Source organism: Streptomyces sp. NPDC023838 (assembly GCF_040639555.1).
GTDB lineage: Bacteria > Actinomycetota > Actinomycetes > Streptomycetales > Streptomycetaceae > Streptomyces.
Map to the genome: position 1 here is coordinate 115,199 of NZ_JBFAAD010000002.1, position 110,410 is coordinate 225,608.

Consider the following 110,410-nt stretch of genomic DNA (forward strand, 5'->3'; position numbering starts at 1 on the left):
CAGCTGGGCGGTGTTGTGGACGTGCGTGCCGCCGCAGAGCTCCTTGGAGAAGTCCCCGATGGTGACCACGCGGACGCGCTCGCCGTACTTCTCGCCGAACTCGGCGATGGCGCCCTGCTTCTTGGCCTCGTCGATCGACATGACCTCGGCCTGGACGTCCAGTTCGCGGGCGAGCACCTCGTTGATCTTCTGCTCGACGTCGGTGAGGACCGTGCCGGGAACGGCGGCGGGCGAGCCGAAGTCGAAGCGGAAGCGGCCCGGCGAGTTCTCCGAACCGGCCTGGGCGGCCGTCGGGCCGAGCGCGTCACGCAGGGCCTGGTGGGTCAGGTGCGTGGCGCTGTGGGCGCGGGCGATGGCGCGCCGGCGCCGGATGTCGATGGTGGCGTAGGCCGAGGCACCGACGGTGACCTCGCCGACCTGGACGACGCCCTTGTGGACGTGGACGCCGGGGACCGGCTTCTGCACGTCACGGATCTCGATGACGGCACCGGTGTCGAGCCGGATGCGGCCCTGGTCGGCGAGCTGGCCGCCGCCCTCGGCGTAGAACGGGGTGCGGTCGAGGACGACCTCGACCTCGTCGCCCTCGGAGGCGGCGGGCGAGGGCACGCCGTCGACGAGGAGGCCGACGACCGTCGACTCGTTCTCGGTCAGCGTGTAGCCGGTGAAGTCGGTCTCGCCGGAGTCGTCGGCCACCTCACGGTAGGCGGACAGGTCGGCGTGGCCGGTCTTCTTGGCCTTGGCGTCGGCCTTGGCCCGCTCGCGCTGCTCCTTCATCAGACGGCGGAAGCCGTCCTCGTCCACCGAGAGGCCCTGCTCGGCGGCCATCTCCAGGGTGAGGTCGATCGGGAAGCCCCAGGTGTCGTGGAGCAGGAAGGCCTTCTCACCGGCGAGGACCGTGCCGCCGGAGGCCTTGGTCTCGGTGACGGCGGTGTCCAGGATGTTGGTGCCGCCCTTGAGGGCCTTGAGGAAGGCGGCCTCTTCGGCGAGCGCGACCGTCTCGATGCGCTTGCGGTCGGTGATCAGCTCCGGGTACTGCTGCCCCATCGTGTCGATCACGACGTCGATGAGGTCCTGGACGACCGGTCCGGTGGCGCCCATGAGGCGCATGTTGCGGATGGCGCGGCGCATGATGCGGCGCAGCACATAGCCGCGGCCCTCGTTGCCGGGGGTCACACCGTCGCCGATGAGCATCACGGACGTACGGATGTGGTCGGCCACCACGCGCATGGAGACGTCGGTGTCGTGCTTGTCGCCGTAGCGCACACCGGTCAGCTCGGTGGCCTTGTCCATGACGACGCGCAGGGTGTCGGTCTCGTACATGTTCTGTACGCCCTGCAGGATCATGGCGAGACGCTCGAGGCCGAGGCCCGTGTCGATGTTCTTCGACGGGAGGTCACCGAGGATCGGGAAGTCCTCCTTGCCCTCGCCGGCGCCCCGCTCGTACTGCATGAAGACGAGGTTCCAGATCTCCACGTACCGCTCGTCGTTGACGGCCGGGCCGCCCTCGACGCCGAACTCGGGGCCGCGGTCGTAGTTGATCTCGGAGCAGGGGCCGCAGGGGCCGGGGACGCCCATGGACCAGAAGTTGTCCTTCTTGCCCAGGCGCTGGATGCGCTCGGCCGCAACGCCGACCTTCTCCCGCCAGATCTGCTCGGCCTCGTCGTCGTCGAGGTAGACCGTGATCCAGAGCTTCTCCGGCTCCAGGCCGAAGCCGCCGTCCGCCACGGAGCTGGTGAGCAGCTCCCAGGCGTACTTGATGGCGCCTTCCTTGAAGTAGTCGCCGAACGAGAAGTTGCCGCACATCTGGAAGAACGTGCCGTGCCGGGTGGTCTTGCCGACCTCTTCGATGTCCGGCGTACGCACGCACTTCTGCACGCTGGTGGCGCGCGGGGCGGGCGGCTTGGTCTCACCCAGGAAGTACGGCTTGAACGGCACCATGCCCGCGTTGACCAGGAGCAGAGTCGGGTCGTCCGCGATGAGCGACGCCGAAGGGACGACGGTGTGACCGCGCTCCTCGAAGAAGCTCAGCCAGCGGCGGCGGATTTCAGCCGACTCCATCAGTGGTCCTCATTCCGGTTGTACGAGATCTTCTTGTAGGAGATCTTCGGGTTCTGCTGGTTGGGTTGGTCGACGGCCGCGAGGCGGCGCTGCGCCGGGAGCTCCCGCACGTTGGAGGCGTTCAGCCCCAGCGCGTCGTTGAGTTCGGACTCGCGCTGGACCATTCCGGCCTTCACGTCGAGCGCGAAGTCCTTGAGCCGGTGGCCCGCCTCGATCGCCTTGTCGGCGGTGCGCGCGGCCAGCGACTCGGGGGTCAGCTGCTTCAGCTTCCGGTTGACCTTGGTGGTGGCCCACACACCGGCTGCGGCGCCCGCGGTGAACCAGAACGTACGGCGGAACATCGCAGCGTCAGCCCTTTCGCTTGCTCCGCCGCGTGGACGGCAGAGTCCGCCCGACGATCACCGTGCGAGGCGGCTCGGCGGGCCCGGTTTTCCGTCCGATGGCCCGGCGCACGCCGTACCCGAAGGCCGCGACCTTCACCAGCGGGCCGCCGAAGGTCGAGGCGACCGTGGTGGAGAGCGCCGAGGCGTTGGAGGTGACCTCCTGGACGTCCGCGGCGATCGCGTCGACCCGCTCCAGCTGGGTCTGCGCCGAGCGCACCGCCGTCGAGGCGTCCGCGAGGAGCGGGACGGCCTGTTCGGTCACGTCCGCCACCAGCTTGGTCGTCGCCTTCAGCGTCTGGGCCAGCCTCACGAGGACTACGGCGAGGAAGGACACCAGGATCGCCCAGAAGACGGCCACCAGGATCCCGGCCACCTCTCCACCGGACACTTCGCACCGCTCCCTGCGCATCGACCCTCGGACAAGAAAAAGTTGTCCCCCGACCCTATCGCGCCGAGCGTCTTGCCCCCTACCGCATTAGGGGCCGCGCGAGCGGAGTCGCGCAGGCCGATTGTACGCAGTGCTTACCCTTGAGTACTCTGCGTGCCGCCTGCGCGGAGCTGGTGTGCGAACTGCTGCGGCCCTCCCCCGGGCTGCGGGGTGCTCGCCGCCGGGCGGCTGCCGCTGCGCCTGGCCGGTGAGCGGTTACTGACGCTCGCGCCGATGGACGACGAGGACTCCGCGGCTCTCTTCGCCGACCGGGCCGCCGCCGGACGCGGTGGCTTCGCGCTCACCGACGAGCGGGCGGCCGCCGCCCTGGAGCTGTGCCGCAGGCTCGACGGAATCCCGCTCGCCTCTGGAGCCGGCGGCCGGGCGGCTCGGCGCGCTCTCGCTGGAGCAGGTGCTGCGCCGCCTCGACGACCGGTTCCGGCTGCTGACCGGCGGCGGACGCGGGGTGCTCGCGCGCCACCAGACCCTGCGCACCACGATCGGCTGGAGCCACGGGCTGTTGGCCGTCGTGATGTGCGAGCAGGTGGTGGAGGTCTGCGCGGACCACGGCGAGCGCTGGGCCAGGGCGTACGCGCTCTACGTCCTCGGGTACGCGGCCTGGCACGCCAAGGGCCTGGGCCGGGCGCGGGAGCTGCTCACCGAGTGCCTGGAGATCGACCACGCCTTCCGCGACCTGCTCGGCACGGTGCTCACGCTGGAGCTCATCGCGCTGGTGGCGGTGGGCGGCGGCGATCCGGCGGAGGCGGCGGTGTTGCAGGGGGGCCGAGGGGATCTGGCCGTCGGTGGGTCTGCCGCTGTTCGGCTCGGCCTGCTTCAACGCGGCGCACGTGCTGTGCGAGCAGCGGTCCCGGGGGCGCCTGGGCGACTCGGCATACGAGGCGTTCCGGGCCCGGGGCCGCGGGCTCGGCCTGGACGCGGCGGTGGCCCGGGTGGTGGCGGGCGGCGACGACGCGGCCCCCGAGGTGCCCGCGGCGCGCGAGGCACCGGCGCCACGAACGCGAGGGCCCGCCGCCTCCCGCTCCGTGCGGAGCGAGGGGACGGCGGGCCGGAGCGCGGAGCGCTGACTACTGCGCCTGGATCAGCGGGCGTAGTACTCGACGACGAGCTGCTCGTCGCAGATGACCGGGATTTCCTTGCGGTTCGGGTCACGGTCCAGGCGGAAGGCCAGGGCCTTCAGGTTCACCTGGAGGTAGCGCGGGGTCTCGCCCTCGCCGGCGTAGCCACCCTCGCGGGCAACCTGGAAGGGGTGCTTCTCGCGGCTGCGCTCGCGCACGGTGATGACGTCGTCCGGACGGACACGGAACGACGGCTTGTCGACCTTGCCACCGTTGACCTCGATGTGGCCGTGGACGACCATCTGGCGGGCCTGGTAGATGGTGCGGGCGATGCCCGAACGCAGGACCAGGGCGTCGAGGCGGCGCTCGAGCTCGACGACCAGCGCCTCGCCCGTCTTGCCCTCGGCCTTCTTGGCGCGGTCGTAGGCACGCGCCATCTGACGCTCAGAGATGTCGTACTGGGCGCGCAGACGCTGCTTCTCGAGCAGACGGACCTTGTAGTCCGAGTTCTGCTTGCGGCCACGGCCGTGCTCGCCCGGCGGGTACGGACGGGCCTCGAAGTACTTGACGGCCTTCGGCGTCAGCGCGATGCCGAGCGCACGGGACTTCTTGACCTTGGGACGCGACTGGTTAGGCACGTTCTCCAAACCTCCATGGTTGGGTTAGGTTAGGCTCACCTTACTCAAGGAGATCGTATGTCTCGTCCGGGGAACACCAGTCACATCACGGACAGCACGAAGAAGGCCGACCCTCAAGATGGGGCCAGCTCCACCAGCCCTCAGAATGGGGCCGGTACCGGTGCGCAGCATGCCACCGGTCACGTGACGGAGGTCCGATCAGATCGTGGTCAGCCGCGTCCCAGCGGACTTGAAATCGCACGGATGCCGTCAGCAGCCGAGCGCACACGAACTCTCGTACATAGTACCTGCTCGTCCGTGCTGCTCATTACCGGCCTCGACGGCGCCCGTCCCGAGCAGCTGGAGCCCCGGCTGCGCGACGTCGGGCCCGAGGGCGATCTGTTCCTGCTCTTCCCCGCCGACTCCCCCGCCGTACGCGCCGCCACCCACGCCCAGGACGACGAGCTCTCGGCCGTCCTGGAGATCACCGATGTGGCGCCGGTCTCCGTCCCTCACCGCATCCGGGGCCGCGCCTGGATCACGGGCTGGCTCACCCGTGTGCCCGGCTTGGCCCCGCCCGGCAGCATGACCCTGCGCCTAGAGGTGAGCGAGGCGTACGTGGACGACCTGTGGGGCGCGAGCGCGGTGGAGCCCGAGGCGTTCGCGGCCGCCGTGCCCGATCCGCTGGTCCGGGAGGAACCGGAGCTGCTCCAGCATCTGCACGCCCACCACGGGGAGCAGGTGCGGTCGCTGTGCGGCCTGGTCGGCCGCGAGAGGCGCGAGGGACGCGAGGGCCGCGACGGGGACCGGCGGATGACATCGGTCACGCCGCTCGCGCTCGACCGGTTCGGGCTGCGGGTCCGCTTCCGGGAGACCGCCGGGCAGTGCTTCGACGCGCGCTTCGAGTTCCCGGAGCCGGCGGCCGATCTGGCTCAGCTGCGCCGGGCGATGCGGCGGCTCTTCGAGGCGGCGACGGGCTGAAGGAACGGACTGGAGGAACGGGCTGGCGGCATGGACTGAACGAGCCCGTGGGCCCGGGGGCCCGGGGGTCACTCCCCCCGGCCCAGCCTCTCGCGGACCTTCTCCACCACGTCCGCATAGCGCGCCTCCGCCCCGTAGCGCGTCGGCTCGTAGTAGCGCTTGTCGGCCACCGCGTCCGGGGCGTACTGCTGCGCCGCGATCGCGCCCGGCACGTCGTGCGGGTACACATACCCCTGGGCGTGGCCGAGCTTGGCCGCGCCCTTGTAGTGACCGTCGCGCAGGTGGGGCGGGACGGGGCCGGCCAGGCCCTTCCGTACGTCCTCCATCGCGGCGAAGATCGCGTTCGTCGCCGCGTTCGACTTCGGGGCCAGCGCCAGGGCGATCGTGGCGTGGCTGAGCGTGAGGGCCGCCTCGGGGAAACCGATCATGGCGACGGCCTGGGCGGCGGCCACGGCCGTCGGCAGCGCCGTGGGGTCGGCCAGGCCGATGTCCTCGCTCGCGGAGATCATCAGGCGGCGCGCGATGAACCGCGGATCCTCGCCCGCCTCGATCATGCGGGCCAGATAGTGCAGCGCCGCGTCCACGTCCGAGCCGCGGATGGACTTGATCAGGGCGCTCGCCACGTCGTAGTGCTGGTCGCCGTCCTTGTCGTACTTCACCGCCGCCCGGTCGACCGTCTCCTCGACCGTCTGAAGCGTGACCTCCCGCTCCTCCTGGGCCAGCGCCGAGCCCGCCGCCGCCTCCAGCGCGGTCAGCGCGCGCCGGGCGTCGCCGCCCGCGATCCGCAGCAGATGCGCCTCGGCGTCCTCCGCCAGCGTCACCGCCCCGCCGAGCCCGCGCTCCTCCTCGACCGCCCGGCGCAGCAGGGCGCGCAGGTCGTCCTCGGTGAGCGGCTCCAGGGTCAGCAGCAGGGAGCGGGAGAGCAGCGGGGAGATCACCGAGAAGTACGGGTTCTCCGTCGTCGCCGCGATCAGCGTCACCCAGCGGTTCTCCACCGCGGGGAGCAGCGAGTCCTGCTGGGCCTTGGAGAAGCGGTGGATCTCGTCGAGGAAGAGGACGGTCTCCTTGCCGAAGCCGCCGATGGCCCGGCGGGCCCCGTCGATCACGGCTCGCACTTCCTTGACGCCCGCGGTGATCGCCGACAGCTCGACGAAACGCTTGTTGGTCGCCTTCGACACCACGTACGCCAGGGTCGTCTTGCCGGTGCCCGGCGGGCCCCACAGGATCACGGAGGAGGGCCCGGCGGGGCCGCCGCTCCCCTCCCCCACCAGACGCCGCAGCGGCGAGCCGGGCTTGAGCAGGTGCTGCTGTCCCACCACTTCGTCGAGGGTGCGCGGGCGCATCCGGACGGCCAGAGGGCTGCCCGCCGGGTCTTTCTCCTGGCGGTCCTCTGCGGCTGCGGTGAACAGGTCGGGCTCCACATCAAGAACCCTATGTCACCCCACTGACAACGCCCCGGGGCGCTGTCGGCTCAGCTCGTCCAGAAGTCCCACCAGCGCGTCAGGACCAGCATCCCGATGATCCCGACGTGCATGACGGGGAGGACCCAGGTGAACTCCGACAGGAACGACTTCAGCCAGCCCGGCGCCGGCAGCAGGCCGCGGCGGATGTTGTGCGAGGTCACGTACCAGAACATGAAGATCGTGGCGACCCACGCCAGGCTGCACCACAGGCAGAGCGCGTTGATCCGGTACAGCGACTGGAACTGCAGCCAGGTGCAGAACCCGACGCCGAAGAGCGTGCCGCCGTTGAGGGTCAGCCAGTACCAGCGGCGGAAGCGCGCGCCCGCCAGCAGGCTCATGCCGACCGCGATCACGATCCCGTACGCCACCAGACCCAGCATCGGGTTCGGGAAGCCGAACGCCGAGGCCTGGTCGCTCTTCATGATGTTGCCGCAGGAGACCACCGGGTTGAGGCTGCAGCCCGGCGTGAAGTTCGGGTCCTCGAGCAGCTTGAACTTGTCGATGGTGATGACCCAGGCCGCGAGCAGTCCGGCGGCCCCGGTGATCACCAGGAGCCACGCGAACGCGCGGCTGCCGCCGACGGTGCCCTTGGTGCTCACCTGCTCCTGACCGGAGGAGACGTCGTCAACTGTTGTGGTCATATCGCCGTTCCGTCATTCCGTGGCTGCTGGGCAGGGGCCATTGTGCCGCAATCGGTGGCCCGGCCACCGTTCGATGGAGATAAGGACGGCGGCATCCGGCGCGCCAAGTCCGGCCGCAAGGACCGGACTTGGCACTTCGGCACCGGCGTCATCCATCAGGACGACGCCGTACGTACGGAGTTGACCCGGCTCGTCAGGCCAGGCGCGCGCGTACGGTCTCGACGAGCTCCGCGACCGGGACCGCCACCTGGTCGCCGGACTCCATGTCCTTGAGCTGGACGACGCCCTCGGCCAGGTCCCGCTCGCCCGCGACGATCGTGAGACGGGCGCCCGAGCGGTTGGCGTTCTTCATGGCCCCCTTGAGGCCCTTGCCCCCGTAGCTGAAGTCCGTCGCCACGCCACCCCGGCGCAGCTCGGTGACCACGCCGAACAGGACCCGCCGCGCCTCCTCGCCGAGCGGCACCGCGAACACGCTGGTCGCGGACGGGATGTCGAGGGTGACGCCCTCGGCCTCCAGGGCCAGGACCGTACGGTCGACGCCCAGCGCCCAGCCCACCGACGGCAGCGCGGGGCCGCCGATCATCTCGGAGAGGCCGTCGTAGCGGCCGCCGCCGCCCACCGCGGACTGCGAGCCCAGACCGTCGTGGACGAACTCGAAGGTCGTCCGCGTGTAGTAGTCGAGGCCGCGCACCAGCTTCGGGTCGTCCTCGTACGCGACGCCCTCGGCGTTCAGGAGCTCGCGGACCTCCTCGTGGTACGCCTTGCAGGCGTCGCACAGGTAGTCGCGCAGCAGCGGCGCGCCCACCAGCTGCTTCTGCACCGCGTCCCGCTTGTCGTCGAGCACCCGCAGCGGGTTGATCTCGGCGCGGCGCAGGGTGTCCTCGTCGAGGTCGAGGCCGCGCAGGAAGTCCTGGAGCGCGGCCCGGTAGACCGGACGGCACTCCTGGTCGCCCAGCGAGTTCAGCAGGATGCGGAAGTCGCGCAGGCCCAGCGAGCGGTACGCGTCGTTGGCCAGGATGATCAGCTCGGCGTCGAGCGCCGGGTCCTCGGCGCCGATCGCCTCGGCGCCGACCTGCGAGAAGTGCCTGTAGCGGCCCTTCTGGGGGCGTTCGTAGCGGTAGTACGAGCCCGAGTACCAGAGCTTGACGGGCAGGTTGCCGGCCTTGTGGAGGTTGGCCTCCAGGGCCGCGCGCAGCACGGACGCGGTGCCCTCGGGGCGCAGGGCCAGCCTGTCGCCGCCCTTGGTCTCGAAGGCGTACATCTCCTTGGTCACGATGTCGGTGGACTCACCGACACCGCGCGCGAAGAGCTCGACGTTCTCGAAGCCAGGGGTCTCGACGTACCCGTAGCCGGAGTTGCGCAGCGGCGCCGCGATCGCCTCGCGGACGGCCAGATAGGTGGCGCTGTTCGGCGGCAGCAGGTCGTAGGTGCCCTTGGGGGCCTGGAAGGTACTCATGGGGAAGCTTCGTCACATTCCTCGTCGGGGAGAGGCGATGCCCTCTCCCAAGCCGGCGGCCACCTGCCGCAGATACGGGTTGGTGGCGCGCTCCTGGCCGATGGTCGTCTGGGAGCCGTGGCCGGACAGCACCACGGTCGAGTCGTCGAGCGGCAGGCACACACGGCCCAGCGACTCGAGGAGCTCGGCGTGGCTGCCGCCGGGCAGGTCGGTGCGTCCGACGGAGCCGGCGAAGAGCAGGTCGCCCGAGAACAGGATCGGAGGGATGTCCTCCGCCTCGGGCAGCCCGAACGTCACCGACCCCTTGGTATGGCCGGGCGCGTGCGACACGGTGAGCTCCATGCCGGCGAGCTTCAGCCTCGCGCCGTCCGTCAGCTCCTTGACGTCGTCCGGTTCCCCGATGGTCAGCTCGCCCATGATCTGCGCGCCGAAGGAGCGGCCGAGCGCCTTCTCCGGGTCGCTCATCATGTACCGGTCCGAGGGGTGGATCCAGGCGGGCACGTCGTGGGCCCCGCACACCGGGACGACCGAGGCGCAGTGGTCGATGTGGCCGTGGGTGAGGACGACGGCGACGGGCTTGAGCCGATGTTTCCTGAGCGCGTCCTCGACTCCCTGGGCGGCCTGGTGGCCCGGGTCGATGATCACGCACTCCTCGCCTGCGGCGGGGGCGACCAGATAGCAGTTGGTGCCCCAGGCCCCGGCGGGGAACCCGGCAATGAGCACGATCGTCCTCAATTTCTACTACGACGGGTGATTGCGGCTGTTCAGAGCCTACCGGCGCTGCTCCTGTCACAGCGAACCCATATACGGTACGGGCACAGTCCGCGCGTACACGCGTCCGTACGCCACTACACCGCACAAGGAGACCACCGGTGGTCAGCAGCGATCAGCGCCGGCGCCAGCTCGCCCGGGAGAAGTTCGAGCGTCAGCAGCGCCGCCGTGAGGAGGCCCGCCGCAAGTCCAAGATCCGCAACACCGTCATCGCGGCCGTCCTCGCGGTGGTCGTCGTGGGCGGCGGCGCGGCCTTCGCCACGGGCGCCTTCGACGGCGACGACGACAAGAAGTCGGACTCGGCGGCGCCGAGCGAGACCCCCACGCCCTCGACGAGCAAGGACTCCGCTCCGGAGCCGAAGATGGCGATCGACGAGAAGGCCTCGTACACGATGTCGCTGAAGACCAGCGCCGGTGACATCGCGTTCAAGATGGCGGCGGCGAAGACCCCGCACACGGTCAACTCGTTCAAGTCCCTCGCCGACAAGGGCTACTTCGACAACACGAAGTGTCACCGCCTGACCACGCAGGGCATTTACGTGCTCCAGTGCGGCGACCCCAAGGGCGACGGCACCGGTGGCCCCGGCTACACGATCCCGGACGAGAACCTGACGGGCCTGGGCAAGGCGGCCGCGGACGGCACCGTGACCTTCCCGGCGGGCACCGTCGCCATGGCCAACACCGGCCAGCCGCACACCGGTGGCAGCCAGTTCTTCCTGGTCTACAAGGACACCAAACTGCCGCCCACCTACACGCCGTTCGGCACGATGGACGCGGCCGGGCTCAAGGCCGTCCAGGAGGTCGCGAAGGCGGGCGTGGCGGGAGGCGCCGGGGACGGTGCGCCGAAGACGGCCGTCACCATCACGAAGGCGGCCGTCAACAAGGACTGACCCGCGGAATTCGGCCGCGCTGAGTGCGGACAGCCGGGCGGCCGGTCGCCTAGATTGGCGTTGTGCAGCGCGGTGACAAACGCGTTGTGGAGGGCGGGCGAGGCCCGTCCCGGAAACTGTGGACGATGCCACGAGGGCCGAACCCCTCGCGCAGGCATCATGTGGAGGAGGCGCTGTGAGCAGCGACCCGTGGGGCCGCGTCGACGAGACGGGCACCGTGTATGTGCGTACAGCCGAGGGCGAAGTGGTCGTCGGATCGTGGCAGGCGGGGACTCCCGAGGAGGCCCTGGCCTACTTCGAGCGCAAATACGAGGGCCTGGTTGTCGAGATCGGCCTCCTCGAGCGACGGGTGAAGACCACCGACCTGTCGGCGAAGGACGCCCAGACCGCGATCGACCACCTGCGCACGCAGGTGGACGAGCACCACGCGGTGGGCGACCTGGAAGCGCTTCGCAAGCGGCTCGACAAGCTCGTCGAGACCGTCGAGTCGCGGCGCGAGGAGCGCAAGGTCCAGAAGGCCAAGCAGACCGACGAGGCCAAGCACGCCAAGGAGGCGCTGGTCGCCGAGGCCGAGGAGCTGGCGCAGAGCGAGCAGTGGCGCTCGGCCGGCGAGCGGCTGCGGGCGCTCGTGGACACCTGGAAGGGCCTGCCCCGGCTCGACCGGAAGTCCGACGACGAGCTGTGGCACCGCTTCTCGCACGCGCGCTCGGCCTTCTCCAAGCGCCGCAAGGCGCACTTCGCGTCGCTCGACGCGCAGCGCGAGGAGGCCCGCAAGGCCAAGGAGAAGCTGGTCGTCGAGGCCGAGTCGCTGTCCTCGTCCACGGACTGGGGCACCACGGCCGCCCGCTACCGCGAGCTGATGGCGGACTGGAAGGCGGCGGGCCGCGCCCAGCGCGAGGCCGAGGACGAGCTGTGGAACCGCTTCCGCGGCGCCCAGGACGTCTTCTTCGCCGCGCGCGGCGAGGTGTTCGCGGAGCGTGACGCCGAGCAGACGGAGAACCTGAAGCTCAAGGAGGAGCTGGCCGTCGAGGCCGAGAAGCTCGTCCCGGTGACCGACCTGAAGGCGGCCCGCGCCACCTTCCGCGGCATCAACGAGCGCTGGGAGGCCATCGGCCACGTGCCGCGCGACGCCCGCCCGAAGGTCGAGGGCCGGATGCACGCGGTGGAGAAGGCGCTCCAGGAGGCCGAGGAGTCGGAGTGGCGCCGCACCAACCCGGAGGCACGCGCGCGTGCCGCGGGTCTGACGGGGCAGCTCCAGGCCGCCGTCGACAAGCTGCGCGGCCAGATCGACGCGGCGCGCGCGGCGGGCAACAACGCCAAGGCCGACAAGCTCGCCAAGGAGCTGGAGGGCCGCCAGGCGCTGCTCGACCAGGCCCTGAAGGGCCTTGAGGAGTTCGGCGGCTGACGCCTCCGTCGCCACAGCGAGAGGGCCTCCCGTACGTCATGTACGGGAGGCCCTCTCGTGTGTGCGGCCCAGGTGTGGCTAGGGCCTGCGCGCGGACGTGACCCGGTAGACGTCGTAGACGCCCTCCACTCCCCGCACGGCCTTCAGGACGTGGCCGAGGTGCTTGGGGTCGCCCATCTCGAAGGTGAAGCGCGAGGTGGCCACCCGGTCGCGGGAGGTCTGGACGGCCGCCGACAGGATGTTGACGTGCTGGTCGGACAGGACCCGTGTGACGTCGGACAGGAGCCGGGAGCGGTCCAGCGCCTCGACCTGGATGGCGACCAGGAAGACGGACGACTGGGTGGGCGCCCACTCGACTTCCAGGATCCGCTCGGGCTGCTGGGAGAGCGAGTCCACGTTGACGCAGTCGGCGCGGTGCACCGAGACGCCGCTGCCGCGGGTGACGAAGCCGATGATCGGGTCGCCGGGGACGGGCGTACAGCAGCGGGCCAGCTTGACCCACACGTCGTCGACGCCCTTGACGACCACGCCCGGGTCGGCGTTGGCCCGGCGCTTGCTGCGGCCGCGCGAGGGCGGCGCCGACTCGGCGATGTCCTCGTTGGCGGCCTCCTCGCCGCCGAGCGCCTGCACCAACTTCTGTACGACGCCCTGGGCGGCGACATGGCCCTCGCCGATCGCCGCGTACAGCGACGAGATGTCGGGGTAGCGCATCTCGTGGGCGAGCGTGACCAGGGAGTCGCCGGTGAGGATGCGCTGGATCGGCAGGTTCTGCTTGCGCATGGCGCGCGCGATGGCGTCCTTGCCCTGCTCGATCGCCTCGTCGCGGCGCTCCTTGGAGAACCAGCCGCGGATCTTGTTGCGGGCGCGGGGCGACTTGACGAAGCCCAGCCAGTCGCGCGAGGGTCCGGCGCCGGCCGCCTTGGAGGTGAAGACCTCCACCAGGTCGCCGTTGTCCAGGGTCGATTCGAGCGGCACGAGCCGTCCGTTGACCCGCGCACCTATGGTGCGGTGGCCGACCTCGGTGTGGACCGCGTACGCGAAGTCGACGGGGGTGGCGCCCGCCGGGAGCGCTATGACGTCGCCCTTGGGGGTGAAGACGAAGACCTCGTTGCGGGAGAGGTCGAAGCGCAGCGACTCCAGGAACTCGCTGGGGTCCTCGGTCTCCTTCTGCCAGTCGAGCAGCTGGCGCAGCCACGCCATGTCGTTGATGTGGTCGTCCTTGCCGGCCTTCTTCGGCACGTCGGTGCGCACCTTGGAGGCACCGGCGACGGCCTCCTGCTTGTACTTCCAGTGCGCGGCGATGCCGTACTCGGCGCGGCGGTGCATGTCGAACGTACGGATCTGGAGCTCGACGGGCTTGCCGTTGGGGCCGATGACCGTGGTGTGCAGCGACTGGTACATGTTGAACTTGGGCATCGCGATGTAGTCCTTGAACCGGCCGGGGACCGGGTTCCATCGCGCGTGCACGGTGCCGAGGGCGGCGTAGCAGTCGCGGACCGTGTCGACGAGGACGCGGATGCCCACCAGGTCGTAGATCTCCGCGAAGTCACGGCCGCGGACGATCATCTTCTGGTAGACGCTGTAGTAGTGCTTGGGGCGGCCGGTGACGGTCGCCTTGATACGGGCCGCGCGCAGGTCGGACTGGACCTCGTCGGTCACTATGGCCAGGTACTCGTCGCGCTTGGGCGCCCGCTCCGCCACCAGCCGTACGATCTCGTCGTACATCTTGGGGTAGAGGATCGCGAAGGCGAGGTCCTCCAGCTCCCACTTGATGGTGTTCATGCCCAGGCGGTGGGCGAGCGGAGCGTAGATCTCCAGGGTCTCGCGGGCCTTCTTCTCCTGCTTCTCCCGCTTGAGGTAGCGCATGGTGCGCATGTTGTGCAGGCGGTCCGCGAGCTTGATGACCAGGACACGCGGGTCCTTGGCCATGGCGACGACCATCTTGCGCACGGTCTCGGCCTGCGCGGCGTCGCCGAACTGGACCCGGTCGAGCTTGGTGACGCCGTCGACGAGCAGGGCGACCTGGTCGCCGAAGTCACGGCGCAGGGTGTCCAGGCCGTACTCGGTGTCCTCGACGGTGTCGTGCAGCAGCCCGGCCATCAGGGTCGCCGGGTCCATGCCCAGCTCGGCCAGGATGGTGGTGACGGCGAGCGGGTGCGTGATGTACGGGTCGCCGCTCTTGCGCTTCTGGCCGCGGTGCCAGCGCTCGGCGACCTGGTAGGCCTTCTCGACCTGGCGCAGCGTGGCGGTCTCGATCTTCGGGTCGTTGCTGCGCACTATCCGCAGCAGCGGTTCGAGGACCGGGTTGTACGCGGAGGAGCGCTGCACACCGAGGCGGGCGAGCCGGGCGCGGACGCGGTTGGAGGAGCCGCCCGAGCGGGCCACCGGGCTCGCCGGGGGCGTGGGCTTGGGGGCCGGGGCCGCCAAGAGGGGCCGCTGGGGCGGCTTCGGCGCGGCCGGCTCGGGCTCCGCCACGGGCTGCTCGGGCGCGGCGGGAGCCGCCGTGGCCTGCTCGGCCTGCTGGTCGGGCCGCTCGGCGGAGAGTGGCTGGGCCTCGTCTGGCAAGAGCGCTCCTCTGGGGGTCCCCCCGGACGAAGTTCGGGGGAGGATCCGGGTCCCCCGGTCAGGCCCGGAAAGCCCATGGTATCGATCCTGGGCGGCCGGTTCGTGCCGGGCGGGTGTGACGGGCTGTACCCGGTAAACGCGAAAGGCGGGCGCCGGATTCCTCCGACGCCCGCCTTCTGGTGTTCGCTGCCCTGGTCAGAGCGTGATGAGAGCCTCCAGCGGGGCCCCGCGCAAGGCGGGTTCCAGCCGGTCGCGGCCGGCCAGGAAGCCGAGCTCCATCAGGACCGCCACTCCGGCCACCTCGGCTCCGGCCCGCCGGATGAGCTCCAGGGACGCCTCGGCCGTGCCGCCGGTCGCCAGCACGTCGTCGATGACCATGACGCGGTCGCCCGCGGCCAGGTCCTCGGCGTGCACCTCGATCTCCGCCGTGCCGTACTCCAGCTCGTACGCCTGCGAGAGCGTCGCTCCGGGGAGCTTGCCCGCCTTGCGTACGGGGATGAAGCCTATTCCGGCGCGGACCGCGACCGGGGCCGCCAGGATGAAGCCGCGCGCCTCCAGGCCGACGATCTTCGTCGCGCCGTGGCGTACGCACAGCTCGGCGAGGGCGTCGGTCAGGGCCGTGAAGGCCGCCGGGTCCGCGAGCAGCGGCGTGATGTCCTTGAACAGCACGCCCGGCTTCGGATAGTCCGGTACGTCACGGATCCGGCTGAGCAGCAGCTCCTGGGTGGTGACCGTCATCGGCGCTTCCCCCGGTTGTTGCGGGAGGGCTGGCGGCGCTGGCCGACGACGGCACCCGCGGTCGCGGTCTCAGGGTCATCCTCGTCCTGCGGGTCCGCGTCCTGCGGCTCGCCCGTCTCGCCCTTGGCCGCGGCGGCGGCCCGCTTGGCGAGCACCCGCTTCTTGAGGGCCTTCATCTGCGGGTCGCGCTCCTTGAGGTCCGCGACCAGCGGGGTGGCGATGAAGATCGAGGAGTACGCACCGGCCGCGAGGCCGACGAACAGCGACAGCGAGATGTCGTTCAGCATGCCGGCGCCGAGGACGCCGCCACCGATGAACAGCAGGCCCGCCACCGGGAGCAGCGCGACGACCGTGGTGTTGATGGAACGCACCAGGGTGCCGTTGAGGCTCTTGTTCGCCATCTCGCTGTAGGTGAGCCTGGTCTGCTTGGTGAGGCCCCGCTGGCCCTCCTTGAGACCGTCGAAGACGACGACGGTGTCGTAGAGGGAGTAACCGAGGATCGTGAGCAGACCGATCACCGTACCCGGGGTGACCTCGAAGCCGACCAGCGCGTAGACACCGACGGTGATGGTGATGTCGTGGATCAGCGCGACCAGGGCCGCGAGCGCCATGCGCCACTCGAAGGCGATCGCCAGATAGATCACCACGAGGATCATGAACACGATCAGACCGGTCCACGCCTTGTTGGCGATCTGGTCGCCCCAGCTGGGACCGACGAGGTCGGCGTTGATGTCCTCGGCCGGGACCTTGAGCTCCCTGGAGAGCTCGGTCTTGATCGAGTCCGACTTCGCGGTGTCGATGCCGCTGATCTGGATGCGCAGGCCCTTGTTGCCGAGCTTCTGGACGATCGCGTCGTGGCCGGAGGCCCGCTCCGCGACCTGCTCCGCCTGGGCGACCGAGGCGCTGGACTTCGGGGTGGTGAAGACCGCGCCGCCCTCGAACTCGATACCCATCGTCAGACCCCGCACCGCCAGGCCCAGGATGGCCGTGATGGTGATCAGGATCGAGATGCCGTACCAGATCTTCCGCTTGCCGACGAAGTCGTAGCCGACCTCACCGCGGTAGAGCCGGGCGCCGAGATGACCGAGTCGCGACATCTCACGCCTCCTTCGGGTCGGTGGGGGCGGCGGGGGTGCGGCGGGAGCGGCGCAGCGGCGGCTTGGCACCGAGGCGCTGCGGATCCAGACCGGACCACGGGTGGCCGCTGGCGAAGAAATTCTTGCGCGCCAGGAGCGTCATCACCGGCTTGGTGAACAGGAACACCACGACGATGTCGAGCAGGGTGGTCAGACCCAGCGTGAACGCGAAGCCCTGGACCTTGCCGACGGTCACGATGAACAGCACCGCGGCGGCGAGGAACGACACGAAGTCGGAGACCATGATCGTGCGCCGCGCGCGGGGCCAGGCCCGCTCGACGGCCGGACGCAGGGTGCGGCCCTCGCGGATCTCGTCCCGGATCCGTTCGAAGTACACGATGAACGAGTCCGCGGTGATACCGATGGCGACGATGGCCCCACAGACCGCGGGCAGGTTCAGCGCGAAGTTGATGGCCGGACCGAGGAGCGCCATGATCACGTACGTGAGGATCGCGGAGACCACGAGGCTGAGGATGGCGACCAGCGCCAGACCCCGGTAGTAGAGCACCAGGTACAGGATGACCAGCGCCAGACCGATGGCACCGGCGATCAGACCGGCGTGCAGCTGGTCGGCGCCGAGCGCCGCGGTGACGGTGGTGACGCTCTGCTCCTCGAAGGAGAGCGGCAGGGCGCCGTAGGACAGCACGTTCGCCAGGTCGGTGGCGGAGCGCTGGTTGAAGCTGCCGGAGATCTCGGCGCTGCCGCTGAGCGTCTGGCTCACCGACGGGGCCGAGACGACCTGGTTGTCCAGGGCGATGGCGAACTGGTTCTGCGGCTGCTGCTGCTTCGACAGCTTGCCGGTGATCGACTGGAACTTCTTCGAGCCCTTGCCCGTGAAGTCCATCTGGACGATCCACATGCCGCGCTGCTGGTCGATGACCGCCTTGGCCTTCTTGACGTCGGTGCCGTCGACCTCGGCCGGGCCGAGGATGTACTTGGCGTCACCGGTCTGGCTGCAGGACGCGATCGTGTCGGTGGCCTTGCTGCCGAAGCCGGCCTTGGCACGGGACTCCTTGGTGGAGCAGTCCAGCGCCTCGAAGTCCTTCTGGAGCTTGGCGACGGCGGCCGCGTCGCCGGTCGGCGGAGTGGGCGGGGTCGTGCCCGGCTTCGGGGTGTTCGGCGGCGTGCCCGGCTTCGACGGCGTGGCCTTCGGGGCCGGCTTGCCGTCCGCCTTGAGGGCGTCGGTGACGGCGCGGCCCTGCGGCGTCGACTTCGAGCTCGGCTTGACCGACGGCGTCGAGGACGGCTTGTTCTTGTCGCCGTTCTTGTCCGCGCCCTTGCTGGCCGAGGGGCTCGGCGAGGTGCTGGGCGTGGGCTTCGCCGGGGTGCCCGCGGCGACCGTCAGGACGGGCCGGAAGTAGAGCTTGGCGGTGGTGCCGACCTGCTGGCGGGCCTGCTCCGAGTTCGTCCCCTTGGGGATGTTGACGATGATGTTGCGATCGCCCTGGGTCTGGACCTCGGCCTCGGAGACACCCAGGCCATTGACACGACGGTTCATGATCGAAACCGCGGTGTCCATGTTGGCCTTGTTGATCGCCTTCTCCTGGCCGGGCTCGGCCTTGGCCTTGAGCGTGATGCTCGTACCGCCGGCGAGGTCGATGCCCAGGCGCGGCGTCGTGTGCCCGGAGGCGAACATGCCGCCCGCGAGGGCCACCATGGCGATCAGGAACAGGACCAGGGTGCGCCCCGGCCTGCCCTGGGCCCCCGCCGGCCTTCGGCCCTTCTTCGGTGCTGCCACCTTGTCGTTTCTCCCTGTCCAACCGCCCGCGCCGGGTGTGCGCCTGGGCGGCCACGAAGTGTTGTGGGGACGTCCCCCGTGGAAGTCGTCACCCTCGGCGGGACCGGCGGGCGCGGGTGCGCGCCCAGCGGTCGCCGAGAGTGGTTACTTCGCGTCCGGCTCGCCGTCTGCCTTGCCGTCCTTGGGCGCGGCGGCGTCGTCCGCCTCGTCCTTCTTGCCCAGGTCGATCTTGTCCGCCGGGCCGGCCTCGGCCGCGTCGTCGGCCTGCTCGGTCAGCGACGAGGCGTCGTCCGGCACGGCCGGGAGGTCGGACGTCTCGTCCGTGTCACCGTGCACGATCCGGTTGTACTCCTCGTCGGAGAGGACCGCGCCGATCGCGTTCTTCGCGTAGACGGCGTGGACGCCGGGCGCCACCTCCAGATGGACCGTGTCGTCGCCGATCTCCTTCACGGTGGCGTACATGCCGCCGATGGTGCGGACGCCGGTGCCGGGCTGGATCTCATTGCGCATGGAGGCGGCCTGCTGCTGCTTCCTCTTCGCCGAGCGGGTCATGAGGAACATGGCCCCGATGAGGACGATGAAGGGGAGAAGGGTCACGAGACTCACGGGACGAACTTCCTTCGCACGACCGCGCAAGGAGTGCGGCCTGATCTGGGGGTGGGTATGCCGACCGGTAAATGTAAGGGCGGCATCGGCGGAGTCTAAGCGAGTCCGCACAGCTGGAACAACGCCCAGCATCCCACCGGGGTTCCTCCCCGTGCACCCACCCGCGCCGTCACGGCCCGAAGAGCCCCTGTTGTCCGCTTCCTGAGACGCCGCCCGTCCCCTGCTGGGGCGGGACGAGGCCGAGGTGCGCCCAGGCGGCGGGAGTGGCGACGCGCCCGCGGGGGGTGCGCGCGAGCAGGCCTTCCCGTACGAGGAAGGGCTCGGCCACCTCCTCGACGGTCTCGCGCTCCTCCCCCACCGCGACCGCCAGCGTGGACAGGCCGACCGGTCCGCCACCGAACAGTTTCAGCAAGGCCTGCAGCACCGCCCGGTCCAGCCGGTCCAGGCCGCGGCCGTCCACCTCGTACACCGCGAGGGCGGCCGCGGCGATCTCCTCGGTGATCACTCCATCGGCCTTGACCTGCGCGTAGTCGCGGACGCGGCGCAGCAGGCGGTTGGCGATACGGGGCGTGCCGCGCGAGCGGCCGGCGATCTCGGCCGCACCCGCCGGGTCGATCTCGACGTCGAGGAGGCGGGCCGAGCGGTGGATGACGCGCTCCAGCTCGGCCGGCTCGTAGAACTCCATGTGCCCGGTGAAGCCGAAGCGGTCGCGCAGCGGGGGCGGCAGCAGCCCCGCGCGCGTGGTGGCCCCGACCAGGGTGAACGGCGGCAGCTCCAGCGGGATGGCAGTGGCACCGGGGCCCTTGCCGACGATCACGTCGACCCGGAAGTCCTCCATCGCCATGTAGAGCATCTCCTCGGCGGGCCGCGACATCCGGTGGATCTCGTCGAGGAAGAGGACTTCACCCTCCTGGAGGGAGGAGAGGATCGCGGCGAGGTCGCCCGCGTGCTGGATCGCCGGGCCGCTGGTGATGCGGATGGGGGCGCCCATCTCGGCCGCGATGATCATCGAGAGCGTGGTCTTGCCGAGGCCGGGGGCGCCGGAGAGCAGCACGTGGTCGGCGGTGGCGCCGCGCGCGCGGGCGGCCCGCAGCACCAGGTCGAGCTGCTCGCGGACCTTCTCCTGGCCGACGAACTCCTCCAGGTCCTTGGGGCGCAGGGCGGCCTCGACGGCCTGGTCCTCGCCGTCGGCCACCGAGTCGACCAGCCTCGGGTCGGTGGCGTCGGCTCCGGTCTCGTCCCAGTTCATCAGTGTCGTTCTCTCGTCGGCTCGGTCGGCGTGCGCGTCGGTCAGCGGGCGCGGTTGAGGGTCTGCAGCGCGGCCTTCAGGAGTGCTCCGATGTTCGGGCTCTGGGCGGCCTCGGCCTGCGGGGTGACGGCGGCGACCGCCTCGTCGGCCTCCCGCGTCGCATAGCCGAGGCCGATCAGGGCGGCGTGCAGCTGGTCGCGCCAGCCCGCGGTGACCGGGGCGCCGACGGCCGGGGCGCTGCCGACGGGCGCGCCGAGCCGGTCCTTCAGCTCGATGAGGAGCTTCTGGGCGCCCTTCTTGCCGATGCCGGGGACGGCGGTCAGCGCCTTCTCGTCACCGGACGCGAAGGCGCGGCGCAGCGCGTCCGGCGTGTGCACCGACAGGACCGCCTGGGCGAGCCGGGGGCCCACCCCGTTGGCCGTCTGGAGCAGCTCGAAGACCTGCTTCTCGTCGTCGTCCGCGAAGCCGTACAGCGTCAGCGAGTCCTCCCGGACGACCAACGACGTGGCCAGCTTGGCCTGTTGGCCGATACGGAGACCGGCGAGCGTGTTGGGCGTGCACTGCAGGGCCATGCCGACGCCGCCGACCTCGACCACCGCGGTGTCGGGGGCGAGGGCGGCGACCGGGCCGCTGACGAAGGCGATCATCGCGTGACCTTCTTTACGGAGAGGTGGGCACGGCGGGCCTGCTCGTGCGCCTGTTGCAGGCGGTTGACGGCGGGGGCGCGCCAGATGTGGCAGATGGCGAGGGCCAGCGCGTCCGCCGCGTCGGCCGGCTTCGGCGGGGCGTCGAGCCGGAGCAGCCGGGTCACCATCGCCCCGACCTGGAGCTTGTCGGCCCGGCCGCTGCCGGTGACGGCGGCCTTGACCTCGCTGGGGGTGTGCAGGGCGACGGGGATGCCACGGCGGGAGGCGCAGAGCATGGCGACGGCGCTGGCCTGGGCGGTGCCCATCACCGTACGCACGTTGTGCTGGCTGAACACCCGCTCCACGGCGACGAATTCGGGGCGGTGCTCGTCCAGCCAGTGCTCGATGCCCTGCTCGATGGCGACCAGGCGGTGGCCCAACTCGGCGTCCGCGGGCGTGCGCACGACGCCGACGCCGAGCATGGTGAGCGGCCGGCCCGCGACCCCCTCGACGACGGCCACGCCGCACCGCGTCAGTCCGGGGTCCACTCCGAGTACGCGCACGGCCCCTCCCCTCGGTGATCTTTGACGTCCTGCCAGGCTATCCGCTGCCACTGACAACGGCGGCGGGCCGGTGGGACGTGTCCCATCGGCCCGCCGAAACGCTCAGCTCGCGGCAGCGCTACGCGTCGACCTTCTCCATGACCTCGTCGGAGACGTCGAAGTTGGCGAAGACGTTCTGCACGTCGTCGCTGTCCTCCAGCGCGTCGATCAGCTTGAAGATCTTGCGCGCGCCCTCCTCGTCCAGCTCGACCTGCATGGTCGGGACGAAGTTGGCCTCGGCGGAGTCGTAGTCGATGCCGGCCTCCTGGAGGGCCGTGCGGACCGCGACCATGTCGGTGGCCTCGGAGATGACCTCGAAGGAGTCACCGAGGTCGTTGACCTCCTCGGCGCCCGCCTCCAGGACCGTCTCCAGGACGTCGTCCTCGGTGAGTTCGCCCTTGGGCAGGACGACGACGCCCTTGCGGTTGAAGAGGTACGAGACGGAGCCCGGGTCGGCCATGGAGCCGCCGTTGCGGGTCATGGCGACGCGGACGTCCGAGGCGGCACGGTTGCGGTTGTCGGTGAGGCACTCGATGAGCACCGCGACACCGTTCGGGCCGTAGCCCTCGTACATGATCGTCTCGTAGTCGGCGCCGCCCGCCTCGAGACCGGCACCGCGCTTGAGCGCGGAGTCGATGTTCTTGTTCGGCACCGACTGCTTCTTGGCCTTCTGCACGGCGTCGAAGAGGGTCGGGTTGCCGTCGATGTCCGCGCCACCGGTGCGGGCCGCGACCTCGATGTTCTTGATCAGCTTCGCGAAGAGTTTGCCGCGCTTGGCGTCGATCACGGCCTTCTTGTGCTTCGTCGTAGCCCATTTAGAGTGGCCGGACATCTGCCTGTCTCCTTCGCGTAACCAATTCTGCGTCGTTCGGCAGAGATCCTACCGGGAGCGGGTCACCCGGCGTCGCGCACCATGTCCACGAAGAGGGCGTGCATCCGGTGGTCACCGGTCAGCTCGGGGTGGAACGAGGTCGCGAGGGCGGTGCCCTGGCGCACCGCGACGATGTGACCGCCGTGCTCCGCGAGGACCTCGGTCCGCGCGCCGACCGACTCGACCCAGGGCGCCCGGATGAAGACGCCCTCGACCGGGCCGACTCCGGAGACCTCGACGGTGGCCTCGAAGGACTCGTTCTGCCGCCCGAAGGCGTTGCGGCGCACGATCATGTCGATGCCGCCGATCGTCTCCTGGCCCGAGCGCGGGTCGAGGATCTTGTCGGCGAGCATGATCAGGCCGGCGCAGGTGCCGTAGACGGGCATGCCGTCGGCCACGCGCGCGCGCAGCGGCTCCATCAGCCCGAACAGGACCGCGAGCTTGGAGATGGTGGTGGACTCGCCGCCGGGGATGACCAGGCCGTCCACCTCGGCGAGCTCCTCGGGGCGCCTCACCGGCCTGGCCACGGCGTCCGCCGCGGCCAGGGCGATCAGGTGCTCCCGTACGTCGCCCTGGAGGGCCAGGACGCCTATGACGGGTGTGTTGCTCATGTCCTTCGGTACCTGTGCCTTACCAGCCGCGGTTGGCGTAGCGCTCGGTCTCGGGGAGGGTGTCGCAGTTGATGCCGACCATGGCCTCGCCCAGGTTGCGGGACGCGTCCGCGATGATCTTCGGGTCGTCGTAGAAGGTGGTGGCCTTCACGATGGCGGCGGCGCGCTTGGCCGGGTCGCCCGACTTGAAGATGCCGGAGCCGACGAAGACGCCCTCGGCACCGAGCTGGCGCATCAGCGCGGCGTCGGCGGGGGTGGCGACGCCACCGGCGGAGAAGAGCACCACGGGGAGCTTGCCGAGCTCGGCGACCTCCTTGACGAGCTCGTACGGGGCGCGCAGCTCCTTGGCGGCGGCGAACAGCTCGTTGTTGTCGAAGCCGCGCAGCTTGGCGATCTCGTTCTTGATCTGGCGCAGGTGGCGGACGGCCTCGACGACGTTGCCGGTGCCGGCCTCGCCCTTGGAGCGGATCATGGCCGCGCCCTCGGCGATGCGGCGCAGGGCCTCGCCCAGGTTGGTGGCGCCACAGACGAAGGGGGTGGTGAACGCCCACTTGTCGGAGTGGTTGACCTCGTCGGCCGGGGTGAGGACCTCGGACTCGTCGATGTAGTCGACGCCGAGGGACTGCAGCACCTGGGCCTCGACGAAGTGGCCGATGCGGGACTTGGCCATGACCGGGATGGAGACGGCCTCGATGATCTCTTCGATCATGTTCGGGTCGGACATCCGGGCCACGCCGCCGTCCTTGCGGATGTCGGCCGGGACCCGCTCCAGGGCCATGACCGCCACGGCGCCCGCGTCCTCGGCGATCTTCGCCTGCTCGGCGTTGACCACGTCCATGATCACACCGCCCTTGAGCTGCTCGGCCATGCCGCGCTTCACGCGCGCGGTGCCGGTCTCGGGGTTCTGGGCGCTGGTGGGGAGGGTGCTGGACACGGGACCTCGCTGGAGTGAAGAAGGGGGTTCTCTACTGCCCCAGAGGGTGTCTCCCCGGACCAGTCCACAGCAAGGGCCAATGTGCAGGCGGTGGATCGTTTTGGCCTGGCGGGGCGGCTTGGCCTGCTCTGCCTGGTGGTGGCCCGCGCGGTGTCCCGGTTACGGCTAGGAGCCCGGGCGGTCCGCGAGCGCGGTCGGGGGTTCGTCGTCCATCTCGAAGGCGAGGGGGAACGGGGCGTGCCCGGCCAGCCGGAACCAGCGGACCTTGCGGTGCCTGCGCAGGGCGCGGGCGGCGCGTACGGCGTCGTTGTGGAAGCGGCGGGCCATCGGGACGCGGCGTACGGCCTGGGCCAGCTCCTCCGCCGCGTCAACGCCGCCGGGTGCCTCGCGGACCGCCTCCACCTGGGCGGGCTCCCCGAAGACGGCTCGCAGCGCCTGGCTGAGCTCGCTCTCGGCGACCTCCCGCTGCTCCTCCTCGGCCTGGCGGGCCGCGTGCGCGGCTTCGTACAGGACGATCGAGGCGGCCGGGTCCAGCACCCCTGAGGTGGCCAGTTCCTGGGTGACCGAGGCGCGGCGCAGCAGCTGGGCGTCGAGGGCGGCGCGAGCCGCGTCGATGCGGGCGTGCAGGCGGTCGAGGCGGCCGGCGGTCCAGCTGAGGTAGAGGCCGGTCGCCACGAGGGCGACGGCGATCCAGATGAGGGTTACGGTCACGGGCGGCAAGGCTACCGGGCCGTCCGGGGGTGGGCGGGAGTGGAGACGGTCACCCTGGGGCTGCGCCCCCGGGCCCCGCTTGGGGCTGCGCCCCGGGCCCCGTTGCTGGGCCTGCGGCCCCTGCACCCCGCTTTCGGGGCTGCGCCCCGGGGTTTCCGTTCGTCTGCGGACCGTATGTGGCTGGTCGCGCCCGCGCGGCAGAGCCGCACATGTCACAGCCCCGCGCCCCTGAGAATGCCGCTCCGCGGCAATCCCCTGGGCGCCCCGAAGGGGCGCATCTCAGAGGCGCGGGGAACTGCGCGAGCAACCCACCACAGCCCGCAGACAGAAGCGCACCCCCGGAAGCCCCCGCCCGCAGGCGAACGGAGGCCCGGGACTCAGTCCCTCGCCAACCCGAACCTCGCCCGGAACCCCGGGCGTTCGTCCGCGGCGACCGACGCCGCGCCGTCCGTCACCGTCTCGTAGACCGCGAGGATGTCCGCCCCCACCGTCGACCAGTCGAAGCGGCGGACGTGGGTCGAGCCCCGGGCGCTGAGTTCGGCCCGGCGGGCCGGGTCGCAGAGGAGGCGCAGGGCCGACTCGGCCAGCGCGTCCGCGTCCTCGTTGGCGAAGAGTTCCCCCGCGCCTCCCTGGTCCAGGACCTGCGCGAACGCGTCCAGGTCGCTCGCCAGCACCGCCGCCCCGGCCGACAGCGCCTCGACCAGGATGATGCCGAAGCTCTCGCCGCCGGTGTTGGGCGCCACGTACACGTCGACGCTGCTCAGGAAGCGCGCCTTGTCCTCGTCGCTCACCATGCCCAGGAACTGGACACGGTCGCGCAGCTCCGCCGGGAGCGACGCCACCGCCTCCTCTTCGTCGCCCCTGCCCGCCACCAGCAGGCGGGTCTGCGGGCGCTCCGCCAGGATCCTCGGCAGCGCCCTCATCAGGACCGGCAGGCCCTTGCGCGGCTCGTCGATGCGCCCTATGAAGCCGAGCGTGTCGCCCTGCCACTCGGGCCGCGGCTCGGCCCTGGCGAAGAAGTCGACGTCGACACCGTTGGGGATCACCACCGCGTCGCCGCCGAGGTGCTCGACCAGCGTGCGCCGCGCGTACTCGCTCACCGCGATCCGCGCGCTGATCTTCTCCAGGGCCGGCTGCAGGATCGGGTACGCCGCGATCATCGCCCGCGAGCGCGGGTTGGACGTGTGGAAGGTCGCCACGATCGGCCCCTGCGCCGCCCAGCAGCTCAGCAGGCCGAGCGAGGGCGAGGCCGGCTCGTGGATGTGGATGACGTCGAACGTGCCCTCGTGCAGCCACCGCCGCACCCGGGCCGCCGAGAGGAAGCCGAAGTTGAGACGGGCGACGGAGCCGTTGTACGGCACCGGGACCGCCCGGCCCGCCGAGACCACGTACGGCGGCAGCGGCGTCTCGTCGTCGGCGGGGGCGAGGACGGACACCTCGTGGCCGCGCCGGATCAGATGCTCGGCCAGGTCGCGGATGTGGAACTGGACGCCGCCCGGTACGTCCCAGGAGTACGGGCAGACGATGCCGATCCTCACGCCCGGCGCTCCTCAAGGTCGGCGAGCCACAGTCGCTGCAGCATGTGCCAGTCCTCCGGGTGTTCGGCGATTCCGGTGGCGAAGGCATCCGCCAGCGCCTGGGTCATCACGGACGTCTTCTCCGCGCGCGTGCCCGTCTCGGGCACGTCGATCGGCGGGTGCACCCTGCCCTGCATGACGGGCGACCCGTCGTACCAGAGCGTCACGGGCAGCAGCAGCGCGCCCGTCTGCTGGGCCAGCAGCGCGGGCCCGGCGGGCATCCGCGCGGCCTCCCCGAAGAACTTCACCTCGACGCCCGAGGCGGACAGATCGCGGTCCGCGACCAGGCAGACCAGACCGCCCGCCCGCAGCCGGTGGGCCAGCGTGCCGAAGGCCGAGCCGCCGGTGTGCGGCAGGACCTCCATGCCCAGGCTCTCGCGGTAGGCGACGAACCGGTCGTAGAGCGTCTCGGGCTTGAGCCGCTCGGCGACCGTGGTGAACGGGGTGTCCAGCTTGGTGGTGACCCAGGCGCCCGCCAGGTCGTAGTTGCCCATGTGCGGCAGCGCCAGCACCACGCCCCGGCCGGAGGCGAGACCGTCCACCAGGTAGTGCACGTCCCGCGGCTCGAAACCGGTCTTCATCCGGTCCTTGCTCCAGGCCGGCAGCCGGAAGGACTCCATCCAGTACCGCATGTACGAGCGCATGCCGGCCTTCGACAGCTCGGCCAGGCGCTGCGGGGAGGCGTCGGGCACCACGCGCGCGAGGTTGGACTCCAGACGCAGCACGCTCTTGCCGCGCCGCTTCCACACCGTGTCCGCGATCCGTCGGCCCAGGCCCGTGGCCACCGGCTCGGGGAGCTTCTTGACGGTGGCCCAGCCCAGTCCGTACAGCGCGTCCGTCAGCCGTTCCCTCATGAGGCGGCCTCACCGGTCCTGGCGGCGGCGTCGGCCTCCGCGGACTCGCGGCGCACCGTCACCACCCGCTGGATCAGCGTGATCAGACTGCCCACGGCCACGATCCACAGCGCGATCGGCAGCAGGATCTGGATGCCCGGGACACCGAACTTGTGCAGGCCCGCGAGGCCCGCCGCGACCAGCGAGATCACCAGGCGCTCGGCCCGCTCGATCAGACCGTTGACGGCGACCGGCAACCCGATCGACTCGCCGCGCGCCTTGGTGTACGACACCACCTGGCCGCTGGCCAGGCAGAAGATCGCGACCGCGCACAGGACGTTGTCGTCGCCCCGGCCCGCGTACCAGAGCGCGAAGCCGCCGAAGATCGCCCCGTCGGCGACGCGGTCCAGCGTCGAGTCCAGGAACGCGCCCCAGCGGCTGGAGATCCCCGCCTGGCGGGCCATGTTGCCGTCGACCAGATCGGAGAAGACGAACAGGGTGATGACGATCGTGCCCCAGAAGAACTCACCCCGGGGGAAGAAGACCAGCGCACCCGCCATCACTCCGGCCGTGCCGAGCAGGGTCACGGCGTCCGGGCTCACCCCCCGGCGGAGCAGAAACGCGGCGAACGGCGTGAGGACACGCGTGAAGAATGCACGCGCGTACTTGTTCAGCATGGCCTTCCCGACGGTCGGTGTGGCCGCGCGGCCCTGCTGGCCACCGGCTGGCCCATCGTAGCCAGGCCCGGAGACGTCCACCGCCGCGCACCCTCGCTGCCCGGCGTTCCCGCACGACGTATGGACGCACAGTGACCGGAGTGGAACGCTGGAAAGACCGCGGGCACGCGAAGCCGCCTCCGCCGGGTGCTCCCCGGCCGGGGGTCGGGGGAGGATTCCGCGCGGCCGCGCCCTTTCACCACCTCACCGTGCAAGAAACGGAAGCCATACGGGAGGAACGGCATGGGCGACAAGGCGAGTGCACATCCCGGAGCCGCCGGCAGGGCAGCTACGGCCGACCACCCCTCATCCGTACGGAACGTGGTGCTGGTCGGCCACAGCGGATCCGGGAAGACGACATTGGTGGAAGCGCTCGCGCTGACGGCGGGGGCCGTCAACCGCGCGGGCCGGGTCGAGGACGGCGGGACCGTCTCCGACTACGACGAGATCGAACACCGGCAGCAGCGCTCGGTCCAGCTGTCGCTGGTCCCCGTCGAATGGGCCGGCTGCAAGATCAATATCCTGGACACCCCCGGATACGCCGACTTCGTCGGGGAACTCAGGGCCGGTCTGCGAGCGGCGGACGCGGCCCTTTTCGTCGTCTCCGCCTCGGACGGCGTGGACGGCGCGACCCGGATGGTGTGGGACGAGTGCGCGGCCGTGGGCATGCCACGGGCCATCGTGATCACCCACCTGGAGGCGGCCCGCGCCGACTTCACCGAGATGACCCGGGTGTGCGCCGAAGCCTTCGGCGGCGACGACCCGGACGCAGTACTGCCGCTCTACCTGCCGCTGCACGGACCCGAGGGACCGGACGGGCACGCACCCGTCACCGGCCTGATCGGGCTCCTCTCGCAGCGCGTCTTCGACTACGCGTCCGGCGAGCGCAAGGAGGCCGAGCCCGGCCCCGAGCACCTCCCGCTGATCGAGGAGGCCCGCAACCGGCTGATCGAGGGGATCATCGCCGAGAGCGAGGACGAGACCCTCATGGACCGCTATCTCGGCGGCGAGGAGATCGACGTCAAGACACTCATCGACGACCTGGAGCGGGCCGTCGCACGCGGCACCTTCCACCCCGTCCTGGCCGCCGCCCCGGCCGCGGAAGGCGCCCGCCAGGGCATCGGCACGGTCGAGCTCCTGGAGCTGGTCACCGGCGGCTTCCCGACCCCGCTGGAGCGCACCGCGCCCGACGTGACCACCCCACAGGGCGCCGCGCGCCCCACCCCGGTCTGCGCCCCCGAGGGCCCACTGGTCGCCGAAGTGATCAAGACCTCGTCCGACCCCTACGTGGGCCGGGTCAGCCTGGTCCGCGTCTTCTCCGGCACCCTGCACCCCGACGAGACCGTCCACGTCTCCGGCCACGGGATGACCGACCGCGGGCACGAGGACCACGATGTCGACGAGCGGATCGGCGCACTCTCCTCCCCCTTCGGCAAACAGCAGCGCACCCTCAGCTCCTGCATCGCGGGCGACATCGCCTGCGTGGCCAAGCTGACCCGCGCCGAGACCGGGGACACCCTCTCCGGCAAGGACGACCCGCTGCTCATGGCGCCCTGGAACATGCCCGACCCGCTGCTCCCCCTCGCCATCCAGGCCCACAGCAAGGCCGACGAGGACAAACTCTCCCAAGGCCTCTCCCGGCTCGTCGCCGAGGACCCGACCATGCGCCTGGAGCAGAACCCGCACACCCACCAGCTGGTCCTGTGGTGCCTGGGCGAGGCTCACAAGGACGTCGCCCTGGAGCGGCTGCGCAGCCGCTACGGCGTCCAGGTCGACGTCGTCCCGCACAAGGTGTCCCTGCGCGAGACCTTCGGCGACACCGCCACCGGGCGCGGCCGCCACGTCAAGCAGTCCGGCGGCCACGGCCAGTACGCGATCTGCGAGATCGAGGTGGCGCCGCTGCCGCCCGGGTCCGGCATCGAGTTCGTCGACAAGGTGGTGGGCGGCGCGGTGCCGCGCCAGTTCATCCCCTCGGTCGAGAAGGGCGTACGGGCCCAGGCCGCCAAGGGCGTCGCCGCGGGCTACCCGCTCGTCGACGTACGCATCACGCTCCTGGACGGCAAGTCCCACTCCGTGGACTCCTCCGACGCCGCCTTCCAGACCGCCGGGGCACTGGCGCTGCGGGAAGCCGCCGCCGACGCCCGCATCCACCTCCTGGAACCCGTCGCCGAGCTGCAGGTACTGGTCCCCGACGACTACGTCGGCCCCGTCATGAGCGACCTCTCGGGCCGCCGCGGCCGCGTCGTCGGAACCGAGCAGGCGGGCCCGGGCCGCACCCTCGTACGGGCCGAGGTGCCCGAGATCGAGATCGGGCGGTACGCGGTGGACCTGCGCTCCGTCTCGCACGGCACCGGCCGCTTCGACCGCGGCTACGCCCGGCACGAGCCGATGCCGCCCCAACTGGCGGAGAAGCTCCGGGGATCAGGGGAAAAGACCGCTTAGGGACGGTACTTGACGGATCGTCGCAGTCGCCGCCCGCCCAACCGCCTTGCGGCGGGCGGCGATTGCAACGTCCCGTGTCGCACGGCCACCGACCCCGATACGCTGTGTCCCTGCTCAGCAGGTGTGCGGGGAACGGCAGTCGGGAACAGGCCGCAAGTGACAGTGCGCGGCGATGGGGGCGGCAGTGGCGGACCAACCATTCGACTTCTCACCCGGGGCCCAGGTCCCGCTGCAAGGCGCCGCGGGCCAGACGGCCGCGACCCAGGCCCTGGCCTCGGCCGCCTACCGCGACAGCCCGGTCGCCGACATACTCAAGGCCAACAACGAATGGCACGAGTCGGCCGTCACCAAACCCCGGCTCTCCCTCTTCGAACCCAACCTCGGTGAGGCCTTCTCCCGCGCCGTGCAGTCCCGCATGCTCGGCGCCACCCGCAAGGCGCTCATCCAGTCCTTCGGCACCGAACCGCAGACCGTCGTCGAGCACTGCCTCGCCGCGATCCGCATCCGCAAGGAGCGCGACACCAAGCTCACCCTGGTCACCGGCGTCTTCGGCGTGCTCTTCCTGCCCGGCCTGCTGCTCTGGCTCGGCCTCTTCCAACTGCGCCGCACCCTCGCCGGCGCCAAGGACCGCCGCGTCGGCGCCCTCGGCAACCTGCTGCTCATCGCCTTCGCCGTACTGGCCGTGATCGCCCTCATCAAGCTGCCCTTCGGCGGCTTCCTCGCGATCTATCTGCGAGCCATGCTGATCATGCCCGTCCTCGGCTGGTTCTGGGCCAAGCAGATCTGTGAATCCACCGCCAAGGACCTGCGCGACCGCTGGAACGGCCTCCTCGCCGGCGGCGGAGTCGGCGCCAAGATCCCCGAAGCCGTACCGAAGAACCCGCACGAGACCGCCGCCGAACGACTGCGCCAGAGCCTGGCCAAACTCACCGCCGAACAGCAGAGCAACGCCGTCTTCTACGCCGGCCCCAAGGGCATACTCGGCATGGGCACCCGCTGGGGCAGCTGGCAGCTCGCCGAAGAACTCGTCCCCAAGGACCCCGGCAAGGAGATCCACGGCTTCCGCAGCTGGGACGTCATACGGTCCATCCAGGACCGCCTGCGCATGCTGGAGCGCGGCCCCCTGCACACCGGCGGCTTCCCCAAGCCCTCGGTCAACAACTGGGTCGTCTCCCCCGTCGGCGAGAACGCGAAGGAAGTCGCCCGGCCCACCGGCCAGGACGTCGACAACTTCCAGGTGCGCCAGCACGAGGTCCAGCGCATCTGCAACGAACAGCAGTTCTCCAGCGGCAACCGCCACTACCTGGGCGTGCAGTTCACCCTCTGGGACGGCCAGCTGGTGATCACCATGATGATCACCGTGACCGTGCTCCACGAGACCCTGCGCATCGAGGTCACCGGCCACGCCCTCGGCCCCGTGCACGCCCTGTTCACCACCAAGCCGAGCCCCAAGACCAAGTCGGTCGACAAGACCTTCAAGTTCTGGGAGAAGAAGGAGATACAGCTCCCCCTGGTCGAGCCGCGCGAGGTCGTCCGCCTCGCCGCCCGCGCCCCGCTCACCTGGTACCCGCCGCTCCTCGACCACCTCGGCGGCAAGCTGGTGCTGCCCGAGCCGTTCGGCCTGCGGCACGCCTGGGCCGACAAGCCCTGGCGCCACCGCTTCATGGCCGACGACGCGATGCGCGCGGCCACGCCCGTCCTGCGGGTGGTGCACGCCGCCGCGATGAAGGTCCTGGACGAGAACGGCGTGGACACCGAGCGCTTCAACAACCGCTCGATGATGCTCAGCGGCCTGGTGCAGGACCCGGCGCCGCGGAAGGCGGATCTGTACGACGCGTAGGGGGTCGACGCCTGGTCTTCAGCCCTGGGGCCAGGCGTCGGCGAGCATCTGCCGGGTATCTGCCAGCAGTTGGGGCAATACGCGGGTATGTCCGACGACCGGCATAAAGTTCGTGTCCCCGCCCCAGCGAGGCACGATGTGCTGGTGCAGATGAGCGGCGATACCAGCTCCGGCCGCCGAGCCCTGGTTCATCCCGATGTTGAAGCCGTGGGCTCCCGAGGCCTTGCGCAGGGCGACCATGGCGGACTTCGTGAACTCGGCGAGCTCCACCGTCTCGCCCGCGTCCAGATCCGTGTAGTCGGCGACGTGTCGGTAGGGCACGACCATGAGGTGGCCACCGTTGTACGGGTACAGATTGAGGACGGCGTAGACGTGCCGCCCCCGGGCGACGATCAGCCCGTCCTGGTCCGACATCTCCGGAATCCCGCAGAAGGGACAGCCGTCTCCGGCCTCCGGGCCGGTCGGCTTGTTCTCCCCCTGGATGTACGCCATGCGGTGGGGCGTCCACAGCCGCTGGAACGCGTCCTGGACACCCACCCCGTTCTGCTGCTCGGGATCAGTCGTCATGCATTGCAGCATATGACCTACCCAGCGGGTACGAAGAAGGCCCCCGGGGAGTGATCGCTTCCCGGGGGCCGAACCCCGCATCGGCGGGGACCATAACCGCTGGCCCCGATTCCGGATCTCATGCATCGGGCCACCCCCGCATCGGCGGGGACCAGGTCACGTCACACCTGAACGCGGCGCTCCACCACGTCAACGAGCTTGGCGATCGCTTCGTCACGCGCGATGCCGTTCTCCTGCGACCCGTCGCGGTAACGGAACGACACCGTCCCCGCGGCCATGTCCTCGTCACCGACGATGATCATGAACGGGACCTTCTGCTTCTGCTGGTTGCGGATCTTCTTCTGCATCCGGTCCGAAGACGCGTCGACCTCGATCCGCAGGCCCTTCTTCTTCGCCTCGGCGGCGAACTCCTGGAGGTACTCGACGTGCGCGTCACCGATCGGGATGCCGACTGCCTGGACCGGGGCCAGCCACGGCGGCATGGCGCCCGCGTAGTGCTCCAGGAGCACCGCGAAGAACCGCTCGATGGAGCCGAACAGCGCACGGTGGATCATGACGGGGCGCTGCTTGGAGCCGTCCGGACCGGTGTACTCCAGGTCGAAGCGCTCCGGCAGGTTGAAGTCGAGCTGCACGGTCGACATCTGCCAGGTACGGCCGATGGCGTCGCGCGCCTGGACGGAGATCTTCGGGCCGTAGAAGGCCGCGCCACCCGGGTCGGCGACCAGTTCGAGACCCTGCTTCTCGGCCACCTTGCGGAGCGTCTCGGTCGCCTCCTCCCAGACCTCGTCCGAGCCGACGAACTTGGTCTCGTCCTTGGTGGACAGCTCCAGGTAGAAGTCGTTCAGACCGTAGTCGCGCAGCAGGTTCAGGACGAAGGTGAGGGTGCGGTCCAGCTCCTCCGCCATCTGCTCCTTGGTGCAGTAGATGTGCGCGTCGTCCTGCGTGAAGCCACGGGCACGGGTCAGACCGTGCACGACGCCCGACTTCTCGTACCGGTACACGGTGCCGAACTCGAACAGGCGCAGCGGCAGCTCACGGTAGCTGCGACCCCGCGCGTCGAAGATCAGGTTGTGCATCGGGCAGTTCATGGGCTTGAGGTAGTAGTCCACGCCCTCGTCGAGCTGCATGGGCGGGTACATGCCGTCGGCGTACCAGTCCAGGTGGCCCGAGGTCTCGAAGAGCTTCCCCTTGGTGGCGTGCGGGGTGTAGACGAACTCGTAGCCCTCTTCCTCGTGCTTCTTGCGCGAGTAGTCCTCCATCACCCGGCGGATGATGCCGCCCTTGGGGTGGAAGACGGCGAGGCCGGAGCCGATCTGCTCCGGGATGGAGAACAGGTCCAGCTCGTTGCCCAGCTTGCGGTGGTCCCGCTTCTCCGCCTCCGCCAGGAAGTCGAGGTGCGCCTTCAGCTCGTCCTTCGACGGCCACGCGGTGCCGTAGATGCGCTGGAGCATGGGGTTCTTCTCGCTGCCCCGCCAGTACGCCGCCGCGTTCCGCATCAGCTTGAACGCCGGGATGTTCCGGGTGGTCGGCAGGTGCGGGCCGCGGCACAAGTCGCGCCAGCACAGCTCGCCCGTCTTGGCATCCAGGTTGTCGTAGATGGTCAGCTCACCGCCGCCCACCTCGACGTCCGCGCCGTCGTCGCTCGACGCGGAGCCCTTGATGCCGATGAGCTCCAGCTTGTACGGCTCGTCCGCGAGCTCCTCGCGGGCCGCCTCGTCGGTGACGACGCGGCGCGAGAAGCGCTGGCCGCGCTTCTGGATCTCCTGCATCCGCTTCTCGATGGCCTTGAGGTCCTCGGGCGTGAACGGCTTCTCGACGTCGAAGTCGTAGTAGAACCCGTCCCGGACCGGCGGGCCGATGCCCAGCTTGGCCTCGGGGAAGAGCTCCTGGACGGCCTGGGCCATCACGTGGGCGGTGGAGTGGCGCAGGATGTTGAGGCCGTCCTCGGAGGAGATCTCGACGGGCTCGACCTCCTCGCCGTCCTTCACCTCGTACGCGAGGTCCTTCAGCTCGCCGGCCACGCGGGCCGCGACGATGGTGCGCTCACCGGTGAAGAGCTCGGCAGCCGTAGTGCCCGTCGTCACCACGCGCTCTTCCCGCTCGGAATCGCGTTGGATGATCACACGGACGTCTGACACCGGTCTCTCCTGACTGAAGGGGTACGTACGCTCGTACCGCGTACGCGTAGGAATCCTACCGAGCCGGTGGCGTCCCCCGCGAAACGGTTTGCGCGACCCCGGGCCGCCGCCGCGGCCCTCACTCCTCCCCCGCGCACGCCTCCTCGAAGAAGTCCAGATTCTCGTGGAGCGACTTCATCAGCCGGTCCCGCTCCGCGTCGTCCACCTGGACGGGCACCACTGCGGTCGCACCGGCCAGTCTGCGGAAGCCGCCCCGGCTCTCCAGGCGGCCCACCACCCGGATCGGCAGGCCGACGAGGTGGGCGTGGCCCGCGATCCGGTAGGCCTCCTCGTCCAGCTCCATCCGTACGTACGGGATCTCCGCGCCCGCCAGGACCCGCAGCCGTACGGTCCCCGGCCCGCGCGGGCCGGAGCGCCGCAGCCGGACCACCGCGCCGGTGACCCGGACCGGCTGCGAGGGCTCGGCGCCGCGGTAGCGCGCGCCGGCCTCGCGGAGGGCGGGCAGGTCGCCCGGGGAGAACTCCACCGGCTCGGGGCGCGGAGCGCAGCCCGCCGGGACACCTGCCGCCGGGGCCCACTCCAGGGCGACGCGGACGCCCTCCGAGCCCCACACCAGGGCGAGGACGGCCTCGGTGAGCTCGCGGCTGGCGCCCGCCCCGACGGCGGCGTCGAAGGCTTCCATGCCGCCGGTGGTGCGGCGGTAGTCGATGGCCTCGCGGACGGCGTACAGCGCTTCGTAGAGCCGGACGACGACCGCGCGGCCCGGCTCGACCGGGACGAACGCGGTGAGGCGGCCGCCGGGCGCCGGGCCGACCAGGACGCCTTCGAGCGCGGCGAGTGCCTGCCTGCGATGGCGGGCGCCGTAGTACCCGGCCCGGCCGCGTACGGCGAGGGCGCCCGCCAGGAGCATGCGGTGGGCGGCGCCGCGCAGCCGCTCCTGTTCGGTCCAGGGGGTGGCGCCGGAGGGGCCCGGCGGGGCGTCGCGCCACCAGCGGACCTCGTCGCTGGGCACGGCGAGCGAGACCAGCACCTCGCGTGCGGAGGGGGCGGCCGAGCGGGCCAGCGCGGTGAGCGCCTCGCCGATCAGGTCCTCGCTGTCGGGGTAGGCGCGGCTCTCGGGCACCAGCAGGCTGGTGCCTGGGGCGGTGCCCGCGGGCGGGGTCCAGCGCGCGTACCGCCCGGCCGCGCCGCCGCGTCGCTGCCAACCGTGGCGGTGCAGCAGCACGCCGAGCACGGCCGGGTCCACCTGTGCCGGAACCGGTTCCACGGTCTCCGGCCCGCCGAACTCCCCGCTCGACAGACGCATCAGGGCCTCCCTCCCACCCCGACCCGGGTCATGATCTCGCAGAGCGCGCGATCGTCGAAGATCCGCGAGGTCGGTATCCGCACTGTGGTCCTGCGCCGTCCGGTCACCGCGTGGCCGGCGAGGTTGGTCCAGTAGCAGCAGTGCCGCAGCGCGAGCCGGTCGTGGCCCGCGCGCAGCCACTCGTCCCGGCTCCGGGGGGCGAGCATCACGACCAGGATCTTGTGCACCGAGACGGGGGTGCGGGCCAGCTTCACCAGGTGCTCGTTGTCGAGGGTGAAGGAGAAGGCCCCGCCCGGCGGGTGCGGTGGGATCTGGTACGTGCACTTGAGCTGCACCTTGATCGTGACTTCGTCGTCGACGGTGTGGCCGGGGGCGCTGTGGCTCACGTGCCAGTCGATTCCGTTGTCCGGAAAGGGTTGTGAGAGCGAGCAGCCGGCGGCCGCCGCCACGGCGTGGAGATAGCCCACTTGGAGGGTCTCCATGCAGGCGGTGGTGGCGAGTGAGCCGCGCAGCGGGGCGATCCGTTCAGGCAGGAGCCCGCTCGGCTCGGGCTGGGCGATCGCCATGGCCGTCGTACGCCTTCCGTCAACTTGCGGGCCCGTCACCTGTGTTGTTGCCGGAGGGCGTACGGCGCAAACGGCCCGGGTATCACGGAATCGGGCAGGGGACGCACGCCATCTGCCAAGGGCACAAAGGGAGTTGAACCATGACGTGCTGGTACGAAGGCCCCCTGGCCGCTTTCGACACGGAGACGACGGGTGTGGACGTGGAGCGGGACCGTCTGGTCTCGGCCGCGGTGGTGGTCCAGGACGGGCCGGGTTCGCGGCCCCGGGCGACCCGTTGGCTGGTGAACCCGGGCATACCGGTGCCGGCCGCCGCGACCGCCGTGCACGGTCTGACCGACGAGCACCTCCAGCTCAACGGGCGGTGGCCGGCGCCGGTGATGGAGGAGGTGGCCAGGGCGCTGGCCGAGGAGTGCGCGGCGGGGCGGCCGCTGGTGGTGATGAACGCGCCGTTCGACCTGACGCTGCTGGACCGGGAGTTGAAGCGGCATCGCGCCTCGTCGCTGGCGCGCTATCTGGACGGGGCGCCGCTGCGGGTGCTCGATCCGCGGGTCCTCGACAAGCATCTGGACCGCTACCGCAAGGGCCGTCGTACGCTCACCGATCTGTGCGCGCACTACGGGGTGGAGCTGGACAGCGCGCACGACGCGGCGGCGGACGCGCTGGCCGCCCTGGAGGTCGTACGGGCGGTGGGGCGCCGGTTCGCGGCGCGGCTGGAGCGGCTCACCCCGGCGGAGATCCACGCTCTCCAGACGGACTGGCACGCGGCCCAGGCTCGGGGCCTGCAGGCGTGGTTCACGCGCAACGGGACGCCGGAGGCGGTGGATCCGGCGTGGCCGATGCGACCGGAGCTGCCCGCGGCGGCGTGACCGGCGGACCTTCCGTACATGCGGAAAGGCCGGTCCGTCGATGACGGACCGGCCTTCTCCCGGTGGGCGATACTGGGTTCGAACCAGTGACCTCTTCGGTGTGAACGAAGCGCTCTCCCACTGAGCTAATCGCCCGGGAACGGACTGAACCATACAGGCCCGGGCGGCCTGGGTTCAAACTCCGTTCAGGACGTCGGTCAGTCCCCGCCGGCCGGCGCGCATCATCAGGGCGTGGTTGGCGAGGAAGACGGGCCGCCCGGGGACGGCGAGCCGTCGCATCAGTGGCTTGCGCACCTCGACCTCCTGCTCGTACGTCGCGCGCGTGCCGCCGTCGTACGCGCTCAGCGTCCAGCGCGCCCAGCCGTCCAGGTCGCCGCTCATGGCCACTTCCAGGATTCCGGCCGCCTCGTCGCGGCGCCGCTCGCGGGCGGTGACGACCAGGTCGTAGGGCAGGACGGAGCGGAACCTGGCGGTGCTGGTGCGGTCGTCGACCGGGGTCACCTCGCGGACCTGCGGCCACCAGCGCGGGTAGTCCTCGGCGCGTTCCAGGACCGCGTAGACGGCGGTGGGCGGGGCGGGCAGGTGCCAGACGCTGCGGAACCGGTAGTGGCTCCAGCGGGCGGTTCTCCGGTTCATGGGTCGAGTCTGCGCCGGTGGAGCGGAAGTACACCCGGGCGGGGGCCCCGACTTGCGGGAACGCCGAAGGCCCGGAGATCGTGTCGATCTCCGGGCCTTCGGTCCGGGTGGGCGATACTGGGTTCGAACCAGTGACCTCTTCGGTGTGAACGAAGCGCTCTCCCACTGAGCTAATCGCCCGGGCGCACCGCAAACATTACCGCATGTCAGCGGGGCGTTTGACCATGGTGGCCGGTCCCGCCGGTCACTCGTTGATCTTCCACGGCATGACGAGGCCGAACTTCCAGAGGTAGACCGCGGCGAGCGCCGCCACGATCACCAGGGCGATGGTCGTCAGGATGATGTTCCGCCGCCGCACCTTGGGGTCCAGGGCCCGCTGGGCGGCCTCGGTGACCTTCCGCTTGGTCCAGCGCAGCACCAGCTGGGCCCAGACGAACTCGGTCGCCCATATCCCGATGCCGCCGAAGATCACCAGCCATCCCGGTCCCGGCAGCGGAAGCATGACGATGCCCGCGGCGACCACCGCGAGCCCCACGACGAAGACGCCGACCTGCCAGCTCAGGTGCAGCGGCCTGGACGCCTTGATGAAGGCGGGCGCCCGCGATCCAAGGGCTGCCTCGGACGCACCGGCCTGCTCGTCACTCCCCGTATTCATGTGCTCCAACCTACCCGACCGGGAACCCTCACCAGAATGGCCGCATAACCCAAAGTAATACTCCGCCGTACGAGCTACCTGAACACCCGCAAAACGGCCAGAGGGGTTTACAACGGCACCGTAGGTGGCATGTCGATTTCGCCGACGTGCGAATCCCCGAGCGCACACTGAGCGAAAGGCCCTGGCGCTTATGAACACCACGGTCAGCTGCGAGCTGCACCTGCGCCTCGTTGTGTCGAGCGAGTCCTCACTGCCTGTACCCGCGGGCCTGCGGTATGACACGGCCGATCCCTACGCCGTGCACGCCACCTTCCACACCGGAGCCGAGGAGACCGTCGAGTGGGTGTTCGCCCGCGACCTCCTCGCCGAGGGCCTGCACCGGCCCACCGGTACCGGCGACGTCAGAGTCTGGCCGTCGCGCAGTCACGGCCAGGGCGTCGTCTGCATCGCCCTCAGCTCCCCGGAAGGAGAGGCCCTGCTCGAAGCCCCGGCGCGGGCTCTGGAGTCGTTCCTCAAGCGGACCGACGCCGCGGTGCCACCGGGCACCGAGCACCGTCACTTCGATCTGGACACGGAGCTCTCGCACATCCTGGCGGAGAACTGAGCCAGACCCAGAACCGCACGGCGCCGTCCGACTCGGGGAGACGGCGCCGCGCGGACACCCGCATAGGCACGCCCACCGCATGGCACTCCACCGGCGCCCGGCCCGCGAACACCCCCGCGGGACGGGCGCCGGTGCGCTCGCGCCCGAGCCGCTAGAGTCACCGGGCATCGGCGGGCACCGGCCCGCAGCAGGCCAGGGAGCGAATCGTGCTGATCCCTCACGACACCCGGATCGCCCTCGACATGGTGGTCGATCTGGTGAACACCGCGCCGGAGGGCGAGGAGCCCGACCGGCTCGCCGACATCGAGGCGCTGTACGGCTTCGTACGGGACCACTCCATCAGCGGCGTGGAGAGCCTCACCGCGCGCGACCTGTCCGGCGTACGGACCGTACGGAGCCGTTTCGCGGGTGTTTTCGAGGCGCCGGACGCCCGGGCCGCGGCCGGTCTCGTCAACGAGATCGTGGCGGAGGCGGGCACCACGCCCCAGCTCACCGACCACGACGGCTACGACTGGCACGTCCACTACTTCGCGCCCGGCGCCTCGATCGCGGACCACCTGGCCGCCGACGGCGGGATGGCGCTCGCGTTCATCGTGGTGACGGGCGAGCAGGAGCGGCTGCGCCGGTGCGAGGCGCCGGACTGCGGGCGGGCCTTCGTGGACCTCTCCCGCAACCGTTCGCGCCGCTACTGCGACAGCCGTACCTGCGGGAACCGGCTGCACGTGGCGGCGTACCGGGCCCGGCGCAAGGAAGCGGCGGGCTGACCTCGGGCGGGGTGCTCCCGTACGGCCGGTCACAGCAGGTAGAGGTCGTGCAGGGCCGCCATGAGCAGCAGACAGCCGATCACCCCGAGGAAGATCATCAGTGGTGGCTGCGAAAGGGCGAAGAGGCAGCCGCGCGGCTCGTCGGCCGGGGGCGCGGGGTGCGGTTCTTCGGGCGGCGCGGGGATGTGCCCCGGGGAAGTGTCCAGCATCTCGGGGTGATGATGGACCAGCGGCGGCACCGCGGCGCGCCAACACGCCCACTCGCAGGGGGAGTTACTTCGATGTTGCCGGGCCGGCCCGGCACCGCGCGCCACCCGGGCCCGCGACCGGCGGACGCCCGGCGGGGAATTCGCGAGGGCGCCCGAAATGGCGCCTGGGAGCGCTCCCCCGCCCTGGCTGGAATTCACTCCAACTGGAATTCCGTACAAGGGAATTCATGACCATGAGAATTCGCCGCTCAGGCCGGTGACGGCAAGTTACGGAGTGTCAGATTCCGACGCTCTTTCAGATTCCGCGCCGGGTTCCGTATCACGTGCGCGTCCCCTACCGGGGTTCCGTATCGGATGATCTGATCCCGTGATCAGATCCCGTGCTTCTTCAGGATCGCCTCGATGTCGCTGAAGTCGTCCGCGCCGCCGGGCTTGCCCTTCGCCTTCGGGGCGGGCTGTGCGGCGGACCGGCGTCCGGCGCCCAGGGAGGGCGCGGAGGCCGCGGGGGCGATCGCCTCTCCCCCGGCCGCCTCGGCGGCCCTGCGCTCCTTGCGGGTGCCGCCCTCGGAGCGCCGTTCGACGAACCGGGTGGCGGAGAAGAGCAGCCAGGCTATGCCGAGCAGGCCGAAGCCCGCCCAGACGCTCGGCTTGAACACGATGCCGGACACCCATCCCACGACACCGGTCATGACCAGCGCGACGGGGACCAGCGAGTAGGCGGCGATCCGCGTGGCCGACAGGAAGCGCTTGCGGTACGCCGTGACGGCGGCGATGCCCAGTCCGGCCGCGGACGCGGCGGAGCAGACGGTCTCGGCAAGCATCCGGTTCCTCCAGACATGGGGGGTGTGGCCCTTCCATCCTGCACCGCGCCGGGCCGTCCGGGCCACGGTGCGCCAGGACATCAGGGAGATCTCGGGGACGGATCCTCCCCAGGTCCCGGTTGGGGCCCGTCGGGCGGGGCTGGAAGACTGGCCCCATGAGCGAGACCACCCCCGCAACCACCCCCGAGCCCTCCTCCGGCTCCGCCGCCCCCGTCGTCCTCGACGTGTGGTGCGAGCTCCAGTGCCCCGACTGCCACGCCGCCCTCGACGACGTCCGCGCCCTGCGGGACCAGTACGGCGACCGGCTCGACATCCGGCTGCGGCACTTCCCGCTGGAGAAGCACAAGCACGCGTACGCCGCCGCCCAGGCCGCCGAGGAGGCGTTCGAGCAGGGCCAGGGCTGGCCGTACGTGGAGGCGGTGCTCGCCCGCACGGAGCAGCTGGGCGAGCGGGGCGAGCGCGTGCTGCTCGACACCGCGCGGGAACTCGGCCTGGACGCCGAGGAGTTCGACACCGCCCTCATCGACGGCCGGCACCTGCTGATCGTCGACGCCGACCAGGCCGAGGGCAAGGCGATCGGCGTCACCGGCACGCCCACGTACGTCATCGACGGCGAGCGTCTGGACGGCGGCAAGAGCCAGGAGGGCCTGCGCGCGCGCATCCAGGAGATCGCGGACCGGCTGCTGGGCGGCTGAGCCTCCTGGCTGGGCCTCCTAGAGGAGCGCCTTGGCGCGGTTGTACTCGGTCGGCTCGTACCCCAGCGACTGGTAGAGCCGCACGGCCGGGGTGTTGTCGGTGAAGACGTGCAGGGCCAGCGTGGACATGCCGTCGGCCAGCGCCGCCCGCTCGGCCAGCAGCATCAGGGCCCGGCCGTGGCCCCGGCCCCGGTGCTCCTCGGCGACCGCCACGTCGTAGACGTAGGCGGCGGGCCCCGTCTCCAGCTCCTTGCGGGCCACCCAGACGTGCCCGACCACGGCGTCACCGCTGACCAGCACCTCCAGGCGGACGCCGGATGTGGCCAGGCCGTGGGGCAGCAGGGCACGGTGCTCGGCCTCGGCCTTGGCGCGGGCCTGGTCGGCCGGGATGCCCCGGGCGATCCAGCTGCGGGCGTAGTTCTCCTGCTCGTCGTGGTGCCAGACGGTGAACTCGGCCTCGGTCATCGGGCGCGCGGTGACCGAGGCGGGCAGGGCGGGCGGCTCGGCGGGCAGCCGCTTGACCATGTTGCGGCTGCGTTCGGTGTAGCCGAGCGCGTCGGCCATCCGCAGCGCCGCCACGGCGCCCGCGGGCACCGCCACGCGCACCTGCGTACAGCCCCAGCCGCGCAGCACCTCCTCGGCGGCGAGCGCGGCGACGGTCCCCCGGCCGCGGCCCTGGTCGGGCCCGTCGATGCGCAGGCCGCTGATCACCCCCATGGCGGGGCCGAAGGCCGCGTCGGTGGCGACCGTGATGGTGCCGACGCGTCTGCTGTTCACGCAGACGTCGTACGTACGGGAGGCGGCGCCGTCGGCGCCCTGCTGGAGCGGCCCGGTCGGCCGAATGGTCGTGGTCATCAAGGCCGTTGTACCGGCCGGGCCGCCGTCCGTCACCGGATTTAGCGGGACCGGCCTGCGTTTTTACGGGCCACGGGTTCCGGCTTACGGGTTCCGGGCCACGGGTTCCGGCTTACGGGTTCCGGGCCACGGGTTCCGGCTTACGGGTTCCGGGCCACGGGTTCCGGCTTACGGATCGAGGTCGGACGCGGCCCGCTCGTCGAAGACGCGCATCGCCTTCGCGGTGACCGGGCCCGGCGTGCCCGTCAGGGCTCGCCCGTCGACCAGGTGCACCCCCTGGACGTCCCTGAGGGTGGAGGTCAGGAAGACCTCCTCGGCGCTCTCCAGGACGTCCAGGGGCAGCTCGGTCTCCTGGGCGCCGGTCCACTCCACCACCAGCTCGCGGGTGATCCCGGCGAGGCAGCCGGAGGCGAGCGGCGGGGTGTGCAGCTGTCCGTCGAGGACGACGAAGACGTTGGAGCCGGTGCCCTCGCAGAGGGCGCCGACGGTGTTGCCGAAGAGGGCCTCGGTGGCGCCCTGCCCGTGCGCGCGGGCGAGCGCGACGACGTTCTCGGCGTACGAGGTGGTCTTGAGCCCGGCGACGGCGCTGCGCTCGTTGCGCGTCCAGGGGACGGTGATCACGGCGGTGGTGTCGGGGCGGCGCCGCGTCTCGCCGACCGCGACGACCAGCGTCGGGCCGGTGTCCCCGCGCTCGGAGCCGAGCGGGGAGAGGCCGCCGGTGTAGGTGATCCGCATACGGCCGAGCGCGACCGGGTTGGCGTCGAGGACGGCGGCGCAGGCGCGGCGGACCTCGTCCAGATCGGGGTCGGGCAGCCCCAGGCCACGGGCCGAGCGGGTCATCCGGGCGAGATGGCGGGTGAGCGCGAACGTCGTCCCCTTCTGCGCCTTCACCGTCTCGAAGACACCGTCGCCCACGGTCATCCCGTGGTCGAGGACGGACACCTGTGCGGCGTCGGCGTCCCGCAGTCCGCCGTTCACCCATATCTGCATTTACGCGGTCCTTCCCGTCGGCGTATGCGCGTCCGTCCGCGCGTACGCGCCCGACGCTACCGCGAGCAGCCGCGCCGCCTTCAGCTCGGTCTCGGCCCACTCCCGCTCGGGGTCCGAGCCCCAGGTGATGCCGGCGCCGGTGCCGAAGCGGAGCACGCCGCGGGGGCGGTCGATCCAGAAGGTGCGTATGCCGACGGCGAGCTCGGCCCGGCCCCGGTCGGCGTCGACCCAGCCGATGCCGCCGCAGTAGGGGCCGCGCGGCGCGGTCTCCAGCGCCTCGATGATCCGCAGTGCGCTGGACTTGGGCGCCCCGGTGACCGATCCGGGCGGGAAGGCGGCCGCGAGGAGCTCCCGCCAGCCCGCTCCTTCGCGCAGTTCCCCGCGGACGGTCGAGACGAGGTGGACCAGTCCGGGGTGCGGCTCGACCGCGCAGAGCTCAGGCACGGTGACTGAGCCGGTGGCGCAGACCCGCCCCAGGTCGTTGCGGACCAGGTCGACGATCATCACGTTCTCGGCGTGGTCCTTCTCCAGCAGGTCCTCGGCCGTGCGGCCGGTCCCCTTGATGGGCCCGGACTCGACGACCCGTCCCGTACGCCGCAGGAAGAGCTCGGGCGAGGCGGTGGCGATCTCCACGCCGTGCGCGGGCAGCCGAATCGTTCCGGCAAAGGGGGCGGGGTTGTCCCGGGCGAGCAGGGCGGTGAGCGCGTCGACGTCGGCGGCGGCCGGGTCGGGCAGCGGCGCGGTCAGGACGCGGCAGAGGTTCGCCTGGTAGACCTCGCCGGCCGCGATGTGCTCGCGGATCCTGCGGACGCCCGCGGTGTACGCGGCGCGGTCGAGGGACGACGTCCAGTCACCGGCTGCGGGCCCGCGCCAGGCGCCCGGGACGGGCGCGGGGACGGGGACGGTCCGTACGTCCGCGAAGCGGGCACAGACGAGACGGCCCTCGAAGTCGGCGGCGACCGCCCAGAAGCCGGAGGAGTCCAGCGCCTCCGGGTCGGCGGTCACATCACGGAGATCGGAGGCGAGAAGCCCGCCGAAACGGGCCAGAGGAGCGAGGTCATGCACGGTTGTGAGTCTAGGGGGGCCGCCGTCCCGCCGCCCCGGACCGGGCGCGGACGGGACGTGGACCGGGCGCGGACCAGGGACGACGCCGGGCCCGGGGCGGGCGCGGCGGCGGGTACGGACCGGGCACACCGCAGCACGCTGCGGAAACGCGTTTTTGTGCTGGCCCGGGAATCCGCTAGAGTTCAACACGTCGCCGGGACGCGCAAGCGGAACGGAAACGACAAGCGGACGTGGCTCAGTTGGTAGAGCATCACCTTGCCAAGGTGAGGGTCGCGAGTTCGAATCTCGTCGTCCGCTCGATGTGGGGGATCTTCCCGAACCCCTGCTCTCACTCCTGGTGGAGTGGCCGAGAGGCGAGGCAACGGCCTGCAAAGCCGTCTACACGGGTTCAAATCCCGTCTCCACCTCCAAGGACGATTAGCTCAGCGGGAGAGCGCTTCCCTGACACGGAAGAGGTCACTGGTTCAATCCCAGTATCGTCCACTGGATCTTCTTCGAAGATCTGTACCCGCGCGATTAGCTCAGCGGGAGAGCGCTTCCCTGACACGGAAGAGGTCACTGGTTCAATCCCAGTATCGCGCACGCAGTTCTACCCGGTCCGCAGCCGTCCTGTATGGTTCTGACCGATCCCGCGCGATTAGCTCAGCGGGAGAGCGCTTCCCTGACACGGAAGAGGTCACTGGTTCAATCCCAGTATCGCGCACAGCCCGGAGCCCCCGGCCTTCTCGAAGGCCGGGGGCTTCGTCGTGCAGGGGCCCCGCCGTGCGGGGCCGCGCCGCTCAGGTGCTCAGGACGAGAAGAGCATGTGGCCGAAGCCCTTGTGGCGCTTGTGGCCGTAGTGACCGCCGTGGCCGCCGTGGTGCTGCGGGGCGCCCCAGGCCGGGGCGTGCGGGGCCTGCGCCGGGTACCCCTGCGGGGCCGGGGGCGCGGGGTAGGCCTGCGGGGCGGGCGGCGCCGGCGGGGCCTGCTGCACCCACTGCGCCTCCAGCCGGGTCAGCGACTCCAGCTCCCCGTAGTCGAGGAAGATCCCCCGGCAGCCGCTGCACTGCTCGATCTGGACACCGTTGCGGTTGTACGTGTGCATCGGTGCGTGGCACTTGGGACACTGCATGACCGGCTCAACTCCTCGCCGTTTCTACGATGGGCAGTCAGCACCCTACGTCGGCCGCGGTCACCGGAACTCGGGCGGGAGTGCTGCGATTCGGGTACAGCTCTCGATCATGGCCAGCTCCGCCTCGTCCGGCGTACGGCGCTCGCCCGCGCACTTGGCGAGGGCCAGGGCCGCCGTCTGTACGGTCAGGGCGCGGGCGGGCACGTCGAGTTGGGCCCAGGGGTCGCCCTGAGGGGGGACGGCGGGGCCGCCCGCTTCCCGGTACGCGGCGAGGAAGCGGGCCCAGTCGTCCGGGTCGAGCAGGCCCGCCGCGTACCAGGCGGCCGGGCGCGCCAAGTCCCAGGCGGGGTCGCCGAGTCCCAAGTCGTCCACGTCGATGAGCAGCCAGTCGCCGGTGCCGGCCGGGTGCCGCACGAGCTGGCCGAGGTGGAGGTCGCCGTGGCAGAGCCGGGCGGCGCCCTCGGCCGGGCCGGGGTGCGGGGTCTCGGCCCGGGCCCACACGGGGAGTTGCCCCCAGGCCCGCAGCACGGCGTCGGCCGCCGGCCCCCGGACGCCGGCGCCCCGCATCCGCGCCACGGCCCGGGCGGCCTTGACGGGACCCCGCATGGCGGGCAACGGCCCGGGCAGCGCGTCGGTCGGGGCCCGGTGCAGGTCCGCGAGCAGTCGCCCGGCCTCGGGCCAGGGGGCGCTGTCGGGGTCCGTGGGGTCTACGGGGGTGCCGTGGGGCCAGAGGGTGAAGGGGCGGCGCGGTAGGAGGGCTGCGCGTTCGTCTGCGGGCCGGTGGGGGTTGGGCGCGCAGTTCCCCCCACCCCTTGGGGGGACGGGGGCGGACGGGACGGAGGTCCCGACCGGGGCTTGCTGGAGGGGTGCCAGCAGCACGCCGTGCAGGAGGGGATGTGCGGCGACGGCCAGGCGGACGTCGAGCGCGGCCCGGTCCGTGTCGGGGGCATGCGCCTTGGCCACGACGTGTCCGTGCCGGACGACGGTCCCGTCCGGGCGGTCCGCGAGGACTTCGGTACCGGGGGTGTGCGGCCCGTCCCCCGGCTCGCGCTCGGCCGCCGCACACGCGCCGCACGGGTGGCGGGGTGCTGTGCGGTGGGCCGCCGTGCGGGCGGCCGCGGCCAGGGAAGCGACAAGTGAGTGGGGCATGGGTCCCCCAGCGTACGGTTCGGCCTGCGATGGCTGGGAGGGCCCATCTGCGGAGGTGCCCGGCGGATGGAAGTCCTGGCGCGGTAGCGCGCCCCAGGGCCTGTCCGGTGGGCCCGGTCGGCTTCGGCGCGGGGAACTGCGCGACCAGCCACAGACCAGCCCGCAGCCGAACCACCGGGCCGGCGGCGCACCCCCCGCCCGTACAAAAGGCGTTGCCCGGACGGCTCCCCAGCCGTCCGGGCAACGCCTTTTTTCTGCCGTCCGCCGCACCCCCGTCCCCACGGGGCTGAAAATGGCCGGATGTCCCCGACCCGGTCCGCTCTACCGGGTCCAGGGCGCCGCTCAGCGCCCCAGCATCACGCCCACGGACGACGCTTGTGTGACCACCGCGTCCCAGCCGCCGAAGACGACTGTCAGCAGGGCCGCCAGGGGAAGGGCCATGGCCGTCGCCACCAAGGGGTGGCGCGGACCGGACCGGCGGGCGCCGAACGCTGCGGCGTAAGCCTTGCGTCCCCGCGTGCGGAAAACCGTCCGCGTTGCCATGTCCGCCATGGTCCCTCTCCTGTCGCATTGACAGCGGCGGGCGTCTGACCTCGGGGGACGAGTGCTGCGCCCGCCGCTTGACCTCAACATTAGGGAAACGGCGCACCCCGGTCGTCATGCCCTCGTACCGATTACCGGGCCTCCCAGGGGATGAGTGGACCCTCACTCTCCTACTCCCCTGGGTGGAGACGCGGTCCTAGGACTTGGGGTCTTCCCGGAGGGGACGGGCCTGCGCCTCCGACGCGTCCTCCCGGGGGACGGGCTGTTCGACCAGGGCCAGGACCCGGTTCGCCATGAAGCGCGCGGTGCGCACCACGGTGCCACTGCGGGTGACTTCGCTCACTTCCACCACCCCTCTGCGGACCGCCGTCTCCACCCTGCGACCCGCCCGGCTTGCCACCACTTCGTACGTCCGTGTCGTGTCACCCGCGTCCACGACTATCTCCACGCGGTCACCCTTCACTGATCCAATCCCCCTTCTGCGACGGATCGTTGAGATCACGCTCTCGTCGGCACGCCACGCACGGCGGCTTGCTGACCACTCCTCAAGTTTCCCACCGGGCACTGACAATCGATCGGTGAGTGAGGGCGCGGCCTATGAGCACACCGGCCCGGGGGTACGTAAGCTGTGCCACGTCAACAGGACCGGGCAGCGGGGATGAAAATGGCGATGATGCGGCTCCGGCGCGAGGACCCGCGTGTCGTCGGCTCGTTCCGGCTCCACCGGCGCCTCGGCGCGGGTGGCATGGGTGTCGTCTACCTCGGCTCCGACCGGCGCGGCCAGCGGGTCGCGCTGAAGGTGATCCGGCCCGACCTCGCGGAGGACCAGGAGTTCCGTTCGCGCTTCGCCCGCGAGGTGTCGGCGGCCCGGCGCATCCGCGGCGGCTGCACGGCCCGGCTGGTCGCGGCCGACCTGGAGGCCGACCGCCCCTGGTTCGCGACGCAGTACGTGCCGGGCCCCTCGCTCCACGACAAGGTCGCCGAGGAGGGCCCGCTGGCCGCGGCCGAGGCCGCCGCGGTGGGCGCCGCGCTCTCCGAGGGCCTGGTGGCGGTGCACGAGGCCGGTGTGGTGCACCGGGACCTCAAGCCCTCCAACATCCTGCTCTCCCCCAAGGGCCCCCGGATCATCGACTTCGGCATCGCCTGGGCGACCGGCGCCTCCACGCTGACGCACGTCGGCACGGCGGTGGGCTCGCCGGGCTTCCTCGCGCCCGAGCAGGTGCGCGGCGCGGCGGTCACGCCCGCCACGGACGTCTTCTCGCTGGGCGCGACGCTGGCGTACGCGGCGATGGGCGACTCGCCCTTCGGGCACGGCAGTTCGGAGGTCATGCTCTACCGCGTCGTGCACGAGGAGCCGCAGCTGCACGGGGTGCCGGACGCGCTGGCGCCGCTGGTGCGGGCCTGTCTGGCCAAGGACCCCGAGGAGCGTCCCAGCACGCTCCAGCTCTCGATGCGGCTCAAGGAGATCGCGGCGCGGGAGGCGCAGGGCGGCGGCCTGGACGCGCGCCCGCCCGCCCAGCGCGACCGCTCCGAGGCGGAGCGCCCCACCGGGCGGCTGAACGAGCGCACCGAGCGGTACGAGCACGACGAGCGCACCCAGCGCTACACCGACACCGGGCGGGGTACGGGGGCCGGGCAGCGGGGGGCCTCGCGGCCCTCGGCGCCGCGCACCGGGGGCTCGCGGGCGCCCGCGCCGCGCAGCGGGGCGCGCCCGGCGAGCCGTACCAACGGGACGAACGGCCGGCCCGGCACGCGTCCGGGTGCCCGGACCGGCACGGGACGGCTGCGCCCGGCCAACCCCCGGCTGTTGCGGCAGCGGCTCATCGTGTTCTTCGTCGTCACGCTGATCGTGGCGCTCGGGATCGCCGCCGCGCAGCAGCTCTAGGGCCTGTCGTCACATTCCCGTCGTCGCCCGAAGGGCGGTCCGGCGGCGTCTGGTGCGTGCTCTCGGCGCGCCGGGCGAGAGCCCTCGTACTGGACGTACGCGGGCTTTCGCCCGGTGCGGCGAGAGTGCGTGCCAGGCGTCGCAGGACAGACGGGAATTTGACGACAGGCCCTAGGGGCCTGGCGGTTGCTTCGCGGCTGCGGGCCGTCGGTGGCTGGTCGCGCCCACGCGGCGGAGCCGCACATGTCACAGCCCCGCGACGCTTGAGTGCGCCCCTGCGGCGCGATCACCCCGCAGGGCGCGCTACTCGGGGCGGCCCGTCGGGTGCGCCCCTGCGGGGACATCACCCTGCGGCGTGCTACTCCGGGCGGCCCGTCGCCACCGCGTAGAAGGCCACCGCCGCGGCCGCGCCCACGTTGAGCGAGTCGACGCCGTGGGCCATCGGGATGCGGACCCATTCGTCGGCCGCCATCAGGGCCTGGGTGGAGAGGCCTTCGCCCTCCGCGCCGAGCATCAGGGCCACCTTGTCCAGCCGGTGGGGCGCCGCCTCGTCGATGGCGGAGGCCTTCTCGTCCGGGGTGAGGGCGAGCAGCCGGAAGCCCGCCTCGCGCACGGTCGCCAGCCCCTTGGGCCAGGACTCCAGTCGCGCGTACGGGACGGAGAAGACCGCGCCCATGGAGACCTTCACCGAGCGGCGGTAGAGCGGGTCGGCGCAGTCCGGCGAGAGCAGCACGGCGTCCATGCCGAGGGCGGCGGCGCTGCGGAAGATCGCGCCGATGTTCGTGTGGTCGTTCACGGCTTCCATCACCGCGACCCGGCGGGTCGTCGCCAGGATCTCCTCCGCGGTCGGCAGCGGCTTGCGCTGCATCGAGGCGAGGGCGCCGCGGTGCACGTGGTAGCCGGTGACGCGCTCGGCGAGGTCGGGGCTGACCGCGTAGACCGGCGCGGGGAGTTCGTCGATGACGTCGCGCATGACGTCGACCCACTTGGCGGAGAGCAGCATGGACCGCATCTCGTAACCGGCGTCCTTGGCCCGCCGGATGACCTTCTCGCCCTCGGCGATGAACAGGCCCTCGGCGGGCTCGCGCTTGCGCCGCAGCTCGACGTCGGTCAGGCCCGTGTAGTCGCGCAGGCGCGGGTCGTCGGGGTCGTCGATGGTGATGAGATCAGCCACAGGGTGATACTGCCTTGTCCTGGGTGTGGTGCCAACGGCCCGGACCGAGATCCGTTACCGCGGGTTACGTGGTCGGGAGCGCGGGACCCACGGCGACCACGTCACCGATCACGATGACGGCGGGCGGCCGTACGTCCTGCGTGGTCACAGTCTCCCCCACCGTCGCGAGGGTCGCGTCGACCCGGCGCTGGGCCGCGGTGGTGCCCTCCTGGACCAGGGCCACCGGGGTGTCGGGGTTCTTGCCGTGCGCGATCAGCGTCCGGGCGATCGCGCCGATCTTGTCGACGCCCATCAGGATCACCAGCGTGCCGGTCAGCCGGGCGAGCGCCTCCCAGTCGACGAGCGAGCGCGCGTCGTCGGGGGCCACATGCCCGCTGACCACGGTGAACTCATGCGCCACGCCCCGGTGGGTGACCGGGATCCCGGCCGCGCCCGGCACCGAGATGGAGCTGGAGATACCGGGGACGACCGTGCACGGGATGCCCGCCTCGGCGAGCGCGTGGAGCTCCTCCATGCCGCGGCCGAAGACGTACGGGTCGCCGCCCTTGAGCCGGACCACCGCCTTGCCCGCCTTGGCGTGCTCGATCAGCGCGTTGTTGATGGCCTCCTGGGCCATGAACCGGCCGTACGGGATCTTCGCGGCGTCGATCACCTCGACGTGCGGCGGGAGTTCGTCGAGCAGGTCGCGCGGGCCGAGCCGGTCGGCGATGACGACATCGGCCTCGGCGAGCAGCCGGCGGCCGCGCACGGTGATCAGGTCCGGGTCGCCCGGGCCACCGCCGACCAGGGCGACGCCCGGGGTACGGGTGCGGTGGTGCGGGGCCACCAGGGTGCCGTCGCGCAGGCCCTCCACCACCGCGTCACGGATGGCGGCGGTGCGGCGGGGGTCGGGGGCGCCGCCGGTGAGGACGGCGACCGTGACGCCCTCGGTGCGGCCGGTGGCCGGGGTCCAGGCGGTGGCCTGGGTCGCGTCGTCGGAGCGCACGCACCAGACGCGATGGCGCTCGGCCTCGGCGGAGGCGAGCCGGTTGGCCTCGGCGTCGCTGCTGGCGATCAGCGCGTACCAGGCGTCGGCGAGGTCGCCCTCCTCGTACGGACGGCGGTGCCAGGTGATCTCACCGGTGTCCGCCATCGCCTCCACGGAGGGGGTGGCGCCCGGGGAGACCAGGACGACCTCGGCGCCGGCCGCGATCAGGGCGGGGAGGCGGCGCTGGGCGACCTGGCCGCCGCCGATGACGACGACGCGGCGGCCGGTGAGGCGCAGGCCTACGGGGTACGCGGGGTGTTCTGCCATGGCGGGTGGCTCCTGGTGCGGCGTCGGCGGGCGTCGTCGGAGGAAGGGGGCGTCCCCCGGACCCCATTGTCTGCGGACCGTCGCCCGGTGCGCCGCCCGTTCCGTACTGCGGAACGGGCGGGCACACCGGGTACGACAGCGGTTACTTCTCGGTAACTCCGGCCGAGTCGAAGGTCGCGACCTCGTGCATCGCGCGAGCCGCGCTCTGCACCAGCGGCAGCGCGAGCAGGGCACCGGTGCCCTCGCCCAGCCGCAGGTCCAGGTCGACCAGCGGGCGCAGGCCCAGCTTGTTCAGGGCCGCCGCATGGCCGGGCTCCGCGCTGCGGTGGCCCGCGATGCACGCCGCCAGGGCCTCGGGTGCGATGGCCCGGGCGACCAGCGCCGCCGCGCCCGCGCTCACACCGTCCAGGATCACCGGCGTACGCAGCGAGGCGCCGCCGAGGATGAAGCCGACCATGGCCGCGTGCTCCAGGCCGCCGATCCCGGCGAGGACGCCGATCGGGTCGGCCGGGTCGGGGCTGTGCAGCTCCAGGGCGCGGCGGACCACGTCGACCTTGCGGGCGTGCGTCTCGTCGTTGATGCCGGTGCCGCGGCCGGTGACCTCGGCCGGGTCGACGCCCGTGTACAGGGAGATCAGGGCGGCCGACACCGTGGTGTTGGCGATGCCCATCTCGCCGGTCAGCAGCGCCTTGTTGCCCGCCGCCACCAGGTCGCGGGCGGTCTCGATGCCCACCTCGACGGCGGCGACGACCTCCTCGCGGGTCATGGCGGGCCCGGTCGTCATGTCGCCGGTACCCGGGCGCACCTTGCGGGGCAGCAGCCCCGGGGTGGCCGGGAGTTCGCCGGCCACGCCCACGTCGATGACGCAGACCTCGGCGCCGACCTGGTTGGCGAACGCGTTGCAGACCGCGCCGCCGCCCAGGAAGTTGGCCACCATCTGGCCGGTGACCTCCTGCGGCCAGGGCGTGACGCCCTGGGCGTGCACCCCGTGGTCGCCCGCGAAGATCGCCACGGCGGCGGGCTCCGGGATCGGCGGCGGGCACTTGCGCGAAAGTCCGCTGAGCTGCGCGGAGATGATCTCCAGCATCCCGAGCGCGCCGGCCGGCTTGGTCATCCGCTTCTGCCGCTCCCACGCCTCGCCGAGCGCCTTGGCGTCCAGCGGGCGGATGCCCGCCACGGTCTCCTGGAGCAGGTCGTGCGGGTCCTCGCCGGGCAGGGCGCGGCGGCCGTACGTCTCCTCGTGGACGACCCAGGACAGCGGGCGCCGCTTGGACCAGCCCGCCTGCATCAGCTCGGGCTCCTCCGGGAACTCGTCCACGTACCCCACGCAGAGGTACGCGACGACCTCCAGGTGCTCCGGCAGGCCGAGCGAGCGGACCATCTCGCGCTCGTCGAAGAAGCTGACCCAGCCGACGCCGAGGCCCTCGGCGCGGGCGGCGAGCCACAGGTTCTCGACGGCGAGCGCCGAGGAGTACGGGGCCATCTGCGGCTGGGTGTAGCGGCCCAGGGTGTGGCGGCCGCCGCGGGTGGGGTCGGCGGTGACCACGATGTTCACCGGGGTGTCGAGGATGGCCTCGATCTTCAGTTCCTTGAACTGCTTGGCCCGGCCCTTGGGCAGTGACTTCGCGTACGCGTCGCGCTGGCGCTGGGCGAGCTCGTGCATGGTGCGACGGGTCTCGGCGGACCGGATGACCACGAAGTCCCAGGGCTGCGAGTGGCCCACGCTCGGGGCGGTGTGCGCGGCCTCCAGGACGCGCAGCAGCACCTCGTGCGGGATGGGGTCGCTGCGGAAGCCGTTGCGGATGTCGCGCCGCTCGCGCATCACGCGCAGCACGGCCTCGCGCTCGGCGTCGGCGTACCCGGGGGCCGGGGCGCCCGGCTCGGCGTAGACGTCCTCGCCCTCCGACTCGGCGCTCTCGGCGGCCGGGGCCGCGTCGGCCCGGAGGGGCTCGCCCTGCTCGGCGTCCTCGGCGGCCGGGGCGAGCTCCTCGGTCGCGTCCTCGTCCGCGTCGTCCTCGATGATCACGGGAGCGGGCGCGGTCTGCCCGGCCTCCGCGACCGGCGGCTCGGGCTCGTCCGTGACCAGCACGGCGGCGGGGGCCTCGGGGGCCGCCGGGACGGTCTCGGGCTGCGGCTGCGGGACGGACTCGGAACGGGGGACGGGGACGACCGGTGTCGCGGCGGCCGGGGCGGGCACGGCCTGCGGCTGCGCCGCGTCGTGCTCCTGCACCTGGACCTGCACCGGGGCGTGCTCCTGGGCCTGGGCCTGCTCCTGGACGTCCACCGGCTCGGCGGGCGCGGGCGACTCCGCCGGCTCCACGACCACGGCCTCCGGCGTCGCGGCGGCCGGGGCGACGGCCTCGGCGACCGGCTGCGGGGCGGCGGCGACGGGCTCGGTGACCGCGTCCCCGGCCTCGTCAGCCGCCACGGCGACAGGGCTCGCGGCCACGAGCGCCACCGGCGGCACGGCCTCGGCGGCAACCTCGACCACCGGTCCCTCGGGCTGGGAGGGCTGCGACGGCTGGGCGGCCTGCTCGGGCTGAGGGGCGTGCGGCGGCTGCGGGGCAGCCTGCGCCGGCGGCTCCGTCGGCACGACGGCCACGACCGGCTCGGCCACCGGCTCGGCGGCGGGCGCCGGGACGGGCTCGGGCGCCGGCACGGGAGCGTGCTCGGCGGCGGGCGCGACCGGCTCCACCGGCGAGGGGGCCAGATGCGGGCCGGTCGGAACCGAGCCCTCCACCGGGACGAACTGACCGACGGCGGGCGGCTGTACGGCCTCCGCGGGCACCACGGGCGAGACCGGCGCGACGGGGGCCGCGACCGGCGACGGCTGCTCGGCCGCGACCGCGTGGGCGGGCGCGCCCACCGGCGCGCCGACCGGCGCGAGCTCCTCCGGGACGACCGTTTCTGCGGCGCTGACCAGGCCGTTCGGTGACTGCTGGGGTTCAGGCTGCGCGAGGGACGGCTGGGGCTGCACGGCCTGCGGCTGGGCGGCCTCGGCCGGTACGGGCTCGGCCTGCCGGACGCCCTCGACCGGCTGCGGCGCGGGCCGCGGTTCCGGTACCGCCACGGCCTCCGCCGCCTCCTGCGGCGCCACGGGCTCCCACGGCGTCGCACCCTGCGGCGGGAGCTCGCTCAGCTGCGGGGCGGACACCGGCGCGGCCGCCTCCTCGCGGGGCACGTCCAGGTACTCGGGGCCGGTGGTCGCCGGGCCGGGGGCGGGCGCGGGGGCGGGCGTGGTCTGAGCGCCGGCGGCCGGGCCGCGGTCGGCCAGCGACCGTACGACACCGCCGGTGGCGTCCGGCACGGGCGGGCTCAGGTGCAGCGGGCGGCGCGCGGGCGGGGGCGTCGCGGACGCGGTGCGGACGGCGCCGAGGTCCACCGAGCCGGAGTCGCGTCCGCCGGCCTCGTGGGCGCCGGGCTCGGCCTGCTGCTCCGGGGCGGGGGCGGCGTGGGCGCCGTGCGCCGGGGACGGCACCGGCACGGGGGCCGCGAGCGGGGCGGGCGCGGACTGCGGGTCGATCCAGGCGCCCTGGGCGCCGGGCATCAGCAGGAGGTCGTCGTCGTCCGCACCGAGCGCCGAACCGTCGGAGGGGTCGAGGAAGGTGTACGCGCCGGGAGCGGGGACGCCCGGCTGCTCCACCATGCCTGCGTCCTCCGGCAGCCCCTCGCCCGGGACCTGGCCGGTGTCAGTCATGCGTACCCCTCGCCCATCTGTAGTGCTTCTTCGGCCTGCGCCCGGGGACCGCCCACGCAAGGCGCGCCCCGCACCCGTCAACAAGAACGAGCGGGCACGCCGCGCGGTGCGAACGGCCCGCGAACACACAGCATTCTCGCGGGAGATCGCCGACCTGGCGCCCCGTCTCGGCCACGGAACGTGTGGGGTGCGCCACGTTGCGCTTCCCCGGGATCCGACGTACCGCGACAGGGCCCCAAACCGGGTTCCCATTCCGGACATTGACGAACGTAGCGCCGAACGGCCCGGTGCGGTACAACAGTCGGCCAGCCTACCTCGGACGACACGCCGGAGAGATCACGGGGACCTTTCCCGGCGCCTTCCGGAGAGCAGGAATGCGACCGAGCGTTCGCGTTCCGACCAGACGCTCGTGTCCAGCTCCACGGACTGGAGGAGGGCGCACTCCACGTCGTATCCGCCGGCCTCCAGGGCGGCTCCGATCGCCTCGGCGCCGTCGCGGGTGGTGGCGTGCGCGACGATCCGCTCCGGGCGGCGGTCGGCGCAGGCGGAGACGACCTCCGCTCCCCCGCCGCCGACGCGCACGACGTCGGGCTCGGGCAGCGATTCCAGTACGTGCGGGGCGCGGCCCGCGACCACTTGGAGCTGGACGCCGAAGCCGCGTGCGGCGGCCTCGGTGCGGGCGCAGGCGTCCGGGTCGGCGTCGACGGCGATGACGGCGGCCCCGAATTGGGCGGCTTCGGCGGCGAGCGCGCCGCTGCCGCAGCCGATGTCCCAGACGAGGTCGCCGGTGCGCGGGCCGAGCCGGGCCAGCTGGGCGGCGCGCAGACCGGCCGATTCGCCCGGGCCGAGCCCGCCCCCGTACGCGTGCGCGGGCAGTGCCCAGCCGCGCACCTGGCGCGGGTGGCCCGGGTCGCGTCCGGCGATCCAGCCGGCGCCCGGCAGGGTGCCGTGGCCGCCGCCGATCACGATGACCAGGTTGGGGTCGCGCCAGGCGTGGTCGGCGACCTTGTCGGAGGTGAGGACGGTGACCTGCTCGCGGTCGCTGCCGAGCTCCTCGCAGATGACGAAGGTGCGGTGGACGCCTTCGAGGAGCAGGGCGAGCTCGGCGGGCCCGGCGCCCGGTGAGGTGAGGACGGCGACCTTGGGGTGCGCCCGGCACACGTTGACGGCCCGGCGCAGGGTGCGGCGGTGGGCGACGACGATCTGGGCGTCGTCCCAGGGCATCCCGGCCCGGGCGAACGCGGCGGCCACGGCCGAGACGGCGGGCACCACTTCGACTTCCAGGCCGTGCTCGGGGGCGCGCAGGGTGCGGACGACGCCGAAGAAGCCGGGGTCCCCGTCGGCCAGGACGACCGCGCTGCCGCGGTGGCCGGCGATGCGGCGGGCGGCGAGGTCGACGCTGCCGAGCCGGATCCGCTCGGCGCGCGGGGGTACTTCGGGCAGCGCCAGATGGTGGGCGGCGCCGGCCACCAGGGTGGCGGCGGACAGCGCGGACCTGGCCGCCGGGGTGAGCGGCGAGCCGTCCCAGCCGATCACCGTGACGCGGTCGGCCATCGTCGTCAGTCTCCTGGAGTTGTCGCAGGTCGGGGCGGCCCCGGTGGGCCCGGCCACGGTGAGGGTACCTGGTGCGGCGGGGGCGGGGGCGGGCGAGCGGGGGCGGTCTTGGGTCAGTTCCAGTCGGCGAAGGAGGCGTATCCGGCGTCCGCGAGCTGGTCGGCGACGCCATCCAGGTCCTCGGGGAGCAGACTCCACACGATCAGGTCGGTGCGGATGTCCGCCCAGCCGCCGTCCTCCGTCTGCGTCCGCGCTATCCAGGCGTTGCGCAGCACGCCCTCGCTGATGCAGCCGATCTTCTGGGCGACCTGCTGGGAGGCGGTGTTGTCGGCGGCGGTGCGCAGCTCGATGCGCTCGAAGCGCTGGTCGCGGAAGAGCCACTGCGCGGCGGCGAGCACGGCCTCGGTGGCATAGCCCTCGCCGCGCGCCCAGGGGGCGATGACGTAGCCGACCTCGGTGGCCAGGGTGCGCCAGTTGGTGTTCTGCAGATGGACGACGCCGACCAGGCGCTGGGTGAGGAACTCGGTGACGGCGAAGACGATGCCCCGCCCCGAGGTGCGCTCGGCGGGGGCGTGCAGCCGGACGAACTCCAGGGCGTCGCGGGCCGTGTAGGGGTGGGGCACGGAGGTCCAGGCGATGACGTGCTCGTCGTTCATCATCTCGATGTGCGCCGGGACGTCGTCCTCGTCGAAGGCGCGCAGCACCAGCCGGTCCGTGCTGATGGAGATGTCCGGGAACACCGGGGTCGGGGTAGTCATGTGCCGCTCCATGCCGGGGGACGGTCGTCAGGCCGTAAAGGCACAGCATGCAGCATCGGTACGGGGATGTGCATGGCCGGGGTGAGGCCTGGTGCGGGGACGCGGACGCCGGGGCCCCGCACACCGTGTGGTGTGCGGGGCCCCGGCGTGGTTGGCGGGAACTGACCGGCGGGGGTCGGGACTTGACGGCCCGGAGCCCGACGGTTCAGGACCGGAGCCCGAGGTTCAGGACTGGACGGCGCCGAAGGCCGGGACGACCGAGCCCTGGTACTTGTCCTGGATGAACTTCTTGACCTCGTCGGAGTTGAGGAGCTTGGCGAGCTTCTGGATCCGCGGGTCGCTCTCGTTGCCCTTCTTGACGGCGAGGAAGTTGGCGTACGGGTTGCCGTCCGCCTTCTCCAGGACGAGCGCGTCCTTGGCCGGGCTGAGCTTGGCCTCGATGGCGTAGTTGCCGTTGATGACCGCGGCGTCGACGTCGTTCAGGGCGCGGGGCAGCGTGGCGGCCTCGATCTCCTTGAACTTCAGGCCCTTGCTGTCCTTGATGTCGGAGAGCTTGGCGGAGGTGCCGACGCCGTCCTTGAGGGTGATCAGGCCGTTGCCCGCGAGCAGTTGGAGCGCGCGGCCCTCGTTGGTGGTGTCGTTCGGGACGGCGACCGTCTGCCCGGAGGTGAGCTCCTTGGCGGACTTGACCTTCTTGGAGTAGAGGCCGAGCGGCTCCAGCTCCACGTTCACCACCGGGACGATGGTGGTGTGGTTCTTCTTGTTGAAGTCGTCCAGGTAGGGCTTGTGCTGGAAGAAGTTGGCGTCGACCTGGCCCTGCTGGGTGGCGGTGTTCGGCAGGACGTAGTCCGTGAACTCCTTCACCTCCAGCTTGAGTCCGGCCTTCTGCGCCAGGTTCTTCTTCACGAAGTCGAGGATGTCGGCGTGCGGCGTCGGGGACGCGGCGACGACGAGCGCCTGGGAGGCGTCGGCCGAGGCGCCCTTGGCCGAGGACGACTTGGGGTCGGAGGCCGTGCCGCAGGCGGTGAGGCCGAAGGCGAGGGCGGCGGTGGCGGCGGCAGCAGCGGTGATCTTGATGTTCTTACGCACGAAAAGTGCCTCTTTCTGGTGGTGCGGGTGAGCGCCCGGACAAGGAGTGCGGGCTGTGTGGGGAGAAGCTCAGGAGGTACGGCCCCGGCGGGCGAGGAGCCGTACGGCGCCGTCGCCGATCAGCTGGACCACGGTGACGATGGCGATGAGCACACCGACGGTGACGAGCATGAACGGGGTCTCGAAGCGCTGGAAGCCGTAGGTGATGGCCTTGGAGCCGAGGCCCTCGCCGCCGACCGCGCCGGCCATCGCCGAGTAGCTGACCAGCGTGATCACGGTGGTGGTGAGTGCGGCGATCAGCGAGGGCAGCGCCTGCGGGAGCAGCACCTTGCCGACGATGGTCGGGATGGAGCCGCCCATCGACTGGACGGCCTCGACCAGTCCGTGGTCGACCTCGCGGATCGCGGTCTCCACGAGCCGGGCGAAGAACGGGATGGCGCCGACGGCGAGCGGCACGATCATGGCGGTGGGGCCGATGAAGGTGCCGACCACCCAGGTGGTGAAGGGGATCAGCGCGATCAGCAGGATGATGAACGGCATCGAGCGGCCGATGTTCACGATCACGCCGATGACCTTGTTCACCGGGCGGTTCTGGAGCAGCCCGCCCTTGTCGGTGAGCACCAGCAGCACACCCAGCGGCAGCCCGCCCGCGACGGTGACCAGGCTGGACCAGAGCACCATGTAGAGGGTGTCGATGGTTCCCTGGGACAGCAGCGGCTGCATCTCGGACCAGCTCACTTGGCACCTTCCTTGACCAGAGCGGCGGCCTGCGCCGGGATTTCCACCGCGGTGTCGACCGCGTCGGCCTCGACCACGTCCACCTGGAGGCCCTGCTCGCGCAGGAAGCCGACCGGGACGACGTTCTCCTCGTACCGTCCGGGCAGCTCGATGCGCATCCGGCCGATCTGCTTGCCGCCGACGGTGTCCATCGCGGCGCCGAGGATCGAGATGTCGACGTTGTACGTACGCGACAGCTGCGAGATGACCGGCTGGGTCGCCGACTCGCCGTGGAAGGTCACGTCGACGACGGTGCGCTCGGGGCCGGTGGCCTCGCCGGTCACCGGGAACAGCTCGGCGGCGAGCTCGGAGCCCGGCGTGGCGAGGAGTTCGCCGACGGTGCCGGACTCGACGATCCGGCCCCGCTTCATCAGCGCGGCCGAGTCGCAGACCGTCTTGACGACGTCCATCTCGTGGGTGATGAGCAGCACGGTGAGGCCGAGCTGCTGGTTGAGGTCGCGCAGCAGCTGGAGGATGGAGCGGGTGGTCTCCGGGTCGAGGGCGCTGGTCGCCTCGTCGGAGAGCAGCACCTTGGGGTCGCCGGCCAGGGCGCGGGCGATGCCGACGCGCTGCTTCTGGCCGCCGGAGAGCTGGGCGGGGTAGGCCTTGGCCTTGTCGGCGAGGCCGACCAGGTCGAGGAGTTCGAGGGCCTTGCGGGAGCGCTCCTTGCCGGAGACGCCGAGGATCTCCAGCGGCAGCTCGATGTTGGCCTGCACGGTGCGCGCGGAGAGCAGGTTGAAGTGCTGGAAGACCATGCCGATACGGCTGCGCGCCTGGCGCAGCTCCTTGCCGGCGCGGCGGCCGCGCCCGGCGAGCGCGGTGAGGTCGACGCCGTCGACGGTCACCGTGCCGGTGGTCGGCCGCTCCAGGAGGTTGACGCAGCGGATGAGGGAGGACTTGCCGGCGCCGCTCTGGCCGATGACGCCGAAGACCTCGCCCTCGCGGACATGGAGGTCTACGCCGTCCAGGGCGGTGACCTCACGGCCGCGCGACTGGTAGACCTTGGTGAGGCCCGTAGTGGTGATCACAGGATTTCCGTCACTGTCGAGTGCGCGGCGCGGTGTCCGCCGGGCACGGGGCATTCGTGTTCGGGACGCGTCACAGCCACATCGGTGGTAACCGGGAGGCATGGCGTGCGCGGGCATGGCTCATGGGTCTCGCTTCGGGGCGCGAGGCTCAGGCGGGGGCCCTCAGAAGGCGCACATTCGACACATACAACGAGCACCGGGCGTGTTCATCGCCTCGGTCGCAAGGGTGCGGCTGCTCGTCGTGGTCATGCATGAAGTAAAGCAGAAGGAGCGAAGAGCGGATCATTGCTGTCCGGATTCCGGACAACAATGGACCGCCATACGGACACCGCCGGGCCGGTCCCCGGACGGCGACGGCAGCCCCGCCGCCGCCCTCCTCCCCCGCCTGGCCTGGGCCGATACGGCCGGCGCCGAGTCCGGGGGCAGCGGGCCGCCACCTCCCGGACGCGGGCGGCCTGTGGCCAAGGCCACCGCGGCGCGATCGCCCCGGCCGGTCCCGCCCGGGGCGGGCGCATCGGGCGCTTCGGGCCGTAATACGCTCGTTCCCATGCTTGACGCCCTGACGGTCGCGGTCGCCGCCGCCGCGCTCGCCCTCGCCGCCTGGTGCGGCTTCGCCGCCTACCGGGACCAGCCCACCAAGGACTGGCACTTCATCGGCATGGCCGTGGTCTCCGTACTGGCGCTGGCCCAGCTGGTGGTCGGCGTCGTGCAGCTGGGGCGCGGCGAGCGGCCGGACCAGGGCATGGCGATCTTCATCGCCTATCTGGTCGGATCGTTCGCGGCCGTCCCCGCCGCCGGTCTGCTGTCGCTGAGCGAGCGGACGAAGTGGGGCTCGGTGACGGTCTCGGCCGGCGCGGTGGTGCTCGCGGTGCTCGAAGTGCGTCTCTACGACATCTGGGGAGGGTGACCGTGGCCGAGTCCACCACCGAGTCCACCGGGCGGAACGAGTCCGACGGCAAGAAGCTCGGCAGCGGCCCCGGCCGCGTACTGGTCTGGTTCTACGGGGTGTTCACCGTCGCCGCCGCCTCCCGCTCGATCGTCCAGATGATCCAGGACTTCGGCAAGGCGCCGCTGGCGTACGTCCTGTCGGCGGTGGCCGCCGTGGTGTACGGGTTCATCACGTTCTCGCTGGTACGCGGCGGCGAGGGGCTGCGGCGCACGGCACTGGCGTGCTGCGCGGCCGAGCTGGTCTTCGTCCTGACCGTGGGCACGTGGACGCTGGCGGACAAGTCCGCGTTCCCGGACGCGACGGTCTGGTCGGACTACGGGGCGGGCTATCTGCTCATCCCCGTGATCCTCCCGGTCCTCGGCATGCTCTGGCTGCGCCGGAACAGGGACCAGCGGCCCTAGGCGCTGGCGACGAACTGCCGGGCCGACGCCTCCTTCTCCAGGGTCACCACGGACAGCTTCGCGCTCAGCGCCTCCGTGGAGACCGGCGCGTACCCGTGCTTGCGGTACAGCCGCAGGTTGGACTCGCTGCGGTGTCCCGTGAAGAGCTGGAACCGCTTGGCCGACAGCTGGCCCGCGAAGTGGTTCTCTATGGCGCTCAGCAGTCGGCTGCCCAGTCCGTGCCCCTGCATCCGCGGATGCACGATCAGCTTCCCGATCCGGCCGGTGCCCGACGCGTCCACGGTGCCTCTGACCGAGGCCACCACCTCGTCGCCGAGCCGCGCCACCAGCGCGTACCCGCCGCCGAGCTCACTGCGCAGGCCGTCGAGCGTCTGGGTGAGCGGTTCGATCGAGTAGTCGCCGTAGAGCTCCGCCTCACTCTGGTAGCAGAGGTACTGCAGCTTGAGGATCTGCTCGCAGTCGCCCTCACGCGCCGCAGAGATGGTCACGCTCATACCCATGTGTGCATGCCTTCCGCTCACCTGTCCGCCGGTTGTCTAACGCTCCATTCCCCGCAGGCCAGGAGCCGCAACCTCCGCCGCGAGCATTCTGCGCAGGCATCCCAGGCAACGGGAACGCATCGGCCCCAGACTCCCCTGTGAGATATCCAACTCCCCTGCGATTTCGCGGTAGGTGGGGTCGCTGGGCGACAGAAGTGCGGTCAGCAGGCGCGGGCAGTTCCCCGGAGTTCTGGCCACGGCCGTACGCAGAGCACTGCTCAGCTCCTCGCTCAGAACCCGGCGTTCGGGGCCTGCTTCCGGGTCGGCGGCCGGCTCCGCGGCGAACGGCAGTTCGTTCCGCGCCCGGCGGCGAGCCCGTCGCACTTCCGCCCGAACGGCCCAGCGCACCCAGGGCACGGGGTCCGCCGGACGGCTTTCGAGCAGACGCACCCAGACGTCCTGTTCGAGGTCGGCGGGGTCGACTCCGGCGCCCGGCGCCTCCGCGGCGGCCTCGGCGGCCAGCAGCGGGCTCAGCTCTTTGACGAGGTCCATGCCGGGCGGGACGCGGCCGCCGCGCGAGGCGGTTTCGGCGGCGGCCGCATCTCACCCGTACGTGGAGGGCTCGTATACGAGAGCTACCGGTACGGGTCTAGCCAGCCGCGCGGAAGTCTGCCGCCGCGAGCAGGGCCGTGTCCGCGTTGTCGGAGAAGACCGCGTCGATACCGGTCGCGAAGTACGCCTTGAAGGCCCCGAACGCGTCCCCGTAGGCGTTGGGGTCGGTGCCGCGCCGGAAGTCGGCGGGCAGGAAGGTGTTCTCGTTGCGCATCGTGTACGGGTGGAGGACCAGCCCCTGAGCGTGGGCGTCCGCGACCAGGGTGGTGGGCTTGGTGAGCCGGCCCGCCGCGTCCTTGGGGACGATCAGGTCCAGGGTGGGGCCGATGCCCTGCGCGTACGAGGCGATCCACTTCAGGCCCGCGGGCTTGACCAGGTCGTCCGTGGTGCGCGGGTCGCCGCTCACCACGAAGTCCCAGGGCCTGGTGCCGGTGCCGGAGAGGAGCACGACCGACGGGGTGTCGACCAGCCGGCTCAGCCGCTGGATGCTGCTGGGCTCGAAGGACTGGAGGAACTGCGGGGAGTCCGCGCGGTGGCGCCCGTACCGGCGCAGCAGCCGCGCCACCTTGTCCTCCAGCGGGAGGCCGATGCCCCGGAAGTAGGTGGGGTGCTTGGTCTCGGTGTGCAGCCAGATCCGGCGGCCCAGGCGGCGGCCCTCGCGCTCGGCCCACTGGAGCACTTCCTCGAAGGTGGGCACGGACCAGCGGCCGTCGTAGAGGGTGTTGCGCTGCCGGACGGCGGGCAGCCGCTCCTTGGCGCGCAGGGTCTTCAGCTCGGCGAGCGTGAAGTCCTCGGTGAACCAGCCGGTGACGGCCGTGCCGTCGATCGTCTTGGTGGCCTTGCGGGCGGCGAACTCGGGGCGGGCGGCGACGTCCGTGGTGGCGGTGATGTCGTTCTCGTGACGGCAGACCAGCTGCCCGTCCTTGGTGGGGACGAGGTCCTGCTCTATGACGTGGGCGCCGAGGTCCAGGGCGTGCTGGTAGGAGCCGAGGGTGTGCTCGGGGCGGTATCCGGCGGTACCGCGGTGCCCGATCACGTACGGGACCGGCAGGTCCTTGTACGAGCCGTGGCGGCGCGCGTCGTCGTGGCCCTGCCGGGTCCGCGCGCTCGCGGCCGCGGTGGGCAGCCCGGCGGCCGCCGTGCCCAGAACCGCCGCGCCGAGCACGGTGCGCCGCCCGGGGCTCATCCGCTCACCCTGTGTCATAAACGCTCCTTCGCCGAGTTTCACCAGGTGGGACTCACCGGGTGGAAGGGGTCGAGCGTAGGCGGGCGCCCCTTACGGACGGGAGCCCCCGGGGCCAAGCGGGGCGGAACGTGGCCCGAACACGCGTCAACATCGCGTATCCACTCCGTGAACCCGATGTGCGATCAGACATGACCCGCGAGTATCGTCCTCACCTGCGCGGACCTCATTCCGTGCGGACCCGTCAGCCCACGACACCGGAGGAAGCGTTGTCCCGACTCGCGCTCATCAAGGCAGTGCTCGGACCGATCATGCGCCTGATGTTCCGTCCGCAGGTGGAGGGCGCCGAGAACATCCCGGGGACGGGTCCGGTCATCCTGGCGGGCAACCACCTGACGTTCATCGACTCGATGATCATGCCGGTGTGCCTGGACCGGCCGGTGTACTTCATCGGCAAGGACGAGTACGTCACGGGCAAGGGTCTCAAGGGCCGGCTGATGGCGTGGTTCTTCAGCGGCGTCGGGATGATCCCGGTCAACCGGGACGGCGGCCACGGCGGTGTCGCGGCGCTGATGACGGGGCGTCAGGTCCTGGAAGAGGGCAAGGTCTTCAGCATCTATCCGGAGGGCACCCGCTCCCCCGACGGCCGGCTCTACCGCGGCCGCACCGGCATCGCGCGGCTGACCCTGATGACCGGGGCGCCGGTCGTGCCGTTCGCGATGATCGGCACGGACAAGATCCAGCCGAGCGGGGCGGGGCTGCCGCGGCCGGGCAAGGTGACGGTGCGGTTCGGTGAGCCGATGGAGTTCTCGCGGTACGAGGGCATGGACCGGGACCGCTATGTGCTGCGGGCCGTCACGGACTCGGTGATGGCCGAGGTCATGCGGCTGTCCGGGCAGGAGTACGTCGACATGTACGCCACGAAGGCGAAGGCGGCGTAGCCGCCGTTTTCCCCGGGCGCGGTACGTCTGTGGCTCGGCCACGGACGAACGCTTTCACGGGGCGCGAGGAATCTGTGGCTCCGCCACGGACCGCCGCTTTTAGGGGGGCGGGGAACTGCGCGACCAGCCACGCACGGCCCGCGGACGAAGACGTTGTTCTTCGACCGCGGGCCGTCTTGCGCTGAGCGCGCAGTTCCCCGCGCCTCCAAGCGCCGTGCGTGGCCGAGCCACAGACCCTGTCGCGCCCCCGGCAGGGGCCCGTGCGTGGCCCAGGCACAGGGCCCGCGCCCCCGCTAGGGGTGCTCCAGGCCCTCCTCCAGGCGCTGGCCCCGCAGCAGGAACCACGCCGCGACCGCCGTCGCGAACAGGACCGCGCTGCCCACCGCCGCCGCCGTCTGGAAGCCGTCCGTGAAGGCGTCCCGGGCGGCGGACAGCATGGGCGCCGCCTGCTCCGCCGGGAGGCGCGCGGCTGACTCGACCGCGCCGCCGAGCGAGTCGTGAGCCGCCTCCGAGACGCCCGCGGGCAGGTCCGCCGGGGCCGTGAAGCCGCGGTAGATGCCCGTGACGACCGAGCCCAGCAGCGCGATGCCGAGGGCCGCGCCCAGTTCGTACGCCGTCTCGGAGACCGCCGACGCCGCCCCCGCCTGCTCCTTCGGCACACTGGAGAGGATCACGTCGGCGGTGACCGTGAAGGCGAGACCGGCTCCGAGGCCGCCCACGAACAGCGCGATCCCCAGAGCCACCACACCCGTGCCGGCCGATATCGCCACGCAGGCTGCCAGGGCCGCGCCGACCGCCGCGAGCCCCACGGCGACCGCGCTGCGCACCGAGGCCCGGCGCGCCACGTATCCCGCCGCGAGCCCGGCGCCCACCGCGCCCACGGCCGCGGGCAGTTCGATCAGCCCGGCCTCCAACGGCGAGCGCACCTGGACCAGTTGGAGGAACTGGGAGAGGAAGAACACCAGCCCGGACAGGCCCAGGATGGTCAGCAGGTCGGCCAGGACCGCGCCGGAGAAGCCCCGGTGGTGGAAGAGCCGCATGTCGAGCAGCGGGGATTCGAGGGTCAGCTGGCGGCGTACGAACCAGATCAGGGCCAGCACGCCCACCACCGCCGCCGCGGCGATCTCCAGGCCGAAGCCGTTGACCGCCGCCTCCTTGACCGCGTACACGATCGCGACCATGCCCACCAGCGACAGCAGCACGCTGACCAGGTCCCACGGGCCGGGGTCGGGGTCGCGTGACTCGGGGAGCAGCTTGATGCCCACGAGCACCAGCACCGCCATCACCGGCAGGTTGATCAGGAAGACCGAGCCCCACCAGAAGTTCTCCAGGAGGAAGCCGCCGACGACCGGCCCGACGGCGGCGCCCGCCGAGGCCGCCGCGCCCCAGACACCGACGGCCAGACTGCGCTCGCGGGGGTCGTGGAAGATGTTCCGGATCAGCGCCAGGGTGGACGGCATCAGGGTCGCGCCCGCGACGCCGAGCAGCGCCCGCGCCAGGATCATCATCTCGGGGCTGGAGGCGTACGCGTTGAGCACCGAGACCGCGCCGAAGGCCACCGCGCCGCAGAGCAGCAGCCGCTTGCGGCCGATCCGGTCGCCGAGGCTGCCCATCGAGACGAGCAGGCCCGCGATGACGAACGAGTAGACGTCGCCGATCCACAGCAGCTGCGGGCCGGACGGCTTCAGGTCCTCGCTGAGGAACGGGGTGGCCAGGCCCAGCACGGTCGCGTCGACGGCGACGAGGAGCACGGCCAGTACGAGCACGGCGAGGGCGAGCCAGCGGCCCGGGTGGCGCACATCGAGGCCGGGCTCGGCGCGCCGGTCGGTACTGGTCATTTCTCCACGCCCCGTCGCGCTCCGCCGAGCAGCAACTCGACGATCATGTACTGGAAGTCGTTGGCGGCGACCCGGCCGACCTGGACGGCCCAGGCGCAGGTGCCGATCAGGCCGTACAGGGCCTCGGTGAGCCACGCCGGGGTGAGGTCGATGCGGAAGTCGCCCTGCTCCTGGCCGCGCCGGAAGAGCGCGGAGACGCGGGCGTCGAGCCGGGCCCAGCCCTCGTTCATCTGGTCGCCCTCGAAGAGCTGGTTCTCGGTGACCAGGAAGGCGAGCAGTCCGGCGGCGGGCTCCACCTCGGCGATCAGCCGGCGCAGCGCCTCGGGAGCGGGCCCCTCGTCCAGCCGGGCCGCGTCCAGGGCGGCCTCGAACTGCTCGATGCCGTGGTTCTCCAGCGCCCTGACCAGCGCGTCGCGGCCGGCGAAGTGACGGTGCAGGGTGGCGCGCCCGATCCCCGCGGCGCGGGCCACCTCGTCCATCGTGGCGGTCGATTTACGGGAGAGCAGGGCGGCCGCCGTACGCAGCACCTGGTCGCGGTCCACAGTCATGAGACAACCATAACCCGAATGAGACGTCGATGTCTCATTCGAAAGGCTGTCGACTCGCCGCCCGGTGCTGACTAACCTGACGGCGTCCCGTCAAAGCCCTCGGAAGGAACCCCACGTGACCGACAACCGCGTCCCGCCGCCCCTGCTCGCCGGTGAGCGCGAGACGCTGCGAGCCTTTCTCGACTACCACCGCGCCACGCTCGCGATGAAGTGCGAGGGCCTGAGCGACGACGAGCTGCGCGCCAAGTCGATGCCGCCGTCCACGCTCTCGCTGCTCGGCCTCGTCCGGCACATGGCCGAGGTGGAGCGCACCTGGTTCCGCAAGGTCGTCAACGGCGAGGACATCACGCTGGTCTACTCGGACGTGAACGACTACCAGGTCGCGTACGACGCGAGCGGCGCCACCCGGACGGACGCGTTCGAACGGTGGCAGGCCGAGGTCGAGCACTCCCGCCGCATCGAGCGCGAGGCCGAGTCGCTCGACACCGTCGTCCACGCCTCCCGGTGGGACACGGACGTCTCGCTGCGGCTGGTGATGGTGCACGTGACGCTGGAGTACGCCCGCCACAACGGCCACGCCGACTTCCTGCGCGAGGGGATCGACGGGACGGTCGGGGCGTGACCGGCGTGCGTACGGGCGCGTGGTGACAACGCGAAGGGCCCGTACGGCTTTTGGAAGCCGTACGGGCCCTTCGCCCTGCCCATGACTCAGTGACCGGCGCGCCGGCGCCTGCGCAGCAGCACGACCGGGGCCGCGCCGAGCAGGCCGAGCGTGGCGGGCGCCGCCGCCGCGACCGTGCCGATGCCCGACTGGCCGAAGGTGCTCGGCACGGGGAGCGTGGCCCAGCGGTCGACCGGCCAGGCGATGACGAGCGCGCGCCCCACGACCTTGTCGACCGGCACCGAGCCGCCGCCCGGCTGGTCCTGGTGGTAGCGGGAGTCCGCCGAGTTCTGCCGGTGGTCGCCCATGACCCAGATGCGCCCCTTGGGCACGGTGATCTTGAACTGGCTGTCCGGGTCCGTGCTGCACGGGGTGTTCCCGGCGAAGACGTACGGCTCGTTCAGGGCCTTGCCGTTGACCTTCAGGGGGCCGGTGCCCTTGCACTCCACGGTGTCCCCGCCGACCGCGACGACCCGCTTGATCAGGTCCTTCTCCTCGGCGGACGGCATCAGCCCGACGAAGCTCAGCGCCTTCTGCACGGCGTTGGGCTGCGGAGTGGGCTCGCCCTGGAGCCAGTTGCCGGGGTCGTGGAAGACGACGACCTCGCCGCGCTCGGGCGTGGAGCCGAACCACGGCGTCAGCTTGTCCACCAGGACCCGGTCACCGCGCTGGAGGGTGTTCTGCATCGAGTCCGAGGGGATCGAGAACGCCTGCACCAGGAACGTCTTGATCAGCAGCGCGAGGATCAGCGCGATGCCGATGAGCAGCGGCAGCTCCTTCCAGAAGGAGCGCTGCTTGCCGGTCTTCTTCGGCGCCGTCCCGTCGGCCGGCTCGGCGACCTCGTCGGGCACCGCCCCGGACCCCTGGAGCCGGTCGAGCCCCTCGGGTCCCGCGGGGCTCTCCTGGGGCCGCTCGGCCTCCCCGTGTCCTTCTTGCGCGCCGACCGCCACGTCCCCCACGTCCACTCCCTCACCGCCGAAGGGACCATGGTCGCACGAAACGGGCGCCGCTGATCGACACCGGCGCCGCACTCCATCCGTACGGGGCATGCGCGCCGCGCACACCCCGTACCGGTATCTCATTTCCGGGCGGTGGCCCAGGCGTGCTGGACGGTCAGGTCGGCCTTGACCTCGGCGAGTTGGACGGCGACGGCCGAGGGGGCGGTGCCGCCGCGGCCGCTGCGGGACGCCAGCGCGCCGGGGACGTTCAGGACGGTCCGCACCTCGGGCGTCAGATGCGCGGAGATCTTGGCGAACTGCTCGTCGGTGAGCTCGTCCAGCTCGATCCCGTGCGCCTCGCAGACCTTGACGCACTCCCCCGCGACCTCGTGCGCCACCCGGAACGGCACGCCCTGCTTGACCAGCCACTCCGCGATGTCGGTGGCGAGCGAGAAGCCCGCGGGCGCCAGCTCCTCCATGCGCTCCCGGTTGACCGTGAGGGTCGCCATCATCCCGGTGAACGCGGGCAGCAGCACCTCCAGCTGGTCGCAGGAGTCGAAGACCGGCTCCTTGTCCTCCTGGAGGTCCCGGTTGTACGCGAGCGGCAGAGCCTTGAGCGTCGCCATCAGGCCGGTGAGGTTGCCGATGAGCCTGCCGCTCTTGCCCCGCGCCAGCTCCGCGATGTCGGGGTTCTTCTTCTGCGGCATGATCGAGGAGCCGGTGGAGAAGGCGTCGTGCAGGGTGACGAAGGAGAACTCCTTCGTGTTCCAGATGATGACCTCCTCGGCGATCCGGGAGAGGTTGACGCCGATCATCGCGGTGATGAAGGCGAACTCGGCCACGAAGTCGCGGGAGGCCGTGCCGTCGATGGAGTTGGCCACGCTGCCGTGCTCGAAGCCGAGGTCCGCGGCGACCGCCTCCGGGTCGAGCCCCAGCGAGGACCCGGCGAGCGCGCCCGATCCGTACGGGGAGACCGCCGTGCGCTCGTCCCACTGCCGCAGCCGCTCGGCGTCCCGGGACAGGGACTGGACGTGGGCCAGGACGTGGTGGGCGAAGAGGACCGGCTGGGCGTGCTGGAGGTGGGTGCGGCCGGGCATCGCCACATCGGGGTGCGCCTCGGCGAGGCCGACCAGCGCGTCCTGGAGCTCGGCGAGCAGGCCGCCGATGATCCGGGCGTGGTCGCGCAGATACATCCGGAAGAGCGTGGCCACCTGGTCGTTGCGGGACCGGCCGGCCCGCAGCTTGCCGCCGAGGTCGGGGCCGAGGCGCTCCAGGAGGCCCCGCTCCAGGGCGGTGTGCACGTCCTCGTCGGCGATGGTGCCGGTGAACGAGCCGTCGGCCACGTCGGCCGCCAGCCGGTCCAGGCCCTCGGTCATCCGGGCCAGCTCGTCGTCGGTGAGCAGGCCCGCCTTGTGGAGCACTCGGGCGTGAGCGCGTGAGCCCGCGATGTCGTACGGGGCGAGCCGCCAGTCGAAGTGGACCGACGCGGACAGCTTCGCCAGTGCCTCGGCCGGACCGTCGGCGAACCGGGCGCCCCAGAGCCGGACGTCACCGTTGTTGCTGCTCACAGCTGTTGCTCCTCAAGGCTGTTCGAGTCTGTGGATATGCGACCGCCTCCCCGCCACGGAGGATCGGGGAGGCGGTCGTACAACGAGTCGTTGTTACGCCAGGTCCACGTCGGGCTAGGCCTGCAGATCACGCCGCGCGGCGATCTTCGACGAGAGGCCGAAGATCTCGATGAAGCCCTGCGCCTTGGACTGGTCGAAGGTGTCGCCCGCGTCGTAGGTGGCGAGGTTGAAGTCGTACAGCGACTCCTCGGACCTGCGGCCGGTGACGACGGCGCGGCCGCCGTGCAGGGTCATCCGGATGTCGCCGGTGACGTGCTGGTTGGCCTCGTTGATGAAGCCGTCCAGGGCGCGCTTGAGCGGGGAGAACCACAGGCCGTCGTAGACCATCTCGCCCCAGCGCTGCTCGACCTGCCGCTTGTAGCGGGCGAGTTCGCGCTCGACGGTGACGTTCTCCAGCTCCTGGTGGGCGGTGATCAGCGCGATCGCGCCCGGCGCCTCGTACACCTCGCGGGACTTGATGCCCACGAGCCGGTCCTCGACCATGTCGATCCGGCCGATGCCCTGGCCGCCGGCCCGCTCGTTGAGCTGCTGGATCGCCTGGAGCACGGTGACAGGCTTGCCGTCGATGGCGACCGGGACGCCCTCCTTGAAGGAGATGACGACCTCGTCGGCCTCGCGCTGCTCGGCCGGGTTCGAGGTGTACTCGTAGATGTCCTCGATCGGCGCGTTCCAGATGTCCTCCAGGAAGCCGGTCTCCACGGCCCGCCCGAAGACGTTCTGGTCGATCGAGTACGGCGACTTCTTGGTGGTGGCGATGGGGAGGTTCTTGGCCTCGCAGAAGGCGATCGCCTTGTCCCGGGTCATCGCGTAGTCACGGACCGGGGCGATGCACTTCAGGTCGGGGCCGAGGGCGGCGATACCGGCCTCGAACCGCACCTGGTCGTTGCCCTTGCCGGTGCAGCCGTGGGCGACGGTGGTGGCGCCGTGCTTCCTGGCGGCGGCCACCAGGTGCTTGACGATGGTCGGCCGGGAGAGGGCGGAGACCAGCGGGTAACGGTCCATGTACAGGGCGTTGGCCTTGATCGCCGGGAGGCAGTACTCGTCGGCGAACTCGTCCTTCGCGTCCGCGACCTCGGCCTCGACGGCACCGCAGGCGAGCGCGCGCTTGCGGATGACGTCCAGGTCCTCGCCACCCTGGCCGACGTCCACGGCAACGGCGATGACCTCGGCGCCCGTCTCCTCGGCGATCCAGCCGATGGCGACGGAGGTGTCCAGACCGCCCGAGTAGGCGAGTACGACGCGCTCGGTCACGGGTTTCTCCTTACGGTGCATTCGGTGATGGGTATAACTATGCAGTGCTCCGTATGTTTTGTCAACGAGAGGGGCCAGGGGCCACCGGGAGGCGGCGGGAGAGGGCTGGGAGAGGGACGGTCACGCGGCTGGGGTAACGGTTCGGCCCCCTGAGAGGACGTCAGCGGGCGGGCCGCGTACGGTCGCGGGCATGATGCGTACCGCTCTCGCACTCGGTGCGGCCCTGCTCGCGCTCGCGACCCCGGCCGCCGTGGCGGATTCCCGCCCGTTCACCTCACCCAACCTGCCGAACCGGATGGCTGACACCGGCGGCGGCACCCAGCTGATCACCGCCGAGGCGCCCGCCACCGGCTCCACCACGGGCCGGGTGACCTGGTGGAACAAGCGCGGGCCGCTGTGGGTGATGGCGGGCCGGGCCGAAGCCAGGTTCGGCGCCAACGGACTGGTCGAGGGCACCGCCCGCAAGCAGAACACCAGCACCACCCCGACCGGGCTCTACGACCTGCCGTACGCCTTCGGCACCACGGCCGCCCCCGCCGGGACCCGGTTCTCCTACCGCCGCGCCACCGACAGGTCCTGGTGGTGCGAGGACACCGCCTCGCAGGCGTACAACCGCTGGGTGGAGGGGCTGCCCGCGGACTGCCGCGCGAGCGAGTCCGAGCGGATCACCGCGTTCCCCACGCAGTACGCCCGCGCCCTGGTGGTCGGGTTCAACTACGACCAGCCGGTGCGCGGGCGCGGTGCGGGGATCTTCCTGCACGTCAACGGGAAGGGGGCGACGGCCGGTTGTGTGTCCGTCCCGGCGGACGCGATGGCCCGCATCCTGGCCTGGGCGGACCCGGCCAAGCACCCCCACATCGCGATCGGCACGGCGTCCGGGCCGACCGCGATCACACGTTACTGAGCCCGGTGGCGGCTACCGGTCGTTCTGCGCGAGCCGCAGCAGGTGGTCGGCCAGGGCCTGGCCGCCCGCCGGGTCGCGGCTGATCAGCATGAGCGTGTCGTCGCCCGCGATCGTGCCGAGGATGTCGTGCAGTTCGGCCTGGTCGATGGCCGAGGCGAGGAACTGGGCGGCGCCCGGCGGCGTACGCAGCACCACCAGGTTGGCGGAGGCCTCCGCGGAGATCAGCAGCTCCGCGGAGAGCCTGCGCATCCGCTCCTCCTTGGCCGACTCGCCCAGCGGCGCCTTGGGCGTGCGGAAACCGCCCTCGCTGGGCACCGCGTAGATCAGCTCGCCGCCGGTGTTGCGGATCTTCACCGCGCCCAGCTCGTCGAGGTCGCGGGAGAGCGTCGCCTGGGTGACGCTCAGCCCGTCGTCCGCGAGCAGCTTGGCGAGCTGGCTCTGGGACCGCACCGGCTGCCGGTTGAGGATGTCCACGATCCGGCGGTGGCGGGCGGTGCGGGTCTGCGGTACGGCGGGGCCGCCGAGCTCTTGGTCCTGCGCCTCGTCGGTCATCGTCGTCTCATTCTCCGGATCATCCGTCCCCGTTGGTCACTGCGTCGAGGACGCCGGGCAGCGCCCGGAGGAACGCGTCCACCTCCGCGTCACCGATGATCAGCGGCGGCATGAGCCGTACGACATCGGGGGCGGGCGCGTTGACCAGGAAGCCGGCATCCTGGGCCGCCCGCTGCACCTCGGCGGCGACGGCCTCGGTGAGCACGATACCCAGCAGCAGGCCCGCGCCACGGACATGGGAGACCAACGGGTGCGCCAGCGCCTCGATTCCGTCCCGCAGCCGCTCACCCAGCCGCTTCACCCGGTCGAGCGCGCCGTCGGCGGCGAGCGTGTCCAGGACGGCGAGTCCGGCCGCGCACGCCACCGGGTTCCCGCCGAAGGTGGTGCCGTGCTGACCGGGCTTCAGGAGGTCGGCGGCCGGGCCGAAGGCGACGGTGGCACCGATGGGCAGACCACCGCCGAGGCCCTTGGCGAGCGTGACGACGTCCGGCTCGACGCCCTCGTGCCGCTGGTACTCGAACCAGCTGCCGGTGCGGCCGACGCCGGTCTGCACCTCGTCCAGGACGAGCAGCGTGCCGGTGGCCGCGGTGATCTCGCGGGCCGCCCGCAGATAGCCCGCGGGCGGCACGACCACGCCGTTCTCGCCCTGGATGGGCTCGATGACCACCAGCGCGGTCTGCTCGGTGACCGCGGCCCGCAGCGCCTCGACGTCCCCGTACGGCACGTGCCTCACGTCGCCGGGCAGCGGCCGGAAGGGCTCCTGCTTCTTCGGCTGGCCGGTGAGGGAGAGCGCGCCCATCGTGCGGCCGTGGAAGCCGCCGTCGGTGGCGACCATGTGCCCGCGCCCGGTCAGCCGCCCGATCTTGAAGGCGCCTTCGTTGGCCTCGGCGCCCGAGTTGCAGAAGAAGACCCGGCCCGGCCGCCCGAAGAGCTCGATCAGCCGCTCGGCGAGCGCCACCGGCGGCTCGGCGATGTACAGGTTGGAGACGTGGCCGAGCGAGGCGATCTGGCGGGACACCGCCTCGACGACGGCCGGGTGGCCGTGGCCGAGCGCGTTGACCGCGATGCCGCCGACGAAGTCGGTGTACTCGGTGCCGTCCTCGGCCCACACCTTGACGCCCGCGCCGCGCACCAGGGCGAGCGGCGGAGTGCCGTAGTTGTCCGTCATGACCTGCTGCCAGCGCTGGGTGAGGCCGCTCATCATTCCCCCTGTCCGTCCGGCACGACCATCGTGCCGATGCCCTCGTCCGTGAAGATCTCCAGCAGGATGGAGTGCTGGACGCGGCCGTCGATCACGCGCGCGGTGGTGACGCCGTTGCGCACGGCGAACAGACAGCCCTCCATCTTGGGGACCATGCCGCTGGAGAGGTCGGGCAGCAGCTTCTCCAGCTGGCTCGCGGTGAGCTTGCTGATGACCTCGTCGCTGTGCGGCCAGTCCTCGTACAGGCCCTCGACGTCGGTCAGGACCATCAGGGTCTCGGCGCCCAGCGCAGCCGCAAGAGCCGCAGCCGCCGTATCAGCATTGACGTTGTAGACATGTCCGTCGTCCTGGGAGCGGGCGATCGAGGAGATGACCGGGATCCGGCCGTCGTCGAGCAGCGCCTCGATGGCGCCGGTGTCGATCGCGGTGATCTCACCGACCCGGCCGATGTCGACGAGCTCGCCGTCGATCTCGGGCCGGTGCTGGGTGGCGGTGATGGTGTGGGCGTCCTCGCCGGTCATGCCGACGGCGAGCGGGCCGTGCTGGTTGAGCAGCCCGACGAGCTCACGCTGGACCTGCCCGGCGAGCACCATCCGTACGACGTCCATGGCCTCCGGTGTGGTGACGCGAAGGCCCGCCTTGAACTCGCTGACCAGGCCGTGCCGGTCGAGCTGGGCGCTGATCTGCGGGCCGCCGCCGTGCACCACGACCGGCTTGAGGCCGGCGTGCCGCAGGAAGACGACGTCCTGGGCGAAGGCGGCCTTGAGCGCCTCGTCGACCATGGCGTTGCCGCCGAACTTGATGACGACGGTCCTGCCGTGGTGACGGGTCAGCCACGGCAGCGCCTCGATGAGGATCTGCGCCTTCGGGAGCGCGGTGTGCTTACGGGTACTCATGAGCTGTACGCGCTGTTCTCGTGGACGTAGTCGGCGGTGAGGTCGTTGGCCCAGATCACGACCGGTTCGGCGGATCCGGCGGCGAGGTCGGCGGTGATCCTCACCTCGCGGTAGCGCATGTCGACGAGGTCGCGGTCCTCGCCGACCGAACCGTTCTTGCAGACCCATACGCCGTTGATGGCGACGTTCAGCCGGTCCGGGTCGAAGGCGGCGCCGGTGGTGCCGATGGCGGAGAGCACCCGGCCCCAGTTGGGGTCCTCGCCGTGGATGGCGCACTTGAGGAGGTTGTTGCGGGCGATGGAGCGCCCGACCTCGACGGCGTCCTCCTCGCTCTCCGCGTTGATGACCTCGATGCGGATGTCCTTGCTGGCGCCCTCGGCGTCGCGGATCAGCTGCTGGCCGAGGTCGTCGCAGACGGCCCGTACGGCCTCGGCGAACTCGGCGTACTCCGGGGCGACTTCGGACGCGCCCGAGGCGAGCAGCAGCACGGTGTCGTTGGTGGACATGCAGCCGTCGGAGTCGACCCGGTCGAAGGTGGTCCGGGTGGCGTCGCGCAGGGCGCGGTCCAGGACGGGCGCCTCCAGGTCGGCGTCGGTGGTGAGGACGACGAGCATGGTGGCGAGGCCGGGGGCGAGCATGCCGGCGCCCTTGGCCATCCCGCCGACGGTCCAGCCGTCCTTGGTGACGACGGCCGTCTTGTGGACGGTGTCGGTGGTCTTGATGGCGATGGCGGCCTTCTCACCGCCGTGCGCGGAGAGCTCGGCGGCGGCCTTCTCGACGCCCGGCAGCAGCTTGTCCATGGGCAGCAGTACGCCGATGAGCCCGGTCGACGCGACGGCGACCTCGCCCGCGCTGTGCCCGTCGAGGACCTCGGCCACCTTCTCCGCGGTGGCGTGGGTGTCCTGGAAGCCCTTGGGGCCCGTACAGGCGTTGGCGCCACCGGAGTTGAGGACGACGGCGGTGACCGCCCCGCCCTTCAGCACCTGCTCCGACCACAGGACGGGAGCGGCCTTGACGCGGTTGGAGGTGAAGACGCCGGCGGCGGCTCGGCGGGGCCCGGTGTTGACCACGAGGGCCAGGTCCGGGTTGCCGTTCTCCTTGATCCCGGCGGCGATGCCCGCCGCCGTGAACCCTTTGGCTGCCGTCACGCTCACGGCGCAACTCCTGTCGTCGTCAGGCCCGTGGTCTCGTCAAGCCCCAGGGCGATGTTCATGCTCTGCACCGCGGCGCCCGCGGTGCCCTTGGTCAGGTTGTCGAGGGCGGCGACCACCACGATCCGTTGGGCGCTCTCGTCGTACGCCACCTGGATCTGGACGGCGTTGGAGCCGTACACGGACGCGGTGGCGGGCCACTGCCCCTCGGGGAGGAGGTGGACGAACGGCTCGTCGGCGAACGCCTTCTGGTACGCCGCCCGTACCGCCTCGGCGCCCACCCCCGGCTTCGCCTTGGCGGAGCAGGTGGCGAGGATGCCGCGTGGCATGGGGGCGAGGGTCGGCGTGAAGGAGACGGTGACGTGCTCCCCGGCGGCCGCGCTCAGGTTCTGGATCATCTCGGGGGTGTGGCGATGGCCGCCGCCCACGCCGTACGCCGACATCGACCCCATCACCTCGCTGCCGAGCAGGTGCGGCTTGGCGGCCTTGCCCGCGCCGGAGGTGCCGGAGGCCGCGACGATCACGGCCTCGGGCTCGGCGATGCCGCTCTCGTACGCGGGGAACAGCGCCAGCGAGACGGCGGTGGGGTAGCAACCGGGGACCGCGATGCGCCTGGACCCCTCCAGCGCGGCGCGGCCGCCCGGCAGTTCGGGCAGCCCGTAGGGCCAGGTCCCGGCGTGCGGCGAACCGTAGAACTTCTCCCAGTCGGCGGCGTCCTTGAGCCGGAAGTCGGCGCCCATGTCGATGACGAGCACCTCGTCGCCGAGCTGCTCGGCGACGGCGGCGGACTGGCCGTGCGGGAGCGCCAGGAACACGACGTCGTGGTCGCGCGCCAGCACCTCGACGGTGGTGGGCTCCAGGACGCGCCCGGCCAGCGGCAGCAGGTGCGGCTGGAGCGCGCCGAGCCGCTGCCCGGCGTTGGTGTTCCCGGTCAGGGCGCCGATCTCGACGTCCGGGTGCGCGATGAGCAGCCGCAGCAGTTCCCCGCCCGCGTACCCACTCGCCCCGGCCACTGCCGCTCGTACCGCCATCGAAGCCTCCTCGTCGATGGCATGACTATACGCAGCTATGCAGTTTTATGCAAAGGTCCTTCCCGGCCGCCGGGCCCGGCCGCGGGTACACCGGTGGAGCTCGGCATGCGCCTGCTGGTCGCGCCGGGCCTCAGGCTGGTGTCTCGTACAGGGCGATGAAGCGGGCGGTCATCGGGTGGCCCTCCGATAGTGGGTGAGGACAGCCGCACCGACCTGTTCGGTTGCCAGGCACTTCAGCTCGGCGTGGGGGCCGTCGGCCGGGAAGAGCCGCCGACCGGTGCCGAGGATGGTGGGGAAGGTCAGCAGCCGGTATTCGTCGACCATGTCCGCGGCCATCAGCCGGTCCACGACGCTCAGGCTCCCGCTGACGACCACGTCCCGCCGCTCACGCTTGACGGCGTCGATCAGGTCGCCGTCGAGGAGCTGGGAGTTCGCCCACACCGATGTGTCGGCGTGGGTCAGGGTGCTGGAGGCGACCAGCTTCGGTACGGCGTTCATCCGCGCGGCGAACGGGTCGTCGCGGCCCGGCCACAGCCGCGAGAACAGCTGCCAGGTGGTGCGCCCGAGCAGCAGCACGCCGTCGTCCAGCGTGCGGCCGAGCCGGAACTTGTCCCCCGCTACCGTCTCCGGGCCGTGCCGGAACGCCCAGCCGCCCAGCGGCGTGCCGTCGGACCCGTCCGGGTCCGACATGATCCCGTCCAGGGTGATGAACTCGATGACGATGACCCTCACGATGAGATCCCTTCGGTCGGTGTTCACCAGTACGTACCGGCCGCACCGCCCGAACTCATCGCTCCCGGCGGAACTCGCCTGCGGGAATCTCGCGCGGCAGCTCGAAGGCGTCGAGGACGCGCGGATCGGCGAACACGACGTTGTGCGCGATGCGGCCGTCGGTGACGGTGAAAACCTGCAGGGTGTGCAGACGGTGCCCGCCGCCGGGCTGCGGCGCGTACGCGACGAGCGCGGGCTGCCCGTTGGCGGTAAGCGCCCGCATGCCCCAGCCCGTGCCACGCATCCCGAACACCCGCTCCATGAACCGTCCGTAGTCCCGGCTGCCCCGGTACCACAGCGGCACCGGCGGCATCTCCAGCACCGCGTCGTCCGCCAGCAGCCGCACCAACGCGGGCACATCCGCCGCCTCGAACGCCTGCATGTACCGCTGGACGACCGCCTGCACCTCGGGATCGTCCGGCTCGGTGACCTCACCGGCGTCGCCCACGACGGCGAGGGCGGCACGGGCGCGCTGCAGCGCGCTGTTGACCGCCGCGACCGTGGTCCCCAACTGCTCGGCGACCTCGGCGGCGCTGAACGCCAGCACCTCGCGCAGCACCAGCACCGCCCGCTGCCGCGCCGGCAGGACCTGCACCGCCGCTACCCACGCGAGCCGCAGCTCGGCCCTGACCTCCACATCGAACCGCGCGTCGGGGAACGGTTCCAGCCAGGGCACATCGAGCGCCGGCACCAGCGGCGCCCCGGGATCGTCGCTCGCCACCCCCAACCCGGATGGCAGCGGACGCCGCCGACGTCCCTCCAGCGCGGTCAGGCACACGTTGGTCGCGATCCGGTACAGCCAGGTCCGCACCGACGCGCGCGCCGGGTCGTACCGGTCGCGGGCCTTCCAGGCACGCAGCAGCGTCTCCTGTGCCAGATCCTCGGCCTCATGGAACGAACCCAGCATCCGGTAGCAGAACGCCACCAGCTCACCCCGGTACCGCTCGAAGTCCACGGGCTCATCATGCCGCACCCCGGTCCTGCGCCCTCCGAGACGGGACTTCAGCGCCGCTCTCAATACCCCGCCGGCCGCACCAGCCCCGTCTCGTACGCGAAGACCGCCGCCTGGGTGCGGTCGCGGAGGGCGAGTTTGACCAGGATGCGGCTGACGTGGGTCTTCACGGTCTGCTCGGCCACCGTGAGGGCGGTGGCGATCTCCGCGTTGGAGAGGCCCTGGGCGATCAGGGAGAGGACTTCCGTCTCGCGTTCGGTCAGGGTGGCGACGCGGTCCTTGAGCGGAGTCCGGGGAGCGCCCGCCGTGCGGGCGAACTCGGCGATCAGACGCTTGGTGACACCGGGCGAGAGCAGGGCGTCCCCGGCGGCCACCACCCGTACCGCATGGGCGAGTTCGGCGGCCGAGGCGTCCTTGAGGAGGAAGCCGGAGGCGCCGGCGCGCAGGGCCTCGTAGACGTACTCGTCCAGGTCGAAGGTGGTCAGGATGAGGACCTTGACCGTGGCGCCGGCCGGGGCGGTGACGCGGCGGGTGGCCTCGATGCCGCCGAGCCCGGGCATGCGGACGTCCATCAGGACGACGTCGGGGGCCAGTTCGGCGACCTTGGCCACGGCGTCGAGGCCGTCGACGGCCTGGCCGACCACCTCGATGCCGGGTTCGGCGTTGAGCAGCACCGTCAGGCCCTGCCGGACCATCATCTGGTCGTCGGCTATCAGGACGCGGATGGTGGTGGTCGTCGTCATCGGGTGTCCTCGGTGGGGTGGTTCGGGACCGCGGGGTCCGTGGGGAGCAGTGCCGTTATCTCGAAACCGCCCTCCGGGGTCCGCCCCGTGGCCAGTTCGCCCCCCAGCATCGCAGTCCGCTCCCGCATCCCGAGCAGGCCGTGGCCGCTGCCCGGGGAGGGCGGGGCGGTGCGGGTGGGCGGGGAGTTGGTGACGCGGACGGTGAGCGCGGAGGGCTGGTAGCCGATCGCCACCCGCACGCCCGCCCCGGGCGCGTGCCGCATCGCGTTGCTCAGAGCCTCCTGGACGATGCGGTACGCGGAGAGGCCGACGCCGGGCGAGAGCGGTCGCGGGGTGCCGGTGGTCGTGGTGGCCACCTCCAGACCGGCACCGCGCACATTGGCGATCAGCTCGCCGAGCCGGTCCAGGGTGGGCTGCGGGGCGTGCCGTACGCCCTCCGCCTCCGGGTCCGCCGAGCGCAGCACGCCCAGGACCCGGCGCAGCTCGGTGAGCGCCTGCACGGCGTTCTCGCGGATGCCCACCAGGTTCTCCCGCAGCTCGTCCGAGGGGTTCGCCACCAGGTGCGGAGCCACCTGGGCCTGGATGGAGATCACCGACATGTGGTGGGCGACCACGTCGTGCAGCTCGCGGGCGATGCGGCCGCGCTCCTCCAGGAGGGTGCGCCGGGCCCGCTCGTCGGCGGTGAGCACCTCCTGCTCGACCAGCCGGGAGCGGGCCACCCGGCTGATGCGCAGCGACGCCCCGATCACCACGGCGGTCCCGAAGGCGATGGCGCCCCGGGTCACGTCCTGGTTGTGGCTCCGGCCCGAGAGAGCCACGTCGAGCAGCCCCGACCCGATGGTGATCGCCAGCGCCGCGGCCGCGACCCGGGGACGGGCCCGCAGCGAGAGCAGCAGCAGCACCAGGGTGTGCAGCGCGATGCCCGCGACGCTCCACGGCCACACCCGGCCCTCGGGAACGGTGGCTCCCACCGACTCCGCCGACACGACGAGCGCGGCAGTGGAGAGCCACCAGGCGGCGACCGGGCGCGAGAGCGCCATGACCACGGCGCCCGCCTGCGCCACCGCGCACACCGCGACGAAGGCCCTGGCCGGGCCCGCCGCGTAGGTGTACTCCACTCCGTTGACGAGCCCCACGCACAGCGCGAACAGCGCCACATGGACGTGCGGCAGCCAGCCGAGCGCCCCCTGGCGCGGCAGCGGGTCGCGCGCCACCGTGAACAGCTCCCCGCGCATCCCGCGCGCCCCCGCCCGTACGGCTTCCACCAGCCGTCCCGCATCCATCCGTGGCACCGGTTCCCCCTCGTTCCCGCAGCTCACCCTAGGCATGCGGCACCGTCGCAGCGCGCTCGGCCCGGTGCGCGCGCACGACCCGGCCGCCGCCGCGGGTGCGCCCGCCGCCCTGCTCGTACGTACGGAACGCCGCCCAGCACACCAGCAGGGCCCCGGCGAACACCGGCAGCCAGGCCGACCGGGCGAGCAACCAGCCCGCGCCGTCGGGCACGGTGTGCAGGCCGGGCAGCGGGCGGCCCGCCAGCAGCCCGGTCGCGGTGACCGCGATCATCGCGGTCTGGTGCCAGAGGAAGACGGTCATCGCGTACAGGTTGAGCAGGGCCACCGCCGCCCAGGCCGCCGGGCGGGCCAGGACCCGCCGCAGCGGGCCGAGCAGCAGCAGCGCCGCGCCGCACTGGGCGAGGCCGAAGGTGACGGCCGCGAGGGTGGGCGGGTTCAGATTGGAGACGGCCGCTCCCGGCACGCCGACCATGGACGCCGGGTAGCCCGCGACGAGCACCAGCCCGGCGGTGGCGGCGGCGCCCCCGGTCAGCAGCACCCAGCCCGCGGCGCGGGACGTCAGACGGCCGCGCGCCCGCCGCGCGCCCAGGCAGTACGGGACCATCCAGCCCGCCGCCACGTTGATCCAGCCGAGCGCGGCGGGCCCGTCGAGGCCGAAGCGGAACAGGTCGACGTAGAGCACGACGGCCAGCGGCCACAGCGGGTGCATCCGGGCGAGCAGCGGCGTCGCCGCCGTCAGCGCGGTGAAGACGAGCAGGAACCAGAGCGGCGACAGGACCAGCTTGACCAGCGCGTGCACGGTGTCGAAGCCGGCCCCGGCGGCGAACAGCGCGGCCGCGGCCACCGTCCACACCACGAGGACGGCCGCGACCGGCCGGAAGAGGCGGGCGAGGCGGGCGCGCAGCCACTGCCCGTACGTGGCGCCCCGGGCGCGGGCCGAGGCGTGGCCGCCCGCCGCCACCTGCCCGCCGACGAAGAAGAACACCGCCAGGGTCTGGAACGTCCAGGAGACCGGGGCCAGTTCGGGCATGTGCTGGAGGGGGCTGACGGCACGCAGGGTGCCGCTGTCCACGACCAGCGCGGTGACCAGCCAGTGGCCGAGCACCACGCCGAGGATGGCGAAGGCCCGCAGGGCGTCCACGGCCCGGTCGCGGTCGGGCGGGGTGGCGGCGTCGATGCGCCGGACGAGCTCACGCATGGCGGCGCTCCTCGGTGGGGGTCTGGCCGGAGGCGATCAGGGCGATGTTGCGCAGAGGGACGGAGCCGGGCTTGAGGTAGTCGCTGTGCCCGCCGTGGCCCGCGTCGAAGACCCGCGCCCCGAACAACTCCGACACCGGGTCGGTTCCGAACCCGACGGTGCCGACCAGGAGCGGAAGCCGCAGATGGGGGACGTCGGCGATCCAGTCGCCCGAGGCGCGGCCCGCCCAGACGGCGGCTCGGGTGTGCAGCCGGCCGACGTCATGGGCGCCGGTGCCGGGGCTGCCGTAGAGCACCAGGGTGTCGGCGCGCAGCCGGGGCGCGGCCCGAGCGCAGACGACGGAGCCGTAGGAGTGGCAGAGCACCGACATCCGGGCGCCGGGCCTGGCCGCACCCAACTCCCGTACGAAGGCGTCGAGTCGGGGCGCCGCACGGTCGGCCCGGCCCGTGGTCAGGGACCCGGCGCTGCCGGTGGGCGGGGTCGGGTAGCCGAGCCAGGCGACCACGGCGGACCGGGAGCCCATCTCCCGCTGGAGGGCTTCGGCCCCGGCCCGAAAGCGCCCGTACTTGTCGAGGCTGGTGTCCGCGCCCGGCACCAGGACGGCGATCCGGTCGGCGTGCGCGAGGTCGCCGACGGCCTCGGCGGTGCGGCCGCCGTCGCGGCCGTCGAAGGAGAGGAAGTGGCGTTCGGGCGCGGCCATGGCCCGTAGCGCGGCGGCCCGTCGGCGGTCACCGTGGCCGGTGGCCATGCGCTCGGCGGCCCGGATGCCGTCGCGGGCGGCGCGGTAGCGGGCGTCGAGCGCGGCGGGGGTCGCGGCGGTCAGCGGGACGAGGGCGGCCGGGGCGGGAGCCGGTACGGCCGCGGGGCGCACCGCGCCCGCCAGCGGCACCGCCACCGAGGCGACGACGAGTGCGGCGAGCAGGGTGCGGAGCGCGCGGCCGCTGCCGCTGGGGCGGATCGCCATGGGTGAGGGTCCTTCCGTACCGGATGTCGCACGTCGGCCCGGGTCACGGCCTGTGTGCTCGCGGTACCGAAAGCTATGGATCAAGGCCCGTCGCCCGCGTCCCGCCGGGGAGGGCATCTCGCGCGTAGTCCTGAAGTACTACGAGTAGGGGCGCGGGTCGCCGAACTGCCCTGCGGCGACGGTGAGATCCTTCGTCGGGAGGACGAGGAAGACCCGGAGGACCAGAAGGACCAGGAGAAGGACCAGGAGGAGCTTTCGTGGGTGAGAACAAACAGCTCATGCTGGCCGGTGAGTGGTATCTGCCCGACGACCCCGAGCTGAGCGCGGACACCGAGCGCCGGATCGCCCGGTGCGCCGCCTACAACGCGGCGGGCGGGGCGCCGCCCGCCGAACGGCACAAGCTGCTGGCCGAGTTGCTGGGCGAGGTCGACGAGAGCGTCCGGGTGCGACCGCCGTTCCACTGCGACTTCGGGTACAACATCAGCATCGGCGCCGGTACGTTCGTGAACTTCGGCGCGGTGTTCCTGGACACCGGGCGGATCACCGTCGGCCGGGACGTACAGATCGGGCCGAACATCCAACTCCTCACCCCTACCCACGAGTTGGACACCGAGCGCAGGCGTCAGGGGTGGGAGAAGGCGGAGCCGGTGACGATCGGGGACAACGTGTGGCTCGGCGGCGGGGTGATCGTCTGCCCCGGGGTGAGCATCGGCGCGAACACGGTGGTCGGCGCGGGGGCGGTGGTCACCAGGGACCTGCCCGCCGGGGTGCTGGCCGTCGGCAACCCGGCGCGGGTGATCCGCGAGCTGGGCTAGGGCCTGTCCGGCGGGTCCGGCCGCCCTCGGTGCGGAGTGCGTTTTCGGTGGATCTGGCCGCCCTCGGTGCGGGTGGCGGTTTCGGGGGCGGCGGCAGGCCCCGGAACCGCTATCCCGCCAGGCTCAGCAGGCTCAGGTGCCAGCGGTGGGCGCCGCCGGTCAGTGTCACCGTCGAGAGCGGCCGCACGTCGACGTTCCAGTACGCCGACGGCGGCGCCTTCAGGGCGTACACCAGCGCCGCCCGTACGACCGCGGGTTCGGCCACCGCGACCATCGCGCCGTCCTCGGCGGGCCGGGTGTCCAGCCAGCCCCCTATCCGGGCGATAAAGCCGAGCAGCGGCTCGCCGCCGTGCGGGGCCGCGCGCGGGTCCGCCAGCCAGGCGTCGACCGCCTCGGGCTCGCGGGCCGCGACCTCGGCCAGGGTGTGGCCGCGCCAGCGGCCCATGTCGCAGTCGCGCAGGGCGGGCTGGGCCATCGGCGCGTAGCCGAGGGCCTCGCCGGTGGCCCGGCTGCGCGCGGTCGGCGAGCAGTAGCGCAGCTCGGCCGCGCCGAGGGGCACCAGGGCGGGCGCGGCGAGCGCGACCTCGTACCGGCCCGCGCCGTCGAGCGGGCGGTCGTCGTCGAAGCGTTCGGCCAGCAGCGCCGAGCAGCGCGCCGCCGCGACCAGCGTCAGCCGGACAGTCATGGCCGAGATCGTGCGACCGAACGGGCGTTTGGTCAAGAGGTCGGGTCGGCGGCGGCCCGGGCGCCGGCCGCGGCCGGCCGAGAGGCCTGGGGCTCGCACCGCCCCGCGGCCGGCCGAGCCGCCTGGGCCGGCACCGCCGACGGCTGGTCGAGCCGCCGCAGCCGACACCGCCTGCGGCTGGTCGAGAGGCCGGGGCCAGCACCGCCCAGTGCCGGCCGAGCCGCCTGGGCCAGCACCGCCCACGGCCGGCCGAGCCGCCTGGGCCAGCACCGCCCACGGCTGGCCGAGAGGCCCAGGCCGACGGCGGTCCCGGCGCCCGCTCACACCGCTCCCCCCGCGCCCACCTCCTCGTACGCCGTGCGCAGTCGCCGTACCCCCTCCTCGATCTCGGACCGGCCCGCCACGCCCGCGAAGCACAGCCTCAGGTGGGCGGCGGGGGGTTCGGCGCTGAAGTAGGGGCGGCCGGGGGCGACGGCGACGCCGGAGCGCAGGGCCGCGGCGGCGACCGCGTCCTCGGGCGTGCCGTCGGGCAGGCGCAGCCAGAGGTGGTAGCCGCCGGAGGGCAGGTGCGGCACGTCCAGCTCGGGGAGGTGGGCCGCCAGGGTCGCCGCCATGGCCTGCCGGCGGTCGCCCAGCTCCTGCGACACGGACCGCAGATGGCGGGGCCAGGCCGGGGAGCCGACCAGTTCCAGGGCCGCCTCCTGGAGCGGGCGCGGCACGAAGAAGCTGTCGACGACCTGGATCGCGCGCAGCCGTTCCAGGACCGGGCCGCGGGCGGCGAGCGCGCCGACGCGCAGGCTGGGCGAGGCCACCTTGGTGAGCGAGCGGACATGGACGACCACGCCGTCCGGGTCGTCGGCGGCGAGCGGCGCGGGCAGCGGGCCCGCGTCCGCGTGGGCGAGCAGCCGCGCGAAGTCGTCCTCGATGACGAACGCCCCGAACTCCCGTGCCACCGCGCACACTTCGGCGCGCCGGGCCGGGGAGAGCACCGCGCCCGTCGGGTTCTGGAAGAGCGGCTGGCTGACCAGGACGCGGGCGCCGGTGGCCCGGAAGGCGGCCGCGAGCAGGTCGGGGCGCACCCCGTCGGTGTCGACCGGGACCGGCACCGGCCGCAGCCCCGAGGCGCGGGCCACCGCGAGCATGCCGGGATAGGTGGGCGACTCCACCAGGACCGGCGCGCCCGGCGCCGCCAGCGCCCGCAGCGCCGTGGTGAGCGCGGACTGGCCCCCGGCGCAGATCAGCACCTCGGCGGCGGTGACCGTGCCGCCGATCTCGCGCGCGAACCAATCGCGCAGTTCGGTCAGCCCGTCGGTGGGCGGCCGCCCCCAGGCGCCCGGGCGGCGCCCGGCGCGGGCGAGGGCGGCGGCCATCGCGCGCTCGGGCTGGAGGGCGGGGGCGAGGTAGCCGCCGTTGAACTCGATCACTCCGGGTGGTGGCGCGGCGAGGGTGGCCAGGACCCCGGAGGCGTCGACCGCGCGCGGCACCGCGTCGGTGGCGCCGTCGGCGCTGAGCGAGACCTCCTGCCAGGAGGTGTCGCCGGCGCCGGACGCGGACGCACGGGGCTCGGCGCGGAAGACCCCGGAGCCGGGCCGGGTGACGACGAGGCCCTCGGCGGCGAGTCTGGCGAGCGCCCGCGAGACGGTCACCGGGGAGACCCGGTGCCTCTCGACCAGGGCCCGGCTCGACGGCAGCTTTCCACCTACGGAGTAGCGGTCGAGTTCGCTCTTGAGGATGGTCGCCAGCTCGGCCACACTGCTACGCTCTTGCATGACAGCACAGGATAGCGCTACTGCCCGGACAACGATAGCGGTCGGGGGCCCTTCGGTCCGCACCGCAGCCGCCCGGAACACGCCCGCGGCCCGGGCCACAGGCAGAACCGCGGACAGGACGGCGAACAGGGCCGCACCCGCCGCCTCGCGACAGGGCGCGCTCCTCGCCGGGCTCGGCGTCGTCAGCTTCTCGCTGACCTTCCCGGCCACCGCCTGGGGCCTGGAGAGCTTCGGCCCGTGGTCGCTCGTGGCCGTCCGCAGCCTGCTCGCCGGGCTCATCGCCGTTGCCTTCCTGCTGGTGGGCCGGGTGCCGCTGCCCGAGCGGCGGCACTGGGCCGGGCTCGCGGTGGTCGCGGGCGGGACCGTGGTCGGCTTCCCGCTCCTGACCACGCTCGCCCTGCAGACCTCGACGACCTCGCACGCGGCGGTCGTCGTGGGCCTGCTCCCGCTGACCACCGCCGCGCTCTCCGCGCTGCGGACCGGCCGCCGCCCCTCCCGCGCCTTCTGGGCGGCCGCGCTGGCCGGAGCCGGGGTGGTGGTCGCCTTCACCGTGCAGCAGAGCGGCGGCGCCCTCTCCACCGGCGACCTGTTCCTCTTCGGGGCGCTGCTGGTGTGCGCCGCCGGATACACCGAGGGCGGACGCCTCGCCCGGGTGATGCCGGGGTGGCAGGTGATCGGCTGGGCGCTGATCCTGACGCTGCCGCTCGCCGTCCTCGGCTCGGCGGTCGCGCTCGCCGCCGAGCCGGTCCATCTGAACGCGCACGGCGTCCTCGGCGTGCTGTGGGTGGCGGCCGGGTCGCAGTTCTTCGGGCTGTACGTCTGGTACCGCGGCATGGCCGCCATCGGCGTGCCCCGGGCCAGCCAGCTCCAGCTGGCGCAGCCGCTGCTGACGCTGGTCTGGGCGGTCCTGCTGCTCGGCGAGCACCTCTCCCCCGCCGCCCCGCTGGCCGCCGCGGGCGTGCTGGTCTGTATCGCGGTGACGCAGCGCGCGGCGGCCTGAAACCGCCGGGCGGCGCCACGCATGGCTCATCCGCACGGGCTCGACTCGGCCCGCCCGCCCTAACATGAGCACATGCGAGCGAGTGTGGGCGACCGGCTGCTGGTCCATGGCAGAACCGTCGGACAGCACGACCGGAGCGCGGAAGTCATCGAGGTGCTGGGGCCCGACGGGACCCCGCCGTACCGGGTGCGGTTCGAGGACGGGCACGAGACCCTGATGTCCCCGGGGCCCGACACCGTCGTCAGGCACCTGGCGCAGGAGTAGGCGGCGCGTCACCTGGCGCAGGAGCAGACGGCGCGGTCACCTGGCGCAGGAGTAGGCGGCGCGGTCACGGCCGCACCCGTCCCGGATAGTGGTCCGCGACCACGCGTGCCATGGCGCCGATCGGGTCCAGCGCCACGTCCTTCGCCGAGAAGAAGCAGTGGCCCCGCACGGAGGCGTACTTCCGAGCGAGCGTGAGGTGGCGGGACAGCTCGGCCGGGTCCTGCCAGGCGGGCGGCTGCGCCGGGTTCCCCGCCTTGTACAGCGCCTCCCCGATGATCAGCTGGGTGCCGCTGCCCCGGGCGACCGCGTCCCACCAGGGAACCAGCTGGGCGTAGTCGGCGGCCTGGAAGCCGATGTTCCAGTACACCTGCGGGCAGATGTAGTCGATCCAGTGCTCGCGCACCCACTTCCTGGTGTCGGCGTGCAGGTCGTCGTAGGTCTGTACGCCGGCCGTGGTGGGCGAGCCGAGCGGGTCGGTCGCCGCGTTGCGCCAGACCGCGAAGGGGCTGATCCCGAACTTCACCCGGCCGCGGATCTGCTTGATCCGGGCGGCCGTCTCCCGTACCAGCCTGTCGATGTTGTCGCGGCGCCAGGCGGCACGGTCCGGGAAGCCCGCGCCGTACCGGGCGTACGCGTCGTCGTCCGCGAAGGTCTGCCCGGCCACCGGGTACGGATAGAAGTAGTCGTCCCAGTGCACCGCGTCCACGTCGTAGCGCGCGACCGCGTCCAGCATCGCGTCCTGCACGAAGCGGCGGACCTCGGGCAGCCCCGGGTTGTAGTAGAGCCGTCCGCCGTACGCCACGACCCAGTCGGGGTGCACGCGCGCGGGGTGGGTCGGCACGAGTCTGGAGGGGTCGGTGTGGTTGGCCACCCGGTAGGGGTTGAACCAGGCGTGCAGCTCCAGGCGGCGCCGGTGCGCCTCGCGGACGGCGGTGCCCAGCGGGTCCCAGCCGGGGTCCTGGCCCTGGACGCCGCTCAGGTACTGGCTCCACGGCTCGTACGGGGACGGCCACAGGGCATCGGCGGTGGGGCGGACCTGGAGCGCCACCACGTTGAGTCTTCGGTCCGCCGCACGGTCGAGGTGGGCGAGGAGCTCGGCCTCCTGCTGGGCCGGGGTCAGACCCGGTTGTGAGGGCCAGTCGAGGTTGGACACCGTGGCCAGCCACATCCCGCGGAACTCCAGCGGCCGGGGCGGGTTCCAGGGACGGCCCGGACCGGGCGTCGCCAGGACCCCGGGCGCACCCTCCGCCGCAGTCGCCGCACCCGCTGTGACCAGCCCGTTCGTCGAGCCCGCCGCTCCGGCCGCGAGGGTGGCCGCCAGCAGTCCCCGCCGAGTGATCCGTCCCACTTGGTGACCTCCTCGTGGCCGTGAATGTCCGGTGTTGCGCACAGCATGCCCGCCCCACCCCGTGATCCACACGCAGGCGCGGAGTAACGTCGTGGGCCGGGACGGGCACCGGAATCACACGGGGGACCCGCCAGGACTTTTCTGTCAGAAGCGAAAGGCAGCGATGTGACGGGCCCTACGGGAGATATTGCACGCGTCGGAGTGGTGGGCTGCGGCCAGATGGGGGCCGGCATCGCGGAGGTCTGCGCCCGTAGCGGCCTGGACGTGAAGGTCGCCGAGACCACCGGCGAAGCCCTGGAGATCGGCCGCACCCGGCTGCACAACTCGCTTTCGAAGGCCGCCGAGCGCGGCAAGATCACCGAGGAGGAGCGCGACGAGACGCTCGCGCGCCTCAGCTTCACCACCGACCTCGGTGAGTTCGCCGACCGCGATCTCGTCATCGAGGCCGTGGTCGAGAACGAGCAGGTCAAGACCGAGATCTTCCAGGTGCTCGACCAGGTGGTGACCCGTCCGGACGCGATCTTGGCGTCCAACACCTCCTCCATCCCGCTGGTGAAGCTCGCGGTCGCGACCTCGCGGCCCGACCAGGTCATCGGCATCCACTTCTTCAACCCGGCCCCGGTGCAGAAGCTCGTCGAGCTGATCCCGGCGCTCACCACCTCCGAGGGCACCCTCAGCCGGGCCCAGGCCATGGTGGAGAAGGTCCTCGGCAAGCACGCGATCCGCGCCCAGGACCGCTCGGGGTTCGTCGTCAACGCCCTCCTCATCCCGTATCTGCTCTCCGCGATCCGGATGTTCGAGTCGGGCATCGCCAGCCGCGAGGACATCGACAACGGCATGGAGCTGGGCTGCGCCCACCCGATGGGTCCGCTCAAGCTGTCCGACCTCATCGGTCTGGACACGGTCGCCTCGGTGGCGGACTCGATGTACGACGAGTTCAAGGAGCCGCTGTACGCGGCGCCGCCGCTGCTGCAGCGCATGGTGGACGCGGGACGCCTGGGCCGCAAGACCGGGTCCGGTTTCTACTCGTACGCCTGAGTCCTTCCGAGACGCCTGTCGCCGGGCCCGGTTCCTCTGTGTGAGGGCCGGGCCCGCCGCGTTCACACCCGGTGTGCGCCGCGAACCCGCATATGCTCTTCGCACACTCTCCCGCCCCTGGAGCAGGGCGAGTTGACTCCTCGACGGAAAGTCAATGGCGATCCGCCACAATGACGAAGGAGCCTCGCCGTGCCGAGCGACCCCGGCCACCCGATGGCCGTCGACGAACTGTTCGAGTTACGCCGTTCCCTGGAAGTGGGCCTGGCCCGCATCGACGGGCAGCTGACGCTGCTCACCCACCGCGACGACCAGAGCGAACGCGAACTGACCGAGCTGGGGATGCGGGTGGCGTCCCTGGAACACACGAGGTGGCCGCTGCCCGCGCTCACGGTGCTCACCGCCCTCGGCGCGCTGACCGTGGCGGTCTGGCAGGCACTGGGGCGGTGAGCGTGGTACCGACGGCCGGCTAGCCGTCGCCGAGCCGCAGATGGTGCAGGAGCAGGAGTCCGGCCGCCATGTTGGCGGCCGGGACCTCGCCGCGGGCGATCATGTCGGGTACCAGCTTGAGCGGTATCCACTCGCGCCGCGACGACTCGAAGTCGTCCTCGGGGTAGCCGATGTACTCGGCCGACTCCGACCAGTAGAGGTGGTGCCGGGCGTCGATGAGCCCGTTGGCGGGCTCGACGGTGAGGAGATGGCGCAGCGGGCCCGGCCGCCACCCGGTCTCCTCCTCCATCTCGCGGGCGGCCGCGGCCGCGATGTCCTCGCCGTCCTCGACGACCCCGGCGGCCAGCTCCCAGCCCCAGCTGTCGGTGATGAACCGGTGCCGCCACAGCAGCAGCACCTCGTTGGCCTCGTTGACGGCGGTCGCCACGGCGACCGGGCGGAGCCGGATCACGAAGTGGTCCAGGTGCCGCCCGTCCGGGAGGGCGACGTCGGCGAGATTGACGCGGAACCAGCGGTTCTCGTACACAGTTTGTTCACTCAGGTTCGTCCACTGCACGTTTTTGCCACCTTCCGACAAGTAGATGGCAATATCGCAGCAGGCACGCGCTCACAGGGGAACGCGCAGTGCCCCGTCGATCAGCTCGGCGGCTTCGTCGGCGCCGGCGCAACCGCTCTCGACCAGGTGCTCGCGTACGACGCGCAACCGGTCGCGCAACCGCTGCGACTCCATCCCCCGGGCCCGCTCGGCCATTTCGACCGCCGTCGCGACGGCCCGGTCCACCTCGCCCTGCCGGAGCTCGATCTGCGCGAGCATCGCCAGGCGGTGCACCCTGCCCCGGTCGTGCGAGGGGGCGTGCGCCGCCAGTCCCGCCTGCTCGCGCGCGGCCGGCAGATCGCCGAGCCGCAGCAGGGCCTCCGCCACCTGGACGTTGACCAGGCCCGGCTGGACGTAGCCGGTCTCGGCGGGTTCGTTCTTCGGCCGGATCCGCTCGGCCGCCCGCTCGGCGCCGCGGATCGCGCCGAGCGCGCTGGGCCCGTCGCCGAGGTGCGCGTACGCCTTCGCCTGCATCGCGTGCAGATCCGCGGCCAGCGCCGCGGTGAGCTGGTGGCCCGCCGCCCGCAGCGCCGCCTCCGCGAACGCGACCGCCTGGCGGTAGTCGCGCATGAACAGCGACTGGTTGACCAGCAGGGCGATCACATACGCGCCGAGCCCCCGGTCCCCGCTCGCCTTCGCGAGGCGCAGCGCCTGGTGGAAGTAACGCTGGGCCAGGCCCTGGGCGTTGGAGTCGTACGCGCAGATCCCGGCGATCGCGACCAGTCCCCCGGTCGCCCGGTGCAGCTGGCGGCCGGTCTGGTCGGTGTAGCAGCCGCGCAGCAGCGGCGCGGTCTCGGCGTTGAGGAAGCCCACGATGCGCGAGCGGGTGGCGATGCCCCCGGCCTTGCGGTACATCAGCTCGTAGTGCGCGCGGGCCGCCCGCAGCATCTCGATGTCGCCCTCGCTCACCGCGGTCTGGCCGTGCCGGGACACATCGGTGTCCTCCGGCGGGTTCTCCCACTCCCACACCGGCATCACGGCCGGGGTGCCGGTGACGGCGGGCGCGCCCAGTATGTGCGGGCGCTGCTGCTCGTCGGAGCGCCACAGGGCGGTGGCGCGCTCCACGAACCCGGCGAGCGGCGAGCCCACCGGCGCGGCCGGCTCGCCCGGCACGCCGAGCCCGATGTCGTCGAGGGTGACCGGGCGGTGCAGCCGGGCCGCCAGCACCTCGCAGATCAGGTCGGGCACCTGGCCGCGCGGCCGCTGACCCTTCAACCACCGTGCCACGGCGGTGTGTTCGTACTTCAGTGCCAGACCTCTGGCACGTCCGGCCTGGTTCACATGGGCCGCGAGCCCGGCGTTCGAGATGCCGGCCTCGTCGACCAGCGCGTCGAGCAGGGTATTGGGCTGCATCAGGCCCTCCGTTGGCTCGGTGGACCCAGCGTAAACGAGGCGCGTTCACACGGGGTGTGAAGGGAGTACTCGCATTTATGCGCCGCGCACTCTGCCGCGGCGAGGCGGCTGCCGATTGACTGAACTGCCTCTCCACAGAGGCGTGTCGGGCCGCCGGCTCCCCCTCGTACAGTGCGGCGGCCCGCTCCCGGCGCCGCCGGTCCTGCCGAACTGCCCGTCACTCCGCGGCAGGGCCGACGGCGCACGCGTGCCGACCAGATCCGCCGGGCAGGCCCTGGACCGCCTCAGCGCTGCGCCTGAGCGGCCCGGACGGCTCCGGGCCGCTCAGGCAGGCACACCCGGTCGTTGCGCAGCACCATCAGCGCCACGTCGTCGGCGAGCCGTCCGCCGGTGTGCCGCAGCAGCTCCCGCTGTACGCAGTGGACCACCGCGGCGGGTGACAGCGGGGTGTCCAGGGCCGCCCGGGCGAGTACTTCCTGCAGCCGGAAGAACCGCCCGGCGCGGTCCCGGGCGTCCTCGGCACCGTCCGTGTGCAGACACAGCGCCTCCCCGGGCAGCAGCCGGGTGCACAGCTGCAGCGGCAGTTCGGCGGGGAGCGGGAAGCAGCCGAGCGGCGGCAGCGGGTCGCCGGGCAGCAGCTCCTCGGCGCCGCCGCACAGCCGGTAGGGCCACGGATGACCGCAGTTGAGGGCGAACACCAGGCCGTCGGCGCGGATCTCCAGGAGCAGTACGGTCACGAACTCCTCGGCGAGCGGGCTCTCGGGCTCGCCCGCGCGGCAGGCCGGGTGCTCGGCCCGGGCCCGCTCGCGCAAGTGCCGTTGCAGCGCCCGCTCCAGGCGTCGCAGCACGCCCGCGAGGTCGGGCTCGTCGTGGACGGCCTCGCGGAAGCTGCCGAGCACCGCGGCGACCGCGCCGAGCGAGCCGAGGCCGTGACCGCGCACATCGCCCATGACGACCCGCACCCCGTACGGCGTGGCCATCGCCTCGTACAGATCGCCGCCGACCAGCTCGCCGGGGCCCGCGCAGAGCTGTCCGGCGGCCACCGTCAGCCCGTCGATGCGGGGCGGCGGGGGGCGCAGTAGCACCCGCTGTGCGGCGTCGGCGACCTCCTGGACGAGCCGCAACTCCCGCGCGGCAGCCAGCCGTACGCCGTGCACCAGACAGATCACCGCGAGCAGGAAGGCCACGCAGGTGGCGATCCGCAGGCCCATGGAATCGTCGGTGGCCAGCGGGCAGGTGAGCTGCCAGACGACGACCAGGACCAGCCACAGGACGGGCAGCGCGAGTGCGAGCCCCGGTCCCGTGCCGAGGGCACTCGCGCAGGCCGCCGTCCAACTCCTGCTACGGATCATGCCATCGGCCCCCCTGGGCCTGTCCGGGCCCGTGCACCGTTCTCCCCTGTGCCCCTCTACCCCTCCACCGGCCTTCACGGCCGGATTGATTCTGTCGACGCTCCGGCCCCTTTGCCCACATCGCCCCTTCTTCTCACCCGAACGAGTGAGGACGTGTGAGACATGCGCGAAGGGCGCACCCGGAGATTCGGATGCGCCCTTCACAGGTCCTGCCCGAGGTCACGCCCCGCGGAGCACCGCGCCCGTGCGCTCGGCGGCCAGGGCCACCGCCGCGTCGCGGGCGGCCGAGGCCTCCTCGACGGTCAGCGTGCGGTCGGCGGCGCGGAAGCGCAGCGCGTACGCCAGCGACTTCTTGCCCTCGCCGATCTGCTCACCGGTGTAGACGTCGAACAGCCGGATGGACTCCAGGAGTTCACCGGCGCCGCCGCGCAGGAAGTACTCGACGGCGGCGGACGGGACCTCCGCGTCGACGACCAGCGCCACGTCCTGGGTGGCCACCGGGAAGGTGGAGATCCGCGGCGCCCGCAGGGCGCCCTCTCCCGCCTTCGCCAGCAGGTCCAGGTCCAGCTCCATCGCGCAGGTGCGCTCGGGCAGGCTCAGCGCCTTGACCACGCGCGGGTGCAGCTCGCCCGCGTGGCCGATCACCACGATCTCGCTGTCGATGACGACGGCGAGCTCGGCGCACCGGCCCGGGTGCCACGGCCCGTACTGACCCTGCTGGACGATGAGTTCGGCGCCCGCCTCGTGGGCCAGGGTCCGGGCGGCCTCGACCGCGTCGGCCCAGTCCGCCGGGCGGCCCTTGCCCCACCAGCCGGCCTGCTCGCGGGCACCGGCGAGGACGACGGCCGCGTGCCGGGGCTGCGCGGGCAGCACCGCGTCGAGCGCGGCGATCTCCTCGTCGGTGGGGCGGCGGTCGACGGGCAGCCGGACGGCGACGCCCTGCTGCTCGCCCATTGGGGTCTCCCCTGCTCGAGCGGAGTCGAGAGCTTGGGGAAGGAAGACCAGACCGGTCTCGAAGAGCGCCAGGTCGTGGCTGCCGCGGCCGTCGTTGCGGCGCAGCGCGGTGAGCAGCCCCGGCAGCAGCGTGGTGCGCAGCGCCGGCTCCTCGTCGTTGAGCGGGTTGACCAGCTTCACGACGCGGCGGGCCGGGTCACCGGCCTCCAGGCCCAGCTGGTCGAAGACCTGCTCGGAGACGAACGGGTAGTTCAGCGCCTCGACGTAACCGGCCCCGGCGAGCGCGCGGCCCGCCCGGCGGTGCAGCCGCTGGCGCTCGGTGAGACCGCGCCCGGCGGGCGGCTTCGGCAGGGTGGAGGGCAGGTTCTCGTACCCCTCCAGCCGGATGACCTCCTCGGCGAGGTCGTTGGGCTCGGTGAGGTCGGGGCGCCAGGTGGGGACGGTGACGACCAGCTCGTCCTGCCCGTAGACGTCGCAGCCGATCTCCTGGAGGCGGCGCACGACGGTCTCGCGGCCGTAGTCGACGCCCGCCACCCGGTCCGGGTGGTCGGCGGCGACGGAGATCGTGCGCGGCGCGGACGGCGCGAGGACCTCGGTGACGCCGGCCTCGGCGGTGCCGCCCGCGAGCAGCACCAGCAGGTCGACGGTCCGCTGGGCGGCCGCGGAGGCGGCCAGCGGGTCGACGCCGCGCTCGAAGCGCTTGGACGCCTCGGAGGACAGCTTGTGGCGGCGCGCGGTACGGGCGATGGCGACCGAGTCGAAGTGCGCGGCCTCGATGACCACCTCGGTGGTGCCCTTGACCTGTCCGGTCTCCGGGTCGGTGACCGAGTCGGCGATCTCCGTGTTGGCGCCGCCCATCACACCGGCCAGGCCGATCGGGCCCCGGTTGTCGGTGATGACCAGGTCGGCGGCGTCCAGCTTGCGCTTGGCGCCGTCCAGGGTGGTGAGCACCTCGCCGGGCTCGGCGCGGCGGACCCCGATGGGGCCGTCGACGAGCGTGCGGTCGTAGGCGTGCAGCGGCTGGCCGAGCTCGATCATCACGTAGTTGGTGACGTCGACGGCGAGCGAGATCGGGCGCATGCCGGCCTTCTGGAGGCGGCGCTGGAGCCAGATCGGGGAGCGGGCCTCGGGGTCGAGGCCGCCGACGGTGCGCGCGGTGAAGCGGTCGCAGCCGATCGGGTCGGCGATCTTCACCGGGTAGCCGTACGAGTTGGGCGCGGGCACGTCGAGCAGCGCCGGGTCGCGCAGCGGCAGGCCGTACGCGATGGCGGTCTCGCGGGCCACGCCGCGCATCGACAGGCAGTCGCCGCGGTTGGCGGTCACCGCGATGTCCAGGACCTCGTCGACGAGCTCCAGGAGCTCGATGGCGTCGGTGCCGGCCTCGTGCTCGGGCGGCAGGACGATGATGCCGCCGCTGCCGTCGTCGCCCATGCCCAGCTCGTCGCCGGAGCAGATCATGCCGTGCGAGGTCTTCCCGTACGTCTGGCGCGCGGCGATGGCGAAGTCGCCGGGCAGCACGGCGCCGGGGAGCACCACGACGACCTTGTCGCCGACCTGGAAGTTGCGCGCGCCGCAGACGATCTCCTGCGGCTCGCCGGTGCCGTTGGCCGTGCCGACGTCGACCGTGCAGAAGCGGATGGGCTTCTTGAAGCCCTCCAGCTCCTCGATGGTCAGCACCTGGCCGACGACCAGGGGGCCCTTGAGGCCGGCGCCGAGCTGCTCGACGGTCTCGACCTCCAGGCCGGCGGAGACGAGTTTGGCCTGGACGTCACGGCCGGTCTCCGTCGCCGGCAGGTCGACGTACTCCCGCAGCCAAGAAAGCGGGACCCGCATCAGATCTCCATCCCGAACGGCCGGGTGAACCGGACGTCACCCTCGACCATGTCTCGCATGTCTTCGACGTTGTGGCGGAACATCAGCAGGCGTTCGATGCCGAAGCCGAAGGCGAATCCGCTGTACTTCTCGGGGTCGACGCCGCAGGCGATGAGCACCTTCGGGTTGACCATGCCGCAGCCGCCGAGCTCGATCCAGCCCTCGCTGGAGCAGGTGCGGCAGGGGCGGTCGGGGTTGCCGACGGACTCGCCGCGGCACACGTAGCAGACCATGTCCATCTCGGCGGACGGCTCGGTGAACGGGAAGAAGTTCGGCCGCAGCCGGGTCTTCATGTCCTGGCCGAAGAGCGACTGGACCATGTGGTCCAGGGTGCCCTTGAGGTCCGCCATGGTCAGGCCCTCGTCCACGGCGAGCAGCTCGACCTGGTTGAAGACGGGGGTGTGCGTGGCGTCCAGCTCGTCCGTGCGGTAGACCCGGCCCGGGCAGATCACGTACACCGGCGGCTCACGGTCGAGCAGCGAGCGGATCTGCACCGGGGAGGTGTGGGTGCGCAGCACGACACCGGAGTCGGCGGAGCCGTCCGGGCCCTGGACGAAGAAGGTGTCCTGCTCGCCGCGGGCCGGGTGGTCCGGGCCGATGTTGAGCGCGTCGAAGTTGAACCACTCGGCCTCGACCTGCGGGCCCTCGGCCACCTCGTAGCCCATGGCCACGAAGATGTCCTCGATGCGCTCGGAGAGCGTGGTCAGCGGGTGGCGGGCGCCGGCCGGTACGCGGTCGTACGGCAGCGAGACGTCCACCGCCTCCTCGACCAGGACGCGCGCGTCGCGCTCGGCCTCCAGCTCGGCCTGGCGGGCGGCCAGCGCCTTGTTCACGGCGCCGCGGGCCATGCCCACGAGCTTGCCCGCGGCGGCCTTGGCCTGCGGCGGCAGGGCGCCGATCTCACGGTTGGCGAGCGACAGGGGCGAGGTGCCACCGGCGTGCGCGGTCTTCGCGTGTGCGAGCGCGTCGAGGTCACCGGCCGCGGCGAAGGCGGCGAGCGCCTCGTCCCGCATGCGCTCGATCTCTTCCGGTTTCAGTGCCTCGACCTCAACAGGGTCGTACGACTTATTGGGTGCCGACATCTCTTCCCGTACTTCCGATTGGCTTGGCTGGGGGTCCCGCCACCGCGACTGCGACTGGGCCGCGCGACAGCACGGACACGAACGCGCCAAAGGTCGAGTCTAACGGGGTGAGGGAATGCGGATGCGCCCGTGGGCGGCCCGGCGGTCGCTACTGGAGGTAGGCCGGGGCGCTGACGGGCAGGATAAATCGGAACTCGGCGCCGCCGCCGGATCCGCGGCCCACCGCGATCGTCCCGCCGTGCGCCTCCACGATGCCCTTGACGATGTAGAGGCCGAGGCCGGTGCCGCCGCGTTTGCTGCCCCGCCAGAAGCGGGTGAAGACGCGGCCCATCGACTCCTCGGGGATGCCGGGGCCTTCGTCGCTCACGGTGACGGCCGTTCCCTTCTCGTCGTGCTCGTCGATGCGGACGGGCGCGGGTGCTACCTCGATGGTGACGGTTCCCTCGCCGTGGCGCACCGCGTTTTCCAGCAGGTTGCCCAGGACCTGGTCGATCTTGTCCGGATCCGCCCACAGATCGGGCAGCGGGCGCTGGATGCGGACGAGGAAGCGGTCGGGGGCCTGCCCGGAGGCCACATGGGCCTGGATGTGCCGGCCGACGGCGGCCGCCATGTCCACGGGCTGGCGGCGCACCTCCAGGCGGCCCGAGTCGATCCGGGAGATGTCCAGGAGCTCGGCGATCAGCCGGGTGACGCGGTTGGCGTCGGCGTCGACGGTCTCCAGCATCAGCCGCTTCTGGTCGTCCGTGAACCGCTCCCACTTGGCGAGCAGCGTCGCGGTGAACCCCTTGACCGAGGTCAGCGGCGAGCGCAGCTCGTGGGCGACGGTGGCGATCAGCTCGGCGTGGCTGCGCTCGGTGCGCCGGCGCGCCTCGGTGGAGCGCAGGCTCACCACCACCCGGCGGACCGGGCCGGTGGGGTGCTCGCGCACGTACCGCGCGGAGACCAGCACCTCGCGCCCGCCCGGCAGCAGCAGGTTCCGCTCGGGCTGGCCGACGCGGATGGCGAGACCGCCGTACGGATCGGTCAGCTGCCACCAGCGGCGGCCCTTGAGGTCCTCAAGGGGCAGGGCGCGCTCCAGCTCCTCGCCGATCGCGTCGCGCTTGGCGACCGCGGTGATCCGGGCGGCCGCCGCGTTGAAGCAGATGACCCGGCCCTTCTCGTCGGCGACGACGAGACCGTCGGGCAGGTCCTCGGGGTCTATCCCCAGCGCGTCCCGGCCACCGGAAGCACACACCAGGGCATTCTCGCCGATGGTCCTCACGCCGACAGCCATCCCCGTATCCCACCTCTCCGAAGCGCACAGTGGGCCCCCGAGCCCGCCACACTACTAGCTGGAGGTGACGGTGCGGACCCCCTCAGCGAGGAGTGCGGGGGCGCTGGGCCCGCGCCGAGGCGTACAGGCACACCGCGGCGGCGGTCGCCAGGTTGAGGCTCTCGGCCTTGCCGTGGATCGGGACGCGTACGACGGCGTCCGCGAGGGCCCGGGTCTCGTCGGGCAGGCCCCAGGCCTCGTTGCCGAAGATCCAGGCGGTGGGGCCGCCCATGGTGCCCGCGTCGAGCTCGTCGTCGAGGTCGTCCTCGCCCGCCCCGTCGGCGGCCAGGATGCGCACACCGGCGTCCCGCAGCCCCCGCACGGCCTGCTCCACCGGCACACCGACGGCGACCGGCAGATGGAAGAGCGAGCCGACCGAGGCGCGCACCGACTTGGGGTTGTACAGGTCGACGGAGGCGTCGGTGAGGACGACCGCGTCGGCGCCGGCGGCGTCCGCGCAACGCAGGACGGTGCCGGCGTTGCCGGGGTCGCGCACGTGCGCGAGGACGGCGACGAGCTTGGGCCGGGCCTTGAGGATCTCCTCGAACGGCGAGTCCAGGAACCGGCAGACGCCGACGAGGCCCTGCGGGGTGACGGTCTGCGAGACCTCGGCGAGCACCTCGTCGTCCGCGTAGTGCACCCGGGCCCCGGCGTCGCGGGCGGCGTCCACGATGTCCGCGTACCGCTCGGCGGCCTCGACGGTGGTGAACAGCTCGGTCAGCGTCGCCTCACCGCCCACCCGGTGCTCCACGGCCTCCCGGACGGCCTGCGGCCCCTCGGCGATGAACCGGCGCTCCTTCCCCCGGAAGTTGCGCCGCGCGAGCCGCTTCGCGGCGGCGACGCGGGGGGAGCGGGGGGAGATCAGCTCGGGCGTGGGCATGGGGTCGCGGGGTTCTCTCTACGAGGGGGCGGGGGTCCAGGGGGCCGTGGGTGGCTGCTCGCGCAGTTCCCCGCGCCGCTTCTGGGCCCGGTGTTCATCTGCGGACCGTGGTGGGTTGCTCGCGCAGTTCGCCGCGCCCCTGAGCATGCCGCTGCGCGGCAATCCCCTGGGCGCCCCGAAGGGGCGCTTCCAGGGGCGCGGGGCTGTGACATGTGCGGCTCCGCCGCGTGGGCGCGACCAGCCACCCACAACCCGCGGCTGAAAGCGGGGCCGGGGGGCCATAAGCCACCGGAACGCACGGACCCGCAGGCCGATGGCCTGCGGGTCCGGGGTCCGGCTCAACAAGCCGTCAGGCGCTTACGCGGCCTTCGGCGCGTTGACGTCGCTCGGAAGCGCCTTCTGCGCGACCTCGACGAGCGCGGCGAACGCGTTGGCGTCGTTGACCGCGAGCTCGGCCAGGATCTTGCGGTCCACCTCGATGTTGGCGGCCTTCAGACCCTGGATGAGGCGGTTGTACGTCATGCCGTTCTGGCGGGCAGCGGCGTTGATGCGCTGGATCCACAGCTGACGGAAGTCGCCCTTGCGCTTCTTGCGGTCGTTGTAGTTGTAGACCAGCGAGTGGGTGACCTGCTCCTTGGCCTTGCGGTACAGGCGCGAACGCTGACCGCGGTAGCCGGAGGCCGCCTCGAGGATCGCCCGGCGCTTCTTGTGGGCGTTGACTGCCCGCTTGACGCGTGCCACTTGTTAACTCCTTGTAGCGGGGCCGTGGTGGGTGATCACACGGCCCGAATTCGAATAGGTCCCGGTCCCGACGTTCCGCCCCCGGTCACCGGAGGCGGAGGAACGTCACTTGCCGAGAAGCTTCTTGATCTTCTTGGCGTCGCCCGGGGCCATCTCGGCGTTGCCGGTGAGGCGACGCGTCAGCTTGGACGACTTGTGCTCAAGCAGGTGGCGCTTGCCGGCACGCTCTCGGAGCACCTTGCCGGAGCCGGTGATCTTGAAGCGCTTGCTGGCACCGCTGTGCGACTTGTTCTTCGGCATAGCGCCGTTCTCTCCTCGTCAGTGGCGCTCCCAGCCGGTCCGGAGACCGGCGCGCGGGAGCGTCATGTGTATCGGTAGTCCTGGGCGGGCTGCCCGGGATCAGGCCTCGGCGGGTTCCTCGGCCGACGCATCCGCCGACGCATCGGCGACGGGCTCCGCACCGGAGTCCTCGGCCTCGGCCGGCAGACCCTGGCGCTCCGCCTTGCGGGCGGCCTGCGCCTCGCGGGCCTCGGCCATCGCCTCGGTCTTCTTCTTGTGCGGACCGAGGACCATGATCATGTTCCGGCCGTCCTGCTTCGGGTTCGACTCGACGAAACCGAGGTCCTGGACGTCCTCCGCGAGACGCTGCAGCAGTCGGTAGCCGAGCTCCGGCCGGGACTGCTCGCGACCACGGAACATGATCGTGATCTTGACCTTGTCGCCCTGCTTGAGGAACCGGACGACGTGACCCTTCTTGGTGTCATAGTCGTGCGGGTCGATCTTCGGCCGGAGCTTCATCTCCTTGATGACCGTGTGCGCCTGGTTCTTGCGCGCTTCACGGGCCTTCATGGCCGACTCGTACTTGAACTTCCCGTAGTCCATGAGCTTGCACACGGGCGGACGGGCGTTCGCCGCGACCTCGACCAGGTCCAGGTCGTACTCCTGTGCGAGCTCCAGGGCCTTGGCAAGCGGAACAATCCCGACCTGCTCGCCGCTGGGACCGACAAGTCGCACTTCGGGAACGCGAATCCGGTCGTTGATGCGGGGCTCGGCGCTGATGGATCCTCCTCGGTAGCACCACACGTCTGTCTGGCAGACAGCCGCGTATGTCTTCACTCGGACCAACCGCCGCGACATACGAAAAATGCCCCGACGGGACACAGGCGGGGCTCCATGAACAACCGGAGCACCGCCGCGGTCAACCGCGGGGCGCACATCGGACGGCTCCATCGTCCGTACGGAACGATGGCGGCCGTCTGACCGGATGACCCGCCGCCCCGGAGGGCAGTCAGGTGGGAGATCGGAGCCTCCACTTGTGGGCCGGGCACATGGGAGTGCCTGGCCGGTCGTTACACAAGGTTAGCAGGACACCGGCACGGGGGCCAATCGTGCGCACACCGTCCCACCGCCTATCGTGTGAGGCATGAGTGAGACCTCCCCCCAATCCCCCGGGACCACCGACTTCGACACCATGACCCGCGACATCGCGGAGGTCCCGGCCGTCGAGGTGATCGTCACGGTCGCCGTGAACCTGATGAGCGCCGCCGCGGTGAAGCTCGGACTGACGGAGGAGGGCGACGAGCACAAGGACCTGGACGAGGCCCGCAAGCTCGTGCACGCGCTGGCCGGTCTGCTCGACGCCAGCACCACCGAGATCAGCTCGTTCCACGCCGCCCCGCTGCGCGACGGCCTGAAGTCCCTCCAGCTCGCCTTCCGCGAGGCGTCCGTCGTCCCGGACGAGCCGGGCCAGGGCCCGGGCGAGAAGTACACGGGCCCGGTGTACGGCTAGTCCCGGTCAGTTCCGTCAGTTCCGCACGGCAGTACGTACGACCGTACGACCTGAAGCGCCTCCGGATTCCGGGGGCGCTTCTTCCTGCTCCGGCACCGGCGCTCAGCGCGTGAACAGCGGCTCGTTCGGCTGCGCCGCCTCCGCCGGGAGCAGCGCGAGGTCGAGGCCCTGGACGAGCCGGGCGCGCAGCACCTCGTCGGCGGCGAGCCGCTCCACGACCCGGCGCGCGGCATCGGCCGGGACCGCGCCCTCGGCCAGGACCAGGGCGAGCGTGCCGTCGGCGCTGCCGGGGCCGAGGTGGGCCCGCAGGACGGCCGGCTCGGCGGCGACCGCCGTACGCACGGCCTCGATGACGGCCGGGTCGTCGAGCGGGTCGGCGCTGGTGCGCCCCTCCGCGAGGGCGAGCAGCGCGCCGCCCTTCAGCTCGTACGCGACGGGTCCCGCCAGGTCGAGGACGACCGTGTCGGCGCGCTCGTGCGCGGCGGCCTGGAGCGCCTGGTGCAGCGGTACGGCGACGGGCCGCGCCTTCGGGTCCCACAGCGCGAGCGAGGCGAGGGAGGTGAAGGCGGGCAGCGCCTTGCGGTCGCCCGCGGTGAGCGTGGGCACCGCCATGTCGCTGGTCTTCTCGCGCCGCAGCCCGTTCTCGTCGGTCTCCACCTCGCCGAGCACGGCGACGACGGGGACGAGCAGCCGGGCGCCCTGGAGCGCGGCCAGGACGCGCGCGTGGGCCGCGCCGCTCCCCCTGTCCTCGGCCCACGCGGCGAGCGCCGCGGTGAGTTCGGGGTCGGCGGTGCCGTCGTCGTCGGAGAAACCGGGGTCCGGGATGTTCTTGAGCGCCACGGCACGAGCCTAACCGCGGCCGGGCCCAGGCCCTTCCGTAGGGTCCTGCCGGGCAACGGAGGAGGTGGTGGTCGTGGCGCTGTCGGTGGGGGTGTACGACCTGGCGGGGGGCGCGGAGAGGGTGTCCGGGGGCGAGGGGCGTACGTACGACACCGCGAGCGTCGTCAAGGTGGACATCCTGGCGGCCCTGCTGCTGCGGGCCCAGGACGCGGCCCGCGAGCTGAGCGGGCGGGAGCGGGCGTACGCGGCCGCGATGATCGAGCGCAGCGACAACGACGCGGCGACCGCGCTGTGGCGGGCGATCGGCGGCGCGGCCGGGCTGGACGCGGCGAACGAACGGCTCGGGCTGACGGAGACGGCAGGCGCGGCGGCGTGGGGGCTGACCCAGACCACGGTGCGGGACCGGCTGGCGCTGCTGCGGGCGGTGTTCGGGGCGGAGTCGGCGCTGGACACGCGGTCGCGGGGGTATCTGGGCACCCTGATGGGCCGTACGGTCGCGGGCCAGGACTGGGGCGTGTCGGCGGCGGGCACCGGCCGGGCCGTCAAGAACGGCTGGCTGCCCCGGAGCGCGACGGGCCTGTGGGTCGTCAACAGCACCGGCAGCGTCACGGCCGGGGGCCGCACCTTCCTGGTGGCGGTCCTGTCGGACGGCCACGACTCGATGGAGGCGGGGGTGTCGGCGGTGGAGGGGGCGGCGCGGGCGGCCGTGCGGGGGGCGCTGGCGTGAGCGTGCTCGGCACGGGGTGCGTGCGGGGGCGCGGGCGGGGCGCTGGCGTGAGCGCGCTCGGTGCGGGGTCGCGGGCGGGGCGCTGGCGTGAGCGCGCTCGCCCTGTGAGCTCGGTGCGGGGGGTGCGACGCGGGGGTCTGCGTGTGTCCGCTCAGTGCGGGGTGCGGGGCGAGCCGGCGTGAGCGCGCTCAGTGCGGGGCGCGTCGGCGGCTGCCGCGCCACAGGGTGAAGGAGGCGGCGAGCAGGAGCGCGCCGGCGCCCGCCGCGAGAGCCGCCAGCCAGTCGCCTCGGCGGCTCGCCGCACGGGGCTTGTCGGGGCCCGCGCCGAAGTAGGTGCGGGCGTGGCCGGTCGCCGTGTTCGTCCGTACCTCGGGCTTGAGGCGGGCGCCCTCGGCGAGCGCGGCGGCCGGGTCGACGCTGCCGTAACCGCGCGCGTCATCGCGGCCGCCCCGGGGCGCGTTGCGGGCGGTGTCCGCGAGCAGGGTCTTGATCTGGGCCGGGGAGAGGCCCGGGTGGGCCGCGCGGACCAGGGCGACGGCGCCGGAGACGAAGGCGGAGGCCGCGCTGGTGCCCCAGCCCTCGTAGTACTTGCGGTCCGGGTCCGCTATCACCACGTCCACGCCGGGCGCGGAGACCGTGGCGTACCAGCGGCGGGTGGAGAACGCGGCGTGCGTGCCGTACTTGTCGACGGCGGCGACGGCGATGACGCCCGGGTAGGCGGCGGGGTACGAGACGTGGTCGCCCTGTTCGCCGCCGTTGCCCGCGGAGGCGACGACGACGGCGCCCCGGGAGAGGGCGTACTGGATGGCGGCGTCCTCGGACGGCTCCGGGTGCGCGGAGGCGCTGTCGTCGCCGAGGGAGAGGTTGATGACGTCGGCGCCGTGGTCGGCGGCCCAGCGGATGCCCTCGGCGAGCGCGCCGCCGCGTGACTCCCGGGCCTTCTTGCGCGCCGGGTCGGTGGATTCGAGGATGACCCGGACCGGCAGGATCCTGGCCTCGGGGGCGACGCCGAGGACGCCGTCATGGCCGCCCGCGCCGTGTCCGTGGCCCGCGATGATCCCGGCCATGGCGGTGCCGTGCCGGGCCCAGTCGCGGCTGCCGCGGCCGGCCCCGAAGCCGACGAGGTCCTTGCCGGTGAGGACCTGTCCGGCGAGGTCGGGGTGGGTGGCGTCGACCCCGGTGTCGAGCACGGCGACGGTGATGCCCTTGCCCTTGGTCGTACGCCACGCCTGCTGGGTGTGCATGGCGGCGAGCTCCCACTGGCGGTCCCGGATGGCGTCCGCGTGCGCGGGGGCGGCGGGCAGCAGGAGCGCGAGGGCGGCGGCGGTGGCGAGGGCGGCGGCGCGGCGGGGCGTCGCCCGAGGGGTGGTCATGACGGCTTCTTCGTTCCGGTGGCGGCGGTCTTGCGCAGGGCCCGTTCCACGCGGTCCGCGATGCCCTTGGCGTCGTAGGTGAGCCCCGCCTCCACGGGTGCGTCCGCCGCGCCCTCGTCGAGGGCGCGGTCGGCGGGCTGGGGGTCGGTGACGGTACGGCCGTCCGCGAAGCCGGTGACGGAGTAGACGACGACGGGGGCGTCGGTGAGGACCCGTACGGTCCAGCTCGCCCGCTGCTTGTCGCCGAACCGGGCGGCGGAGGTGCCCTTGACGGCGTACGGGCGTGGCATCAGGTCGTCGCGGTCGCCGAGGGACTCGTCGCTGAAGCGGGTGCGCAGCGTGGCCATCGCGTCGGCGTCGGCCTCGGTGAAGACGAGCCCGACGGTGGTGACGGCGGTGGAGGTGGCGTCGGTGTACGTGGCCCGCAGCAGCCGTGCGCAGCCGACGGGTTGGAGCACCTTGAGCAGCAGCGGGTCGAGGGCCCCGGCGCACCCGGCGTCGGGCGCGACCCCCACGCGGGTCCACACGCGGTCCGCCCCGCCCGGCCCTGCGCCGCTCCCGGTGAGGGTCGGCGGGAAGAGGGTGTCCACGGGGGTGCTGTGCCACATCTGGCGGGCGGCGGTGTACCCGCCGCGCGCGTCCGCTCCGCCGGACCCCCCGGTCAGCCACGTCCCCGCCGCCGCGCCCCCCAGCAGCCCGATCCCCAGCACGAGACAGACGGCGGCCGCGACGCCCCGCCCACGCCGCCGGGGCCGCGCGGGCGCGGCGGCGACGGGTATGGGCGGAACGGCGGGCACCGGCATCGCGGAGTACGGAACGGCCCCGGGGAACGGCGGCGCGGCGGACCGGGGCGCGGGCACGGTGGGCTGCGGCGCCGTCGCGGGCCGGGCGGACGGAGCCACGCTGGCCTGAGGCGCGGGCGCGGGGGCCGGGGGTGGCGTCGGCGGGGCCGGGGGCCGGGTCGGTGCGGGGTGCGGCGGGAAGGGCGGACGGGCGGGCTGCGGGGAGGTACGCGCAGGCGCGGCCGGGGGCGCGGTGTCGGCGGCCGGAGGGGCCGGGCGGGCGGCGCCGGCAGCCGGAGCCGTCAGGGGCGCGGCGTCGGCAGCCGGAGCGGCCGGGCGGACGGCGTCGGCAAGCGAAGCCGTCAGCGGCGCGGCGTCACGAGCCGGGGCCGCCGGGCGGGCGGTTGCGGCAGCCGGAGACCTCAGGGGCCCGGCCTCGGTAGCCGGAGCCGTCGGGAGCGGCGCGGGTGCCGGGGCCGTCGGGGGCTGGTCCGCTGTGGCAGCTGTGGCAGCCGTCGGGGGCTTCGCGGGTATGGGAGGCCGGGGCGGCAGGGCCGCGTCCAGGAGGTCGATGGCCGAACGCGGCGGCACGGCGGCGTCCCCGGACGAGGAGGACCGCCCGGACGCCGCGTCACCGGACAGGTCGGGATGCCGGGGCGCGGGGACGGACGCGCGCGGGAGGGCGGGAACGGGCACCGGGCCGGCCGACGGGCGCGCCGGAGTCGCCCCGTGGGGGCTCGTCGTCGGTGTGGGCCCCGCCGGGGGCTCGTGGTCCGGGGGGTCCTGCGCGGGGCGGTGCGCCGCGGCCGGGGGACGTTGTGCGTCCGTGGTCAATGGCCCCCCTCGTACCCCTCGTGCGTGCGCTGCGGATCGGCTTGGCCGGCAGGGCCGTTCGTCGCCGCGTGGGCGCTACTTTACGGGCTGGGGCGCGGGAGCAGGGCGGCGGTCCGGGCTCGGGTGATCTGCACCGACTCGTCCCCCTACCCCCGGGTAAGGCGTTCTGGCAGGCTCTGCGCATGACTCCCCGCGCCGCAGACCGGGCCCGGTACGACCGGGCCACCGCCCATCTCGACGCCCCGCTCGCGCTCGTGGACCTGGAGGCGTTCGACGCCAACGCCGACGACATGGTCCGGCGCGCCCAGGGCAAACCGATCCGGGTCGCCAGCAAGTCCGTACGCTGCCGGGCGCTGCTCGAACGGGTGCTGGCCCGGGACGGGTTCGCCGGGATCATGTCGTTCACGCTGGCGGAGTCGATCTGGCTGGCCAGGGCCGGGTTCGAGGACGTCCTCCTCGCCTATCCGTCCGCCGACCGGGACCGCTTCGCGGAGCTCGCCGCCGACCCCAAGCTCGCGGCGGCCGTCACCGTCATGGTCGACGACCCGGCCCAGCTCGACCTCATCGACCGGGCCCGGGACCGCGACGACCTGCCCGTACGGATCTGTCTGGAACTGGACACCTCGCTCCAGGTCCTCGGCGGGCGGGTGCGCGTCGGCGCCCGCCGCTCCCCGCTGCGCGAGCCCGCGCAACTCGCGGAGCTCGCCCGCGCCGTGGCCCGCCGCCCGGGGTTCCGCCTGGTCGGGCTGATGGCGTACGAGGGGCACATCGCCGGGGTCGGGGACGACATCGCGGGGCGGCCGGTGCGCTCGCGGGCGATCCGGCTGATGCAGACCGCCGCCCGCAAGGAGCTCGCGGCCCGCCGCGCCGAGGTGGTGCGGGCGGTCCGGGCCGTGGCGCCCGACCTGGAGTTCGTCAACGGCGGCGGTACGGGGAGCGTGCAGCACACCGCCGCCGAGGACGCCGTCACCGAGATCGCCGCCGGGTCGGGGCTGTACGTGCCCCGGCTCTTCGACAACTACACGTCGTTCACGGGGCGCCCCGCCGCGCTCTTCGCCCAGCCCGTGGTGCGCCGCCCTGGCGTGGGTGTCGTCACCGTGCTCGGCGGCGGCTACCCCGCCTCCGGGGCGGCGGGCGCCGACCGGCTGCCCGTCCCGTACCTGCCCGAGGGGCTGCGCTACGACCCGCAGGAGGGCGCCGGGGAGGTGCAGACGCCGCTGCTCGGCACGGCCGCAGACGATCTGCTGATCGGGGACAAGGTGTGGTTCCGGCACGCCAAGGCGGGTGAACTGTGCGAGCGGTTCGACGAGTTGCAGCTGGTGGAGGGCGACCGCGTCACCGCGACCGTCCCCACGTACCGGGGCGAGGGGCGCACCTTCCTCTAGAGGGTCTTCCTCCAGCGGGTCGCGGCGCGGGTCACGGGGCCGGTGGGGCCACGCTGGTGCCCACCCCGCCGTTCTCCTGGCCGCCGAGGACCCGGACGCCCGCCGTGATCCGGTCCAGCGTGCCCAGCGGTGGAGCGCCCGCCCCCGCGTCCAGGGCGAAGCGGATGAGGATCATCGACTCGCTGCCGACGCTCGACGGGAAGGCGAGCGACTGCACGTAACCGCCGGGACCCGCCCCCGTCCTGACGCTCCAGCGCACCGCGTACCCGGTGCGCCCGGCGACCACCACGGACCCAGACCTCACCTCACGGTGCGAGACGATCCCGCCGTAGCGCTCGCGGCCCAGGCCGTCCTCCCCGAACGCGGCGCCGGCCGCGTCCGCGATGTCGTGCTTGGCCAGGGCCTCGGCGGTCTTGAGGTCGGTGCGGGTCGGCGTCCGGGTGTTGACCGTGGCGTGGTGGCAGTACGCGCCCGCGTCGCCCGGGCAGTCGAACATGTCCTTGGTCTGCATGGTGGGCAGGCCGTCGATCCTGGAGTCGGCCTTCTCCCAGCCCGGCAGGACCGGCAGGGTGATGCCGTTGAGCTGGTCGACCAGGACGTTCGGGTCGTCACTGGGCGAGGCCGGCGGCGCGGGGGCCGTGCTCCGCTCCTGCGAGGAGGTCGCGCGGGTCGCGTCGGCGGGCGGCGCCGCCTTCGCCGCCGGCTCCCCGTCGTCCTCGTTCAGGACGATCACCCCGGCCACCAGCGCCGTCACCAGCACCGCGGCGGCCGCGGCCACGGCGCCTACCGCGCCCCGGCCGCGCCGCCGGGGCCGGGGATGCGGCGCGACGGGCCCCAGGGGAACGGTCGGCGGCGCGGGCGGCAGCGCCTGGCCCGCGGCCCTGGTGTGCCCGGTCCAGGCGGTGCCGTCCCACCAGCGCTCCAGGACGGGGGTGCCCGGGTCCGGGTACCAGCCGGGCGGCGTCGTCATGCTCATCGGCCCACCCTAGGACTGCGGTTCAGCCGCCGTACACCGTGTCCCGCTGGTCGGCCACGACCGTGCCGTCGGCCCGCCGGACCGGGGCGGCGGTGCCGTCGCGCTCGGTGTACGCGGTGGTGGCACACGGGTAGGCGCCGCTCTTGCGGCCCTTGGGCTGGATGAACATGGGGTTGACGATCCAGCGCCCGTCGCTGTCGTCGTACGCCCGGCACATCAGCTCGTTCTTGTTGCGGTTCAGGACGAGCCGCAGCCCGGTCGCGTCGCGCAGGAACGAGACGTCCGTGTCGGAGTCGCCCGCCGCGAAGACCTGGCGCCGCGCGGCGGGCTGCACCCGCTCGGCGGCCGCCCCGC

General features: G+C 72.3%; 107 protein-coding genes, 7 tRNA genes and 1 pseudogene (2 of these 115 cut by a window edge). 30 read left to right on the forward strand and 85 right to left on the reverse strand.

Annotated features, from left to right (window positions below):
* The 3 genes in view from alaS to AB0G17_RS02750 are tightly spaced (at most 7 nt apart) and all read right to left on the reverse strand, a layout consistent with a single transcriptional unit that may run on beyond the window.
* On the reverse strand, positions 1-2,058 hold the 5' portion of the coding sequence (alaS, locus tag AB0G17_RS02740) for an alanine--tRNA ligase (protein WP_361374762.1). It extends 612 nt beyond the left edge of the window; the window shows 2,058 of its 2,670 coding nt (coding positions 1-2,058); it begins with the start codon at positions 2,056-2,058; its stop codon lies off the left edge, out of view.
* Entirely contained in the window at positions 2,058-2,399 is a 342-nt protein-coding gene (locus AB0G17_RS02745; protein ID WP_361374764.1) for a DUF6167 family protein, read from the reverse strand. The genes alaS and AB0G17_RS02745 overlap by 1 nt, the downstream gene beginning before the upstream one ends.
* Before the next feature lie 7 nt (positions 2,400-2,406).
* The gene (locus tag AB0G17_RS02750) at positions 2,407-2,850 is read right to left on the reverse strand and encodes a DUF948 domain-containing protein (RefSeq protein WP_361374766.1); all 444 of its coding nucleotides are present in this window, start codon (positions 2,848-2,850) and stop codon (positions 2,407-2,409) included.
* A gap of 137 nt (positions 2,851-2,987) precedes the next feature.
* Between AB0G17_RS02750 and AB0G17_RS02755 the strand changes: the two are divergent.
* Positions 2,988-3,943 (forward strand): annotated as a pseudogene (locus AB0G17_RS02755) (hypothetical protein); the annotation flags it as partial.
* A 24-nt stretch (positions 3,944-3,967) separates the two neighbouring features.
* Here AB0G17_RS02755 and rpsD read toward each other — a convergent pair.
* Entirely contained in the window at positions 3,968-4,582 is a 615-nt protein-coding gene (gene rpsD, locus AB0G17_RS02760) for a 30S ribosomal protein S4 (RefSeq protein ID WP_101392271.1), read from the reverse strand.
* A 243-nt stretch (positions 4,583-4,825) separates the two neighbouring features.
* Between rpsD and AB0G17_RS02765 the strand changes: the two genes are divergently transcribed.
* A complete protein-coding gene (locus AB0G17_RS02765) occupies positions 4,826-5,542 on the forward strand; it encodes a DUF2470 domain-containing protein (protein WP_361374768.1) in 717 nt (238 codons plus the stop codon).
* 68 nt (positions 5,543-5,610) lie between these two features.
* Here the strand turns inward: AB0G17_RS02765 and AB0G17_RS02770 are convergent, their stop codons facing one another.
* The 4 genes from AB0G17_RS02770 to AB0G17_RS02785 form a co-directional block, all read right to left on the reverse strand.
* Positions 5,611-6,963, reverse strand: coding sequence for a replication-associated recombination protein A (locus tag AB0G17_RS02770; RefSeq protein WP_361374770.1), 1,353 nt, complete (start codon positions 6,961-6,963; stop codon positions 5,611-5,613).
* 50 nt (positions 6,964-7,013) lie between these two features.
* Positions 7,014-7,646 (reverse strand): vitamin K epoxide reductase family protein, encoded by a 633-nt coding sequence (locus AB0G17_RS02775; RefSeq protein WP_361374772.1) that lies wholly within the window; start codon positions 7,644-7,646, stop codon positions 7,014-7,016.
* 193 nt (positions 7,647-7,839) lie between these two features.
* Positions 7,840-9,102, reverse strand: a complete 1,263-nt coding sequence (gene hisS / locus AB0G17_RS02780; RefSeq protein WP_361374774.1) for a histidine--tRNA ligase — start codon at positions 9,100-9,102, stop codon at positions 7,840-7,842.
* Between the two features lie 12 nt (positions 9,103-9,114).
* The gene (locus tag AB0G17_RS02785; RefSeq protein WP_361374776.1) at positions 9,115-9,825 is read right to left on the reverse strand and encodes an MBL fold metallo-hydrolase; all 711 of its coding nucleotides are present in this window, start codon (positions 9,823-9,825) and stop codon (positions 9,115-9,117) included.
* 149 nt (positions 9,826-9,974) lie between these two features.
* On the opposite strand from AB0G17_RS02785, the gene AB0G17_RS02790 reads away from it, so the two are divergent.
* Both AB0G17_RS02790 and AB0G17_RS02795 read left to right on the forward strand, forming a co-directional pair.
* The gene (locus AB0G17_RS02790; RefSeq protein ID WP_361374778.1) at positions 9,975-10,763 is read left to right on the forward strand and encodes a peptidylprolyl isomerase; all 789 of its coding nucleotides are present in this window, start codon (positions 9,975-9,977) and stop codon (positions 10,761-10,763) included.
* Between the two features lie 175 nt (positions 10,764-10,938).
* On the forward strand, positions 10,939-12,168 hold the full coding sequence (locus tag AB0G17_RS02795; protein WP_361374780.1) for a DUF349 domain-containing protein: 1,230 nt from the start codon (positions 10,939-10,941) through the stop codon (positions 12,166-12,168).
* A gap of 78 nt (positions 12,169-12,246) precedes the next feature.
* Here the strand turns inward: AB0G17_RS02795 and AB0G17_RS02800 are convergent, their stop codons facing one another.
* The 15 genes from AB0G17_RS02800 to pgsA all read right to left on the reverse strand — a co-directional run bounded on the left by AB0G17_RS02800 (position 12,247) and on the right by pgsA (position 27,642).
* Positions 12,247-14,733: a bifunctional (p)ppGpp synthetase/guanosine-3',5'-bis(diphosphate) 3'-pyrophosphohydrolase gene (locus tag AB0G17_RS02800; RefSeq protein WP_361374782.1), complete on the reverse strand. Its 2,487-nt coding sequence runs from the start codon at positions 14,731-14,733 to the stop codon at positions 12,247-12,249.
* A 195-nt stretch (positions 14,734-14,928) separates the two neighbouring features.
* A complete protein-coding gene (locus tag AB0G17_RS02805; RefSeq protein WP_361374784.1) occupies positions 14,929-15,471 on the reverse strand; it encodes an adenine phosphoribosyltransferase in 543 nt (180 codons plus the stop codon).
* The gene (gene secF / locus AB0G17_RS02810; protein WP_361374786.1) at positions 15,468-16,568 is read right to left on the reverse strand and encodes a protein translocase subunit SecF; all 1,101 of its coding nucleotides are present in this window, start codon (positions 16,566-16,568) and stop codon (positions 15,468-15,470) included. The genes AB0G17_RS02805 and secF overlap by 4 nt, the downstream gene beginning before the upstream one ends.
* 1 nt (position 16,569) lies before the next feature.
* Positions 16,570-18,345 (reverse strand): protein translocase subunit SecD, encoded by a 1,776-nt coding sequence (gene secD / locus AB0G17_RS02815; RefSeq protein ID WP_361374788.1) that lies wholly within the window; start codon positions 18,343-18,345, stop codon positions 16,570-16,572.
* Positions 18,346-18,489: 144 nt separating this feature from the next.
* A complete protein-coding gene (gene yajC, locus AB0G17_RS02820) occupies positions 18,490-18,951 on the reverse strand; it encodes a preprotein translocase subunit YajC (protein ID WP_361374790.1) in 462 nt (153 codons plus the stop codon).
* 169 nt (positions 18,952-19,120) lie between these two features.
* Positions 19,121-20,200: a Holliday junction branch migration DNA helicase RuvB gene (gene ruvB / locus AB0G17_RS02825; RefSeq protein WP_361374792.1), complete on the reverse strand. Its 1,080-nt coding sequence runs from the start codon at positions 20,198-20,200 to the stop codon at positions 19,121-19,123.
* Positions 20,201-20,241: 41 nt separating this feature from the next.
* Entirely contained in the window at positions 20,242-20,847 is a 606-nt protein-coding gene (gene ruvA / locus AB0G17_RS02830; RefSeq protein WP_361374794.1) for a Holliday junction branch migration protein RuvA, read from the reverse strand.
* Positions 20,844-21,389 carry a crossover junction endodeoxyribonuclease RuvC gene (gene ruvC / locus AB0G17_RS02835; protein ID WP_361374796.1) on the reverse strand — a complete coding sequence of 182 codons (546 nt, stop codon included), beginning with the start codon at positions 21,387-21,389 and terminating at the stop codon, positions 20,844-20,846. The genes ruvA and ruvC overlap by 4 nt, the downstream gene beginning before the upstream one ends.
* A 118-nt stretch (positions 21,390-21,507) precedes the next feature.
* Positions 21,508-22,260: a YebC/PmpR family DNA-binding transcriptional regulator gene (locus AB0G17_RS02840; RefSeq protein WP_361374798.1), complete on the reverse strand. Its 753-nt coding sequence runs from the start codon at positions 22,258-22,260 to the stop codon at positions 21,508-21,510.
* A 62-nt stretch (positions 22,261-22,322) separates the two neighbouring features.
* Entirely contained in the window at positions 22,323-22,910 is a 588-nt protein-coding gene (gene pdxT / locus AB0G17_RS02845; protein ID WP_361374800.1) for a pyridoxal 5'-phosphate synthase glutaminase subunit PdxT, read from the reverse strand.
* Positions 22,911-22,929: 19 nt separating this feature from the next.
* Positions 22,930-23,844, reverse strand: a complete 915-nt coding sequence (pdxS, locus tag AB0G17_RS02850) for a pyridoxal 5'-phosphate synthase lyase subunit PdxS (RefSeq protein ID WP_361374802.1) — start codon at positions 23,842-23,844, stop codon at positions 22,930-22,932.
* A 165-nt stretch (positions 23,845-24,009) separates the two neighbouring features.
* Positions 24,010-24,555: a hypothetical protein gene (locus AB0G17_RS02855; RefSeq protein ID WP_361374804.1), complete on the reverse strand. Its 546-nt coding sequence runs from the start codon at positions 24,553-24,555 to the stop codon at positions 24,010-24,012.
* A gap of 377 nt (positions 24,556-24,932) precedes the next feature.
* Positions 24,933-26,093 (reverse strand): glycosyltransferase family 4 protein, encoded by a 1,161-nt coding sequence (locus tag AB0G17_RS02860; protein WP_361374806.1) that lies wholly within the window; start codon positions 26,091-26,093, stop codon positions 24,933-24,935.
* Positions 26,090-26,986: a phosphatidylinositol mannoside acyltransferase gene (locus tag AB0G17_RS02865; RefSeq protein WP_361374808.1), complete on the reverse strand. Its 897-nt coding sequence runs from the start codon at positions 26,984-26,986 to the stop codon at positions 26,090-26,092. Before AB0G17_RS02865 ends, AB0G17_RS02860 begins: the two co-directional genes overlap by 4 nt.
* Entirely contained in the window at positions 26,983-27,642 is a 660-nt protein-coding gene (pgsA, locus tag AB0G17_RS02870; protein ID WP_361374810.1) for a phosphatidylinositol phosphate synthase, read from the reverse strand. The genes AB0G17_RS02865 and pgsA overlap by 4 nt, the downstream gene beginning before the upstream one ends.
* Positions 27,643-27,924: 282 nt before the next feature.
* On the opposite strand from pgsA, the gene AB0G17_RS02875 reads away from it, so the two are divergent.
* Complete coding sequence (locus AB0G17_RS02875; protein WP_361374812.1) at positions 27,925-30,123, forward strand: elongation factor G-like protein EF-G2; 2,199 nt, start codon at positions 27,925-27,927, stop codon at positions 30,121-30,123.
* A gap of 184 nt (positions 30,124-30,307) precedes the next feature.
* Positions 30,308-31,963, forward strand: coding sequence for a hypothetical protein (locus AB0G17_RS02880; protein ID WP_361374814.1), 1,656 nt, complete (start codon positions 30,308-30,310; stop codon positions 31,961-31,963).
* Between the two features lie 18 nt (positions 31,964-31,981).
* On the opposite strand, the gene AB0G17_RS02885 is transcribed toward AB0G17_RS02880, so the two are convergent.
* The 4 genes from AB0G17_RS02885 to AB0G17_RS02900 all read right to left on the reverse strand — a co-directional run bounded on the left by AB0G17_RS02885 (position 31,982) and on the right by AB0G17_RS02900 (position 36,540).
* A complete protein-coding gene (locus tag AB0G17_RS02885) occupies positions 31,982-32,542 on the reverse strand; it encodes an HIT domain-containing protein (protein ID WP_361374816.1) in 561 nt (186 codons plus the stop codon).
* Between the two features lie 149 nt (positions 32,543-32,691).
* Complete coding sequence (thrS, locus tag AB0G17_RS02890) at positions 32,692-34,668, reverse strand: threonine--tRNA ligase (RefSeq protein WP_361374818.1); 1,977 nt, start codon at positions 34,666-34,668, stop codon at positions 32,692-32,694.
* Positions 34,669-34,786: 118 nt separating this feature from the next.
* Positions 34,787-35,974 carry a hypothetical protein gene (locus tag AB0G17_RS02895; protein ID WP_361374820.1) on the reverse strand — a complete coding sequence of 396 codons (1,188 nt, stop codon included), beginning with the start codon at positions 35,972-35,974 and terminating at the stop codon, positions 34,787-34,789.
* A complete protein-coding gene (locus AB0G17_RS02900; protein ID WP_361374822.1) occupies positions 35,974-36,540 on the reverse strand; it encodes a DUF4365 domain-containing protein in 567 nt (188 codons plus the stop codon). The genes AB0G17_RS02895 and AB0G17_RS02900 overlap by 1 nt, the downstream gene beginning before the upstream one ends.
* A gap of 140 nt (positions 36,541-36,680) precedes the next feature.
* Here AB0G17_RS02900 and AB0G17_RS02905 point away from each other — a divergent pair, with 140 nt between their 5' ends.
* Entirely contained in the window at positions 36,681-37,406 is a 726-nt protein-coding gene (locus AB0G17_RS02905; protein ID WP_361374824.1) for a 3'-5' exonuclease, read from the forward strand.
* Positions 37,407-37,469: 63 nt separating this feature from the next.
* On the opposite strand, the gene AB0G17_RS02910 is transcribed toward AB0G17_RS02905, so the two are convergent.
* The 4 genes from AB0G17_RS02910 to AB0G17_RS02925 form a co-directional block, all read right to left on the reverse strand.
* Positions 37,470-37,541: transfer RNA gene (locus tag AB0G17_RS02910), tRNA-Val, on the reverse strand.
* Positions 37,542-37,580: 39 nt separating this feature from the next.
* Positions 37,581-38,042, reverse strand: coding sequence for an SRPBCC family protein (locus AB0G17_RS02915; protein WP_361374826.1), 462 nt, complete (start codon positions 38,040-38,042; stop codon positions 37,581-37,583).
* A 108-nt stretch (positions 38,043-38,150) separates the two neighbouring features.
* Positions 38,151-38,222, reverse strand: a tRNA-Val gene (locus tag AB0G17_RS02920).
* Between the two features lie 64 nt (positions 38,223-38,286).
* A complete protein-coding gene (locus AB0G17_RS02925; RefSeq protein WP_361374828.1) occupies positions 38,287-38,697 on the reverse strand; it encodes a TIGR02611 family protein in 411 nt (136 codons plus the stop codon).
* Positions 38,698-38,887: 190 nt separating this feature from the next.
* Between AB0G17_RS02925 and AB0G17_RS02930 the strand changes: the two genes are divergently transcribed.
* Together AB0G17_RS02930 and AB0G17_RS02935 are read left to right on the forward strand one after the other, a co-directional pair.
* Positions 38,888-39,301 carry an SsgA family sporulation/cell division regulator gene (locus AB0G17_RS02930; protein WP_003987206.1) on the forward strand — a complete coding sequence of 138 codons (414 nt, stop codon included), beginning with the start codon at positions 38,888-38,890 and terminating at the stop codon, positions 39,299-39,301.
* 206 nt (positions 39,302-39,507) lie between these two features.
* Entirely contained in the window at positions 39,508-40,065 is a 558-nt protein-coding gene (locus AB0G17_RS02935; RefSeq protein ID WP_361374830.1) for a CGNR zinc finger domain-containing protein, read from the forward strand.
* Positions 40,066-40,094: 29 nt separating this feature from the next.
* Here AB0G17_RS02935 and AB0G17_RS02940 read toward each other — a convergent pair whose 3' ends face one another.
* Positions 40,095-40,274, reverse strand: a complete 180-nt coding sequence (locus AB0G17_RS02940; RefSeq protein ID WP_361374832.1) for a hypothetical protein — start codon at positions 40,272-40,274, stop codon at positions 40,095-40,097.
* Between the two features lie 371 nt (positions 40,275-40,645).
* Complete coding sequence (locus tag AB0G17_RS02945; RefSeq protein WP_361374834.1) at positions 40,646-41,095, reverse strand: hypothetical protein; 450 nt, start codon at positions 41,093-41,095, stop codon at positions 40,646-40,648.
* 155 nt (positions 41,096-41,250) lie between these two features.
* Here AB0G17_RS02945 and AB0G17_RS02950 point away from each other — a divergent pair, with 155 nt between their 5' ends.
* Positions 41,251-41,790, forward strand: a complete 540-nt coding sequence (locus AB0G17_RS02950) for a DsbA family protein (protein ID WP_361374836.1) — start codon at positions 41,251-41,253, stop codon at positions 41,788-41,790.
* 18 nt (positions 41,791-41,808) lie between these two features.
* Here the strand turns inward: AB0G17_RS02950 and AB0G17_RS02955 are convergent, their stop codons facing one another.
* The 3 genes from AB0G17_RS02955 to AB0G17_RS02965 all read right to left on the reverse strand — a co-directional run bounded on the left by AB0G17_RS02955 (position 41,809) and on the right by AB0G17_RS02965 (position 44,700).
* Positions 41,809-42,645: a GNAT family N-acetyltransferase gene (locus AB0G17_RS02955; protein ID WP_361374838.1), complete on the reverse strand. Its 837-nt coding sequence runs from the start codon at positions 42,643-42,645 to the stop codon at positions 41,809-41,811.
* Between the two features lie 168 nt (positions 42,646-42,813).
* A complete protein-coding gene (locus tag AB0G17_RS02960) occupies positions 42,814-43,635 on the reverse strand; it encodes an aminodeoxychorismate lyase (protein WP_361374840.1) in 822 nt (273 codons plus the stop codon).
* On the reverse strand, positions 43,636-44,700 hold the full coding sequence (locus AB0G17_RS02965) for a chorismate-binding protein (protein ID WP_361374842.1): 1,065 nt from the start codon (positions 44,698-44,700) through the stop codon (positions 43,636-43,638).
* 224 nt (positions 44,701-44,924) lie between these two features.
* Between AB0G17_RS02965 and AB0G17_RS02970 the strand changes: the two genes are divergently transcribed.
* From AB0G17_RS02970 to AB0G17_RS02990, 5 genes are all read left to right on the forward strand, one after another.
* Positions 44,925-44,997: transfer RNA gene (locus AB0G17_RS02970), tRNA-Gly, on the forward strand.
* 39 nt (positions 44,998-45,036) lie between these two features.
* Positions 45,037-45,110: transfer RNA gene (locus AB0G17_RS02975), tRNA-Cys, on the forward strand.
* A gap of 1 nt (position 45,111) precedes the next feature.
* Positions 45,112-45,183: transfer RNA gene (locus tag AB0G17_RS02980), tRNA-Val, on the forward strand.
* 27 nt (positions 45,184-45,210) lie between these two features.
* Positions 45,211-45,282 (forward strand) — tRNA-Val (locus AB0G17_RS02985).
* Between the two features lie 49 nt (positions 45,283-45,331).
* Positions 45,332-45,403 (forward strand) — tRNA-Val (locus tag AB0G17_RS02990).
* Between the two features lie 84 nt (positions 45,404-45,487).
* Here AB0G17_RS02990 and AB0G17_RS02995 read toward each other — a convergent pair.
* The 4 genes from AB0G17_RS02995 to AB0G17_RS03010 all read right to left on the reverse strand — a co-directional run bounded on the left by AB0G17_RS02995 (position 45,488) and on the right by AB0G17_RS03010 (position 47,966).
* Entirely contained in the window at positions 45,488-45,811 is a 324-nt protein-coding gene (locus AB0G17_RS02995; RefSeq protein ID WP_361374844.1) for a zf-TFIIB domain-containing protein, read from the reverse strand.
* 60 nt (positions 45,812-45,871) lie between these two features.
* The gene (locus AB0G17_RS03000; protein ID WP_361374846.1) at positions 45,872-46,960 is read right to left on the reverse strand and encodes an aminoglycoside phosphotransferase family protein; all 1,089 of its coding nucleotides are present in this window, start codon (positions 46,958-46,960) and stop codon (positions 45,872-45,874) included.
* 342 nt (positions 46,961-47,302) lie between these two features.
* A complete protein-coding gene (locus AB0G17_RS03005) occupies positions 47,303-47,512 on the reverse strand; it encodes a hypothetical protein (RefSeq protein WP_361374848.1) in 210 nt (69 codons plus the stop codon).
* A 187-nt stretch (positions 47,513-47,699) separates the two neighbouring features.
* On the reverse strand, positions 47,700-47,966 hold the full coding sequence (locus tag AB0G17_RS03010) for a hypothetical protein (protein WP_190089580.1): 267 nt from the start codon (positions 47,964-47,966) through the stop codon (positions 47,700-47,702).
* Between the two features lie 201 nt (positions 47,967-48,167).
* On the opposite strand from AB0G17_RS03010, the gene AB0G17_RS03015 reads away from it, so the two are divergent.
* Positions 48,168-49,388: a protein kinase gene (locus tag AB0G17_RS03015; RefSeq protein ID WP_361374850.1), complete on the forward strand. Its 1,221-nt coding sequence runs from the start codon at positions 48,168-48,170 to the stop codon at positions 49,386-49,388.
* Positions 49,389-49,746: 358 nt separating this feature from the next.
* Here AB0G17_RS03015 and AB0G17_RS03020 read toward each other — a convergent pair whose 3' ends face one another.
* The 8 genes from AB0G17_RS03020 to AB0G17_RS03055 form a co-directional block, all read right to left on the reverse strand.
* Positions 49,747-50,562 carry an RNA methyltransferase gene (locus AB0G17_RS03020; RefSeq protein ID WP_361374852.1) on the reverse strand — a complete coding sequence of 272 codons (816 nt, stop codon included), beginning with the start codon at positions 50,560-50,562 and terminating at the stop codon, positions 49,747-49,749.
* A gap of 64 nt (positions 50,563-50,626) precedes the next feature.
* Entirely contained in the window at positions 50,627-51,856 is a 1,230-nt protein-coding gene (gene cobA / locus AB0G17_RS03025) for a uroporphyrinogen-III C-methyltransferase (protein WP_361374854.1), read from the reverse strand.
* A gap of 142 nt (positions 51,857-51,998) precedes the next feature.
* On the reverse strand, positions 51,999-55,553 hold the full coding sequence (gene cobT / locus AB0G17_RS03030; RefSeq protein ID WP_361374856.1) for a nicotinate-nucleotide--dimethylbenzimidazole phosphoribosyltransferase: 3,555 nt from the start codon (positions 55,551-55,553) through the stop codon (positions 51,999-52,001).
* 336 nt (positions 55,554-55,889) lie between these two features.
* The gene (gene cbiE, locus AB0G17_RS03035) at positions 55,890-57,107 is read right to left on the reverse strand and encodes a precorrin-6y C5,15-methyltransferase (decarboxylating) subunit CbiE (RefSeq protein WP_361375324.1); all 1,218 of its coding nucleotides are present in this window, start codon (positions 57,105-57,107) and stop codon (positions 55,890-55,892) included.
* A gap of 113 nt (positions 57,108-57,220) precedes the next feature.
* Positions 57,221-57,877 (reverse strand): GNAT family N-acetyltransferase, encoded by a 657-nt coding sequence (locus AB0G17_RS03040; protein WP_361374858.1) that lies wholly within the window; start codon positions 57,875-57,877, stop codon positions 57,221-57,223.
* A 213-nt stretch (positions 57,878-58,090) separates the two neighbouring features.
* Positions 58,091-58,954: a MetQ/NlpA family ABC transporter substrate-binding protein gene (locus AB0G17_RS03045; protein WP_361374860.1), complete on the reverse strand. Its 864-nt coding sequence runs from the start codon at positions 58,952-58,954 to the stop codon at positions 58,091-58,093.
* A gap of 69 nt (positions 58,955-59,023) precedes the next feature.
* On the reverse strand, positions 59,024-59,692 hold the full coding sequence (locus tag AB0G17_RS03050; RefSeq protein WP_361374862.1) for a methionine ABC transporter permease: 669 nt from the start codon (positions 59,690-59,692) through the stop codon (positions 59,024-59,026).
* Positions 59,689-60,759, reverse strand: coding sequence for an ATP-binding cassette domain-containing protein (locus AB0G17_RS03055; RefSeq protein ID WP_361374864.1), 1,071 nt, complete (start codon positions 60,757-60,759; stop codon positions 59,689-59,691). Before AB0G17_RS03055 ends, AB0G17_RS03050 begins: the two co-directional genes overlap by 4 nt.
* A gap of 547 nt (positions 60,760-61,306) precedes the next feature.
* On the opposite strand from AB0G17_RS03055, the gene AB0G17_RS03060 reads away from it, so the two are divergent.
* On the forward strand, positions 61,307-61,666 hold the full coding sequence (locus AB0G17_RS03060) for a hypothetical protein (RefSeq protein WP_361374866.1): 360 nt from the start codon (positions 61,307-61,309) through the stop codon (positions 61,664-61,666).
* Positions 61,667-61,668: 2 nt separating this feature from the next.
* Complete coding sequence (locus tag AB0G17_RS03065) at positions 61,669-62,109, forward strand: hypothetical protein (protein ID WP_361374868.1); 441 nt, start codon at positions 61,669-61,671, stop codon at positions 62,107-62,109.
* Here the strand turns inward: AB0G17_RS03065 and AB0G17_RS03070 are convergent.
* The 3 genes from AB0G17_RS03070 to AB0G17_RS03080 all read right to left on the reverse strand — a co-directional run bounded on the left by AB0G17_RS03070 (position 62,106) and on the right by AB0G17_RS03080 (position 64,404).
* On the reverse strand, positions 62,106-62,609 hold the full coding sequence (locus tag AB0G17_RS03070) for a GNAT family N-acetyltransferase (protein ID WP_361374870.1): 504 nt from the start codon (positions 62,607-62,609) through the stop codon (positions 62,106-62,108). The genes AB0G17_RS03065 and AB0G17_RS03070 overlap by 4 nt on opposite strands.
* 36 nt (positions 62,610-62,645) lie before the next feature.
* Complete coding sequence (locus tag AB0G17_RS03075; protein WP_361374872.1) at positions 62,646-63,140, reverse strand: sigma-70 family RNA polymerase sigma factor; 495 nt, start codon at positions 63,138-63,140, stop codon at positions 62,646-62,648.
* 97 nt (positions 63,141-63,237) lie between these two features.
* Complete coding sequence (locus tag AB0G17_RS03080) at positions 63,238-64,404, reverse strand: glycerophosphodiester phosphodiesterase (RefSeq protein WP_361374874.1); 1,167 nt, start codon at positions 64,402-64,404, stop codon at positions 63,238-63,240.
* A 248-nt stretch (positions 64,405-64,652) separates the two neighbouring features.
* On the opposite strand from AB0G17_RS03080, the gene AB0G17_RS03085 reads away from it, so the two are divergent.
* A complete protein-coding gene (locus AB0G17_RS03085) occupies positions 64,653-65,324 on the forward strand; it encodes a lysophospholipid acyltransferase family protein (RefSeq protein ID WP_101387443.1) in 672 nt (223 codons plus the stop codon).
* A 293-nt stretch (positions 65,325-65,617) separates the two neighbouring features.
* Here AB0G17_RS03085 and AB0G17_RS03090 read toward each other — a convergent pair whose 3' ends face one another.
* Together AB0G17_RS03090 and AB0G17_RS03095 are read right to left on the reverse strand one after the other, a co-directional pair.
* Positions 65,618-67,162 carry an MFS transporter gene (locus AB0G17_RS03090; RefSeq protein ID WP_361374877.1) on the reverse strand — a complete coding sequence of 515 codons (1,545 nt, stop codon included), beginning with the start codon at positions 67,160-67,162 and terminating at the stop codon, positions 65,618-65,620.
* Positions 67,159-67,710, reverse strand: a complete 552-nt coding sequence (locus tag AB0G17_RS03095) for a TetR/AcrR family transcriptional regulator (protein ID WP_361374879.1) — start codon at positions 67,708-67,710, stop codon at positions 67,159-67,161. Before AB0G17_RS03095 ends, AB0G17_RS03090 begins: the two co-directional genes overlap by 4 nt.
* A gap of 115 nt (positions 67,711-67,825) precedes the next feature.
* Here AB0G17_RS03095 and AB0G17_RS03100 point away from each other — a divergent pair, with 115 nt between their 5' ends.
* On the forward strand, positions 67,826-68,332 hold the full coding sequence (locus AB0G17_RS03100) for a DinB family protein (RefSeq protein ID WP_361374881.1): 507 nt from the start codon (positions 67,826-67,828) through the stop codon (positions 68,330-68,332).
* 86 nt (positions 68,333-68,418) lie between these two features.
* On the opposite strand, the gene lepB is transcribed toward AB0G17_RS03100, so the two are convergent.
* The 3 genes from lepB to AB0G17_RS03115 all read right to left on the reverse strand — a co-directional run bounded on the left by lepB (position 68,419) and on the right by AB0G17_RS03115 (position 72,188).
* Positions 68,419-69,330, reverse strand: coding sequence for a signal peptidase I (gene lepB, locus AB0G17_RS03105; protein ID WP_361374883.1), 912 nt, complete (start codon positions 69,328-69,330; stop codon positions 68,419-68,421).
* A gap of 119 nt (positions 69,331-69,449) precedes the next feature.
* On the reverse strand, positions 69,450-70,877 hold the full coding sequence (gene argH / locus AB0G17_RS03110; RefSeq protein WP_361374885.1) for an argininosuccinate lyase: 1,428 nt from the start codon (positions 70,875-70,877) through the stop codon (positions 69,450-69,452).
* A 114-nt stretch (positions 70,878-70,991) separates the two neighbouring features.
* Entirely contained in the window at positions 70,992-72,188 is a 1,197-nt protein-coding gene (locus tag AB0G17_RS03115; protein WP_361374887.1) for an argininosuccinate synthase, read from the reverse strand.
* 193 nt (positions 72,189-72,381) lie between these two features.
* Here AB0G17_RS03115 and AB0G17_RS03120 point away from each other — a divergent pair, with 193 nt between their 5' ends.
* Positions 72,382-73,092, forward strand: a complete 711-nt coding sequence (locus AB0G17_RS03120) for a L,D-transpeptidase family protein (RefSeq protein ID WP_361375326.1) — start codon at positions 72,382-72,384, stop codon at positions 73,090-73,092.
* Positions 73,093-73,104: 12 nt separating this feature from the next.
* On the opposite strand, the gene AB0G17_RS03125 is transcribed toward AB0G17_RS03120, so the two are convergent.
* From AB0G17_RS03125 to AB0G17_RS03175, 11 genes are all read right to left on the reverse strand, one after another.
* A complete protein-coding gene (locus tag AB0G17_RS03125) occupies positions 73,105-73,644 on the reverse strand; it encodes an arginine repressor (RefSeq protein WP_190089598.1) in 540 nt (179 codons plus the stop codon).
* A gap of 19 nt (positions 73,645-73,663) precedes the next feature.
* Positions 73,664-74,845 carry an acetylornithine transaminase gene (locus tag AB0G17_RS03130; protein WP_361374889.1) on the reverse strand — a complete coding sequence of 394 codons (1,182 nt, stop codon included), beginning with the start codon at positions 74,843-74,845 and terminating at the stop codon, positions 73,664-73,666.
* The gene (gene argB / locus AB0G17_RS03135; protein WP_361374891.1) at positions 74,845-75,741 is read right to left on the reverse strand and encodes an acetylglutamate kinase; all 897 of its coding nucleotides are present in this window, start codon (positions 75,739-75,741) and stop codon (positions 74,845-74,847) included. The genes AB0G17_RS03130 and argB overlap by 1 nt, the downstream gene beginning before the upstream one ends.
* Complete coding sequence (argJ, locus tag AB0G17_RS03140; RefSeq protein WP_361374893.1) at positions 75,738-76,895, reverse strand: bifunctional glutamate N-acetyltransferase/amino-acid acetyltransferase ArgJ; 1,158 nt, start codon at positions 76,893-76,895, stop codon at positions 75,738-75,740. The genes argB and argJ overlap by 4 nt, the downstream gene beginning before the upstream one ends.
* Positions 76,892-77,923: an N-acetyl-gamma-glutamyl-phosphate reductase gene (argC, locus tag AB0G17_RS03145; protein WP_361374895.1), complete on the reverse strand. Its 1,032-nt coding sequence runs from the start codon at positions 77,921-77,923 to the stop codon at positions 76,892-76,894. Before argC ends, argJ begins: the two co-directional genes overlap by 4 nt.
* Positions 77,924-78,091: 168 nt before the next feature.
* Positions 78,092-78,655: a dihydrofolate reductase family protein gene (locus AB0G17_RS03150; RefSeq protein WP_361374897.1), complete on the reverse strand. Its 564-nt coding sequence runs from the start codon at positions 78,653-78,655 to the stop codon at positions 78,092-78,094.
* A gap of 55 nt (positions 78,656-78,710) precedes the next feature.
* The gene (locus AB0G17_RS03155; RefSeq protein ID WP_361374899.1) at positions 78,711-79,667 is read right to left on the reverse strand and encodes an RNA polymerase subunit sigma-70; all 957 of its coding nucleotides are present in this window, start codon (positions 79,665-79,667) and stop codon (positions 78,711-78,713) included.
* Between the two features lie 41 nt (positions 79,668-79,708).
* The gene (locus tag AB0G17_RS03160) at positions 79,709-80,389 is read right to left on the reverse strand and encodes a response regulator transcription factor (protein WP_361374901.1); all 681 of its coding nucleotides are present in this window, start codon (positions 80,387-80,389) and stop codon (positions 79,709-79,711) included.
* Positions 80,386-81,672 (reverse strand): sensor histidine kinase, encoded by a 1,287-nt coding sequence (locus AB0G17_RS03165; protein ID WP_361375328.1) that lies wholly within the window; start codon positions 81,670-81,672, stop codon positions 80,386-80,388. Before AB0G17_RS03165 ends, AB0G17_RS03160 begins: the two co-directional genes overlap by 4 nt.
* 37 nt (positions 81,673-81,709) lie before the next feature.
* Positions 81,710-82,879, reverse strand: a complete 1,170-nt coding sequence (locus tag AB0G17_RS03170; protein ID WP_361374903.1) for an acyltransferase — start codon at positions 82,877-82,879, stop codon at positions 81,710-81,712.
* Positions 82,872-83,843: an alpha/beta hydrolase gene (locus AB0G17_RS03175; protein WP_361374905.1), complete on the reverse strand. Its 972-nt coding sequence runs from the start codon at positions 83,841-83,843 to the stop codon at positions 82,872-82,874. Before AB0G17_RS03175 ends, AB0G17_RS03170 begins: the two co-directional genes overlap by 8 nt.
* Before the next feature lie 257 nt (positions 83,844-84,100).
* On the opposite strand from AB0G17_RS03175, the gene AB0G17_RS03180 reads away from it, so the two are divergent.
* The gene (locus AB0G17_RS03180; RefSeq protein ID WP_361374907.1) at positions 84,101-84,658 is read left to right on the forward strand and encodes a sugar O-acetyltransferase; all 558 of its coding nucleotides are present in this window, start codon (positions 84,101-84,103) and stop codon (positions 84,656-84,658) included.
* Between the two features lie 109 nt (positions 84,659-84,767).
* On the opposite strand, the gene AB0G17_RS03185 is transcribed toward AB0G17_RS03180, so the two are convergent.
* Together AB0G17_RS03185 and AB0G17_RS03190 are read right to left on the reverse strand one after the other, a co-directional pair.
* Positions 84,768-85,343, reverse strand: coding sequence for a histidine phosphatase family protein (locus AB0G17_RS03185; protein WP_361374909.1), 576 nt, complete (start codon positions 85,341-85,343; stop codon positions 84,768-84,770).
* A 320-nt stretch (positions 85,344-85,663) separates the two neighbouring features.
* Positions 85,664-87,112, reverse strand: a complete 1,449-nt coding sequence (locus tag AB0G17_RS03190) for a PLP-dependent aminotransferase family protein (RefSeq protein WP_361374911.1) — start codon at positions 87,110-87,112, stop codon at positions 85,664-85,666.
* Here AB0G17_RS03190 and AB0G17_RS03195 point away from each other — a divergent pair.
* The gene (locus AB0G17_RS03195; RefSeq protein WP_361374913.1) at positions 87,111-88,112 is read left to right on the forward strand and encodes a DMT family transporter; all 1,002 of its coding nucleotides are present in this window, start codon (positions 87,111-87,113) and stop codon (positions 88,110-88,112) included. The two genes, AB0G17_RS03190 and AB0G17_RS03195, sit on opposite strands and share 2 nt — an antisense overlap.
* A gap of 72 nt (positions 88,113-88,184) precedes the next feature.
* Positions 88,185-88,376: a DUF1918 domain-containing protein gene (locus AB0G17_RS03200; protein WP_361374915.1), complete on the forward strand. Its 192-nt coding sequence runs from the start codon at positions 88,185-88,187 to the stop codon at positions 88,374-88,376.
* A gap of 64 nt (positions 88,377-88,440) precedes the next feature.
* On the opposite strand, the gene AB0G17_RS03205 is transcribed toward AB0G17_RS03200, so the two are convergent.
* Positions 88,441-89,724, reverse strand: coding sequence for a family 10 glycosylhydrolase (locus AB0G17_RS03205; protein ID WP_361374917.1), 1,284 nt, complete (start codon positions 89,722-89,724; stop codon positions 88,441-88,443).
* A 165-nt stretch (positions 89,725-89,889) separates the two neighbouring features.
* Between AB0G17_RS03205 and AB0G17_RS03210 the strand changes: the two genes are divergently transcribed.
* Both AB0G17_RS03210 and AB0G17_RS03215 read left to right on the forward strand, forming a co-directional pair.
* Positions 89,890-90,762, forward strand: a complete 873-nt coding sequence (locus tag AB0G17_RS03210) for a 3-hydroxybutyryl-CoA dehydrogenase (RefSeq protein ID WP_361374919.1) — start codon at positions 89,890-89,892, stop codon at positions 90,760-90,762.
* Positions 90,763-90,951: 189 nt separating this feature from the next.
* Complete coding sequence (locus AB0G17_RS03215) at positions 90,952-91,209, forward strand: hypothetical protein (RefSeq protein WP_361374921.1); 258 nt, start codon at positions 90,952-90,954, stop codon at positions 91,207-91,209.
* Between the two features lie 19 nt (positions 91,210-91,228).
* On the opposite strand, the gene AB0G17_RS03220 is transcribed toward AB0G17_RS03215, so the two are convergent.
* The 10 genes from AB0G17_RS03220 to infC form a co-directional block, all read right to left on the reverse strand.
* Complete coding sequence (locus AB0G17_RS03220; RefSeq protein WP_361374923.1) at positions 91,229-91,765, reverse strand: NUDIX domain-containing protein; 537 nt, start codon at positions 91,763-91,765, stop codon at positions 91,229-91,231.
* Between the two features lie 51 nt (positions 91,766-91,816).
* A complete protein-coding gene (locus tag AB0G17_RS03225) occupies positions 91,817-93,157 on the reverse strand; it encodes a transcriptional regulator (protein ID WP_361374925.1) in 1,341 nt (446 codons plus the stop codon).
* 284 nt (positions 93,158-93,441) lie between these two features.
* A complete protein-coding gene (locus AB0G17_RS03230; RefSeq protein WP_361374927.1) occupies positions 93,442-94,509 on the reverse strand; it encodes a PP2C family protein-serine/threonine phosphatase in 1,068 nt (355 codons plus the stop codon).
* Between the two features lie 219 nt (positions 94,510-94,728).
* On the reverse strand, positions 94,729-97,296 hold the full coding sequence (pheT, locus tag AB0G17_RS03235) for a phenylalanine--tRNA ligase subunit beta (RefSeq protein ID WP_361374929.1): 2,568 nt from the start codon (positions 97,294-97,296) through the stop codon (positions 94,729-94,731).
* A complete protein-coding gene (gene pheS, locus AB0G17_RS03240; RefSeq protein WP_361374931.1) occupies positions 97,296-98,417 on the reverse strand; it encodes a phenylalanine--tRNA ligase subunit alpha in 1,122 nt (373 codons plus the stop codon). Before pheS ends, pheT begins: the two co-directional genes overlap by 1 nt.
* Before the next feature lie 148 nt (positions 98,418-98,565).
* On the reverse strand, positions 98,566-99,690 hold the full coding sequence (locus AB0G17_RS03245; protein ID WP_361374933.1) for an ATP-binding protein: 1,125 nt from the start codon (positions 99,688-99,690) through the stop codon (positions 98,566-98,568).
* Between the two features lie 82 nt (positions 99,691-99,772).
* Complete coding sequence (locus AB0G17_RS03250) at positions 99,773-100,609, reverse strand: RNA methyltransferase (protein WP_361374935.1); 837 nt, start codon at positions 100,607-100,609, stop codon at positions 99,773-99,775.
* Between the two features lie 357 nt (positions 100,610-100,966).
* Positions 100,967-101,350, reverse strand: a complete 384-nt coding sequence (rplT, locus tag AB0G17_RS03255; RefSeq protein ID WP_003970214.1) for a 50S ribosomal protein L20 — start codon at positions 101,348-101,350, stop codon at positions 100,967-100,969.
* 105 nt (positions 101,351-101,455) lie between these two features.
* Positions 101,456-101,650 (reverse strand): 50S ribosomal protein L35, encoded by a 195-nt coding sequence (gene rpmI, locus AB0G17_RS03260; protein WP_030754426.1) that lies wholly within the window; start codon positions 101,648-101,650, stop codon positions 101,456-101,458.
* A gap of 99 nt (positions 101,651-101,749) precedes the next feature.
* Entirely contained in the window at positions 101,750-102,433 is a 684-nt protein-coding gene (gene infC, locus AB0G17_RS03265) for a translation initiation factor IF-3 (protein WP_361375330.1), read from the reverse strand.
* A gap of 340 nt (positions 102,434-102,773) precedes the next feature.
* Here infC and AB0G17_RS03270 point away from each other — a divergent pair, with 340 nt between their 5' ends.
* Positions 102,774-103,139: a DUF1844 domain-containing protein gene (locus AB0G17_RS03270; protein WP_361374938.1), complete on the forward strand. Its 366-nt coding sequence runs from the start codon at positions 102,774-102,776 to the stop codon at positions 103,137-103,139.
* A 102-nt stretch (positions 103,140-103,241) separates the two neighbouring features.
* Here the strand turns inward: AB0G17_RS03270 and AB0G17_RS03275 are convergent, their stop codons facing one another.
* Positions 103,242-103,979, reverse strand: coding sequence for an SseB family protein (locus AB0G17_RS03275; RefSeq protein WP_361374940.1), 738 nt, complete (start codon positions 103,977-103,979; stop codon positions 103,242-103,244).
* A gap of 85 nt (positions 103,980-104,064) precedes the next feature.
* Between AB0G17_RS03275 and AB0G17_RS03280 the strand changes: the two genes are divergently transcribed.
* On the forward strand, positions 104,065-104,706 hold the full coding sequence (locus AB0G17_RS03280; RefSeq protein ID WP_361375332.1) for a serine hydrolase: 642 nt from the start codon (positions 104,065-104,067) through the stop codon (positions 104,704-104,706).
* A gap of 188 nt (positions 104,707-104,894) precedes the next feature.
* On the opposite strand, the gene mycP is transcribed toward AB0G17_RS03280, so the two are convergent.
* Complete coding sequence (mycP, locus tag AB0G17_RS03285; RefSeq protein WP_361374942.1) at positions 104,895-106,079, reverse strand: type VII secretion-associated serine protease mycosin; 1,185 nt, start codon at positions 106,077-106,079, stop codon at positions 104,895-104,897.
* Positions 106,076-106,789 carry a hypothetical protein gene (locus AB0G17_RS03290; protein ID WP_361374944.1) on the reverse strand — a complete coding sequence of 238 codons (714 nt, stop codon included), beginning with the start codon at positions 106,787-106,789 and terminating at the stop codon, positions 106,076-106,078. The genes mycP and AB0G17_RS03290 overlap by 4 nt, the downstream gene beginning before the upstream one ends.
* A gap of 67 nt (positions 106,790-106,856) precedes the next feature.
* Between AB0G17_RS03290 and AB0G17_RS03295 the strand changes: the two genes are divergently transcribed.
* Together AB0G17_RS03295 and AB0G17_RS03300 are read left to right on the forward strand one after the other, a co-directional pair.
* Positions 106,857-106,991, forward strand: a complete 135-nt coding sequence (locus tag AB0G17_RS03295) for a hypothetical protein (RefSeq protein WP_361374946.1) — start codon at positions 106,857-106,859, stop codon at positions 106,989-106,991.
* 886 nt (positions 106,992-107,877) lie between these two features.
* Complete coding sequence (locus AB0G17_RS03300; protein ID WP_361374948.1) at positions 107,878-109,080, forward strand: amino acid deaminase/aldolase; 1,203 nt, start codon at positions 107,878-107,880, stop codon at positions 109,078-109,080.
* Between the two features lie 31 nt (positions 109,081-109,111).
* Here the strand turns inward: AB0G17_RS03300 and AB0G17_RS03305 are convergent, their stop codons facing one another.
* A complete protein-coding gene (locus AB0G17_RS03305; RefSeq protein WP_361374950.1) occupies positions 109,112-110,056 on the reverse strand; it encodes a DUF2510 domain-containing protein in 945 nt (314 codons plus the stop codon).
* Positions 110,057-110,078: 22 nt separating this feature from the next.
* Positions 110,079-110,410, reverse strand: partial view of a haloacid dehalogenase-like hydrolase gene (locus AB0G17_RS03310; protein WP_361374952.1) — the 3' end only. The gene runs 937 nt beyond the window's last position; the window shows 332 of its 1,269 coding nt (coding positions 938-1,269); the start codon falls outside the window, past its right edge — the gene reads right to left on this strand; it ends in the stop codon at positions 110,079-110,081.

What these genes read in the sequence shown, in the direction of transcription:
- AB0G17_RS03120 (WP_361375326.1), top strand. Translation starts at nt 72,382, where the DNA reads ATGCGTACCGCTCTCGCACTCGGTGCGGCCCTGCTCGCGCTCGCGACC.
- pgsA (WP_361374810.1), bottom strand. Translation starts at nt 27,642, where the DNA reads ATGCTGAACAAGTACGCGCGTGCATTCTTCACGCGTGTCCTCACGCCG.
- secF (WP_361374786.1), bottom strand. Translation starts at nt 16,568, where the DNA reads ATGTCGCGACTCGGTCATCTCGGCGCCCGGCTCTACCGCGGTGAGGTC.
- AB0G17_RS03245 (WP_361374933.1), bottom strand. Translation starts at nt 99,690, where the DNA reads ATGGCTGTCGGCGTGAGGACCATCGGCGAGAATGCCCTGGTGTGTGCT.
- AB0G17_RS03270 (WP_361374938.1), top strand. Translation starts at nt 102,774, where the DNA reads ATGAGTGAGACCTCCCCCCAATCCCCCGGGACCACCGACTTCGACACC.
- AB0G17_RS02900 (WP_361374822.1), bottom strand. Translation starts at nt 36,540, where the DNA reads ATGGCGATCGCCCAGCCCGAGCCGAGCGGGCTCCTGCCTGAACGGATC.
- AB0G17_RS03295 (WP_361374946.1), top strand. Translation starts at nt 106,857, where the DNA reads ATGGGCGGAACGGCGGGCACCGGCATCGCGGAGTACGGAACGGCCCCG.
- AB0G17_RS03125 (WP_190089598.1), bottom strand. Translation starts at nt 73,644, where the DNA reads ATGACCGACGAGGCGCAGGACCAAGAGCTCGGCGGCCCCGCCGTACCG.
- AB0G17_RS03080 (WP_361374874.1), bottom strand. Translation starts at nt 64,404, where the DNA reads ATGACACAGGGTGAGCGGATGAGCCCCGGGCGGCGCACCGTGCTCGGC.
- AB0G17_RS02915 (WP_361374826.1), bottom strand. Translation starts at nt 38,042, where the DNA reads ATGAACCGGAGAACCGCCCGCTGGAGCCACTACCGGTTCCGCAGCGTC.
- AB0G17_RS02765 (WP_361374768.1), top strand. Translation starts at nt 4,826, where the DNA reads ATGCCGTCAGCAGCCGAGCGCACACGAACTCTCGTACATAGTACCTGC.
- AB0G17_RS03095 (WP_361374879.1), bottom strand. Translation starts at nt 67,710, where the DNA reads ATGACTGTGGACCGCGACCAGGTGCTGCGTACGGCGGCCGCCCTGCTC.
- ruvA (WP_361374794.1), bottom strand. Translation starts at nt 20,847, where the DNA reads ATGATCGCCTTCGTCAGCGGCCCGGTCGCCGCCCTCGCCCCCGACACC.
- AB0G17_RS02945 (WP_361374834.1), bottom strand. Translation starts at nt 41,095, where the DNA reads ATGCTTGCCGAGACCGTCTGCTCCGCCGCGTCCGCGGCCGGACTGGGC.
- AB0G17_RS03000 (WP_361374846.1), bottom strand. Translation starts at nt 46,960, where the DNA reads ATGCCCCACTCACTTGTCGCTTCCCTGGCCGCGGCCGCCCGCACGGCG.
- AB0G17_RS03230 (WP_361374927.1), bottom strand. Translation starts at nt 94,509, where the DNA reads ATGATCCGTAGCAGGAGTTGGACGGCGGCCTGCGCGAGTGCCCTCGGC.
- AB0G17_RS02895 (WP_361374820.1), bottom strand. Translation starts at nt 35,974, where the DNA reads ATGCGTCTGTCGAGCGGGGAGTTCGGCGGGCCGGAGACCGTGGAACCG.
- AB0G17_RS03165 (WP_361375328.1), bottom strand. Translation starts at nt 81,672, where the DNA reads ATGGATGCGGGACGGCTGGTGGAAGCCGTACGGGCGGGGGCGCGCGGG.
- AB0G17_RS03060 (WP_361374866.1), top strand. Translation starts at nt 61,307, where the DNA reads ATGCTTGACGCCCTGACGGTCGCGGTCGCCGCCGCCGCGCTCGCCCTC.
- pheT (WP_361374929.1), bottom strand. Translation starts at nt 97,296, where the DNA reads ATGCGGGTCCCGCTTTCTTGGCTGCGGGAGTACGTCGACCTGCCGGCG.
- AB0G17_RS03070 (WP_361374870.1), bottom strand. Translation starts at nt 62,609, where the DNA reads ATGGGTATGAGCGTGACCATCTCTGCGGCGCGTGAGGGCGACTGCGAG.
- ruvB (WP_361374792.1), bottom strand. Translation starts at nt 20,200, where the DNA reads ATGAACTGGGACGAGACCGGAGCCGACGCCACCGACCCGAGGCTGGTC.
- AB0G17_RS03185 (WP_361374909.1), bottom strand. Translation starts at nt 85,343, where the DNA reads ATGACTGTCCGGCTGACGCTGGTCGCGGCGGCGCGCTGCTCGGCGCTG.
- AB0G17_RS02995 (WP_361374844.1), bottom strand. Translation starts at nt 45,811, where the DNA reads ATGCAGTGTCCCAAGTGCCACGCACCGATGCACACGTACAACCGCAAC.
- AB0G17_RS02805 (WP_361374784.1), bottom strand. Translation starts at nt 15,471, where the DNA reads ATGACGGTCACCACCCAGGAGCTGCTGCTCAGCCGGATCCGTGACGTA.
- AB0G17_RS02840 (WP_361374798.1), bottom strand. Translation starts at nt 22,260, where the DNA reads ATGTCCGGCCACTCTAAATGGGCTACGACGAAGCACAAGAAGGCCGTG.
- AB0G17_RS03300 (WP_361374948.1), top strand. Translation starts at nt 107,878, where the DNA reads ATGACTCCCCGCGCCGCAGACCGGGCCCGGTACGACCGGGCCACCGCC.
- pdxT (WP_361374800.1), bottom strand. Translation starts at nt 22,910, where the DNA reads ATGAGCAACACACCCGTCATAGGCGTCCTGGCCCTCCAGGGCGACGTA.
- argB (WP_361374891.1), bottom strand. Translation starts at nt 75,741, where the DNA reads ATGAGTACCCGTAAGCACACCGCGCTCCCGAAGGCGCAGATCCTCATC.
- AB0G17_RS02950 (WP_361374836.1), top strand. Translation starts at nt 41,251, where the DNA reads ATGAGCGAGACCACCCCCGCAACCACCCCCGAGCCCTCCTCCGGCTCC.
- AB0G17_RS03090 (WP_361374877.1), bottom strand. Translation starts at nt 67,162, where the DNA reads ATGACCAGTACCGACCGGCGCGCCGAGCCCGGCCTCGATGTGCGCCAC.
- AB0G17_RS03195 (WP_361374913.1), top strand. Translation starts at nt 87,111, where the DNA reads ATGACAGCACAGGATAGCGCTACTGCCCGGACAACGATAGCGGTCGGG.
- mycP (WP_361374942.1), bottom strand. Translation starts at nt 106,079, where the DNA reads ATGACCACCCCTCGGGCGACGCCCCGCCGCGCCGCCGCCCTCGCCACC.
- AB0G17_RS02960 (WP_361374840.1), bottom strand. Translation starts at nt 43,635, where the DNA reads ATGCAGATATGGGTGAACGGCGGACTGCGGGACGCCGACGCCGCACAG.
- AB0G17_RS03075 (WP_361374872.1), bottom strand. Translation starts at nt 63,140, where the DNA reads ATGGACCTCGTCAAAGAGCTGAGCCCGCTGCTGGCCGCCGAGGCCGCC.
- AB0G17_RS02745 (WP_361374764.1), bottom strand. Translation starts at nt 2,399, where the DNA reads ATGTTCCGCCGTACGTTCTGGTTCACCGCGGGCGCCGCAGCCGGTGTG.
- AB0G17_RS03175 (WP_361374905.1), bottom strand. Translation starts at nt 83,843, where the DNA reads ATGGCGATCCGCCCCAGCGGCAGCGGCCGCGCGCTCCGCACCCTGCTC.
- AB0G17_RS03225 (WP_361374925.1), bottom strand. Translation starts at nt 93,157, where the DNA reads ATGCAGCCCAATACCCTGCTCGACGCGCTGGTCGACGAGGCCGGCATC.
- AB0G17_RS03040 (WP_361374858.1), bottom strand. Translation starts at nt 57,877, where the DNA reads ATGGAGCGGCACATGACTACCCCGACCCCGGTGTTCCCGGACATCTCC.
- AB0G17_RS03250 (WP_361374935.1), bottom strand. Translation starts at nt 100,609, where the DNA reads ATGCCCACGCCCGAGCTGATCTCCCCCCGCTCCCCCCGCGTCGCCGCC.
- cbiE (WP_361375324.1), bottom strand. Translation starts at nt 57,107, where the DNA reads ATGGCCGACCGCGTCACGGTGATCGGCTGGGACGGCTCGCCGCTCACC.
- AB0G17_RS02875 (WP_361374812.1), top strand. Translation starts at nt 27,925, where the DNA reads ATGGGCGACAAGGCGAGTGCACATCCCGGAGCCGCCGGCAGGGCAGCT.
- AB0G17_RS03170 (WP_361374903.1), bottom strand. Translation starts at nt 82,879, where the DNA reads ATGCGTGAGCTCGTCCGGCGCATCGACGCCGCCACCCCGCCCGACCGC.
- hisS (WP_361374774.1), bottom strand. Translation starts at nt 9,102, where the DNA reads ATGAGTACCTTCCAGGCCCCCAAGGGCACCTACGACCTGCTGCCGCCG.
- AB0G17_RS02940 (WP_361374832.1), bottom strand. Translation starts at nt 40,274, where the DNA reads ATGCTGGACACTTCCCCGGGGCACATCCCCGCGCCGCCCGAAGAACCG.
- AB0G17_RS02955 (WP_361374838.1), bottom strand. Translation starts at nt 42,645, where the DNA reads ATGACCACGACCATTCGGCCGACCGGGCCGCTCCAGCAGGGCGCCGAC.
- AB0G17_RS03005 (WP_361374848.1), bottom strand. Translation starts at nt 47,512, where the DNA reads ATGGCGGACATGGCAACGCGGACGGTTTTCCGCACGCGGGGACGCAAG.
- cobA (WP_361374854.1), bottom strand. Translation starts at nt 51,856, where the DNA reads ATGGCAGAACACCCCGCGTACCCCGTAGGCCTGCGCCTCACCGGCCGC.
- AB0G17_RS02750 (WP_361374766.1), bottom strand. Translation starts at nt 2,850, where the DNA reads ATGCGCAGGGAGCGGTGCGAAGTGTCCGGTGGAGAGGTGGCCGGGATC.
- AB0G17_RS02865 (WP_361374808.1), bottom strand. Translation starts at nt 26,986, where the DNA reads ATGAGGGAACGGCTGACGGACGCGCTGTACGGACTGGGCTGGGCCACC.
- AB0G17_RS02775 (WP_361374772.1), bottom strand. Translation starts at nt 7,646, where the DNA reads ATGACCACAACAGTTGACGACGTCTCCTCCGGTCAGGAGCAGGTGAGC.
- AB0G17_RS03130 (WP_361374889.1), bottom strand. Translation starts at nt 74,845, where the DNA reads ATGAGCGGCCTCACCCAGCGCTGGCAGCAGGTCATGACGGACAACTAC.
- AB0G17_RS03015 (WP_361374850.1), top strand. Translation starts at nt 48,168, where the DNA reads ATGGCGATGATGCGGCTCCGGCGCGAGGACCCGCGTGTCGTCGGCTCG.
- cobT (WP_361374856.1), bottom strand. Translation starts at nt 55,553, where the DNA reads ATGACTGACACCGGCCAGGTCCCGGGCGAGGGGCTGCCGGAGGACGCA.
- AB0G17_RS02925 (WP_361374828.1), bottom strand. Translation starts at nt 38,697, where the DNA reads ATGAATACGGGGAGTGACGAGCAGGCCGGTGCGTCCGAGGCAGCCCTT.
- AB0G17_RS03160 (WP_361374901.1), bottom strand. Translation starts at nt 80,389, where the DNA reads ATGACGACGACCACCACCATCCGCGTCCTGATAGCCGACGACCAGATG.
- argC (WP_361374895.1), bottom strand. Translation starts at nt 77,923, where the DNA reads ATGGCGGTACGAGCGGCAGTGGCCGGGGCGAGTGGGTACGCGGGCGGG.
- AB0G17_RS02930 (WP_003987206.1), top strand. Translation starts at nt 38,888, where the DNA reads ATGAACACCACGGTCAGCTGCGAGCTGCACCTGCGCCTCGTTGTGTCG.
- AB0G17_RS03190 (WP_361374911.1), bottom strand. Translation starts at nt 87,112, where the DNA reads ATGCAAGAGCGTAGCAGTGTGGCCGAGCTGGCGACCATCCTCAAGAGC.
- AB0G17_RS03305 (WP_361374950.1), bottom strand. Translation starts at nt 110,056, where the DNA reads ATGAGCATGACGACGCCGCCCGGCTGGTACCCGGACCCGGGCACCCCC.
- AB0G17_RS03200 (WP_361374915.1), top strand. Translation starts at nt 88,185, where the DNA reads ATGCGAGCGAGTGTGGGCGACCGGCTGCTGGTCCATGGCAGAACCGTC.
- AB0G17_RS02885 (WP_361374816.1), bottom strand. Translation starts at nt 32,542, where the DNA reads ATGCTGCAATGCATGACGACTGATCCCGAGCAGCAGAACGGGGTGGGT.
- AB0G17_RS02905 (WP_361374824.1), top strand. Translation starts at nt 36,681, where the DNA reads ATGACGTGCTGGTACGAAGGCCCCCTGGCCGCTTTCGACACGGAGACG.
- rpmI (WP_030754426.1), bottom strand. Translation starts at nt 101,650, where the DNA reads ATGCCGAAGAACAAGTCGCACAGCGGTGCCAGCAAGCGCTTCAAGATC.
- pheS (WP_361374931.1), bottom strand. Translation starts at nt 98,417, where the DNA reads ATGTCGGCACCCAATAAGTCGTACGACCCTGTTGAGGTCGAGGCACTG.